The organism is Acinetobacter puyangensis, from assembly GCF_900096995.1.
Classification (GTDB): Bacteria; Pseudomonadota; Gammaproteobacteria; order Pseudomonadales; family Moraxellaceae; genus Acinetobacter; species Acinetobacter puyangensis.
On the sequence record NZ_OANT01000011.1, the window covers coordinates 1 to 93173 of the forward strand.

The window sequence follows — 93173 nt, forward strand, 5'->3', positions numbered from 1 at the left end:
CTACAACATGCTGCGGGTGTAGCAGGATTTGAAGGTGCACAAGTCATCAGTAATGATGATTTTTGGACCACGGACATGGATATTTTTATTCCTGCAGCACTGGAAGGGCAGATCACTGTTGAAAGAGCACAAAACATCAAGGCAAAATTAATCCTTGAAGGTGCCAACGGTCCAACCTATATCGAGGCCGATGATATCCTGACGCAAAGAAATATTATTGTTGTACCGGATGTGGTATGCAATTCGGGTGGTGTAACAGTCAGTTATTTTGAATGGGTGCAGGATATGGCAAGTTTCTTCTGGAGTGAAGAAGAAATCAATCAACGTCTGGATAAACTCATGGTTCAGGTGGTGGATGATGTCTGGAACATGGCCAATCAACATCTTTGTTCACTGCGTACCGCTGCCTATATTCTTGCATGTCGCCGTATTTTGACCGCACGTAAAGAACGTGGTGTATTTCCGGGATAATATCTAAATTGATAAAATATCCTATTTACGATTTATATATGCAGTGATGATTTACTCAAAAATAATCACTGCATGATTCTGAAATCATATGCTATTCCATGGTGCCTGCTGCCATCTTTCAAGTAAAAAATCACTGAATACAGTCAGTCGGCGTGGAACTGGTTCTCTTCGTGCTCGTACAAGACTGATTTTCGAGGCACTTCCCTCCCAGTCAGGTAGTATGCGTACTAGTTGGCCGCTGCGCAGTTCTTCATGAATATCCCAGGTTTCTCGCATAGAGATTCCTAGTCCGGCCAGGCACCACTCATGTAAAACCTCACCATTGTCGCTACATAGTGGACCACTTACCATAACCGTCTGTTCATACTTATCATTACGAAACGTCCAATTATTCTGTAATAGCCCAGGATATGCAAACACCAGACAATTATGTTGACTCAATTGCTCGATATGGGTAGGGCATCCATAGGCCTTAATGTAATTTGGTGAGGCAACAATAATACGTCGATTATCCGTTATCCTTCTGGCAAGCAATCTTGAATCTGCTAACTCTCCTATACGAATAGCTAGATCCAAATCATCACGATATAAATCCTGTATATGATCCGAAAGACGTAAATCAAATCCAACTTTTGGGTATAAGCGGCAAAAATCGGTGATTGCCGGCGCTACAAATTTGCGTCCGAACGGGGCTGGAGCGGTCAAACGTATATTGCCGGTCAGTTCCTGACTGCCACCTCTTGCCAATTCTTTAACTTCTTCCAAAACTGACAGGGCGACACGCGCTCTTTCGGCAATAGCGCGCCCCTCGTCCGTGATGCGCAGGTTACGGGTGTTCCGTTCAAACAAGGTGGTTCCGAGAGCACCTTCCAACCTAGCGATTTGCTTGCTGACGACTTTGGGCGCAATTTGGAGGTCTCTAGCCGCTGCCGAAAAGCTTTGGCGGTCAACCACGTGCAGGAAAACGGCGAGATCATCATTACGCAATTTATTTGGGCCATTTTGGAGTAAGTGTTTGTCGATTTTAGGCACTTTGAAGCATAAAGTAAATCGTCCAGAATGACTGTTGACCATGTTCATCCGGCGCATACAACTCGACCTTGTTGCCGAGTACCAGAGCAACTTTCATCAAACTTCTAAGGAGCCATGAGATGTCACAGCGCATACTCTTTGTATTGACCAGTCATGATAGGAAAAGCGTTGCAAACGCTCCCGAGGGCGTGCCCAGCGGCTTCTATTTGTCTGAGGTGACTCACCCGCACAAAGTTCTCACCGAGGCAGGATTCAGCATCGATTTTGTCAGTCCAAAGGGTGGTAAGACCCATGTCGATGGGTTGAACCTGAACGATCCGGTGAATGCTGAATTCTGGAACGACCCCACGCTTCGCGCGGCCACTGAAAACACGTTGGCACCGTCGCAGATCGATCCCGATGTCTACGATGCGATCTTCTATGCCGGTGGTCACGCAACGATGTGGGATTTTCCTGACAATGCAGAGTTGGCATCAATCGCGGCCCGCATCTATGAGCGGGGTGGCGTAGTATCCGCAGTTTGCCATGGCGCGGCTGGATTGATGAACATCAAGCTCTCCGATGGTCGCTATCTGGTCACAGGCAAAAAAGTCTCGGCCTTCACCCATGATGAGGAGCGCGCGGTCGGATTGTACGACATCGTGCCGTTTCTGCTGGCTGATGTTCTCGAAGAACGTGGAGCGAAGCATCTGCCGGCAGCAAACTTCGAAGCCCAGGTCGTCGTAAGTGATCGGCTTGTAACTGGGCAGAACCCTGCGTCGGCCAAAGGCGTAGCCGAAGCAATACTGTCTCTGTTGGTATCCAGCACGCTCATAGGCGGGCCTAAGCCATGAATGAGCGTATGCCTTTCGTCATCTACGTCTTCGCACTCTGCGCTTTTGCGCTGGGTTTTACCGAGTTCGTGACTATCGGTCTGGTGTCCAACATTTCGGCGGATCTTCATACCAGCATTAGCCAAGTGGGGACGGCGGTGACGGCCTATGCGCTGGGCGCGGTGATCGGCGCGCCAGGGCTGACGGCGCTTGCAACGCGTTGGCCGCGTAAGCGGCTGCTTTTGGTGGCCATGGGCTTGTTCACACTTGGCAATGCGATAGTGAGCTTATCGGAGGCATTGACGCCGATGCTCATTGCTCGTTTCACTTCCGGACTCGGCCATGGCGTTTTCCTTGCCGTAGCTTCGAGCGTTGCCACACAACTTGTCGGTCGCAATCGTGCCGGTGCCGCCGTCGCCGTTGTGTTCGGTGGATTGACACTTGCTCTGGCTCTGGGCGTACCCTTGGGAACATACCTCGGCAGTCTTCTGAATTGGCAGGTGATCTTTATGGCGGTAGCTGCCAGCGGCGCCATCGGTTTTATGGGATTGCTCTTCCTGATGCCGACCGATCACAATGACGCCTCTGCTCAGGCCAATGCAATGGACGGGCTCAAGACTATGTTCAATCCGCGCCTACTGGCAGGCGCAGGTATCACGGTTTTGGCTTATGCCGGTTCATTCGCACTCTACACCTACATCTCACCTATTCTCTTGCAAGTGACACAGGTTGGCGAAAGCACCAGCAGCCTGCTCATGCTCTGTTATGGCATCATGGCAGCCATCGGCAACATTTGGGGTGGACGCCTGACGGACCGCAAGGGGGCTGATTATGCCGTGATGGTGGCGTTGGTTGGGCTGGCCGTAGTTCTGCTTGCTATATGGGTGTCAGCCTCATCACTTGTGCTGATGGTATTGCTGGTCGGATTGTTAGGTGCTCTGACCTATGCGGCTGTCCCAGCGCTTCAGGCACGTGTGATAGGCCTATCTCATGACGATGCACCGCAGGCATCTGCGGTTGCCGCAGGGCTAAACATTGCCGGATTTAACGGTGGCATCGCCTTAGGGTCAATTTTGGGAGGCATTGCTCTGGAAAGTGCCGGCCTTATGAGCACTGCATGGGTCGGAGCGGCTATTGTTACTTTGGGTATATTCTGGATGTTATGGCAGAAATATCGGTTTAGATAAATTCCGATATTTAGCCGTCTTACTAATAGAAATATGAATCAATAGGTTGATGTCGATAAAACAAAAATCGGCATAAATTTTAAGTCTGAGCACAAATTGCTAAATGATGAAACATATTTAGGCTTGGTATCACTTACCAATACAAAACGATCCGAAAATCTTACCGAGTAAATCATCTGCACTAAAATCACCTGTAATCTCACTCAGTGCATTTTGTGCCAGACGCAGTGACTCAGCCACCAGTTCACCGGCATGATAGTCTACCAACTGAATACGGGCCTCTGAGAGATAGTTTTGAGTGCGCTGCATGGCATCCAAATGTCGGGTACGGGCAATAAAGGTGTCTTCTTCTGGCTGGAAGCCTGCATATTGCGTCACCACATCCACCAGTTGTTCAATGCCCTGATTTTGTTTTGCAGATAATACGACGCGCTGATAATCCTGCAACTGATCAATATGCGCTGCGGTTGCGGTCAAATCACATTTATTGGCAATTAAAATCAGCCGTTTTGGGTCCATATATTCGGCAAAAAACTGTTCTGCCAACTGCAATGGCTGTTGTTCCTGACTCAGATCATAAACAAATAGCAGTAAATCTGCCTGTTCAATCGCTTTATAAGCACGGCGGATACCTTCTTGTTCTACCACATCCCCAGTATCCCTTAAACCAGCGGTATCGGTTAATGTGATCGGTAAACCTTTTAGACTGATTTTTTCATGTAATACATCACGGGTGGTACCTGCAATATCCGTTACAATGGCACGATCTACCCCGGCAAGCGCATTGAGTAAACTGGATTTTCCGGCATTCGGTTTACCGGCAATCACTACCTGCAAGCCTTCACGTAATAGCTGTCCCTGACGTGCTGATTGCTGTACATTTTTGACCGCCATTTGCACATCTTCCAGCAAGGCCAGAATTTTGCCATCGGCCAAGAAATCAATTTCTTCTTCGGGGAAATCAATGGCAGCTTCGACATGCAAACGTAGATGAATCAGTTTTTCCAGTACTGCATTGACACGCTCGGAAAATGCACCCTGTAAAGAGCGTACCGCAGACCGTGCTGCGGCTTGTGAAGTGGCATCAATCAAATCGGCAATGGCTTCGGCCTGGACTAGATCCATCTTGCCATTTTCAAAGGCACGCATGGAAAATTCGCCGGCTTTGGCAGCTGTTGCACCCAGTTGTAGAACCCGAGCGAGCAGGGCATTTTGAATGACAGGTCCACCATGCCCCTGGAGTTCCACCACATCTTCTCCGGTAAATGAATGTGGATTCGGGAAACACAATACCAAGCCCTCATCCATCACTTCATCCGTCTCATCAAGAAACTGACGAAAGCCGGCCATTCTGGCGGGGGCTAAAGTCTTACCCGTTAAAGCTTCGGCAATCACAAATGCTTTAGGCCCTGAAAGGCGAATCACACCGACACCACCACGGCCTGGCGGAGTTGCAATCGCAGCAATAGTAGAATTGGTGGCGAGCATGGGCATGGTCCTGTATCAAAATCGAGGCAATAAAAAATCCGCCTAAGATTATCATCTTAAGCGGATTTATTCAGCTAGTTTAGCTTAATTTGCAACTTTCGCTGCACGTTCTTTTTCCGCATTCTTATTGATAAACCATTGTTGTAAAATGGTAATACTGTTGTTGACAATCCAGTATAAAACCAGACCAGCAGGGAAGAACAGCATAAAGACTGTGAAAATGATCGGCATTAAACGAAATACCTTGGCTTGCATTGGATCGGCAGGTTGCGGATTCAGCATTTGCTGAACGAACATGGTGATCCCCATTAATAACGGCAGAATGAACCATGGATCCATTGCCGATAAATCTTGAATCCACAGAATCCATGGCGCATGACGCAATTCCACACTTTCCATCAGCACCCAGTACAAGGCCAGGAAAATCGGCATTTGCAATAATAATGGCAGACAACCGGACAAAGGATTAACCTGTTCACGTTTATATAACGCCATCATTTCTTGAGAAAACCGCATACGGTCTTCGCCAAATTCTTCTTTCATGCGCTGCATTTCGGGTGCAATAACCCGCATTTTTGCCATCGAACGATAACTTTTTGCAGATAATGGCCATAAAATCAATTTCACCAGAATCGTCAATAGAATGATTGACCAGCCCCAGTTTCCTACGATTTTATGAAAGAACTCAAGTCCCCAGAACAATGGCTGTGCAATCGGCCATAACCAGCCATAATCAACCGTTTGATTTAAACCAGCTGCCAGATCTTTCAATTCTGATTGAATTTTAGGGCCAGAATATAAAGTTGCACCGATATCGTATTGTTTGCCAGCAGGCACATTGACCAAGGGTGAACGGAATCCAATAATATGATAATCACCCGTATTACGGGATTCTAAATGCGCAGTATAATTGGCATCGGGTACCCATGCAGATACAAAGTAATGCTGGACAATCGCAACCCAGCCACCTTTGCTTTGCTGGTTTAACTTTTCTTCATTAAAGTTGGTAAATTTCAGCTTGTTATAATGCTCATCCTGCGTACCCCAAGCGCCGCCCAAATAGGTTCCAAGGGTAAAAATCCCCTGATCCGATTTACCCGGATCTTCTGCGCTGTCACGTTTTAACTGAGCGAACATTTGACCTTGCCAGTTGGCATTACTGCGGTTCACAATGCGATAGTTAACCGCAATTGGAAAATCACCTTGGGTAAAGCTAAAGGTTTTAATGATTTCCACGCCATCGGCAGTTTTATAGACCAGTGGGACTTCAAGCACTTGCTGTGCTTTGTCGTCTTTGTCCTTTACAGTTTTTGCATCAGTCAAACCATAGGAAGTTTTTGCGACTTCATAAAGTGGTCTGCCTTGCGCGCTTTGGTCGGGTCCATTGGTACCAATTAGACCAGATTGTGCAATATAGACATGTTTGTCATTTTGCAGCATGACAAAGGGTTGATCACTGTCTTTACTCTTGTCATGCGTCAGTAATTCCAGACGAACAATATCGCCACCTTTGGGATCAATCCATACATTATATTTGTCTGTTTTTACAGAAACAAGTTGATGTGTCACAGATGGCGCTGTGCTTGCTGCCGCAGCGGGTGTCACATTCGACTGTGGAATATCTGTTGCAGCAGTATTTGTTTGTTGCGTTGGAAGATCCGCCGAGTTATTACCAGCTTGTGCTACCACCGCAGGCGGTGTTTCAACATTTGCTTTATGGCCATAATCCTGTTGCCAGGCCAAAATCAGCAAATATGCAGTCACAAACATGGCACCGAGAATCGCAAACCTGGCCCATTGTTGCATAGTGTTTACCCTAAATTTTAAATAGAGGTTGAATTGTATTAACGTTCACGCAAGGGTACATAAACGTAAGAAATTTGAGAATCATAAAGTTGAAACGAAATACATCGTAAAGGTTTTGGCGGCACCGGATCATAGCCATAACCACCCCAAGGATGACAACGACACACCCGTCTTGTACTCAAATAAACTCCCTTTACCGTACCATGAATATGTAACGCTTCAATAGCATATTGAGAACAGGTTGGAATATAACGACAACGTGGTCCAAGTAGCGGACTAATCACAATTTGATAAAAGCGGATACACCAATGTAATATTTTTTGCATTGGTTCACTCTACTATAAGGTAGATAAAGCTTTATTTTGTTGGAGTTTATTTTTGGCGAGTAGACGCTTTAATTTATTCCACGCCATATTTAATTGTTGCTGCAATTCTGCATTAGATATTTGCTCAATCCCAACTTTTGGCATCACAACAATATCTAAACCCAACAATTGATGCTGGTTTAAGCGAAAACTTTCACGACTAATACGTTTCACACGATTGCGCTCATGCGCACGTCGCACTTTTTTCTTAGCCACCACCAAACCAATACGACGCGAATCTGTATCAGGTGATAAACTGGCTAAAATCAAAAAGCTAGGTTGGTGCACTTTAAATAAAGTGTGATTAAATACACCTGCATAATCTTTAGCGCAACGTAAACGCACGTCTTTACCAAAAGAATAAAGTGCCATACAACCTTGTCAACGCAGTCTTAACAGTATAATAAATTATACTGTTAAGCTGTGACGACCTTTTGCACGACGACGTGCAAGCACTTGACGACCAGCTTTAGTCGCCATACGAGCGCGGAAACCGTGAACGCGTTTGCGTTTTAATTCACTCGGTTGGAATGTACGTTTCATGGTGAAACTCCAAATCAATCATCTCTATAAAGGTGCGCAATTTTAGTCGTCTGTACCGGATGTGTCAATGCAAAACCCAATAAACTTGCTAAGTTTCGTTCAAAAAAAGCAAGAATGTTTGAATTTAAATTCAAAAACGTTATTTTAAATTTAAAACTTGCTTGTGTTGTATTTAATTTTGAATTCAAACTTGAGTTAACTGATATAAAGTTATCAACACTTCTAAATTCAAACAAATTCTTTCAAGATCAATTATAAAGTCTATGTAATACAAGCTATCTATGCTGTTTTATTGCTACAGATAGCATTAAAAGATATGAACACAGTCAATAGCGGTCACATCAAGCATGATATTTTTGAATTCAAATTTAAACTTTATCAAGTTTTCCCCAGTTTACGGGCTTCTTATAATTAAATTTATAAATTTAAAATTTAAACTTATTATTATTAGCACCCGAAATAACTGTGGAAAGGGCTATTTTCTTTAAATTTATTATAAGAATAGCGTGTGGATAAGTTTGTTTGCTTTAAAAGATTAAATTGTGGATAAGTTTGTGCTATATTTTATCCACAAGTTGTGATTAAAGTTATCCACATGCTGTTTTGAATTTAAATTTAGTGTTGTCTGTGGATATTTTGCACATCCGTTGCGTATAACTTATGACAGCTGTTGATAACTTCGTTAGAATGGCGACCCTCTTGTATGGTGCAAGACGATTTTTGAATTTAAAAGAGATAGGGGACAAACTATGCTTTGGGCAGAATGCTTAGTACGTTTACGACAAGAGTTGTCTGATAACGTCTTTGCGATGTGGATACGTCCTCTGCATGCAGAACAGTCTGGTGAAACATTAAAATTGTTTGCACCGAACCCCTATTGGACAAATTATATTCAAAAAAACCATTTGGAATTAATTTCTATTTTGGTGGAGCAAATTTCCCAAGGACAAATTCGACATGTGGAAGTGCTGGTTGATTCCCGCCCAGGTGCAATTGTAAATGTGCAGTCAACACCCGCCACAACAACAGCTGCTTTATCCTCTAATGTGCCTGCCACTAAAGTGACTTCACAGCAGGAAGCCCCTGCAAAAAATGCAAAAAAACGACAACTGAATCCTTTATTTACCTTTTCTTTGTTTGTGGAAGGTCGTTCTAACCAGATGGCGGCTGAGACTTGTCGTAAAGTATTAACCCAATTGGGTGCACCGCAGCATAATCCTTTATTTTTATATGGTCCCACTGGTTTGGGTAAAACTCACTTGATGCAAGCTGTGGGTAATGCATTATTACAGGTACGCCCTAATGCCCGTGTCATGTACATGACCGCAGAAAGTTTTGTACAGGATTTTGTCAGTTCCCTGCAGCGCGGTAAAGTTGAAGAGTTTAAGAAAAATTGTCGTTCTCTGGATTTAATGCTGGTCGATGATATTCATTTACTGGCCGGTAAAGAAGCCAGTTTAGTTGAGTTTTTTTATACGTTTAATGCTTTGCTGGATGAGTCGAAACAAATTATTTTAACCTCCGATCGTTATCCAAAAGAAATGAAAGGATTGCTGGATGATCGTTTGGTTTCGCGCTTTTCTTGGGGGTTATCGGTGGGTATTGAACCGCCAGATATTGAAACTCGCATCGAAATTTTATTAAAAAAAGCTGAAAGCAATCATGTTGATTTGCCACGCAATTGTGCTTTGTTTATTGCCCAACAGGTGGTTGCCAATGTGCGTGAGCTTGAGGGTGCACTAAACAAAGTTGTGGCGATCGCCCGTTTTAAAGGAACGCCGATTGATCTTGATGTGGTGCGAGAATCTTTAAAAGATGTGTTGGCGATTCGCGCCAGAACCATTAGTGTGGAAAATATCCAGCGAGTGGTGAGTGAATATTTTCGTATTCCCTTAAAAGAATTAACCGGACCTAAACGTACCCGGATTTATGCTCGTCCCCGTCAATTGGCGATGGGCCTGGCACGTGAGCTGACCGGGGATAGTTTTCCGGAAATTGGTATGGCATTTGGTGGGCGCGATCATAGTACCGTGATGCATGCTTGTGAAAAAGTACAAAGCCTGCGCGATGAAGATCCAACATTTAATGAAGATTATAAAAACTTAATGCGTTTGTTGCAAAGTTAGCGGTATAACAATCAACACTTGTGATTTTTAAGATCGCAATTATTCTTATGTTCTCACTAAAACTCGGTTAGAATAGCCCTAGTTTTGTATTTGCCTTGAGGATTGAGACGTGCGATTAAAAATAGCCAAAGAAACCTTATTAAATGTGCTTGCTCATGTGATGGGTGCGGTTGAACGTCGTCATACTTTAAATATTCTCTCCAATGTCAAAGTACAGGTGTCTGAAACCCAACTGACCATTACTGGTTCGGATTTAGAGGTTGAACTAGTGGCAAGTGCGACCTTGGAAGCCGGCGCATGTTTACAGGCAGGCGAAAGTACAGTACCTGCGCGTAAACTGATGGATATCTGCAAATCTTTGCCGAATGCTGCATTGATTGATTTGCAGGTGACAGAAGATCAGCGCTGTATCATTATGTCCGGACAAAGCCGTTTTGTGCTGGGTACACTGGCAGCCGAAGATTATCCACTGTTAAGTACAGAACAAATTCAGGGAATGCAAGTTCATGTTTCACAACGTGAATTAAAGCGTTTATTTGAAAAAACTGCATTTGCCATGGCGGTACAGGATGTACGTTTTTATTTAACTGGCACATTGCTGGAAATTGAACAAAATAAACTGCGTGCAGTGACCACAGATGGGCATCGTTTGGCACTTTGTGAAACAGAAGCGCAATCTACTGCACAAAATGCCATTCAAGCCATTGTGCCACGTAAAGCAGTAGGTGAGTTACAGCGCCTGTTAACGGTGGAAGATTTACCTTTAACTTTACTCATTGGTCGTGAGTTATTGAATGTAAGTATCGAATTACCGGCACGAGAAAAAGAATCTGCAATTGTGGTTCGATTTACCACCAAACTGATTGATGGTAAATTCCCTGATTATCGTCGTGTGGTCCCTCGTGGAGGCGATAAAATTGCTACATTGGCACATGATGCATTTAAACAATCCTTACAACGTGTGGCAATTTTAAGTAATGAAAAATTACGGGGCGTTTTCCTGAATTTTAATCACGACAGCTTACAACTACGTGCCAATAACCCGGAACAAGACGAAGCAGTTGAAGATTTCGTCATGCAATATCAAGGCGAAAACTTAGAGATGTCATTCAATGCCCAATATATTCTTGATGTATTGAATGCACTGGATGGCGATGATGTACAAATGCAAATGTCTGAAGCCAATCAATCTGTTTTAATGCAGGATCCAAGTCAGCCAACACAAACTTATGTTGTGATGCCAATGCGTGTCTAAATATGCTATTGCATAAGCTGCGTATCGAGCGATTAAGAAACTTACAAGCGGTTGCACTGGATCAGTTGCAGCCGTTTAATGTCTTTTATGGTGCCAATGGTTCAGGCAAAACCTCGATTCTCGAAGCCATTCATCTATTGGCTACAGGACGCTCATTTCGCACGTATACCCCAAAACATTATATTCAATATCATCAAAACGACACGGTGGTGTTTGCCCAGTCCAGCGAGTATCGCATCGGTTTGCAAAAAATGAATAGTGGCGAACAGATTATGCGGGTCAATGGCGATACTGTGGCAACACAAGGTCAACTGGCCAAAATTTTACCGGTACAGGTGATAGAACCGCAAAGTACCGATATTATCGATCAAGGCGCAAAACCCAGACGACAAATGCTGGACTGGTTAATGTTCCACGTGGAACCGGATTTTTATCCGATTTGGCAAAATTATTCCCGTGCCTTAAAACAGCGTAATTCATTACTCAAAAGCTATCCCGTACCGCGAGAACAGGTCAAAATCTGGGATCAGGTATTGGCACAAGAAGGTGAGCGCATTCATATGCTGCGTGACATTATCGTGGATCGTTGGCAAGTAGATGTACAGCAGGAATTAAACTATTTATTACCTGATGTACAGATTGATCTGGAATATTATGCAGGGTTTTCTACGGAACTCGGATTGGCACAACAGCTCGATCAGGAATTACAAAAAGACATTGATCGACGTCTGACGCATCATGGTGCACACCGGGCCGATTTACGATTAAAAACAGCAATTGGCTATGCAGATGATGTATTATCACGGGGGCAAAAAAAGTTATTAATCATTGCATTAAAACTGGCCCAAATTAGCATGTTGAATAGGTCAAACAAGGAAACTGTGGTATTATTGGATGATCTAACAGCAGAACTAGATTCGCAGGCACAACAACGATTAATTAGCCGTTTGCATCAGTTGGGTAGTCAGGTTTTCCTTACCACTTTAGATCAACATGCAGTGCAAATATGCTTGGATCAACAACATATGCGCTATCAATTGTTTTGTGTGGAATCTGGACAAGTCAGTCCAATTTAAGTTTATTTTGAAATTCTTTTCCAAATTTTAGGAGTAATCATGAGTTCAGAACAACAATCTGCCTCTAACAACGAACAAGCGACTGAAAAAGCTTATGATTCCTCTAGTATCAAAGTATTGCGTGGTTTAGATGCAGTACGTAAACGGCCGGGCATGTACATCGGTGATACTGACGACGGTACGGGTCTGCATCATATGGTGTTTGAAGTCGTAGATAATGCTATCGACGAGGCTTTGGCTGGACACTGTGACGAAATTACCGTCATTATTCATGATGATGAATCCGTCAGTGTATCGGATAATGGCCGTGGTATTCCAACCGATATTCATCCGGAAGAAGGGGTTTCTGCGGCAGAAGTGATCTTAACCATTCTACATGCCGGTGGTAAGTTTGACGACAATAGCTATAAGGTTTCTGGTGGTTTGCATGGTGTTGGTGTTTCAGTTGTAAATGCTTTATCCAGCCAGTTATTTTTAAATATTCGTCGTGCAGGCAAGATATTTGAACAGGAATATCGCCATGGTGATCCACAATATCCTTTAAGAGAAATTGGTGAAACCACCGAAACAGGGACCACTGTACGTTTCTTACCAAGCGGTGAAACATTTGGACAAACCATTTTTAATGTCGATATTCTGGCGCGTCGTTTACGCGAGTTATCTTTCTTAAATGCCGGTGTGCGCATCGTATTGCGTGATGAGCGTGTTAATTCCGAGCAAGTATTTGATTATGCTGGCGGTTTATCCGAGTTTGTTAAATATATTAACCAAGGTAAAACTCACCTGAATGAAATTTTCCATTTTACCGTAGATGCCGACAATGGTATTGGTGTCGAAGTTGCCTTGCAATGGAATGAATCTTATCAAGAAAATGTATTGTGTTTTACCAATAATATTCCTCAAAAAGATGGTGGAACGCATCTGGCTGGTTTCCGAGCTGCCTTGACCCGCGGTTTAAATAACTATCTGGATAATGAAAATATTCTGAAAAAAGAAAAAGTTGCTGTAACTGGGGACGATGCCCGTGAAGGTTTAACCGCAATTATTTCAGTTAAAGTACCTGATCCAAAATTCTCCTCACAAACTAAAGAAAAACTGGTTTCCAGTGAAGTAAAACCTGCGGTTGAACAAGCGATGAACAAGGAATTTTCGGCTTATCTGCTGGAAAATCCGCAAGCGGCAAAATCCATTGCCGGTAAAATCATTGATGCAGCGCGTGCCCGTGATGCGGCACGTAAAGCGCGTGAGATGACCCGTCGTAAAAGTGCGCTGGATATTGCAGGCTTACCGGGGAAATTGGCGGATTGTCAGGAAAAAGATCCGGCTTTATCTGAATTATATTTGGTCGAAGGTGACTCTGCTGGCGGTTCTGCCAAGCAGGGACGGAATCGTAAAATGCAGGCTATTTTACCGCTCAAAGGTAAAATTTTGAATGTGGAACGTGCCCGTTTTGACAAAATGATTTCCAGTCAGGAAGTAGGTACCTTAATCACTGCATTAGGTTGCGGGATCGGCCGTGAAGAATATAATCCGGAAAAATTACGCTACCATAAAATCATTATCATGACTGATGCTGATGTCGACGGTTCACACATTCGTACCTTGTTGCTAACGTTTTTCTTCCGTCAAATGCCTGAATTGGTAGAACGTGGATATATCTATATTGCCCAGCCGCCATTATATAAGCTGAAAAAAGGCAAGCAAGAACAGTATATGAAAGATGATGAGGCGCTGGAAACCTATTTGATTTCTAATGCCATTGATGAGCTGGCTTTACATATCAGTGCAGAAGCACCTGCCATGACAGGTGCAGCACTGGAAAAGTTAATCAAGGATTATCAGGGTTCACAAAAAAGCATTAGCCGTTTAACTCAGCGTTATCCTGCAACTTTACTGGATGCGTTGCTGGAAATCGAACCGTTTCAGAATGACCAGAAATTTGATCAGGCTTACGTTCAGCAATGGGCAGAACAATTAAATAGCGTGATTGCCAGAATCCAGCCAAGTTTGCGTCCAGAGCTGTCACTTGAACAATTTACGCTACAGGTTGATGATCAGGATAAGGTGATGTATTACCCACGAATTACCGTGTATGTACATAATCTGCCACATCATTATTTACTTGATGCGACATTGCTGCAATCTGCCGAATATGCGCGTTTGCTTAAGAGTTCAAAAAGCTGGTTTAACTTACTTGAGCAGGGTGCTTATTTACAAAAAGGCGAACGTAAAATTCTGGTGCAGAATTTTCATCAAGTTTGGCAACAGATTATTCAGGATTCCCGCCGTGGCATGATGATTCAGCGTTATAAAGGTCTGGGTGAAATGAACGCCGAGCAACTCTGGGAAACCACGATGGATCCAGAAAATCGTAATATGTTGCAAGTCACCATTGATGATGCAATCGAAGCAGATCGCATGTTCTCATGCCTTATGGGTGATGATGTGGAGCCACGTCGAGCCTTTATTGAAGCAAATGCCTTAAATGCGGATATTGATGCTTAAAATACGCCATTAGAGGCGTTCATACACTTTAAAATTAGACGACAAAAACTAGTTTAATGGCTATTAAAAAGCAGGCGATTCGTTAAGAATCGCCTGCTTTGTTTCTGATTTAAAAAGTATTATATAAATTTATTGTGCCTGAGTCTGCCAACGTTGTTGAGCTTCACTTGCAGAGATATTTAAAATTACTTTATCATTTTGAATATCCTGAATCCAGGAGGTCGGAATATAATGATGCTGACCGTCAGCATCTTCGTCATTTTTGATCAGTTTGACTTGATCTTGACCTTCTAAATGATCGACACGTCCGACATGTTCATGATCAGAACCGAGTACTTCTGCATGTTCTTGAATTGAATTTGGATCTAAAGTCGCCATGGTATTCTCCATATTTATGTCTTTTGATTAAGGGTGGAACCAAATTTAAATGTTTTATTCAGTTCCAGTACTCACTAAGCTAATATGAATTGACGTTAAGAAATAGACCAGAAAGATCACGTTATGTAAGATTGATAGTAGATTCTATTAAAGCGATTATTATTTTAACAAAGTATTATATTTCAATAATTTAATTAAAATCCATAAAATTATGATGAAGATAATCAAGCAGTTGTATTTGTAATAAAACATATCACTTCACTGTTCATGTAACCACGGTGAGATCTTGTATAACGTACATGCTTGATTTCTTACAAGTCATCAGTTGTTCATATCATTCTGGTCTAGGATCTAAAAAATACCTCCTTCTATAACGAATGTTATTGAGTTATCCACAGCGTAAAGATTAAATTTATTTTGAAGAAGGAAAGCATTGATATCTTATTTTTAAATTCAAAACATGGAATTAATTGATAAAATTTTGTGGATAACTTTGTATTTGAATTTAAAAAAATTAGTGCTATAAAATTATACTTGCGTTTTGCACAAGTTTATCCACAGTTTAAGTTTTTTAAATTTAAAATGAAAAATATTTCTTGCTGCTTTAATTATCCACATTGCTTTAAATTTAAAAGTGGCGTTATAGGGGGGAATTTTTTGAATTTAAAAAATAAGTGGGGCGGTGTGTGACTTTGGTTTAAAAATAAAACACGCTATAATATTTGATTATTTTATTGCCTAATTTTAGGTCTTCTTTTACTGTCGTCACTTAGCGGAAATATGCCAATGAATGCGGTCAATACTGCCGATGCACAACCTTTAGTGGGAATTATCATGGGGTCTCAATCGGATTGGGCAACACTGGAACATACAGCAAATATGCTCGAACAACTTGAAGTTCCTTTTGAGGCAGAAGTAGTGTCAGCCCATCGTACACCCGACCGTTTATTTGAATATGCAGAAACCGCGCGGCAACGTGGTATTCAGGTGATTATTGCCGGTGCTGGTGGTGCAGCACATTTACCTGGTATGTGCGCCGCCAAAACAGATTTACCAGTGCTTGGCGTACCCGTGAAATCATCGATTTTAAATGGTGTGGATTCGTTATTGTCGATTGTACAAATGCCGGCCGGGATTGCAGTCGGTACTTTGGCAATTGGTCCTGCCGGTGCGACGAATGCAGCAATTCTGGCAGCACAGATTATTGCTTTAAATCATCCAGAAATTGCCGAAAATATAGCAGCTTTTCGTGCTGCACAAACTGCAAAAGTAGCAAACAATAATATTCCGGGTCAGGCATAAGGACGATTCAACATGACAACAACCACAATCGGTATTTTTGGTGGGGGTCAATTGGGTCGAATGATGGCCCAAGCTGCCTTACCATTAAATATTAAATGTACTTTTTTTGAAGCAAAAACAGATTGTCCTGCGGCAGCTTTAGGTCGTGTCATCTCATCTCGGACAGACCATGGTTTACAGGATTTTATTGCCAGTGCCGATGTATTTAGTCTGGAATTTGAAAATACACCGCTTGCTGATGTCGATGTTTTACGCCAGAACAAAAGTCTGTTCCCACCTCGTCCGGCGTTAGCAACTGCACAAAATCGTCTTTTGGAAAAAGCACTGTTTGATGCGTTAAATATTCCTGTTGCAGCCTATCGTGCTGTTGATAGTTTAGCCAGTTTAAAACAGGCTGTTGCCGATCTAGGCTTACCGATTGTGCTTAAAACTGCAACCGGTGGTTATGATGGCAAAGGGCAGTTCGTATTGCGTGAAGCTGATCAGATTGAACAGGCTTGGGCAGAATTGGGCCCTGCAAAAAGTTTGATTGCAGAAAGTTTTGTACAATTTTCTCGGGAAGTATCCATTATTGCGGTACGTGGACAGGATGGTGAGGTACGTACTTGGGATCTTGCTGAAAATCATCATCATCATGGCATTTTATCTCATTCCATTGTACCTGCACCAGATAGTCAAGACTTGCAGCCTGTGGCACAGGATTATATTACCCGCTTATTGCATCACCTCAATTATGTGGGCGTGTTGACACTGGAATTATTTGTCACAGAACAGGGTTTATATGCCAATGAAATGGCACCTCGAGTTCATAATTCTGGACATTGGTCGATTGAAGGCGCTGTTTGTTCTCAATTTGAAAACCATATTCGTGCAGTCGCGGGTTTACCTTTAGGCTCAACACAGACGGTTCGACCAACTGTGATGATCAATATCATTGGTCAATATCCCAAAACTGAAGAAGTATTGGCTTTGTCCGGTGCTCATCTGCATCTTTATGATAAATCTGAACGCACTGGACGAAAAATTGGACATATTACCTTGATGCCAATGGATAGTAATGATCTGACTTCTTTGTGTACTCAACTGGCAAAAATCTTACCAGAACCCTTAGCTTTAACAGAAAAAATTCAAATAAATGTCGACTAGGTCTAAAAAATAAACATATAATGCAATTTAGTTAACATAAATCGCATTTATTTCTTGCAAATCCTGAGTGATTTGCTATACTTTGTTTTATTAGAACTGCTTTTTAGTTTATACGGTAACACACCCCTGTTACCGTTTTTTTTGCCTACGATTTTCTGTCCTTTTCTTTTCGCATATTCATTATTAACATTCTTATTAGATACACGGATTTTTATATTCATTATTTTAAAATGATTATAAATATTGTTTTTCATCTGTTTGTTATATTGTGGCAAAAATATTGCTTTATAAATATTTTTGGGTTGATACAAAAACATAGCGGAAGTTATATGCTATAACGGCCTAGAATATTTTTACTATGATTAAATTATCACATTTAAGGTTTTAACATCATGAAGTCTAATGTCGCCATTCGCAGTCAATTTCTGGATATACAGCAATTGGTTGAGCAAGCAGAATATATTGCAGATCAGGTACGTTATCTAAAAGATGGTCTATTATTGATTCAGGATGGGAAAATTAGCTGGTTTGGTGAGTGGCAGGAAGGGCAACAATATGTGACGGATTCGTTCCACGTGGAACATTATCCGGATCAGTTGATTATTCCGGGTTTTCTTGATACGCATATTCATTATCCGCAAACCGAAATGATTGGTGCGTATGGCGAACAGTTGCTGGAATGGCTGGATACCTATACTTTTCCAACAGAAATTCAGTTTCAGGATCGGGATCATGCCGATAAAATTGCCAAAATTTTTATTCAGGAATTATTGAAAAACGGTACTACTACTGCTTTGGTATTTTGTACTGTGGAATTACAATCGGTGGATGCCTTATTTGAAGAAGCAGAAAAATATAATATGCGTATTATTGCCGGTAAGGTAATGATGGATCGTTTTGCTCCTGAGGCGCTGCTGGATACCGCAGAATCTAGTTACCATGACTCCAAAGCACTGATTGAAAAATGGCACAATAACGGGCGTGCTTTATATGCAATTACCCCGCGATTTGCACCGACATCGACAGCTGAGCAACTGAAAAAAGCAGGACAATTAAAACAGGAATTTCCTGATGTGTATGTACATACACATTTAAGCGAAAATAAAAATGAAATTGCTTGGGTAAAAGAATTGTATCCAGAACAAAAAGGTTATCTGGATGTTTACGATCATTACGGTTTAACCGGTAAAAAATCGGTGTTTGCGCATTGTGTACATCTGGAAGAGCAGGAGTGGGATTGCATGCATGCCACCGATTCCGCCATTGCATTTTGTCCAACCTCAAATTTATTTTTAGGCAGTGGTCTTTTTCCACTAAAAACTGCATGGCAAAAACAGGTCAAGCTGGGATTGGGTACCGATATTGGGGCAGGTACATCCTTTAGCTTATTACAAACTGCAAATGAGGCATATAAGGTTCAGCAGTTACAAGGCTATAGTCTTTCTGCATTTGAAGCGTTTTATCATGCAACACTTGGTAGCGCAAAGGCATTGGATTTAGACGATAAGCTAGGTAACTTTAATGTTGGTAAAGAAGCAGATTTTGTGGTCTTGGATTTAAATGCCACGGTACTACAACAGTTACGTCAAAGCACCACAAAAAATATTGAAGACAAATTATTTGCTTTATTTACCCTTGGTGATGATCGTAATGTATTGGCAACCTATGTATATGGACAAAAGGTTTATCAGCGTGAATGAGAAAACAAAGAGTGCAAAATCAAATTCAATCAAGAGAATTGCTGGATTGGTGGGCGTTATGTGTGTCTTGCTTTTGCTTAAACAGGATCAATCGCAAAAAAATCCACCAACTAAAGCGGATTAGTCATGAATATTGTGCATGATTGCATTAAAATATCCCTCGTACCATCCATAGACAACGAAAGGTAAGCCATGGCTGCACAAATGGAAGTAATGATTTCTCAACAGGAAATTATACAACGAATAGAAGACATGGCTGAGAAAATTAATCAGTTCTATCAAAATAGCGATAAAGAGCTGGTGTTGATTGGCTTACTGCGTGGATCATTTATTTTTATGGCAGATTTATGCCGTTATCTTGATAAGCCCCACGAACTGGATTTTATGACGGTGTCAAGTTACGGTACCAAAACCAAATCGACCCGTGATGTCAGAATCTTAAAAGATCTGGATGGCGAAATTCGCGGTAAAGATGTTCTGGTTGTGGAAGACATCATCGATTCTGGCAATACCTTAAGTAAAGTGATTGAAATTTTAAAAACCCGAGAACCGAACAGTATCGAATTGTGTACGTTGATTTCCAAACCCTCACGTCGTGAAATTAATATTCCGGTGAGATTTATAGGGTTTGAGGTTGAAGATAAGTTTATTGTGGGTTATGGACTAGATTATGCACAGAAATATCGCCATTTGCCTTTTATTGCACATATTCTAGAAATAGATTGATTTTTATGCACAATAACGCTACATAAAAGTGCAAATTTTCCCTATATTTTTTAATGTGTTTCTTGAATACTTTGGGGGTCTGTTGACACTTCGTCTATGATTGCGACAGTGGCTGTTTTTTGGGTGATACTAGGCATGAATAGTGAGATTTAGTTTTTCTAAATGAACTATTCATAACGACGTAGCATCAAAAAACAACCCTGTCCCGAAGGGTTGTGGTTAAAATTCCCTCATACGTCGTTATGAAATTTGCTAATAGAACCACTATTACCTGCGTTTCATGCCTAGTCTGAAGAAATTTTAGCCGACAACGCAATCCATTTATGAAATATCAACAGACCCTTGTACACAAAACATAAAGGGAGAAACATAATATGCTGTCTTTAATTTGGGCCATTATTATCGGTTTTATTGCAGGTCTTATTGCAAGAGCCATTCATCCTGGAGAGGATAAAGCAGGCTTCATTGTCACCACTTTACTGGGGATTATAGGTTCTCTTGCTGCGACCTATGGTGGTCGAGCATTGGGTTGGTATGCAGAGAATGAAGCGGCTGGCTTTATTGCATCGGTTGTTGGCGCAATCGTGATTCTGTTTATTTATAACCTGATCAGTAAGAAAGCTTAATTTTTTTAAATTCATTAGGGCTTGAGGAAAATTTCTTTAGTTTAGTAGAAAGTCGAATCAGCCCTAATTTATTTGCTCAATACTCTGATTAATATGTTGCATCAGTGACGTCAATTGCTGACGAGAAATTCGTGTTTCAAATAGTGTGGTTAACCAGTTACTTTGATGTTTTTTGATATCTTGTATATTTTTCGCATTTTCAATTGCAATAATTAAATTTTTTGCCATTAACCCGGCATATTGTTTTAAGGTTTGTTGCATTAAAATTTTGATTTCCTCAAAGCTTAATATCGGTAATTCACTGATAATCTCTACAACAGGTTGTTCAATTTTTTCTACAATTACAGATTGTTCAACTACAGACTGCTTAACAGAATTTTCAGCAACATTTATGGTTTCATTAGATTCCGAGCTATTTTGTGCTATTGATGACTCAGATTTTGAGATACACGTAACGTGTTGCATTGTTAAAGTTCGATCTGAACTTGTTGTTTTAACAGCGTAGATTAGTCCCAATTGCAGTAAAATTTGATAGTTTTCGATACTGGCAATCTTGTTATACGCTTCTGAATGGTGTTGTTTAAGATCATCCGATTCTAATAGCAATAATAAAGTACGGGCACGTGCAGATAATCGCAAACGTCTTTGCTGAAGCTCTTCTGTACCTGAGATAGTACGTTTGTAGTGATACATAAAAATACTTCACAAAATTTTTGATTTAAATTAGCAAGCTAAAATGACAGGTTGGTGACTTAAGTTTTTATTTTTTAAGTAAAAATTTGATGGATTTATCAGTTTTTATTAAATTGATGAAAATTTTAACCAAAATAGATTTTAAACATTGTATAGTTTTTAATAGTGTATTTTGATAGATACCTTGCTATGCAGAAATTGTATTTGGAAGATTTAAACGTCGGTGATCGTTTTGTTAGTCGTGAATATGAATTAACAGAAGAAAAAATAAAAAGTTTTGCAAAGGAATATGATCCGCAACCTTTTCATTTAGATGCAGATGCCGCAACAAAGCATCCGATTTTTCAGGGTTTAGCAGGGAGTGGCTGGCAAACCGCAGCCATTACCATGCGCCTTTGGACAGAATGTATGCCACTCGCAGGTGGATTGGTTGGCTTTGGTGGTGATATACAGTGGAAATTGCCAACACGCGTCAATGATCGTCTGCATATTGAAGTCGAAATTACAGATATTCGACGCTCGAAATCCAAACCACTACAGGGTGTAGTGTCCTATTTGACTTTAACGAAAAATCAGCATGGACAGGTTGTACAACAATCAACCACCAATGTACTGGTCTGGAGTAAGGAAGCGCCCAATTTACCTGAATATTAAATCAGTTCAGTGCGAAATGAGATCAGACATAAAAAAAGCTTAGTCAAGTTGGACTAAGCTTTTTTAATTTTAGATAGAAATCCTGTCTTTATTCGCCTGCAAGTGAACATTCAAAGTTTGAAGGTTCGGCACTACAACGCGCACGTTTTAAAACAGCCGTCATTGAGGCATCGTAGATACCTTGTTTGGTCAACGCAATACGGGAATCACGCATCAATTTTTGATAGCCTTCTTTATCTCCGGCAGGAATGTCCATTTTATATTTTGCCGGGATCGCAGCTTCGAGTTTGGCAATGGTACTAAAGGATTTTGGCAACTGTTTTACAAACCAATCACGGGATTTTTGTCCGAAACCAGTAGGGAATTTACTTGGATTTACAATAACATTGCCGGTAACTTGCAGGATTGGAAAGTTGACCATGGCGCCCTTGGACCCTAAACCTTTATATAATTCCAGGGGTTTGAATGCATAGGCTGGCGCACCAATAATATCCACCTGTCCGTTATTGAATTTTGAACCAAAATTTGTAACATCAGAAGAAACAGGTTGTGCACCAATCTGTTGAACCATCTTTTTCTGGGCCTGATCGTAATCTAGCACAGCAATTTTTTTACCGGCAGCTTTTGCTACAGTATTGATGCTACGGTCATTAACGAATAAGTAAGCAGCCCCCATTGGTGCAATACCGACAACTTCATAACGTTTGTTTGCACTAACCATTTTGGCTGCATTACGGCTATTTAAGGCAAAGCTAATGGCACTTTGCGCCACTTTATTGTTGGGAACGCCACCGATAGAGTCAATGGAACCAACAAATTTATTATATTCACGACCTCGCATTGCGGTTAGGCTGACACCATCGCATTTCCCAGCCTTAAAATCTTCATTTGCAACGCGTTCATCGGTATAGGGCTTTAAACTGACATCTGCACCCCAAGCTTTGGCTTGTAAGGCCCATTCTTTCAATTGTTGATATGATTCACCTTGCGCACCTAATAAATCGAAAACACACACGGTCGCTGCTTGAGTATTACTGACTGCAGCAAAAGCTGAGGTTGCCATTATCACAAGAGCCAATTTTTTCATCTTTCAATCATCCTAATCAGATTTTTTATTTTGGGAGGAAAAGATCCTTATCCAACACACTAAAATAATATATTGCAAATCCTGAAAAGAATAGAGTAATTACTCCAAAATTAGCAGCTTTTTGTACAATTTCCTTTAAATATTGATGAAATTCACGCTCGATGATCATTTTATTTTGTTTGTCTCAGATTTTTTGATTCGTCACAGGCTTATTTGAGTACGAATATAATTTCTATACACTCCAGAAATTGATTACAATGCCCCAGTCTTGATAATTATCCTACTCGTAATGATACAACTGCAAAATTTAGCGATTCGACGTGGTTCCCGTGCACTGTTTCAACATGCCAACATGCAAATTCATCCTGGCTGGAAAGTGGGTCTAACCGGGGTAAATGGTGCAGGAAAATCATCCCTATTTGCAGCTTTATTGGGGCAACTCAGTGCCGATGAAGGTGAGCTTATTCGTCCGCAGACATGGACTGTGGCGCATATGGCCCAGGAAATCGAAGCACTTGATGTTACTGCACTGGATTTTGTGCTGGCGGGCGATGATGAATACTGGACGATCTGGCAACAATTGCAAGACAGTGATCGTTTAAGCACAGATCAACTGGCGCATTTACATGGCCGTTTTGATGAGATTCATGGTTATGCAGCGCCTGCTAAAGCAGCACAATTATTGGCTGGTCTGGGCTTTATGGAGCAACAACTTAGCCACACAGTAAAAAGTTTTTCCGGTGGTTGGCGGATGCGTTTAAATCTGGCTCGAACCCTGATGAGTCGTTCCGATTTATTATTACTTGATGAACCGACCAACCATTTGGATCTTGATGCGATCTTATGGCTGGAAGACTGGCTGAAGGCTTATTCCGGTACATTGGTACTGATTTCGCATGACCGAGATTTTCTCGATGCGGTCACCGATCATATTTTGCATATTGAGAATGGTGAGCTGACGCTTTATACCGGTAATTATTCTACGTTTGAAACCACGCGTAGCGAGCGTCTGGCACAACATCAACAAGCATTTGAAAAACAGCAAGAAACTCGGGCACATCTACAAAAATTTATTGACCGGTTTAAAGCCAAAGCGACCAAAGCACGGCAGGCGCAAAGCCGTATTAAGCAACTGGAACGGATGCAAACACTTGCACCTGCACATGTGGATACGCCTTTTACCTTTAGTTTTCGTGAACCGTCCAAAATGAGTTCACCGTTATTGATGTTGCATGATGCAAGTATAGGTTATGCAGGCAAAGTGATTGCTGAAAAAATTAATCTGCAAATTACTCCAAGTACCCGTTTGGGTTTGCTCGGGATGAATGGGGCAGGCAAATCAACATTAATTAAATCATTGGTCGGCGATTTACCGCTTTTAGCGGGTGAACGTCAGGCATCGGAATTACTCAATATCGGTTATTTTGCCCAGCATCAAATGGATGCACTGGATGATCAAGCCAGCCCGATGTTACAACTTGCCCGAATTGCTGATAAAAGTATTTCTGAAGCTGCTTTACGCTCATTTTTAGGCAGTTTTGGTTTTAGTGGTGAGCGTATGGACACGCCGTGCCAAAGCTTTTCGGGTGGAGAACGGGCACGTCTGGCCTTGTCCTTGATTGTGTGGCAGCGTCCCAATGTCTTGATTCTGGATGAACCGACCAACCATCTGGATCTGGATATGCGTCATGCTTTAACCATGGCATTACAAGACTTTGATGGGGCGGTGGTGCTGGTTTCACATGAACGTCAATTAATTGCTTCGGTCTGTGATGATTTGCTGTTGGTTCATGGTGGCCAATGTACCGCATTTGAGGGGGATTTGCAGGATTATGCCAAATGGCTAAGAGAAGCACGCCAACAGCATATCAATGCACAAAATGCCTTACAACAAAGTCAATCTTCTGAAATTAAAGTGCAAAAGGTGGACAAAGAAGCGCAACGTAAGGAAGCTGCTCGCCGCCGTGAATTAACCCGTCCGATTCGTAAGCATATTGAAAAAATTGAAAGTCAGATTGAGAAAATTCAGCCACGTTTATTACAGATTGATGTGCAATTGGCCGATACAGCATTGTATGAGGCCCAGCGCAAAGACGATCTATTGAAGTTGATGAATGAGCAGTCCGAATTAAAAACTCAACAGGCACTATTGGAAGAGCAAATGCTGGAATTGATGATGGAACTAGAAACGCTGGAAGACGGTTTTTAGGAATAATCGTACAGGGAAAAGGGTTCATCAATGAAGCAGGTTATCTTGGCACAAACGCAGCATATTCAGTCGATTATAGATTTGGTCAATCAGGTTAAGTAAACTATCATGCAGTGTATTAAAAAATAAAAGATTAGTTACGCCGGAGTCTTACATTATTTACTCATATATTAGAATTAACCTTCGGTTCGACCTACTTTTCTTTCGGGAAAAGTAGGCAAAACCATTTGTCAGTTGCAAACTCGGTCAAATACTATTATTAATTAAATGCATTGAAAAACGTTATTAAAAAAATGTAATCCTGACCTCGAACAAGCAACTGACGTTTCCACGTCTCATATTTCTTCTATTTATCTAATATTGAACAAAAAAGATGTTTGATGATGCGTTAGTCATAGCCTGTGTACATATTGAAAAGCATCTGGATTATGCCTATATCAGTATGTTGAGTACCCATATTAATTATCAGAATCAGGGTATTGGCAAAACCATGCTATCAGCAGCCGAGCAATTTATTGGGGAAAATCTGTCAGTTCAATATATTGAAATGTCGTTACTTTCCGCACGTAAGGAATTAATCGCATTCTATCAACGACGTGGTTATCAACTCAATGGACAGGTTCAGGCTTATCCATCTGATGCAGGTGTAGGAACACCACGGATTGATGATTTATACGTGCTGACGATGCGAAAGAATCGGGTTTTTTAGATTTCGTGTCAAGTATATGTCGATTATTGAGGCAATCTAAAATAAGAATAACTGACATTTTTATCTTTATACACATCATGACTTCTTTGTTTAAAGTCAGAGACCCAGTTTTGTCCACTGTAGCCTGCGATATGACCGTATTTATGCTTTTGGGTGCGATGAATAATATAAATATCACCTTCTTTGGGCTGATCAAAAGAAGGTTTGATTTGACGATATCCTAATGATAATAGGGTATTTCCCCAATCTGAGGCAGCAACGGGATGGGATTGAATTTTTGCCCCGGCAGATTGCAGTGCAATACGAATACTTTTTGCACATTTACTGCTACTGGTTTGACGATTGATATTTTTTAACTTATTGGTGAATTCATCCAGATTGAAATATTTAGCTGCCAAACCACGCATACCGCTAAACGGTCCCGAATGCGGCGTTGACGACTCGACAATCACTTGTGCTGGAGGTGTAGTATTTAGATAAGCGGCTTCAGAGGTAGAATAATCGTAAATCATAACAACATCATGAAATCTAAGACGGCAGTATAAATAACATAAATCTCTTCAAAAAGGCACAAATGTAATATTTTGAAATATTATTACATTGCAATTTTATCTTTTTTACTTTGTCTGCATTGATTAAATATGCGTTATCGCCCCCAAAACACGAACGCCTTTTGCACCAGTGACCGCAGGTAAATTACCAGATAATCCTTCACAAAAACGCATTGCTAACCAGGCAAAGGCAGTGGCTTCCACCCATGTCGGTGCGAGTCCCAGCACTTCTGTGGTTTGTACACTCCATTCATGTTTGCGCAAACGCCAGCGTAATTGTTCCAGTAGATGGCTATTAAATGCGCCACCACCACAGACATAGACTTCACCTGTTGGCATGATGTCCTTACTACGATAAATGGCTTTCTTGATTGCCCTTGTGGTGAGTTTCATCAAGGTTGCCTGTATATTTTCCGGGGTATCTTCTAATTCATCATATTCAAGTTCATTGCGCCAATCGGCAAGCTGGTCATCAAGCCATTCCAGATTAAAATCTTCTCGTCCGGTACTTTTAGGGGGTTCTTTGGAAAAATATTCATGGGCCTGCAAGCGATCTAGTAATGATCGGATTGGGTGTCCATAGGCCGCCCAATTGCCATTTTCATCATAGGGATTGCCTGTATAACGCTCACACCAAGCATCCATCAGGATATTGGCAGGCCCGGTGTCATAGCCATAGACAGCATCAGATTGACCCGCTGGTAGCATGGTAATATTGGCAATTCCACCCAGATTGAGAATGACCCGATGAATGGAATCATGCTGGAATAAGGTTTGATGGAAAGCAGGAACCAGTGGCGCACCTTGTCCACCTGCTGCCAGATCACGACTACGGAAATCATATACCACCGGAATGTTGGTTAATTCCGTAATTAAATGCGGATCACCAATTTGCAGGCTAAAACCACTTTCCGGACGATGACGAATAGTTTGACCATGAGACCCAATGGCACGAATTTTCGTGCGATCCAGTTGATTCTCATCAATCAGGCGATTAATGCCTTCCCCGATCATACGACCCAATGCCACATGAACAATGCCCATGCGGTCAATTTCATTATCATCAGGTAAAGTCAGTGCCATAAGCTGGTCACGTAAATCTTCTTCGAATTGCAATGTTAGGGTGGCGTGTAACTTGATTTTATAGGATGCCAAAGGATCAAAAGATGCAGCAACCAGATCAAGTCCATCCATGCTCGTGCCTGTCATTACGCCAATATATAATGAAGTCATGCTGTCGATGCCTGCATTTGCCGAAAAAAATGTTAGTATATCGCACAAATTGAAAGTTATAACTATTGGATTTTGTGATGAGTACTTTTCTACCCGCCGAAGAACAACTTGCCCTGATTCAACGTGGCACACATGAGATTGTTTCTGAAGAAGATTTATTGAAAAAATTGAAACAAAACCGTCCCTTACGGATTAAGGCCGGTTTTGATCCGACAGCACCAGATTTGCATCTGGGGCACACGGTTTTAATTAATAAACTGAAAGTATTTCAGGACTTGGGCCATGAAGTTTTATTTCTGATCGGCGATTATACTGCCATGATCGGCGATCCAACGGGTAAAAGTGCGACGCGTCCACCATTGTCCCGCGAACAGGTAGAAGAAAACGCCAAAACCTATCAGGAACAAGTGTTTAAAATTCTTGATCCGGCCAAAACCAAAGTGGTGTTTAACTCGGAATGGTTTAGCCAGAAATCTGCGGCAGATCTGATTCAACTGGCAAGCCAGCAAACCGTTGCCCGTATGCTGGAACGAAATGATTTCTCCCAGCGTTATCAAAGTGAACAACCGATTGCAATCCATGAATTTTTATATCCACTGGTACAAGGCTATGATTCTGTTGCACTACAGGCCGATGTAGAACTTGGCGGTACTGATCAAACCTTTAACCTGTTGATGGGACGTACCTTACAAGGCCGTTTTGATCAAGAGCCACAAGTCTGTATTACTGTACCGATTCTCGAAGGTTTGGATGGCGTGAAAAAAATGTCTAAATCTTTGGGGAACTATATCGGGGTGTTTGATGCACCGGGTGCAATGTACCAAAAAATATTGTCCATGCCGGATAGTTTGATTGAACGCTATTTTGAATTACTCAGTTTTAAAACCATGGATGAAATTGAGGCTTTACTTAAAGAAATGGCAGAAGGACGTAATCCGCAGGAGATCAAGCGTATTTTGGCATTGGAACTGGTGGAGCGCTTCCATGATGCCGATGCGGCTGCCAATGCACATAAGAGTGCCGGCAATCGTATTGTGGATGGTGAAATTCCGGAGGATATTCCGGAAGTGAGCATTTCATTAAGTGAAAATGGCACAGAAATCTTTATTTCTTCCATCTTACGTTTGGCAAATCTCACCAAAAATGCTGCGCAAGCCAAAGATGCTGTTGCGCGAGGCGCTGTAAAAGTCGATGGGGAGGTGGTCGATGCGTCATTCTCGGTAAATGAGCCAAAAACAGTGGTCATTCAGGCAGGTAAAAAAGCCATTGCACGAGTGACTTTTGTTGCTTAATGGGATCTTGCATTTGCTTGTTTTTTGTTCTATATTAAATCTAACTTGGAGGAGAGGTTAGGTAGCTGTCACTACCCAACCCTTGTTTTCTTAGTATGCTGATCTAGCGATCAGTACCAAGAGAACAATTACAATGATAAAGGTAAGTCGGGTCATTGTATCTCTCCAAGGCATTTGTAACATTTAACTGTTACGGGTCATTAACGCCGTAAGGCGTTAACCCGTGTATTGAAAACGATAATATTTGAATAATCAAGTTTAAAAAATGAACATCCCAGAAAATCCGACAAAGTGATTTGTGCTCATTGATAGAAAATAAATTTATTTATAAATCAATTAAATAGTATTAATTTAAAAAATAATTGTAAATAAAATGATACTTTTTCCAATCTCAATTGTTATATAAGTAAGACCATTCAAGATTCTTGTCGTAGATCAGTTTATTTGGCTTTTACGGTCACAATATAATCACTGTAACTATTGAGCTGCACGGGCAAAATCTGTGTCATTTGTTCAAGAATTTGTTGGGTGTTGTCCAGAGAGTAGGTGCCTGATACTTTAAGTGTTTGTAAGGTCTGATCACAGTGAATATAACCACGATGATATTCGGAAACTTGTTTAAGAAAATCACATAATGGGATTTGTTCAACCACCAGTTTATTTCTAATCCATGCCAGTTGTAATGAATCCGCCGGACTTGGATTGATTTGCGGCTGATCCGGGTTGAACTGAACTTGCCAGCCGGATTTCAAAATGATCGCCGGGTTGATTTGATCAGAACTGATTTTGACAGAGCCCTCATATACCGCTATAGCCAAATCTTTTTTAGATTGTTTGACCGTAAATTGTGTGCCGAGTGGCTGAATCACAGTATTGTTGCTATGCACTTGTAACGCAGGGAGGTGCGGATATTTATGACCTGTTTCGACAAAGATCTGGCCCTTTAATACATCAATTTTACGGGTATTTGCATCAAAATCTACAGCACTATTGCTGGCTAAAACAAGCTGGGTGCCATCTGAAAGCTGGATATGCCTGATTTCACCCACTTTAGTGCTGTAATCTGCTGTCCAGATCGCCAGATAATGTTGTTGATAGATCACAAAACCGATCCCCAGAATTGCACATAAGGCGCTGCCTTTTTTGATCCATTCAGTTAGGCTAGGAGAATCTTGACCTAATAAAATCTTTTGCTGTTGTTTGGGGACTTGTTCAAATTGTTGGTTAAAGCCATTTAATAATTGCCATGCTTGCTCGTGATCGGGATGCGCCTGTCGCCAATTCAGACAGGCGTGTTGATCGTCTTCACTGGCATCTTCTGCCCATAAGCGTGCCTGCCATTGACTGGCCTGTAATAAAATTTCTTCGGGAATGATGTGCTGTTGTCGCTTAGCATCAAATTTACTATTCATTCTGAATGGCCAAAATACAGCTTAATAATGCACGAGCAATATATTTCTCTACAGAAGATACAGAAATATTTAACATTTCTGCAATTTGTTTATAAGTTTTGCCTTCGAGTCGATGCAGTAAGAAGGCTTGTTTCACTGCCACGGGTAATTTTGACAATGCTAGATCTAATTGTAGCAGGGTTTCAATAATAAGGTATTGCTGTTCTGCGGAAGGCGCTTCCAGCGCAGGATAATCCTGTAATGTTTGTAGATAAGCTTGCTCTACACAAAAACGCCGATAGCGATCAATGATTAATCCCTTAGCAATTTTAACCAGATATTGACGTGATATTTCATCCGGGGGGAGGTTCTCCATGAGAAATAATCTCAGCCAGGTATCGTGTGCGATATCCGCAGCATGATCTGACCCGCCCAGTTTCTTTTGCAACCAATGATATAACCATGTCTGATGATGTTGATAAAGCTGTGAAAGTTTCAATTGCTTGGAAGATGTTATTGTAGACATAATATTTGTCATATTTTGCAAATAATAATGATTATCATTTATAGCATTAAAATTTATAATAGGCAATTACTATTTCTACCAAGTTAACGTAACAGTGTAAAAATTTATATCTTATTCTCTCATGGTAATTGATCTTTAGTCTATTGTTTTTTATTAATAAAAAATATTTTATGTCTGTCTTTTTTCAGAAAGTTTGAACAAGTATAAATACAAATGAGAAATATTTTAAAAATTATTTAAAAAAATATTGAGGTTTTTTCATTCTCATACGGAATAGTAAGTGAAAGGTAAATTTTTTTAGCAATCTTTTATACGTTGTGAGATTAAAATGAAAAAAACTGTAATTGGTGGGGTTAAGCAAGGTTTTCGGGTATCTGCGCTGGCATTGGCAGTACACAGTAGTTTCTTGATGGTCGGTACGTTTTGTGCCCAGCAGGCATTTGCCAGCGAACAGCAAGTTAATACCTATAATATTGCTGCGGGGAGTTTGGATCGTGTGCTGAATAGTTTCGCCAATCAGGCGCAGATCGATATGAGTATTGATGGGCGTTTGACTGCCGGCAAAAGCAGTGATGGTTTAAGTGGACAATATAATATCGAGCAGGGACTTGCCACAATACTTAAAAAAACAAATTTACAGGTGCAAAAGAATAATAAGGGTTATGTTCTATTAGAAAAAACATCAGCGCAAATACAACAACAATCTCGAACAAACCCAACAAACCACCTGACAACATCCAATGAAGGTCACGTTACTGCTTTACCTGTCATTGTAGTGACAGCCATAGATGATGATCCAAGAGAAGACTCAAAAAACAATTATGGGGTCAATCGTTCCAGCAGTGCGACTAAACTGGATCTGGCACTCAAAGATACACCGCAAAGCATCACCATTATTACCCAGAAACAGATTGAGGAACAGGCACTGACGGATGTCAATAAAATATTGGAAGCCACGCCGGGCGTAACCGTACAAAACTATGGCGTACCGGGTGCAGGACGTGCGACATTCTATTCCCGAGGTTATGAAATTAATAATGTGATGGTGGATGGCGCACCGACATTGATTAGTGGTTCTCGTGGAATGGAAATATTAGCAGGTATGGATACGGTGATTTATGACCGTGTTGAAGTCACTCGAGGTTCTACCGGCCTAAGCACCGGAACAGGAGATCCCTCTGCCAGCATTAACTTTGTACGTAAACGCCCGGGACTTGAAGCAGAACGCAGTGCCAAAATTAGTTATGGGCGCTGGGATAAAAAACGAGTAGAGCTGGATGTATCACAGCCTTTCACCAGCGATGGCAGTATTCGGGGGCGTTTTGTTGCAGCCTATGGGCAAGGCGATAGCTATATTGACCGGATACAGGAAGAAAGTAAGATTTTCTATGGGATTGTAGAGGCAGATCTTGGGGATAAAACTACTGTAGCCTTAGGTGGGACATGGTATGACAAAGATGTTGATGATGCCAGTCCACATATGACAGCAGGAGCAACAAATGCATACTCTAGTACAGGGATATTTGATGGTGGAAAACGCTGGAATGCCGCAGCTGACTGGTCATATTCTCATATGCGTAACTGGAATACCTTTTTAACTTTAAATCATCAATTTAATGATCACTGGAAACTGACTACGAACTATCAATATAGTAAAAACACTCCGGATAGACTTTGGGGAATTGTAGGAAATGAGTGGTATAACGAAGAATATAATACAGCAAATTTTAGTATTGGTCGGGAAAATCCTGCATCCAAAGTACAAAACCTAGATATTACCTTGCTGGGAAAATTTGATTTATTTGGACGTGAAGCGCAGATAGCCACAGGGATTAATGGTTATGATGCAAGACAAAAAAATCCGATATATGAAACGCTAGGAGGAAGCCGAGTTAATTGTACAATGCAATATACTCAATATGGCTGTGCTCATCTAGATGGTTGGAATGGTGATGTGCCCTATCCACAAAGACAGGAAGGTTCTAGGTTTGCTAGAATATATGGATATGATACATTCGGGACAGCTGCATCAATAAATCATAATAAAGAAAAACAATATGGATATTTTTTAAGTACAAAACTTGAACCACTACAGAATTTAAAGGTTATTTTAGGTACCCGATATAATCATTATAAGATTGAACAGGAAAAAGTTCTTTTTAATGGTCAGGTTGCTGATATTTATAGTTATGACTGGAATCCAAAAGATAAATGGATACCTTATGCCGGTTTAATTTATAATCTCACAGAAAATACCACAGCTTATGCTAGCTATACTGGAATATATAAAACACAATTAGAAAAAGATATTAATGATAAATTTTTACCTTTTATTGAAGGTAATTCCTATGAAATTGGTTTTAAAAGCACATTATTTGATAATAGATTAAATTTGGCCACTGCAATATTTAGAATGAAAGAAGATAATTATCCCTATGTAATGTTTAATGTCCCTATAAATCCAGAAACAGGACAACAATATCGCTGTACGCCCACAGAGGGCACTGTTTGTGAAATTAAATATGCTTCAGAGGGGCCTACGATCAGTGGATTTGAGATATCTGCACAAGGATCACTGACACCAGAATGGTTAATTAATGCAGGTTATACCTATTTACATATAGATCAAGTAGATGGAGATGCTAGATCAGCATCATATTCTATGTCAACAGGTGATTATAGTTATGAAAGACCAAAACATGCTATCAACTTGTCTACAAGTTATCAAGCCACAGAAGATCTAACATTAGGTGGATCTATACGTTGGAAATATAAAACAGTACAAGGAATTAGTAATTGTCGGATGCAAGGGGATGGTACAGAAAGTTGTACGTCAACTAAAGAAAGACGTGAAAATTTAATTGGAAATCAGGGGAGTTTTACAGTTTTTGACCTAATGGCTAGATATAAAATTAATGAAAACATTATTGCAGGATTAAATATTAATAATCTATTTGATAAAGCCTACAAAAAGAATCGATTATCCAGTCTTTATGGTGAACCTCTTAATGTCACATTCTCATTAAGCACTAGATTTTAAATAAAGGAGGATTAATATGATTTGGCCATAAATTATTAGGTAAAATTATCACTAAATAATATAATTTTTATTAAACATGGGCTTATAAATATTGTCTAGTGATTTTATATGTTAAATATATTTTATCATTAATGATAAAATATTAGTTATAATAAATTAATTTAAAAAGGTATAGAAAATGCGTAAACATACATTAAAAATAGGCTTAATTGCTGTAACCCTTCTAGCAACTTCGATTGTATCAGCAGGCGTTGACTTCAAGACTAATCTAACCAGCTATAATTTCCAAACTGAATCAGCAAATGTATTGGGCGGTTATAAAGGAAACTTTACTTATGGCGGTACGGATTATGGTGAAAGCAAGAATGCTGCACTAAATTTAACAACCTTAGGTGCAGGACTAACTCGCCATACAGGAAATGCTGATGCTACACCAAATGCAACCTATGCATTCTATAAACAACCGAACTCTGTAGTGATTGCAAATGCAGCCCGTGGTCTAAATGATTTCAATGATCGTCAGGTTGTTAAAGCTGTAGTTGGTACACCAACAGTGAAAAGTACCCTTCCAACCAATGCAATCTATGATTATACAGGAAAGGTATTTAATCATATTGCTGGAACAGAAGGCGATTTAGTTTATCAGGTTAAGAAGGTGGGTAGCACAGTTACAGGTTCTGGTTCCGTTAGTGGTATTTCGGGAGCTCGTCCAACAGTTGGTGCATTTACTTTAGGTGGTACACTGGATCAGGTAACATTTGACAATAATCTAAAAGCAACAGGTAATGCAACATTGACTTTAGTTGATAGCTCTGGCACCACAGTATTTCAAGATACTAAATATGATATTGGTATTTTTGGACCAGGTGCAGCAGAAATTGGTGGTGGTATCTACACCAAACAGGGTAGTACAGTTGCCAATGATCTCCAGCTTCAACGTCTAATTGGTGGTTATGCTTTTGGTGGTGCTAAAACTACCCCTTAAACAAGTAGACCCTTTGATCAGATATTCTCCTAAACTTCGTATCTGATTGATTAGCCGAGTAAACAATTTTTGTTTGCTCGGTCTAAGTATTAAAAATTCTCCTTTAGTTTACCTTTATCAATTATAAAGCTGCATCATCCTTTGGGTTACGTGTGTATGAAAGTAAAAGTCGTGGTTAATCGCAAAAATCAAAGAAAAAATCTATTATTATTAATGACTCTATTGATGTGTTTAGGGGGCGTCAATAGCCATGCTAATACAACAACTAAACTTCCTGAAAAAGCTATTCAGCCTTTGGATAATCTGGATAGACTATCTCCTGATTTTCTCAATAAAGATCGCTTGATTGAATCAGAGCAAAAACGTAAGAGAAATCTTGAAACGCAACAAAAAATAAAAGAGCAAGAACCTGTTAAGATAACAGATGAGGATGTTAGAAATAATCCAAATATTGCAGAAATTATTATTAATGAATCCATTCAGAATCAGGACTGGAAAACACTGGAAAAAGTTTTAGCATTATATCAACAGTCACCAGATCATGATCCTATGGCGGTTCTATATGCTAAAGGTGCTTTATTTCGGCATCAAGGAAAGTTGAAACAAGCGATTAAAAGTTTTCAGAAAATGCTGGAAACGGATTCTAGTCTAGATTATGTGCGATTTGATATCGCAGCAATGATGTTTGAAAATGGACAATATCGTGATGCCGAACAAATTCTGACTAGAACAAAAAATAATCCTCAGATAGAACAAGGATTTCGTACTTTGGCAGAGCAATTACTTAAGCAGATTCAGGAATATGAACAAGTAAGAGGAAAATTTCGATTAAGGATATTGCATAATGATAATATTAATCAGGCAACAGATTTGAGGGATTTGTATATTAATGGAGAGCGATTAGTCAAAAGAGATGAGAATATGCCTCAGTCTTCTGTGGGTACCAACTATGCAATGGATCTGCAACAATCTGTAAATATACAAGGGAATCATTCATTTAGTTGGGGCTTAAGATTTAATGGCTTAAGTTATGCCAGTATGCATGATTATGATGAACAAAATATTGGTGTGGATTTCGGTTATAAATGGCAGGATGTAAACTCTTGGTTCTCTATTGGTCCGATTGCCGATTGGCGTTGGTTAAATCAGAAACGTTATATCAACGCTGGAGGTGTTGCAGTTGAGTATGGCACTAGTTTGAATCCTAAATGGCAATTTACACTCAATGGAACATGGTTAAACAAGTCTTATAAAGATCCAATATATTATGATTTTGAGGGAAATGGTTATACTCTTTCTACAAATCTGATACATGTTTTGTCTCAGGATTCATTTCTTTTAGGAGGATTAAGTTTTAATAAAGATGACCTTAATCTTGATGCAGAAAAATTTGATAGTTATGGTGCGAGTCTAGGATATGTAAAAGACTGGAAAAATGGTTTTAATCTTCTGACATTTAATCAATTTGGATTGCGTAAATATGATGGTAAAGATGCAGTTTTTGGTACAGTAAGAGAAGATAAGTATTTTAATGCTGTAATCAATGTGGGACATAAAAAACTCAATTTCTGGAAAGTTGAACCCAAAGTTGGTTTTCAATATGAATATGTGAATAGTAATCTTGATGAATTTTACACTAAGATTATCCGCCAATGGATGCTAACATTTGAACGAAAATTTTAGACAAAAATCATATAAATGAATTCAGTTCAACGAGTAAGAGGAAAATATGACAGAGAGATAAACAAGATATCGCAATTCTTATACAGAATACAGTTTTTAAGATTTCAACGAAAAGCTAAACTCTTTTGGCTTCAAATTAAAATAACGACCTAGCCACACGTCTCTAGCCATTGGTCATTTTCGTCAACAAAACGTGAGTGAAATCCCATGCGTCTGGAAAAATATTACTCTAGCCAACAATGGCAAAAAATTCAGGAATTTGCTGCAAACAAAACCAGTCCTTTTCTACTGGTGGATCTTCAAAAGATTCAACATAAATATTGCGAGCTTACACATTGCTTTCCGCAGGCAAAAGTGTTTTATGCAGTAAAGGCCAATCCCAGTATCGAAATTATCAAACGCTTAAGGGATTTGGGCAGTAATTTTGATGTTGCTTCTACCTATGAATTAGATCGTGTATTGCAATGTGAAGTTCCCCCGGATCGCATTTCTTATGGCAATACCATCAAAAAAATAGCCGATGTCAAATATGCCTATGAACAAGGGGTACGTTTATTTGTGACAGATGCCATTGCCGATCTGCATCAAATCGCCGAAGTTGCACCAAACTCTCGAGTCTTTGTCCGAGTTTTAATGGAGTCTGGTACAACAGCAGAATGGCCTTTGTCACGTAAATTCGGCTGTGATCCGGATATGGCGGTCGATTTGATGGTACAAGCCAAAAAATTAGGACTCATTCCATACGGCGTTTCTTTTCATGTGGGAAGTCAGCAAAAAGATGTCACAGTATGGAAAACTGCACTGGATAAAGTGAAACATATTTTTGAAGTATTGTCTGATCAACATCAGATTGAACTTGAGTTAATTAATATGGGCGGCGGCTTTCCTGCACGTTATCTGGCAGATATTCATTCTATACAAACCTATGCCAATCAGATTATTACCTATTTACAGCAAAATTTTGTGCAAAGAACGCCTACCTTATTTTTGGAACCCGGCCGTTCATTGGTCGGCGATGCAGGTGTGTTGGTCTCGGAGATTGTCTTGATTGCCAATAAATCTTATCAGGATGCAAAACGTTGGATATATACCGATGTGGGTGTATTTAACGGATTAATCGAAACATTAGGCGAAACCACTAAATATCCAATCTATACACCTAAAATGGCGGAGCAATCGCAAAAAACACATGCAATTTTGGCAGGGCCGACCTGTGATTCGACAGATATTATGTATGAAAAAATCCCTTATCCCTTGCCTGTTAATTTAAGCATCGGTGATCGTTTATATTGGCTCAGTACGGGAGCGTATACGACTTCGTATTGTTCTGTGGAGTTTAATGGTTATCCGCCACTAAGAACGTATTATCTGGAATAATCCGTTTCTATGGTTTTGTCTGGCTCAGTGCATTGCTGCACTGAGCTTGGGTGTGGATCAAACAGGATTGCCCACTTGTTGTGGAGTCACCACAAGTTGTGATTGGATTGAGTACAGAAGCAAGCAGTTTAATGTCCACTTTAATTTAGAACAGCCCGTGATCGTTAGGCCAACACCTAAGGTTATGATTAAAAATGCGTTAAGTTTTGATGTAATTAATATCTTTTTGCGTGAGATATACTGTTATTCCTGTTCATCCATAATACGATGTCGTTCATCGTGATAGTGTTCTTCGCTATAGCCATGTCGCCAATACGGAACGGCGTATAGGTTGTGTTTATCAATCTGGTATTGATGACGTAAAATTTTTCTTAACGTCACCACTTTATTGTTTTCACCTGCCAATGAGACGGAAATTATTTGATTTTGCCAGTCTAGTTTGGCAAGTGAATCGATGATTTGAGTTTGAATGTCTTGCTGTGTAGATAACCAGAATATTTCAAATCCAGAGGGTGTCTCTAATGGTTGTTGATCTTCTTGATGCTCAATGTCTATCCAGACTTGTCCTTTGGCTGTTGCCGATAATTGTTTCAATGATGCTGCAATCATGGGTAAAGCAGACAAATCTCCTATAAAAATAAAATAATTCGCCTGAGCATTGTATCGGTTTGGTCCTCCAGGGCCTGCTAGCCCTAAAAAATCTCCAGGTTTGGCATGGACTGCCCAGTTTGCTGCAATGCCGAAGTCCTGATGGCGAACAAAATCAACCACTAGCAACTGATTTTTCGGGACAAAATCACGAATGGTATAGGTACGGGTAATAGGGCGTTGTCCTTGTGGCCAGACGATTTTCCCATGTTCATCGCGAAAGGGGAGTAGAGGAATGGTCTGATCTTTTTGTGGGAAAAACAATTTGATATGTGCACCGCCCTGATCCGTGGGAAAATCAGTAAAGTCCGTACTGGAAAAAAATATACGCTGCATATTTGGGCTTATTTGTATTGAAGACTGTACTTGAATAAGACGTGCTCTTGTATTTGATGGGGGGTTCATCTTTTCATAATACCTTTGATTTTTATTAAAAAATAATTTTTTCCTTTAAATTTTGCTTTAAAACAATTAAATTATCTTTAGATTATTGCAAATATAACTCATTTGCAATTGTTAATTATTGTATTTTATGTTGAAAGATACATGATTGCAATAGAGCGTAGCCGGTTTGTATTGTTGATTCATTTTCAAAATGGTCAATACAACCCGATGTAGAGTGATTTTCATCATATAAAAAATCATTGCTTTACTGTTTTTAGACAATTTATAAATAAATATTATAGGTAGATTTATGCAGATTAAGACATCCGAACCTTTAACTCGTGCACAACACAGCATGTGGGTGGGACATCAACATCATGGCAGTTTGCCCTTTCATACCGCGGAATGGTTGGTCATAGAGGGACCTCTCAATCGTGAGTTGTTTCATCAAGCTGTTACGGCCACGTTGACAGAGGCAAAGGCTTTACATTGGCGAGTGGTGGAGCGAAATGGCAAATTTTATCGACAAGATGATGTCCCTGTTCGTGAACCTGATTTCATCGATTTATCTGCACTCAATGAAGTGGCATTGAATCAATGGCTAGAACAACACGTGATGCCTGCATTTGATCCGGTGCAGGGACATTTGTACGACTATACATTTGTGCATTTGGATCAACAGCGATATGGCATGTTCTTAAGAGCGCATCATGTCGCACTGGATGGTTATGCTTACGGATTGTTAATTAACCGTTTTATTGATTATTATCAGGCGCTGTGTCATCAGGTTGATTTAAAAAATAAACCCTTTGATCATTACTCGAAATTTTTAGCAGAAGAACAGCAATATCTGGACTCTGCTCAAGCTGAGGCAGATCTGATTTTCTGGAAGCAAAACTTTTCAGGTGAATTGGCGCCAAAGAAACGGTTAAAGCGATCTTTAAAAGAACCTTTTACACAGGGCTATCGTTTTGAGGATGTGATTGATCTGACCACACAACAACAATTAAATACTCTGGCTTCTGAGCTAAAATTACCCAGTGCAATGATCGTTATGGCAGTCTTTATGGCATATATGATCAAGCAGGAAGATCATCATCAACAATGTTTTGGCATTCCACTGTTATCGAGATTGGGAACATCGGCATTAAGAATACCCTGTTTAACCATGAATATTATCCCTTTACGCTTGGATACGACTGGTAGCGAGAATTTATCCGAAATAGTTGCCTTGCTGGCCACACGCTTTACACAAATCCGTCCTTACCAGCGCTGTTACTTTGAGCAATTGCGTTTTGTACTTGAGGACTTTCAACCATTTGAGAATATTTTATTTGGACCGGTTGTCAACTGGATTCCCTTTCCTTTACCTGAACATTTTGAAGGTTGTCAGCTTAAAAAAACCACCATTTCCGCTGGACCAATTGAAGACTTTGATATGGCGATTTCAAATAAACTGGTCGATGGGCAGGAACGTTTATATTTAGCGATTGATGGGCATCCTGAACTTTATACTGTGCAAAGCCTTGAACACTATTGGCATGATGTGATGGCGATGTTAAAACATTGGTTGGATCAACCTTCTCTATGTTTGAAAGATTTAAATATTCGTGTTCCTCTGCCAAAATAATGTTGGCAGAGGATTGAGGAAGTTCATCAGTAGGATGTTGTGAATATTCTTGATCTAGACCCCTAACGTGGCGCCACCATCTACGACCAGTTCGTGCATGGTGATTTGTTTGGCTTGATCTGAAAGTAAAAATAATACTGCATTGGCGATATCTTCAGGTTCTGCGATTCGTTGTAAAGGAATGCCGGTACGATATTGTGTTAGGTCACCTTCAATCACACTTTTGGGCGGATGGTCATCTGTCCAAAGTTGGCGTTGCATTGCTGTGAGCGTCGAGCCGGGTAAAACTAAATTGCATCGAATACCGTAAGGTGCAAGCTCCAAGGCAAGATTTTTAAAATAATGGCTCAAAGCCGCTTTGGTGGTGGCATACAAGCCCATATTCATACGGGGGATCAGGGCTGCATTTGAGCTGATAGTGACAATGACACCTTTTTGGTTTTTGATCATTTCTCTGGCAACCCATTGCGATAATAAAATAGGACCTAAAAAATTTGAATTTAGGTTGTGCTGCCATTGCTGCAAATTGCTATCAAGCAGGCTGCCCATGTGTAGAATACCTGCTGCATTGATTAAGCCAGTGATAGGTACATGCTTAAATTTTGATTGTTCAATTTGTTTGATTAAACTTTCTGTATGGTAAATATCGTGCGTAATATGTTCAAAATTTTGCGTATATATCTCCTGATATTGTTGAGAGAATTGCCATTTGCCGAGATCGGGTTGTCGGTCAATCCCAATAACTAAATGTCCTTGTTGCAATAATTTTTCGACGATTACTGCACCTATGCCTTGGGCGGCACCTGTCACAATATATAAAGCAGTCATAATTCGGTCCTATATTTTTGAAGACTGTTAATCATAAGTAATGATTATTATATTCAATTGTAAATGATAATATATATTTATTGATAATCATTTGATAAATTGAATGGGGCATGCTAGATTTTAGGGCTTAAGCACTATGGACAGATTATTCTTAACAGGAATGTTGCATTTATTACATTGTAGAAAAAGATGCGAGACGAATTATGTCAATCCAACAACCCTGGTTTAAAAATGCATTACATATTAAGAAACAAAATTTATTTGAATCGGATCAAGCTGGTTTTGTTTTTGCTGCACCCACAGGCACTATTTCGAGTAAGAAAATATATAAAAATATTGATTTCTTGAATCATCCAGAGCTTACATTTCAACAGCAACTTACGCAGTGGTTAACACAATCAAAATTATTGTTACAGCAAGAAATAAGTGCTTCTAATAATCATGATTTAATCATTGTTGGTGGTTTACCCTTTGATGCACGTGATTTACCTGAACTGTCCATTGCAGAAGCGAGTAATACACACGTGTCAAATCAGGCCCGAAGTTGTCAGTTCAATGCTAAACAAACTGGCGTAAAAGCGAAATTAATCCCTGCTGCTCAAATTTATACAGAAGGGGTTAGCCAGCTAGTCGATTTAATTCACGAAAAAAAGCTTAAAAAAGCAGTCTTGGCAAGAGCAATGGATCTTTCGCTGGATGAAAGAATAGATGTAGTCGATGTCTTTTGTCATTTACTGGATACCAATCCTGAAGGCTATACCTTTGCTTTATCACAGCAGCCCCAAAAACAGGGCTGGTTTATGGGTGCAAGTCCGGAATTGTTGATTGCCAAACAAAATGAACAGATTTTTAGTCATCCTGTCGCCGGTACATTGGCAAGGCATCCAGATCAGGCAATCGATAACGCCCGCGCAGCAGAATTGCTGGCATCTGCTAAAGATCAACATGAACATGCAATGGTGATCGAAGCAATCGCAGATCAGTTAACGCCGTTTTGTAAAACCCTGCATATTCCCAAACAACCTGCTTTGCTTCAAACCCAAACCCTTTGGCATTTGGCAACAAAAATTCAGGGTACAGTAAAAGATCCGGATCTGCATATCTTTGATCTGGTATCAATTTTACATCCTACGCCAGCAGTGTGTGGCGAACCTGCGCAATTGGCACGAGAATTAATCGCAAGTCTAGAACCGTTTCATCGCAGCTTATTTGCCGGGGCCATCGGGTGGAGTGATGCACAGGGCAATGGTGCTTGGTCTGTCACTGTTCGTTGTGGTCGGATTTTTGAGCAGCAGATTCGATTATATGCTGGTGCAGGTATTGTGTCGGCTTCCAAACCTGAACTTGAACTGAATGAAACAGCTGCAAAATTTCAAACCATGCTGAATGCATTAGGATTAAAAGCAGAACAACTGATTTATATTTAAATGAAATGAGAAAATGAAAGGATTTTTTATGTCAACTCAATCCATCCAAGATAGTGATGCATGCATGAAAATAATCGATGGCGTAGTTGCATATCCGCCAGAATTTGTAGAGAAGTATAAAAAAACAGGATATTGGCGAGGGCAAACCATTCAAGATTTTTTTACAGACTGTGTTAAAAAATATGGCAACACGATAGCGATTATTTGTGGTGAAAGACATTTGAGCTATGCCCAGTTAAATCAGCAAATTGATCAATTGGTTGCTTATTTGCAGCAATTAGGCTATCGCGCTGGTGAGCGTGCTGTGATTCAACTACCGAATATAGCAGAATTTTTTATTGCCTATTTTGCGACAATTCGTTTGGGTATGCTGCCAGTCATGAGTTTGCCTGCACATCGCCATGCAGAAGTAAGTCATTTTATTGATCAAACCCAGGCTAAATTATATATTTGTGCAGATAAATATTTGGGTTTTGACTATCGACATCTGGCGAGAACCTGTCAGCAGCGTTGCCCAACTTTACAGCATGTACTTGTAGTCGGTGCTCCCGAAGAGTTTATTGCTTGGCCGGACCTTACGCAAAATACAATGGATGGTATTTCTGTGACGGTACCGAAAATAGATGCAGGTCAGGTTGCTTTTTTTCAATTGTCAGGAGGGAGTACTGGCACACCTAAATTAATCCCACGAACACATGATGATTATCTTTATAGTGTGCGGGCAAGTGCAGATATTTGCCAGTTGAATACATTGACTAGAATGCTGATGGTATTACCAGTGGCGCATAACTTTAGTCTAAGTTCACCTGGTTCACTTGGGCTGTTTTTTGCTGGAGGAACTTTGGTTTTGGCTTCGGATCCTTCTCCCACCACTTGTTTTAAGCTTATTGATCAACATCAGGTCAACCATGTCGCACTCGTCCCCGCTCTGGCTGCAACGTGGGTCGAAAGCATACAGCAAGGTGCAGATAATATTTTTTCTAAAATTGATATTTTACAGGTCGGTGGAGCACGTCTAGCAGATGCATTGGCACGCCAATTGATCAACCAATATCAATGTAGATTACAGCAAGTTTTTGGCATGGCCGAAGGGCTGGTGAACTACACACGTTATGATGATCCGTTGGAAAGCATTATTTCAACACAAGGTCAGCCGATTAGTGCGGATGATGAGATTAAAGTGGTGGATGATGCAGATGTTGAAGTTCCAGCAGGTGAAATCGGACATTTATTAACACGTGGTCCATACACCATTCGAGGCTATTACAAGGCGGATGAACATAATAGAAAATCCTTTACCAGCGACGGCTTTTATCGTACTGGTGATCTGGTTCGAATCACAAATGAAGGTAATATTGTTGTAGAAGGGCGAAGCAAAGATCAAATTAATCGGGGCGGAGAAAAAATAGCCACAGAAGAAGTAGAACAGGTTTTAAATCAACATACACAAGTGATTCAATCCGCTTTAGTGGCCATGCCTGATCAGATCTTGGGAGAAAAAAGCTGTGCTTTTGTGCAATGGCGTGCAGAGTCATCAGATGCAAGCCCCGTTCGTTTGCAGATGCAATTAAGACAGTTTGTCCAACAGCATGGATTAGCTACATTTAAAATTCCCGATCGTATTGAGTTCGTTGAAAAGATGCCTTATACCGCATTGGGTAAAATTGACAAAAAAATATTAAGAAAACAAGTCATTGAGAAAACAGCTTAAATCTTAATGCAATTAAATAGGTAGACTACAAATGGCCATCCCCCGTATCGCAAGCTATCCCATGCCCCATGTGGAGAGTTTTCCCCAGAATAAAGTAAATTGGACGGTTGATTCAAAACGTGCAGTTCTACTCGTTCATGATTTACAGCAATATTTTCTTGATTTTTTCGATGTCACACAAGCCCCTATTCTTGATCTGGTTTCCAATTGTCGTCAATTAATCAAGCATTGTCATGCAGCCGATATTCCGGTTTATTATACTGCCCAGCTCGGGGATCAAAGTTCAGAACATCGGCAATTATTAACCGATTTTTGGGGCAAGGGATTATCAGCAGATCCTCAATTAACGCAAATCCTCCCGGAAGTTGCACCCCAATCACAGGATATCGTGTTGACCAAATGGCGCTATAGTGCTTTCAAAAAAAGTGATTTTGAACAACAAATTAAACAGGCAGATCGAGATCAATTAATTGTCTGTGGCGTATATGCACATATTGGTTGTTTATTGACAGCAGCGGAAGCTTTTATGCTGGATATTCAACCTTTTTTAGTTGGAGATGCAATTGCTGATTTTAGCGTAGAAGAACATCTATATGCTTTGAATTATGCAGCGGGGCGTTGCGCAAAAGTGATGGATACCCATACGGTGATTGCCGAAATTAATGAGTAGAGTAGAGCAAATGAAACCACAAAAATGGACACTTGAACAGATACAGCAGGCCGTTGCCGAGCAACTTAAAATTGAGTCGAATGAAATCCAAGATGATGATAACTTATTATTATTAGGATTGGACTCGGTCAGTTTGATGACACTGGTCGGGCAATGGCGAGATGCAGGGGCCAATATCGAATTTCAGGATTTGATTGAGGAACCAACACTGAGAGATTGGCTACAGCGTCTGAATGATTAAGATTTCTATTTTTCTTGAGATCTATAATGCAGCCTCAAATCTGTTGTATAAGAGCAATACGTTACAAAGTCTAATCATGGCATAAATTTTTCTCCGCCTTGCCGTAGATGATGCAAGGCAGGATATACAATAGTTTTTTATGAAGAAAAGCGGAGATTGGGTTGATGATGTAGAAAAGAGACTGTTGATCTGGCTTTTCTATGAAGCGATATAAAAGTAAACATATAGCGCAAGCTTTGGTGCTTGTCTGAATACCTGCAACTTTAGTGGCAAGCGAATAAATTCCATAAAAAATATGATACTATTTTAAACACATACTTTTTGTCAGGGATAGTGCGAAGCGGTAGAAATATGTAGGAAAAAAAAGTTGATTCTTTTGAAAAAACATACAAATTGCCACTTTGTTTATGCCGAAATCGGTCTATATTAATGCTGAAAGCAGATTAAAGAGAAATGTAATTTTTAATTCTAAGAAGGGAGTATCACAATGGCTTATCAACATATTTTAGTTCCAGTCGATGGTTCAGACACATCTTTAGTTGCAGTAAAACAGGCTGCCGATCTTGCAAAAGCGTTTGGAAGCAAAGTCACTGCAATTTGCGTATTAACCTTGGACCCATTTATTGGGGTAGAATTTATTAATACCCAAGATATGCGGGACGATTATCTTAAACAGGCAAGACTGGGTGTTCAGCAAATTCTTGATCAGGCAAAACAACAATTTGCCCAAGAAGGAATTGATGTAGATACGCAAATTGTCGAAGGACAAATTATTCATAAGGAAATTGTGGGTGCGGCAGAACAGTTACATGCAGATTTATTGGTGATTGGTTCTCATGGTCGCAAAGGCATTAAAAAAATGGTTCTGGGAAGTGTTGCGCAAAGCGTTTTAGGTGAAATTAGTATTCCTGTTCTGGTGGTACGTGGCTAAATATTTCTTTGTATAGCGCAGTTTAGGCATCCATTCGGATGCCTTTCATATTTTGTTGGTACATGAAAAGCAATATCCAAGCAGAGTTCAAATGAAATGAAGCAGTAGTAACACAAATAACTGCATAAAATCATACCAGAACCCTCATATGTATGGTCCTACAATGTAATACATTGATCATTTGTTTTAGCCACTACATGATAAATAATGGAGAAGTTTTGATGCTAAAAAAAATCGTTGAAAAAGTAGTGCTGATGAGCAGTATTGGCTTAACCGGCCTTGCATGTATGTCACTGGCCAATGCGGATAATGATCGTAGAATTATTAATTTACAGGCTGAGGCTGTGCGTGAAGTCGCAAATGATGAAATGCAAGCCGTGCTCTATACCGAATTAAATGAAAAAGATGCCTCTGTACTGGCCAATAAAATCAATACAGTGATTAATCAGGCGATTGACACGGCGAAACAATATCCAAAAGTACACATTAAAACCGGTAATCAAAATACTTATCCTGTTTATAATGATAAACGTCAACTGGTTAACTGGCGTGGACGTGCCGAGGTGGTGCTAAACAGTCAGGATTTTAAACAAACCAGTGAGTTGGTTGCGAAATTACAAAATCGATTACAGCTGCAAGGCATCAGTTTTGATGTTTCGGATGCACAGCGCCAAAAAGTCGAAGATGAATTGTATATAGAAGCGTCTAGAGCCTTCCAGCAACGTGCACAATTGCTCGTCACACCATGGAATGCCAGCAAATACGAATTGGTGAACTTACAACTCAATACCAGTGGTGGCTATCGACCTATGCCGATGTATGCCAAAGCTGCGGTTTCATTACAATCTGCCGATATAGAAAGTCAAAATATTGAGGCTGGCAATAGTGAGATTAAAGTGGTGGCCAATGGGAGTATTCAATTACAGTAAGTGACGTGTCATGCTGCCTGAGGCTAGGCAGGCAGCATAAAGACCATACTTATTAGAGATTAATCTTCCAACAGATCAAGCACGACTTGTGTGACGTCTTGAGATAAATCCCGATCATTAAAAATTTCAAAGGCAGTAATGGTGACATCAGTATTGGAAGGCAACTCTTTTTGTTCTTGTTCAATCAGTTGTTGTATCGGTAAAATGGTTTGTTTGATGGCAAATAAATCAATTTCTTCATAGTCAATTAAATCACCATCAATATTTAATTCTGCCTTTAGAATATACGGGTGAATAATGGTGGGAATAATCGACTGGATATCGGTAATGTCGAACAGCGAAATTTCACGTTCTTCATCATTTTTACCCAAGTTCTCTCGTGCTTCAATGATAACGTGATAATAAGCCATTTTTCTGTCCTCAAAGTCTAATTTGTATTCAAATTTACTATGCGCAAATCTCAAAACTTAAGCAAGTGATTTTTGTTATTAATCCCGCTTAATATAGGCCAGCCCTAGCAGTCTATAAAAATTATAAGCATAAGCGCTTTAATTCTGGCTACGAAACACGAAATAGACGCATCCCATCAAACAGACTCCCGCCCATAAATAATCCAGTTTAAACGGCTGTTTAAATAAAAAAATCATAAAAGGCACAAATACTAAAAGTGTAATCACTTCTTGGGAAATTTTCATCTCACCCAATGACCAGCCCTGTTCTGCCAATAAACGTGTCGCAGGAACCATAAAACTATATTCAAATAGTGCGATGGCCCAACCGAATAAAATAGCTTGCCACAATGGGGCATCATGTAAATATTTTAAATGCCCATACCAGGCCAGTGTCATGAAACAATTGGAGATAATCAATAAGATAAAGGGTAGGCTCATGGCAGCACCAAAAAGATGTTTAGCAGCCGATTTTAACTGAATTAAGCTTTATTGACCTTTAAATTGAGGTTTCCGTTTTTGCTGCATTGCCAGCACACCCTCTATTGCATCCTGAGATTTTAATAAAGGTTCTAAATGCTGTGGCAAGCGTGCTAATGCTTGTGTGACGCCTAGATCAAATGCTTCATGTGCGGCGGCCAGACTGGCTTGTACTGCCAGAGGTGCAGCATGGCTAATGGATTGTGCCAAGGCAATGGCACGCGCGAACAATTGTTCTGCTGGGCAGATTTCTGTGATTAGGTTCATTTTTAATGCAGTTTGAGCATCAAAACTATCGCCTGTTAAAATATAGCGCATGGCATTTGACCAGCCTGCGGCCTGTACAAAACGCGCCGTTGCGCCGCCAAAAGGTAAAATACCACGCTGGACTTCCATTTGTGCAAAATGGCTATTGTCTGCCGCAATCGCAATATCTGCATTGAGCATTAACTCTATACCTGCGGTAAAGCAAGTTCCTTGTACAGCAACAATCACTGGCTTGGTGCGATGTTTAGCACTGGTGCCCCATGGATTGATTTTATCTTGAGGAAATAAAGATTGACCGGATTGTAAAAAGGGCTGTAACTGGAATAAATCCAGACCTGCGGTAAAATGTTCACCATGGGCAAAAATCACTGCACAGCGTAATTGTGGATTATTCTCATAGTCGGTCAAGGCTTGTGCTAATGCTTCGATCATAAAACTATCAAAGGCATTGCGTTTTTCTACCCGATCCAGTCCAATCAGAAAAATATGCTGTTTTTGTTCTGTGCTTACTTTGCCTTGTTGCGTATCCATTTTATTATCACTTTTAGCCTGAATATTCATTACTACAGCATAATCTAGGGTAGTCGTCAGCTAGCAAGTTGTAAATATTTCTATTGATTCACTAAACGTCTTTGCAATAAGTGATATAAAAAAATTCCCATTTATAAATAATGCCTCCTTTACGTTATACATGGCTCGCCAATTTTTAAAAGCAGGGTCGTCAAGTTTAAGATGCCGTTATTCCTGACTTGCGATGCTTTAGTCGCATCTCAGGACTCTAGAGCGTTCACAATAGTTTTACTTATGTATACTGTACTGGATGCTCGATCAAGTCGAGCATGACGAGTCAGATTTTTAGCTGAACATTGTTTCGCAAGGACAGCCCTGCTTTTTCAAAAGAGGATCTTATAAAAAGAGATAAATCAAAATTTTAATGATTTTTGTTGTGTACAGAGAAAAAATTTATAGAACAACTATCTTTTATGGATTAGCCTTGTTATCGTTTTATATTGGGTCTATTGACATTTCATAAATAGATTGCGTTATAGGCTAAAATTTCTTCAGACTAGGCACAAAGCGAAGTCAATGGTTATTCCCTTGTCGAGCTTTGTAACGATGTATGGGGGAATTTTAGCCATAACCCTTCGGGACAGGGTCGTTTTTTGACGCTACGTCGTTATGAATAGTTCATTTAGAATGACTAAATTTCACTATTCATGCCTAGTATCGCCTAAAAAACGGCCACTGGCGCAAACATAGATGAAGTATCAATAGACCCTAATTTTTTGCAAGATAAATCACGCCAAATACGTGAATGAGAGAAGTGAGAAAGAAAGATGCATCTGCATATCCTGGGTATTTGTGGCACATTTATGGGTTCGTTGGCATTGTTGGCTAGAGCACTTGGACATACTGTGACAGGCAGCGACCAAAATGTTTACCCACCCATGTCGACCCAACTAGAGAATGCAGGCATTGCTCTGATGCAGGGCTATGATCGTAGTCATTTACAACCGCATCCGGATTTGGTTGTTGTTGGAAATGCTATGAAACGCGGTATCGATGCCGTCGAATATATGCTAGATGCAGGCTTGCCATATACTTCAGGACCACAATTTCTGGCAGATCATGTATTGCAGGGCAAACATGTTTTAGGTGTGGCAGGTACTCATGGTAAAACCACGACCACAACCATGCTAGCCTGGGTGCTGGATCAGGCGGGTTTAAATCCCGGATTTCTAATTGGTGGTGTACCGCTTGGTTTTAGTCAAAGTGCCCGTTTGGGTGGTGATTATTTCGTGGTTGAGGCGGATGAATATGATTCGGCATTTTTTGATAAGCGTTCAAAGTTTGTACACTATCATCCACGTACAGCGATTTTAAATAATCTTGAATTTGATCATGCCGATATTTTTGATGATCTGGCTGCGATTCAAAAGCAGTTCCATCATCTGGTGCGTACGATTCCAAGTACTGGACGAATTATTGCACCAATTAGCGAAACCAATATTGATGAAGTCTTACAAATGGGCTGCTGGACGCCTGTTGTACGGACCAGTTTACAGGCAAATGATCAGGCCGAAGTATCTGCCGAATTACTTTCTGCGGATGGTAGCCATTTTAAAGTGTTGCAACATGGTCAGGTGAAAGGTGAAGTCAAATGGAACATGACCGGGCAGCATAGTGTGGCCAATGCATTGGCAACCATTGCTGCGGCTGAACATGTCGGTGTTGAAATTGCCCAAGCCTGTGATGCCTTATCTAGTTTTGGTGGCGTTAAGCGTCGCATGGAATTACTGGGCACCATTCATGGCATTGAAGTTTATGATGATTTTGCTCATCATCCGACAGCGATTGAAACCACACTCGATGGTGCCAGAAAACGTTTGGGTGAACGCCGTCTGTGGGCGATTATTGAACCACGCTCGAATACCATGCGTATGGGCAGCCATAAAGATGGCTTGGCATATTCGGCACGTCTTGCCGATGAAGTGATCTGGTATCAGCCTGCGGGTCTGGACTGGGATTTACAACCTATTGTTGATGCTGCGCCAAATCATGCCCAAGTCAGCCAGTCACTGGACGATATTATTACTCGTGTTAAAAACGAAGCGAAAGCAGGCGATGCAGTGGTAATCATGTCTAATGGTGGTTTCGGCGGATTACATCAAAAATTGATTACGGCATTGCAAGTACCTTAAATCAACGAAATAGGGGTAATATGATTCGATGTTGTTAAACTCGGCAGCCAATGATTTCGTATTACTTGTTCCTATATGTTTGATTTTTATTGGTGTTTTTTCGATCATCTTATGGTTGCAACACCGTCAAATACACTCATTATTCTGGTTAGCGATCGGCGCAGTCAGTGCCGGTGCAGGCTTGCTTGGGCAAAGTCTTATTCCTGCTGAGGCTTTGTTTAAATGGGCCTTCTGGTTAGCATTTATCTATCTGACGACATTTATTGCCTTGGCACAAGCCATTGCTTTACGCTTTCATACACAGATTTCATGGTCTTTTTGCTTCGTTATACTGGTTTTAAATCAGATTGGCATATTTTATTATTCTTTTATCGATGAGCAGATTAGCGTACGCTATGCGATCAATGGTCTCAGTATTTTTCTGATTTTTAGCCATATTTTACCTGCAATTTATCGCGCTAAAATGCGACACCAATTTGATCAATGGTTGAAAAGATGTGCTGTGCTGATGATGGCGTGCCTTTTCTTCCGAGAAGTCCTGCTCATTTATTTAGTGTTTAATGTCAATCCAACCTTTAATTATAGCCAATCCTATATCGGGTTTTTAACCCAATTTATTGGACTATTTTTTCAGTTACTCTTTGCAGCTTTATTAATCGGAACAGGCATTCAGGATACCTTAATCGCCCTAGATAAAGAACGAAATTTTGATGATTTAACGGGGATTTTAAATCGGCGTTCATTCTTTGAAAAAGCCAGTCATTATTTACCAGTTGATTCAAAGCATAGCAATGTACTTTTCATGTGTGATATTGATTATTTTAAACAAGTGAATGATCAATATGGGCATGCTGCGGGAGATCAGGTATTAAAATTTTTTGCAGATAAAGTCTCTTCATTACTGAGATCAAATGATCTGTTTGCCAGAATAGGCGGGGAGGAGTTCGTCTGTATCTTATGTGATGTCTCTTTGCCGCAGGCATTAGAGATCATTGAAAATATACGTCATATTTTAAGTACAAACGTTGTTTCTCCTGAAATACCAGTTCTGGTTACGGCAAGTTTTGGTGCTGTTCAGTTGGACCAATACAATGTATTAGAAGATGCCTTGAAACATGCTGACCAGCTCATGTATCAGGCCAAACTTGCCGGACGTGATAATATTCAACATCGGTTAATAAAATAGATACAGCTTTTTTGTTTCACGTGGAACAATTATTCAGCAGGATATAAAACATCACTAAAGCTAGAATCGCGTCTAAACATCGCATCGGCATAAGCGCAAATCGGAACAATGGTGACTTTTCTTTCACGTGCAAAGGCAATGGCAGCATCGAATAATAACCGTGCGACACCTTGTCCGCGTAATGAATCATCGACCCAAGTGTGATCAATGCTAAAATGATTGGGTGTATTCCAGAAATAGCTTAGTTCGGCAATTTTCTGATGATTTGAGTCGTTGATAAAAAAGCTGCCATTTTGTGTGTTGTCTTGATGTTGAATGTTCATCTAAAACCTAAACTGAAAAAAATAATAGAGGGCTATATTAAAAAATGAGTATAAGCTTAAAATTGAAGAGGTGATAAGGTAAATCTGCTCAAGTGGATAATGAGAGTCTTCGCATGCTTGGTTCGGTATAAAATAGAAGTTGATACATAAAATTTACTTTTAAAGCATCAACTTTTTGATTAATAACATTTAATTTTACTATTTAAATGGATGATCAATAAAGAAAATTGGAGATTTTATTCGCAGTCTCAATCACTTCTATTGCAATCTTATTTTTAAAAGTATCCTCATCATAAGTGCTAACAGGGCAACTGACGGATAAGACAGCCACCATTTCTTGGGAAAGTTGGCGGTAAATTGGTGCAGCACATGCGGCAATATCGTGATTATAGTGGCCCCAACTGGTCATGGATTTTTGTGTCCGTACATAGTCTAAGCGTTTCAATAGCTCTTTAAGATTTTTAGGAGTTAAATCAGAAAACGTATCCCAATCCTGAAACTTTTTATAACGTTTGCGCACTTCTGCTTCGGAAAGATTAGACAGTAATAATTGACCAATGACAGTTGCATGTGCAGGCCAGCGGGTACCGACATGAATATTACTGGTGAAATGTCCTATGGATTGCACATTATTAATAAAAACAATATGGGTGCCTTCGAGAATCGATAAATGAATCGCAATTTTAATGCGATCACGCAGATCTTTCATGATCGGTGTGGAAATATCGGTAAGCGAAAGTTTAGATAAATGGTTAAAACCAAGCTCCATTACTTTGGAATCCAGCGAATATGTTTTCTGTGAAGTTTTTTTCAAATAACCGCACGACTCAAGGGTATAAATCAAGCGAAATGCACTAGAACGGTTCACTTCAATTAATTCTGCGATTTCTGAAATCGTCATTTCGTTGGCGTGATCATTGAATGCTTCCAATATTGCTAAACCACGCATAAGCCTAGGAACTAAATAGCGTTCTTCATTTTTATCTGAATCTGAGTGATTAAATTCTTCAAATTGGGAGACCATGGATAAAAAATTCCTTAATGGTTGATTGATTTGATTTGGTGCAAGGAGCACCTTTTTTTAACATTAAAAACAGTATCTCTAATTTTATATATAAAACTTTTTTTAGCTTGTAAAATGTGTAACATAATATTTCATTTTCTATATATGTTTGAATTATATGTATATCTATTTATTGACATAAAAATAAAATGGGGTTTATGCTCTAGTTATGTTTTACGGATTAAATTATGTTTTGTATATAAAACATTTTGAGGGTTAAAGTATGAGCTGGATTTCTGTTTGCAATGTTGATGATGTGAATGAAGATCAACCCAAAGCAATAGAAATTGATGACAAAAAAATTGGTGTTTTTTTGCTCGAAGATAATTTCTATGCGATAGAAAATGTTTGTCCTCATGCTTATGCACTTTTGACCGAAGGCTTTATCGAAGACCAAAACGTTGAATGTCCGTTGCATGAAGCAATCTTTGATATCCCAACAGGTGAGCTGAAAAGTGGACCGGGATGCCGAAATCTATGTACTTACCCTGTTCGTGTTGAAGGACAGGATGTCCAAATTCAGTTGAATTAAGAAGGAGTGGATTTAATGAAAGCATTTAATCAAAAACTGGCAATGTGGATGAATCCGACGCCTTCAAAAGAAGCCGGAATCAATAATATTCAAATTCCGGGACAAGTCGAACATTTGGTTTGGCAAACCCGATACAAAGAACCTTCTTCTTATGAACAAGATCTGGTGCAACAACTGATTCAGGCATTTAGCACAGGGGTGACTGAACTGGATCAACTGGTGAATCAATTGAATCAACAAGGTTTTCGTCAGGAATCGGGTGAGTTTTGGACTGTCGAACAGTTTAGTGAAGAAATGCAGCGTTTGGGTTATTAAGGGGTAAGGACAATGAATATGCAAGCCAATATCGAAACTGATGTAGCAAGCTATCTGGATCTGGGCTTAAGAGATCAATGGCATCCGGTACTTTCAAGTTGGGAAGTGGGGGCAAATCCTGTTGGGATTACCCGTCTGGGCGAGAATATTGTGGTGTGGCGTGATACCGATGGAAAAATCCATGCACTTGAAGATCGCTGTCCGCATCGTGGTGCCCGTCTATCTTTGGGCTGGAATCTTGGCGATCGCGTCGCTTGCTGGTACCACGGTGTTGAAGTCAATGCCGAAGGTACAGTAGCCGATGTGCCGGCCGTACATGCATGCCCGTTGAAAGGTAGCCAGTGTGTAAAAAGTTATCCCGTGATTGAAAAACATGATGCAATTTTTATCTGGTTTGGTATTGATCCCAATGAAGCACCCAAAGATTTACATTTCCCCGAACAATTGGCAAGTGAGGAATGGAGTGCTTTCCTGTGTCAGGCAGACTGGAAAGTTAATCATCAATATGCCATCGATAATGTAATGGATCCTATGCACGGTACCTATTTGCATTGTACCTCGCATTCTATGGCAGAAGGTGAACGTACCGCAGAAATGAAACATCGCACCACCAAAGATGGTTTTATTTTTGAGAAGGAAGGTCAGACTGGCGTCAATTTTGACTGGGTGGAATATGGTAATACCGGCGCTAGCTGGCTCAGACTTTCTATTCCTTACCGTAAGGAATTTGGTCCAGGAGGTGTGTTCTGGATTGTCGGTTTTGCAACCCCAATCGATGCTAATAATACCCGTGTTTTCTTTTGGAGATGTCGTCAGGTTACTGGCTGGCAACGTCATGTATGGCGGTTTATGTATCGCAACCATCTGGAAAAATTACATTGGGATGTGCTGGAACAAGACCGCATTATTCTGGAAAACCTTGCACCGAATGCACGTCAGCATGAGTTTTTATATCAGCATGATGTGGGCTTGTCACGGTTACGTCGCTTAATGAAAAAAGAAGCTGAAAAGCAATTGAAAAAAATTGCTGCCTTAAAGACAGCTTCTGCTGAGCTGATTCCGATGCAGGACGCTGCTCATGTCTGATTATCCACAATTGTTGCAAGGCAAAAAAATTATTGTCACCGGCGCAGCACGTGGTCTGGGACGTAGTTTTGCAGAAGCGATTGCACAGGCGGGTGCCGAGGTTGTAATGGCAGATATTTTAACCGATGTCTTGCAGTCTGAAGTACAGCTTTTGCAGGAAAAAGGTTTGCCTGTGTCTGGCACCAGTTTGGATTTGGCCAATCAGGATTCTATTTGTGCTGCGGTTGATTTTGCACAGGAAAAAATGTCCGCTATTGATGGTCTGGTCAATTGTGCAGCGCTTGCAACAGGTGTTGGTGGTAAGGACATGATGGACTATGACAGTGATTTATGGGATCGAGTCATGACCGTAAATGTCAAAGGTAGCTGGTTAATGACTCAGGCTTGCGTTCCTTATTTAAAGCAAAGCAAGGCTGGAAAAATTGTCAATATTGCCTCTGATACGGCACTTTGGGGTGCACCTAAGCTCATGGCATATGTCGCTAGTAAAGGCGCAATTTTGTCTATGACACGCTCCATGGCAAGAGAATTGGGTGAATTTAATATTTGCGTGAATACCATTTCTCCAGGATTAACGCTGGTTGAAGCCACCGAATATGTGCCACAACAACGTCATCAGCAGTATGTCACTGGGCGAGCGATTCAGCGGCCTCAGCATCCTGATGATTTGAATGGTACAGCCTTGTATTTGTTATCAGATTTAGCATCGTTTGTCACTGGACAGAATATTCCAGTGAATGGTGGTTTCGTCTTTAATTAAGGAGATTACCGATGATTACGGGAATCGAAATTTTAAAATTTGGTGTAGAAGATCGCACACTAGCACAAAAATTTTTAACGGATTTTGGTTTAAAAGCAACGGCCTCTGATCTTGACGGTGCAGATTTATTCCAAACGCAAAATGGTAGCAAACTCTATCTGTTTGATATTGATGATGAGCGCTTGCCTGCGGCAATCGAAGCCGGTTCAACCTTACGTGAAGTTGTATGGGGCGTAGAGTCTGTCGAAGATCTTACAGATTTGGCAAAAAATCTTCAGGCTGAACAAGGCTTTCAACACACAGACAGCATGGTGCAATGTCTGGATCCCAATGGCATGACCATTACTTTTCAGTCCTCTATTGTACATACCTTACCCGAACTTAAAGCAGAAGGGATTAATCAGTACGGCAGAATTGAGCGGATTAATGCGGCCAGTCCAGTCTATGAACAAGGTGAGCCTATTTCGATTGGTCATGTGGTGTTTTTTACCCCGGATTTAGCCAAAACAGAAAACTTCTATAAAGAAAAGTTAGGTTTCTTTCTTTCAGATGCCTACAAAGATCGTGGCGCGTTTTTACGCTGTCGTGGTACAGGTTATCACCATGATTTGTTTTTATTGTCGGTTCCCAATAAACCTGCCGGTTTAAATCATGTGGCTTTTGTGGTGCGGGATATTCATGAAGTGATTGGCGGTGGTTTGAATATGAATCGTGCCAAATGGTCAACCTTTATTGGTCCGGGTCGTCATCCGATTTCTTCTGCATATTTCTGGTATGTGCATTCACCTTTGGGCGGTGCTTTTGAATATTACACCAATGATGATTATCTGACAGAAGAATGGCAACCCCGTATCGAGGAACATCGCTTGGAATTGTTTACAGAGTGGGCAATTGAAGGTGGTCTGGACCACGATACACGTCGTCAGATCAAAGCGGGTTAATGCACAGATGAGTCAGGAGGGGGAAGCTATGGAAAGAGTGGTTGTCATTGGTGCCGGACAGGCAGCAGGCTGGGCAGTATATACGCTTAGACAACAAGGGTTTAATGGAGAAATTCATGTCGTTTCTAATGAAGACATGGCATTTTATGAACGCCCACCCTTATCAAAACAAGTGCTGGCAAAAGAAGCAAGTTATGACAGTTTAAATTTATTCTCGCCGGAACAGGTACAGGGCTTTTCGATTGAATGGCATAAACCTGATGTGGCCATCGAAATAGACCGTAACAGTAAGCAGGTCGTGCTGCAAAGTGGCAAGGTTTTGCCTTATGACAAGCTGTTAATTGCAACAGGCAGCCGGGCGCGTATACCGGTTCAGACCTGGCAATTTATGCCGAATGTGGTGACTTTGCGTAATGTACAGGATTGCGAACGTCTGGCGGCAATTTTTGAACAATCGGACAACATTGCCATTATTGGTGGTGGCTGGATTGGGCTGGAAATTGCGGCAACCGGAAGGAAACAGGGCAAGAATGTGCATCTGTTTGAATATGGTGAGCGTTTATGTGCACGCAGTGTTAGTCCGGAAGTTTCAGCATTTTTAAAACAGATACATGAAGCACAAGGCATACATATTCATTTGAATTGCCAAAAATTGCATCTAATCGAAACCTCACAACAGAAAATCGAAATTTCAGAAGGTGATATACAGGCCCACACATTTGATTGTGTGGTAGTCGGTGCTGGTGCCGAGATTGCCAAGGAATTAGCCTGCAATGCCGGTCTGGAGGTGAAAGATGGCATTGTGGTGAACCACTTTGGGCAAACCTCTGATCAGGATATTTATGCTGCCGGTGATGTCGCAATCCATCCGACCTTGGGCTTTTGTATTCAATCTTGGGCAAATGCACAAAATCAAGCCATTGCCGCTGCCAAATCCATGTTGGGTGTAGCAACTGAATATAGCGATATTCCGTGGTTATGGTCGGATCAATACCATTTCAACATACAGATTTTAGGTACATATCAGCCAGAGGAAGTGCAAACACTGGTGATACGTAAAACAGGTGATTCGCAAATAAGTTATTTGTATCTTGATGAAAATCAAAAACTTATAAACTTGATCGCGGTGAATGATTCTAAACTTGTCAAGCTTGCGAAACGCTGGATGCAAGCTGGAACACATTTAGATTCCGAGCAATTAGAAAATCCAGAATTTAATGTCATGAAATTAAAACCATAAGCATCAAATTCTGAATTTTCGAGCCAGGTTGAAGGATATACAGATATGGGTAGTGAAGATGAAACAAAAACTGGATTAAAGCATTGGATTCCTGCTTTTGTCTTGATGGTGTGTGTGGTACTCGCATTTTTCGACAAAATCAGTATAGCAGTGTTGTTTTCTGATCCACATTTCCAGAGTTCGATGGGGATTGGAGAAGATAAAGCCAAACTTGGATGGTTAATGACCAGTTTCTTGTTGGCTTATGGATTTTCCTCCATTTTTCTGAGTTTTTTAGGGGATATTTTTAGTCCTAAAAAATTATTGTTCTGGAGCGTTACCTCATGGGGTTTACTCATGTTGTGTATGGGCTTTACCGAACATTATGGTGGCATGCTGTTGTTACGTGTTTTGCTGGGTTTGGCAGAAGGTCCTTTATTTGCGCTGGCATATACCATCGTCAAACAAACTTATACCGATCGTCAGCAGGCTCGTGCATCAACCATGTTTCTTCTTGGAACGCCAATCGGTGCATTTTTAGGTTTCCCCATCACGGCGTATGTATTGGCCAATTACGACTGGCATACCACCTTTTTTGTGATGGCTGTGCTGACCCTGATTGCTCTAATTGCCATTGTGCTGGGCTTACGTAATCTTGAACTGAAAAAGACACGTGATTTACAGCGCAGTGGTGAGATTAAACAGATTGATTTTCAGGGTCATATCAAGAATACCAAAATGTTGCTGAGTAACAATGCATTCTGGCTGGTATGTATTTTTAATATTGCCATGATGACTTATCTCTGGGGTCTCAATAGCTGGGTACCATCTTATCTGATGCAGGACAAAGGATTTAATTTAAAAGAATTTGGTATCTATTCGAGTTTCCCATTTATCGCAATGCTGATTGGTGAAGTAATCGGTGCATTTCTTTCTGACAAGTTTGGTCGTCGTGCGATACAGGTTTCAGGTGGTTTGCTGGTTGCAGGCATATTTATGTATGTCATGGTGATCATGAGTGCACCCGTTCTGATTGTTTTAGCGATGTCGATCAGTGCGATGGCATGGGGATTTGGTGCATCGGCTATCTTTGCCTTATTAGCTCGTGTGACGACAGCTGATGTCGGGGCAACCGCAGGTGGAATTTTTAATGGTCTGGGTAACTTTGCCAGTGCAATTGCGCCAGTGTTGATTGGCTATATTGTCATGCAAACCTCAAATTTTAATCTGGGTATTACTTTCCTGGCTGTTGTTGCTGTCTTGGGATCGTTCTTCCTCATTCCTTTATTGAAACGTTATTAATCTGATTTAAACAGGAGTAAATCGTATGACTACGAAACCAGAAACTTTTGAATCATGGGTACAACCAGAAGATCAAAGTTTGGAACAATGGATTAGTTCCCGGATTGCCAGATTTGAAACACGTAAATATGACTTTGATGCATTGAAGTTTCAGGCCGATTATGATCCAAAATACCGTCGTGCACAAATGCGTTATATGGGTACGGGGGCAACCGGTGTTGCTAAGGACAATAATACCGTACAGGCAGAAAACTTTACCTTCTCGACCATGGTGTTGCCACCGCAATGCGAAGGACCGCTGCATATTCATCATGACGTTGAAGAAGTATTTTTTATGCTGCATGGTGAAATAGACCTATTTATTGAGCATAACGGTGAAAAATTCTCTACACGACTGAAAGAGCGTGATTTGATTTCGATTCCACCGGGTATTTATCGTGGTCTGTATAACCCGAGTCAGGATGATGAAGCCTTGATGTGTGTGATGTTGGGAGCTGGTAAACCGACCATTCCAAATTATCCACCTGAACATCCACTGTCCAAAATCAAACGTAATTAATGGTTTTATCGTTGGGAGAGCAGATGATGACTCTAATTGAAAAGTTGGCACATTATCCGGTGAAGACGGTCAGTCTGAATGGTGTTCAGCAAGGCTATCGGGAATCGGGCGAAGGTCCATATCTGGTTTTACTACACGGGATTAGCTCGGGTTCGGGGTCATGGATCAATCAGCTTGAGCAATTGAGTCATCATTATCATGTGATTGCCTGGGATGCACCGGGTTATGGCTTGTCCGATTGTCTGAATAATTCGCAACCGAGTGCAAAAGATTATGCCGAGCGTTTAAAAGGCTTGCTGGATGTTCTTGGTGCAGATCAGGTCGTTCTGGTTGGTCATTCGCTGGGTGCCATGCAGGCCAGTGCTTTTGCCTATGCTTATCCTGAGCGGGTCAAACAATTGGTGATTGCCAATGTAGCACAAGGCTATCAGCGTCACAGCGAGCAAGAAAAAGCGAAGGTATTTGCCAAACGACCTCAACTGCTGGCAAAGCTTGGTGCCTATGGTCTGGCAAAAGCGCGAGGTCCACATATGCTGTATCAACATGAACCGCAGGCACTGACACTGATTACCAGCGTCATGGAAAAATTACGTCTGGAAGGATTTACTCAAGCCTCTTATTTACTGGCCTATGACGAAATTCGTAATTATATAAAGGATCTAAAAGTTCCGTGCGTGGTGATTGCTGCAAAACAGGATGAGATCACGCCGCCTGAAAATATTCGACGTTTGGTACAGGAAATGGCAACGCAGCAGTTTCTTCAAATCAATCAGGCTGGTCATTTAAGTTATCTCGATCAACCTGAACAATTTAATCAAATTATTTTATCTGCACAATCAGCAACCTTGTAAGAAGGATATAAATATGAGCTTCCAAGTTGAAGGAAAAATCGCAGTGGTCACAGGCGGCTCGTCTGGTATTGGCTTGGCTGTGGTGGAAATTCTGGTTGCAGAAGGTGCAAGGGTTGCATGGTGCGGACGTAATCCAGAGCGTCTGGCACAGTCCAAAGACTATATTCTGGAAAAATTTCCACAGGCAGATATTTTTGTTCAGGCCTGTAATGTACTGGACAAACAGGATGTAGAAAGATTTGCACAGCAGGTTAATACCATTTTTGGCGGTATTGATTTACTGATTAACAATGCAGGACAAGGACGGGTTTCCAATTTTGAAAATACGCAAGATGAAGACTGGATCAAGGAAATTGAGCTGAAATATTTTAGCGTGTTATATCCCATTAAAGCCTTTTTACCGCAATTGAAATGTTCTCAATATGCATCGATTACCAATGTAAATTCCTTGCTGGCCTTACAACCCGAACCACATATGATCGCTACGTCTTCTGCCCGGGCGGCGCTATTGAATTTAACCCATTCGCTGGCGCATGAGTTCTCTCAATTTCATATCCGTGTCAATTCAATTTTATTGGGTATGGTGGAATCTGCGCAGTGGAAAAGACGCTATCAGGAACGTACTGATCGGGACATCAGTTGGGAAGACTGGACAGCAAACATTGCCAAAAAACGTGGCATTCCAATGCAACGGCTAGGAAAACCGGAAGAACCTGCGCATGCACTGGTTTTTCTGGCTTCACCACTGGCGTCCTATACCACAGGCGCAACCATTGATGTTTCTGGCGGCTTTAACAAGCATTTATAAATCAGGTAGATAAGGTAGGTAGCAATGAAGCAACTGATGATGATCGGGTTTGGTGCAATGGCTTCAGAAGTGTATGCCAATTTACCAGATGATTTAAAACTGAAATGGATTGTTGTGCCTGCCAGCAGTAAGGCAGCAGTACAGGCAAAAGTAAGTCAGGAAATTCAGGTCATTTCCAGTATAGAGGAATGTCTAGGCGAACCGGATTATGTGGTTGAAGTGGCAGGTCAGGCAGCAGTGCATGAGCACGCCAAAAAGATCTTACAACGTGGTTGGTCACTAGGATTGATTTCTGTCGGGACATTAGCCAACCTGGATTTATTTACCGATTTAAAAGCCACTGCCGAAAAAAATGGTGCGCATTTGCATGTATTGGCAGGTGCCATTGCCGGAATTGATGGAATTTCTGCCGCCAAAGAAGGTGGTCTGGAACGGGTCATCTATAAAGGCTGTAAAAGCCCCAAAAGCTGGCGTGGCAGTTATGCAGAACAATTGATTGATCTGGATCAGGTACGTGAAGCACAGGTGTTTTATCGCGGTACGGCACGCGATGCTGCATTGAAATTCCCCGCCAATGCCAATGTTGCAGCCACCATTGCACTGGCTGGTGTAGGCATGGATGACACGATTGTAGAACTTACTGTAGATCCAGCCATCAATAAAAACAAACATACCATTGAGGTCGAAGGTCGCTTTGGAAAAATGCAGATTGAACTGGTGGGTGTACCTCTGGAAAGCAATCCCAAGACCTCAACACTTGCTGCATTAAGTGTGATTCGGGCATGTCGCCATAGTGTTGATGCGGTACAAATTTAAGGATGGAGCAAGACATGATCAAAGAAATTTATGTTGCAGGTGAATGGCGTGTGGGCAAGGGCAACGTGATTGAGAGTATTTTCCCCGCCGATCATCGTATTGTGAATGCGCAATTGTCGACTGCCAGTCTGGACGATGTAGAAGAAGCCATCCAAAAAGCCGAACAGGCATGGCGTGAACCAAGCTGGCGTAATAGTTTACCGTTTCAGCGTGCCAAGATTCTATATAAAGTCGCCGATTTGATCGAAGCACGTGCCGATGAGTTGAGTCGTCTGCAAACCCGTGACAATGGTAAACCTTTAACAGAAACCAAAGGTCTGGTATTGAGTGCCGCAGCAACCGCACGCTATGTAGCGGCTGCCTGTGAAAGCATGGACGAAGAACTGACTTCACAACGTGCCAATGATGTACTCACCATGAGTATTCATGAGCCGGTTGGTGTCGTGGCAGCGATTACGCCATGGAATTCACCGATTGCCAGCGAAGTACAAAAGTTAGCACCAGCCTTGGCGGCAGGAAATGCAGTAATTTTAAAACCAGCTGAGGCAACTTCCCTGATTGCACTGGAACTGGCAAAGATCTTTGAACAGGCCGGATTACCAAAAGGCTTGCTCAGTGTGCTGGTAGGTAAAGGTTCTGTGGTCGGTGAAGCGATTGTTAAACATCCATTGGTGAAAAAAATCTCTTTTACTGGTGGCACCAATACAGGACGTCATCTGGCGCATATTGCTGCGGAGAAATTGATCACTACTTCTTTGGAACTGGGTGGCAAATCTCCCACCATTATTTTAGCGGATGCCGATATCGAACTGGCGTGTAAAGGCATTGCCTATGGCATTTTTAGCTCTGCCGGACAAGCATGTATTGCTGGTTCAAGATTGTTTATCCACCGCAGTATTTATGAGCAATGTTTAGAACGCCTGATTGATATTACCCAAAATCTGACCATTGGACATCCGGAACAAGCCGGCACGCATGTCGGCCCCCTGATTAGTCAGGCACATTTAGCATCGGTGGATCGTTATGTGCAACTGGCAATCCAAGAAGGCGGTAAGGTCGAAATTGGTGGGCAGATTCTTACTGATGGCGATTTTGCCAAAGGCAGTTTCTATACGCCCACCATTATTACTGGACTGAGTAATCAGGCACAGACTTGTCAGGAAGAGATTTTTGGCCCTGTTCTGGTGGTATTACCCTATGACAATGAACAGGATCTACTCGTTCAGGCCAACGACAGTTGCTATGGTTTGGCCGCAGGGATCTGGACCGAAAATTACCGTAAAGCATGGCAACTGGCCAAGGCACTGGAAGTCGGCACTGTATGGGTCAATACCTATAAGAAATTTTCAATTTCTGCCCCTTTTGGTGGTTATAAGGAAAGTGGGATTGGTCGGGAAAAAGGCCGTCAGGGCTTGCTGGCCTATACCCAGCAAAAAAGTATTTACATCGGCTTAAATGAACAACCAAACAATTGGTCTGATCCATTCAATCGGGTTTAACATATTAATTAAAGGAATCAAGGTATGACTGAGCGTGTCAATGTAGGCGAAGCCATTGCTCGAGTGTTGGAACAACATCAGGTCGAGAGTATTTATGGTGTCATTTCTATTCATAATTTACCGATTGCCGATGCTGTAGGGCGTCGTGAAAAAATCCGTTTTGTCGCAGCACGTGGCGAAGCCGGCAGTGTCACCATGGCCGATGCACATGCCCGTTTTAAAGGTTTAGGTGTGGCATTAACCAGTACTGGTGCTGGGGCAGGTAATGCCATTGGTGCATTGATTGAATCGATGAATGCGGCAAGCCCGGTATTACATCTTACCGGTCAAGTCGAACGGGAATATCTGGATCGTGATGCCAGTTTTATCCATGAAACCAAAGATCAGCTGACTTTTTTAAAAGCATCAAGCAAAGCTGCATTTCGCATCACCAGCCCGGATCAGGCTGTGGGTATTATCCGTGAGGCAATTCGGGTGGCGACCACTGTGCCTATGGGTCCGGTGAGTGTTGAGATTCCAATTGATGTACAAGCCGCAGAAATTGATTTACCGCAAAATTTGGGGCCTGTACACGCATTGCAACTACCCTCTGTTTCAGCATCAGAAATCAATTTGCTGAGTGAGGAAATTAAAAAAGCACAACGTCCAATTTTCTGGATAGGTGGCGGTGCATTGCATTGTGTGGATGAAATTCGTGCTATTGCGGATTTGGGAATTCCAGTGGTGTCCTCGACCCATGGTCGTGGCATTCTTGCTGATGAGCATCCACGTACTTTAGGTGCATTTCACAATTCTGCGGCAGTTGAAAAACTGTTGGCTGATGCGGATTTAATGGTGGTGGTCGGTTCTCGTTTACGCAGCAATGAAACCAAAACCTATTCACTCAAATTTCCGGATAATCTGATTCAGATTGATGCTAATCCTGTGGCGCAACAACGTAATTATAAAGTGCGTCAGTTTATTGCAGGCGATGCCAAGGCGGTTTTACAGTCTACGTTGGCGCAATTACAAGGCATCAGTAAAATTGATTCAGCTTATGATGCCGCTATCACGGCAGCCAGACAAGCTGCGATCGAAGCATTAACAACACAACTGGATCAATATAGCCTGATTTGTCAGCATTTAAGAGCTGCTTTACCGCAAGATGGCATTCTGGTACGTGATATCACCATGTCTGGCAGTACTTGGGGCAGCCGTTTATTTCCGGTACAACAACCCAATCAGAATATCCATTCCCTTGCTGGGGCAATCGGTCTGGGGCTGGCGATGGCCATTGGTACATCCATTGCAAATCCAGACAAAAAAGTGGTCGGTCTGGTCGGTGATGGTGGTCTTGCACTGGGTGTCGGTGAAATTGCCACCATGGTGCAGGAAGGTACCAATCTGGTGTTAATGATTATGAATGATGGCGGTTATGGCGTTATGCGGGGTATCCAGAATAATTATTTTGGTGGTCGTCAGTATTTCAATGAATTGCATGCACCCGATTTTAAAATGCTGGGTGAAGCAATGGGCGCAAAAAGCTGGCGTGTATCCAGTGCTGACGAATTCAAAACAGTGATTCAGGAAGCAGTGGCATGGCAAGGTCCGAGTGTGATTGAGCTGGATATGAATGCGATTGGTCCGTTGAAATTTGCCGGACCACCGCAGAAAAAACTGTATTAATTCACTGTGCAGTGAATGTCTAAACCTCTCTGATTCTTTCTGTTAGAGAGGACTTACTCTCCTTATTTAAGGCGGCCTTAAGCAACGCAGGGGAGAGTTGTACCCAAAATTTGTGTGATATCCCTTTAGTGTGATTAGGGGGCTTTTTGATTATGTAGCTTCATGATGTAAAGGTGAACAGATGAGCAGTCGGCGAGAACATGATTTACTCGGTGAACGAGAAATTCCAGCGGATGCCTATTATGGCATTCATACACAACGTGCTTTAGATAATTTCCAGATTTCCCAGCAACAGATTGGCCAGAATCATTTATTCATTAAAGCACTGGCTCAGGTGAAACAGGCATCTGCCCTGACCAATTATGATTATCATAAAATCAGTAAATTCCAGTGTGATGCGATTTTATATGCCTGCAAGAAAATAATTGATCAACCACAACAGTGGCAACATGTTTTTCCACTGGATATTTATCAGGGTGGCGCTGGTACGTCGATTAACATGAACTGTAATGAGGTGATTGCCAATATTGCCTTGAAGCATCTGGGGTATGAGAAAGGTCGCTACGATATTATCCATCCTAACGATGTGGTAAATAAATCACAATCAACCAATGATGTTTACCCCACTGCTTTAAGATTATCGCTGTATTATCAAATTGATGAACTGATTATCAGCTTAAATCATATTATTAAAAGTATTGATAAAAAATCTAGAGAATTTAAATCGGTCATTAAAATGGGCCGTACCCAGTTGCAGGATGCGGTCCCTATGACACTGGGACAGGAATTTAAAGCCTATGCCACTTTGCTCAGAGAAGATCGGACACTTATCCAAAAATTAAGACCGCTATTGCTTGAAGTTAATCTGGGTGCAACCGCGATTGGCACAGGCGTCAATACAGGTACTGGTTATGCAGGACAGGCTGTACAACATCTGAAAAAAATTACCGGATTAGAATTAAAAGGGGCTTCAGATTATATCGAAGCAACCAGTGATTGTGGGGTATTTATCCTAATTTCAAGTTGTTTAAAACGTTTGGCTTGTAAACTTTCCAAAATTTGTAATGACTTACGTTTGCTGTCTTCCGGCCCGCGAACTGGCTTAAATGAAATTAATTTGCCGCAGTTACAAGCCGGATCATCGATTATGCCAGCCAAAGTGAATCCAGTGATTCCAGAGGTGGTGAATCAAATCGCCTTTAAAGTGATTGGGAATGATATGACCGTGACCATGGCCGCAGAAGCTGGGCAATTACAGCTCAATGTCATGGAGCCAGTCATTGCAGCATGTATGAATGAATCACTGTCGTTACTGTGCAAAGCCATTGAGAGTCTGGATCAAAAATGTATTCAGGGCATTAGCGCAAATGCCAAACAATGTCATGCGGCCGTATTAAACAGTATTGGCATTATTACCTTACTTGATCCTATTCTGGGACATGAATGCTGTGATCTGATTGGTAAACAATGCATTGCCGAAAATAAAACTGTGCCCGAAGTCGTACTTGAGAAAAAATTGTTGACACAGCAGCAGCTTAACGAGATTTTTTCTGTTCAGAATCTGGTATCCGATGATGCATATTGTCGTGTACTAAAACCCATCGCCATCTAAATTTTTTTAACCGAAATTTTGTAAAAACAAAGTTTCATATATAAAACAAGTCAAAGCCTTGGGGTATGAAAGGGTGAGTAGCGAGGAGTATTGCAATGAAAAAATTGAGCAGACCATTCATGGTTTTTAGTGCATTGATGAGTACCTTGTCATTCAATGCGGTAGCAGCAGATTCGTTTTTGGAGTGGAAAAATGATGATGGTAGTCAATCGTTGAAATTAGGCGGAGTCGTGCGTTTTAACCATCGTTATGAAAGTTGGGGTGGTGAAAACGATGGTGCAGGTAAAACGCATTTTGATATTTTTCGGGTAGATCTCAAAGGTAAATATGATGATTTTTATCTTAATTCCAGCTATATCTTGCAGGATCAAGAATACACGTCAATTGAAAAAGCCTATGTCGGCTATAACTTTAATCAAAATAATAGTATAGAAGCAGGATTTGTTTATAAACCTTTTGCCATTTATCCCTATCCACAAAATGGCTGGACTTACCATATCCCTTTTTTCTTGGGCTATGGTAACAATGTTGCACCGGGATTAAACTGGAATTATGTGGATCAGGACTGGGATGTTCGTCTGGGTTATTATCCGCGTATGTTGGCGACGGATTTGCGTTATTCGCCGGAAAGTGCAACCTATGATGATTTGACAGAAAATGCTTTTGCCCCTCAAAAAGGCTATCAGAATGAAAAGCAAAATCAGGTCAATGCCCGTATTGTGAAAAAATTCGATACCGAGGTGGGTAAACAGGAAGTCGGGTTATCCGGTGCAGTTTCTCAACTACATAATAAAACCACCGATAAAAATGGTAAATATTATGCACTGGGTGCACATGCCAATAGCAATATTGATCGCTGGAACCTACAGGGTTCGGTTATTCACTATAAATATGATGCCAAAAATCCTGAAGGTGTCGATGGCGATATGACCTTAATGGGTGTCAATGGATTAACGCCTGCGTATTTCATTGCCTCTGAAGGCACAATCTCCAGTTTAAATGTGGCTTATACTTTGCCAGTAAAGGATTTTGGCAAACTAAAAGCAATTAAATTCTATAATGATTATAGTTATCTGGATAAAAAACGTCACGACTGGTCTGCTTCGCAAATGAATACGACGGGTATGATGTTTATCGCCAATCCATTCTTGGTATGGGCAGATTATACCTGGGGCAAAAATGCCAATATTATTGGCGGGGCGACCAATAGTACCGGTTTTACCAGTACCAGCTCGATGAATAGTGATAAATGGCTATATCGAATTAATGTAAATTTTGGTTTTACTTGGTAGTAGCGGCATATGAGCAGACATTTTTTATGATGGTCTGCTTTGATTCAAAAAGTGTTTGTAGAAACCTTGATCTCTATGGATAGAGGAATTGAAATGATGGTTAAATGAATTATCAGGCATGTCACGATTTAAAATATGTGTTGGTTGTCTTCTGATTGCTGGAGACGGCCAACATATCTTACAACAACACGGTTATAAAATTTTTTGCTGACATAAAGAACAACATTGTATATAAATTTTCAATTGCATATAATTCTCATTAAATTTCACATTCACTCTATCCATGTCAAGATGAAGAACAATCCATTGATTGAGGCACTGGTCACGTATCATGACGATCTTGTTGATTATATTAGCTATCGTTTTGGTGATCGCCAATTTGCGCAGGAAGTGGTACAAGAAACCTGTATTCGGGTCTTACAAAAAACCATACAACCGGAGGAAATTCAAAGCCCAATGGCTTTTTTACGCACCATTTGTTTGCGTGTTGCCATTGATTTTTACCGTAAAGAAAAGCATGTGCACAAATGGATGGATTTTTGTCAGGAGCCACAAGATTATGTGGGATCACATCAAAAAACACTCACTTCACCAGAACTACAATTTGCCAAACAGCAACGAGAACAAATTCTGCTGCTAACCATTCAGCAATTGCCTGAGAATTGTCGCGATATTTTTATTTTGACCCAGCTTTATCATTATTCGCAACATGAAGTGGCAGAACATCTGAATTTATCCAGAGGCATGGTGGCACGTTATTTGGCAAAAGCCTTTAAAATCATGTTACCTATTTTGCTGGTGCATGATGAATAATCAACAACAACCTGAGCATGAACAACAACAGGATTCGGAACGGGTCAAAAAGCAAAGACAGATACAACAAGCTTTGGAACCTTTTGAAGATGCACTGATTGCACAACTCCCTAAACCTGAAGATATTATTCAGGCTGCTTTAGAGCGACAGAAAAAACAGCGGCAGCATCAGAAAAAGATTTTATCGCTGCTTGTTTTGGCAACATTGGGTGGAATATGCTGGTGGAATCCGGTGTATGAACAGCATCTGTTAAGTACAGAAGTCGGTGAGCAAAAAGATTATGTTCTATCGGATGGCAGTCGAGTTCAACTCAATACTGCTACACAATTACAGGTTGCTTATCGCTTATTTTCCAGAACCATTCAGTTACAGCAAGGTGAAGCAACCTTCCATGTGCAACATGCGGCATGGCATCACTGGTTGCCGTGGGCAGAGCGTGATTTCAACGTTCAGGCAGGTGATATTCGTATTGAAGATATTGGCACCATCTTTAATGTGCGTAAACTGGCACAATATGATGCACAAATCGCAGTGGTGCAGGGACAAGTTCGGGTCTGGTCGGCGGATCAACAACAGTCTACAATTTTAATGACGGGGCAGAGTATCTCGACTGTACAAGGACAATTTGCGGCTTCACAACAGATACAGGATGTACAGCGGTTGATTGCCTGGCAAAAAGGATATTACTATTTTAATAATCAGAGGCTGGCTGATGTGTTGGCCGAATTAAAACGTTATGGTGATTTACCGGTAAGCATTCAATCTGATGAATTGGCGAAATTACGAATTTCTGGTCAGGCCGATTTAACTCAGCGCATGCAACTAATACGTGCGTTACCAAGTTTTGCACCTGTTAAACTTGTTGAACAGGATGATGGTTCGATGGTGATTGCGAAGAAATAGAGATAAATTTACAAGAAATTACATTTTTGCTTGAGCTTTTTTAGTGTTTCAAACGTCATATAGCGTGATAAAGAAAAAAAATTAAAAATATTTTAAAAAGTGGTGTACAACTTTTATTTCCGAAACGACATACAGGATACAGGCACAAAAAATTGTGTAAAAAGTCGAATTTTGGGGAAAAATCAATGATCAAACATAAAACGAATTTGCGTTTAAAACGTATCACTTTAATATTGGCCTCTGCATTGTATGCGGGCGCAGTCTTTGCGGAAACAATCTATGCTATACAGATTCCGGCACAACGTCTGGACTTGGCATTACAAAGTCTGGCACAGCAAAGTGGTACACAGATTTTATTTGTGACGAAAGCTGTAAATAATTATCAGTCAGAAACATTGAATCAAGAGCTCACTGTTGAACAAGCACTACAACAACTTTTAAAAGGCAAAAATTTACAGATTAAAAAGATTGGTGAAAATAAATTTTCGATTGTAGAGGGAATACCTCAAGCTCGTAATATGGGGCAGCTAAAACCGATTGATGTGAATGCATCAGGAAGAGCAAGCCGTGATGCAAATGCAGTGCAGTTGCCGGCGATAACAGTGGTTGCAGAAGAAGAAAGTTATGTTGCTAGAAAGGTAAGCATTGGAAAAACTGAACAAAGTTTAAAAGAAATTCCTCAGTCTGTATCTGTTATGACCCAAAAGCAAATAGAAGATCAAGGATTTACTAGTATTGCCAAAGCTTTAAATCAAGCAACAGGGGTCACTACGACAGGTGAAATAGGACGAGAATTATATCAAATTAGATTTGCGGCAGCCAATACACAAGTCAATGGCGTATCATGGTCAGAAAGTCCATCTAATGAAGATCCAGCACTCTTTGAAAGGATTGAAATTTTAAAAGGTCCAACAAGTTTATTAACGGGTAGTGGCGAACCTAGTGGATCAATCAATTTTGTGCGGAAAAGACCAACTTTAAATGCTCAAGGTTCTGCTGCAATTTCAGGTGGTTCATGGGGCAGCTATCGTTCTGAATTTGATGTGAGTAGTCCATTCAATCAAGATGGGAGTTTACGTGGTCGCTTGGTCGCTGTACAAAATAGTCAGGGGAAACACTATGACCACGCTAAAAATGATGAAAAAACTACCGTATACGGTGTGGTTGAATATGATATTGTGGAAAATGCAACATTAGGGCTTTCTTCAACTTATGTGAAAGAGCGCTATATAAACAACTGGGGATTGCCATTTAATCACTTAGGACAAGTTCCAAATAGAAATGCTTTTGTAGGTTACAACAAATATTCAGATAAAGAACAAATAGATTTAGCACTAGATTTCCAATATAAATTTGATAACGATTGGGTAGGTAAAATTTCTTTTAACCATCGTGAACTTGAAAATCAATATTACGGACTTTTTGCTTTTTCTAAATTAGATATTAATGGTAAGGCAGATGTTGGATTGGGTTATATTGATTGGGATCGAACTGAGAAAAATTATGATATTCATTTTTCAGGTCCTATTCATGTATTTGATCGAGAGCATAAATTATTGATTGGTTATAATGTTTCTGAAGATCATGATTTATATGGTAATATCTATGCTTATCCGACTCAGGTTGATGTATTAAACCAGCATGATTATTCCAGTATTGTAAATAAAAGCATTAACAGTACAGCCTATAACTTAAACAAAAAAAGTGGGTTTTATATATCAGCACAGATCAGGATTCTTGATCCTCTGACTTTAACACTTGGTGGTCGATTGTCGGACTATAAGCCGAAAAGTAGAACTATTGCTGAAACAACGACAGCATGGATTGAAGGTACGGCAAAAGTAAAAAATGAGTTTACACCTTATGTAGGTTTGGTGTGGGACTTAAACGAGCAGTTTACTTGGTATGCTAGTTATGCAGAGTCTTTCGTCCCTCAGACATCACAAAATTATTTAGGTGAAGCACTTGACCCTCGTATAGGCTGGCAAATTGAAACAGGTGTTAAAGCTGATTTTTTAGATGGTGATTTAAATGTAACTGCTGCGATTTTCCAAATTCGGGATAGAAATCGTGGCGTGATTGATCCTTTGCATACAGGTTGTCCAGGTCGGGGAGGAATATGTTATCAAGCTGCTGGAGAAGTACAATCCCGAGGTGTTGAATTAGAGATCACAGGCAAGCCAACCCCGAATTGGAGTTTGATAACAGGCTATACTTACAATAATTTGGAGTATCTCAATGATAGTAATAGTTCAAATGTAGGAAAACGTTTTTCACCAGATGTCATTCCAGAGCAAACGTTTAAATTGTGGTCAGTTTATCAATTTGATAAAAGTATTTTAGCAGGAATGTTAGATGGGATGGATATAGGAGTTGGTGTACAAGCACAAAGTGATGTATATACCACGGATATTAAACAAAGTGGTTATGCAACTGTGAATGCTCGTATTGGATATCAAATTAATCCGAATTGGCAAATTTCACTACAAGGGAATAATCTCTTCGATACGTCTTATTTATATTATCCTGGATATGCAAGTTACTACAACATCTACGGTGAACCGCGTAATTTCTTACTGACGTTACGTGCGAAATATTAAATTTGAATCTGCTGATGTAAAGCACCATTTTCGGATAGTGCTTTAAAATACTTTTTTACAAAAGTTAACACAAATTTATGAGCTTTTTTTCAATCTCATTCGTCTTAGTATATAGAAACAGGAAATTTTTAATTAAATACCTTGCTTATAGTAGGACTGTTAATTTCCACCAAAATTGGATTCGTCATGCCGGACTTGAGAGATGTATCTCGCAAGGAGCGTCCAGTACGGTAACCGTGCTTTATTCTATACTAATTTCTGACCCCATTTTGACTAAAAGGATATACGACATACCCTAATTAATACATGCACGTATGACCGCCAGCATTACAGAAATAAAAAGAGCCCTGAGGCAAACCATATAGGTAGCACATGGCGAACCTATCGCTATCCTGAATCGCAATATCCCAGCATTTTATTGCATCTCAGTCGATCTATATCAAACCATGATAGAACAGCTTGAAGATATTGAACTCAACCGTATTGCAAATGCACGAAGCAATCAGAAATGCATCAAGGTTGATATTAATGACTTATGACATCAATACGAATCACAAAGAGTAAAAACTAAAACATACCAACATATAGCGCCATACCAAAGTTTGCACTACAATGTACTTAATATTAATGTACATTATGGTGAGATTATGAGCGCAGCAATTGAACGGATTAATTTAAGAGCAACCCGAGAAGCCAAACAAGTGATTGAACAGGCAGCAGCCCTAACAGGAACAACGGTAAGTGCCTTTATGTTGCAACAATCCTATGAAAAGGCATTAAGCCTGATTGAACAACAGCAACGAATTACCGTAAATGCACAAGATTGGGAAAAACTGAATAAGGCATTGGAAAACCCACCACAAGCCAATGATAAATTAAAGGCATTAATGGCATTGGGTGAGCAACTTGTCTAAGTTACTGTTTACTATTGAGCCATTAAGCAGCAAATACGATAGAAATACTTTTGATTGTGGAGAGCCATTACTCAACAATTTTTTAAAGCAGCAGGCAAGCCAACTACAAAAGCGTTTAGTCAGTCGTACCTATCTTGCCATAGACCAAGACAATCAGATTGCAGGGTTCTACAGTCTTTCGACGACACAAGTACACCGTACGCAATCGCCTGATCAATTTAAGCAGTTTTCTGCTTATCAACCGATCCAAGCAGCATTGATCGGACGTTTGGCAATAGACCAGTCTCATCAAGGGCAAGGTGTAGGACGTTATCTATTGGCGCATGCACTGACCACGATTAAACGTCTTGCAGATACGATTGGCATAGCTGTTGTAGTCATTGATGCAAAAAATAAGGACGTGGCAGAGTTTTATAAAAAATTCGGATTCTTTTCATCCAGCGATTTAGATTTACAACTATTTTTATTGGTGAAAAGTATTCCAGATGTAGGCTAAAAAGGCTTGTCGCTGCCATTATGGCGATCGAATATGACTGGAATTAATCCTTAAGAACTAGACCTGGTATGATGTCAGTAAGAAAAATTGTAATGAACGCTCTGGATTCTTGAGATGCGACTAAAGCACTGCAAGTTAGGAATGATTGCATTGTAAACTTGACAGCCCTGCCTTTTGAAAGGGAATTTTAAATATATGATTAAATTCCTATTCTTGTAAAGTTTATTTTTTAGTCAATGACGAGTTAAAGAAAATTTTTATACACAACAAAACACGGTGTTAAAATTGATGCAAAGTTGAGCTTTTTTCAATCTCAAACGTCTTAGTATATAGAAACAAAGAATGTCTAAAGTAAATTAAAAAAGATAGAAAAGCCTTTTGATAAAATTTGCACAAAACCTAAAGCTATGGCATGCTGTGCTTACTTATGGATTGCGATCCAAAACGAAATGAAACGACAAGGGGAGTAGCCTCCTCAAACATAGCTTTAAACCCGCTATGTGTCAGATATCGTCAATACACTTTTTAATAAAAAGTCGGTATCTGAGCATCATCTTCCAGATGGTGTAGGCAAGACCTTGATCATGTTGAAAACAGATGAAATTCGTCTGGCAACTGGTCGAGGTTTTTTTATGCCCAATTGCTGGATATGGAGGATGAAATATGGCGTCAGTCGGTAATATTTGGCTGTATCTGGTGTTCTTTGGCATTGTCTTTGTCATGCTATTGATCGACTTTTTAGGCTTTAAACAAAAACAGAATCAACCTGTTCCCTTGAAACAAGCGGCGTGGTGGAGTATCGCTTGGGTTTCGGTTGCCATGCTTTTTGCCGGTGGTTTGTGGTTGTATCTACAACAGACATTTGATGTCGGCATTGCCAACCAAAAAACCCTGGAATACATCACCGGTTATTTACTGGAAAAATCTTTGGCAATTGATAACGTCTTTGTCTGGCTAATGATTTTCTCGGCTTTTGCCATTCCTCCCGCATTGCAACGTCAGGTGTTGTTATATGGCGTGATTGGGGCAATTGTTTTAAGAACCATTTTTATTTTTATCGGCGCATGGCTGGTACAGGAATTTTCTTGGATATTATATATTTTCGGTGCATTTTTGGTTTATACCGGATTTAAGTTCTTAAAAGGACAGGAAGAAGACCCAAATATCGAAGATATGAAATTGCTAAAATGGTTGCGTGGACATTTACCGATTACCAATACTCTGCAAGGCAATAAATTTTTTGTGCGGGAGCAGGGCAAGCTTTGGGTCACACCGCTGTTTATTGTGCTGATTCTGGTTGAATTTTCCGATGTAATTTTTGCAGTTGATTCAATCCCGGCGATTTTTGCGGTCACTACCGATCCCTTTATTGTATTAAGTGCCAACTTGATGGCAATTCTGGGCTTACGTGCGATGTTCTTTTTACTGTCTGGTGCCGCGGCTAAAATGCATTATTTACCCTATGGTTTAGGGGTGATTTTATTGTTTATCGGTGCCAAGATGTTATTGCTGGATGTATTCCATATGCCGATCTGGATATCTTTAGGCTTTATTGCAATTGTCCTTGCCATCACTGCTTATCTATCAATTCGTTATAATAAGCAACAAAATAATCTTTCTTAACGTGAATTCGGGATAAGATGTGTAGAAGAAATGTATTTCGTAGCAGCGTCCGCTGCTTGTTCGAGGTCAGCAGATTATCTGCAAGATAATGTTTTTCAATTAATTTGTTTTTTAGCGGTATTGGACCGAGTTTGCAGCGGACAAATGGTTTTGCCTACTTTTCCCGAAAGAAAAGTAGGTCGAACCGAAGGTTAATCCTAAAATATGCCTAATCTTGTAAGACTCCGTCGTGATTCTTTCGTTGAAATTAGTTTTATTTATACAAAACAATGACTATTTATTCCGAACTGGCATTTTCTTAAGTTTTGCTCCATGAAAAGACCCTGTGACCCTATCTAATTACTAGGGAGTACAGGGTCTTTAGGCGCAAAATATTTAAAGGCGATTGGCATAAATGCCTTCAATGGTATCGACCAGTGTTCGTGTCGTATGGTCAATTTCAAAATTGACAAAATCGCCCTGTTTTAGAAATTTTAGATTGGTCAGACGCAAGGTTTCGGGAATCAGATCGACAGAGATCAAATGCTGCGCCTTATCCACATTGTTGACGGTTAAGCTGCAACCATGTAGTCCGATAAAACCTTTGTGAAAGAAATACTTCATTTTTTCGGCAGGAATGGCAATATCCAGATGCAGGGTTGCGCCATGGTGCTGTAATTGTTTGATCTGTGCCATGCCTTCGATATGCCCATACAGACTGTGCCCACCATTTTCCATACCGACTTTAAATGAGCGCTCTACATTTACGGGACTGTTTTTTTGCAGGAATTGCAAGGTGGTTAAGGCATTGCTAACATCCGAAATATCAAAGGCGATCGATTGCAGATCTTCGGATATCTGGGTGACGGTCAGACATACGCCATCAATTGCTACACTGGCACCGATAAAAACATCATCAAATAATCCTTGCGTATTGCTGACAAAGATTGTGCGGTAGCCATCTGCAAGTTGTATGTTCTGGATGTGTTCCACACCCATGACGATGCCAGTGTACATTATCTTTTCCCTTTAATTAATTTTGATAACCAGAATTTAGTATAAAGTAGAAATCAATTCATGGTGAGGCTTTTCATGCTGTTAAAGTCATCCGGATTTGAGTGCTTCTCACCTAGAGGATGTTGAACATACACAATATCAATTATTCACAATCAAATCATGATCTCATTATATAATCAGTCTAGATTTTATCAGGAAGAATACAATGAAATTATGGCACGGTGTCCTATTGGCGACCTCTACATTGGCAACAAGTAATTTTGCACAAGCTGATCTGATTGGTATGTATGGTAGTGTGGATTATTGGAATTTAGGCGGGGATTATAATGAAGGGCGATCTGGAAGTCGCTTAGATGGTGGCAATGCGCTGGATCTGGATGATAAAGGCCAAGCACAATTTGCATTATCATTTGAACATCCAGTTCCCTTAATTCCCAATGTCCGTATTCGTCATGTCAGTATTGATGCAGAAACAGAGCAGACATTGGCTGGCAATCCAACGTTTGATATTCAGTTAAACAATACTGATTTTATTCTTTATTATGAACTTCTGGATAATATTGTCAGTGCCGATGTCGGTATTGCAGCAAAACATCTGGACGGTGATGTGACTTATCATGGCTTAATCGGCAAAGATAAGCTAAATATCAGTGAAACGGCACCTATGCTCTATGGTGCTTTAGGTGCAAAACTTCCTTTTACCGGATTAAGTGCTAAAGCGGAAGCCTTGTTGACCAGTTATAGCGATACCAAAATCAGTGATGTATCTGCCGAAGTGAAGTACGATTTTGTTGATAATTTACTGGTTGATGTGGGTGTCAAAGCGGGCTATCGTATCTTAAATATTGATCTTGATGATCAAGATGATATTGATACAAAGTTCCGTTTTAAAGGGCCTTATATTGGTTTGGAAGCGCATTTCTAATATAAACGTTTGAATAAATAATAGTTGTGATGCAGCCTGCAATCGCATGAGCAATTCATGATTGCAGGACTGTAAAGTGTATTTGGCTCATTTATCGTTTCACGTGGAACATTTTATTTTAATTTATCCCAAAATTTTCGAAAATCTCTGGCTGTATTGATCCAGTGCTGTTTGGCAGCTTTATGAATAGGGGTAAAGTTAATAAACCCATGGGTCATATCCGTGATCTCATTGTATTGTACTTGAATACCGGCCTGTTTTAGCTTCTGGGCATATATTTCTCCTTCATCATGAAGTAAATCAAAACTGGAAGTGATCACATAGGCAGGTGCAACTTTGCTTAAGTCGCCATATAGCGGTGAAACCAAGGCATCATCGAGTGCCACATTGTGCCGAGTCACATAGAGTTCGGTCACGGTATCGATATCATTGTCATTTAAAATTACGCCTTCACGAAATTTATAATAAGAGGCATAACGATTTTTAAAATCTACCGTTGGGTAAATCAACAGTTGTGCTGTGGGTGCATAGATGGCGTGTTGTGTTTTTTGACAGACCACTGCACTTAAATTACCTCCGGCACTATCGCCTGCAACGGCGATCCGTTTTCCTGCGATGTCAAGCTGTTTATCATGCTGATATATCCATTCTAATGCTTCAACACAACAGCCCACAATGTATTCCGGTGAATGTTCCGGTGCAAGGGGATAGTCGATACTTAACACCTGTACATTGGCAGATTTGGCCAGTAAACGGCACGCTTCATCATGTGTATTGAGATCACCGACAACAAATCCACCGCCATGATAAAAAATGATTAAGGGCAGTTTCTTCCCCGGGTTGGGATGATAGCGTCTGGCATGTAAGGTCTGACGTTTTAATGGTAAATCCAGATCTTCAACCCATTTTATAGGGGTTGGTTTTGCCACAAGAGAACGCATTTGTCGCTGGAATAGAACACGACTTTTTGCATAATCTTCGGTAACTAAATTAATTTTTCCTTGTCGCTGCTGTATTGCAAGCAAGCATTTTAAAAAAGGGTGAAGGGCTTTAAAATCATGCTGATAGCCCAATATTTGGGCAAGGCGTTGTTGTATGACTTTGGGTGCTTTATCCAAAGTGCGGGCACTTGAGCCTTGTGATTTTTCCAGAAACTGCGCTATATCAAAAAAATTACCCATGTTGAACTTCCTATTACGATTGTCTTGATGCTTTATCCAAAAGCATCTACATGTTTTATTCATATTCACGCCGCTGTTTTATGTATTCGCTGTATAAGCACAATGCTTTTAATACATAATCCGTGTAGTGATCGAGTAAGCTTTTTTTATGTTGATAATCTACCTTAACTTGAAAATGTAAATTGTCAATAATTTTTAGTGGTGGCTCGATATGACGAATGGAGGCGAATTATGTATAAACTGATAACGACAGGCATCGTCATTACCATGACAATGATTGGCTGTGCAGTCTTACCGGAAGATAACGGGCGCTATCGCCAAGGTGGATATTATGGGCATCAGACAGATGCAGTTTATCAGCAACGTCGTTATGAACAGCAGCGACAAAGGGAAAGACAGCGTGCCTATCAGCAGGAACGGGAACGTCAGTTATGGTTAAGGTCACAGCAACAAAAGCAATCCCAGTATGATCGGTCTCGTCAAAGTGAACAACAACGTCAGCGTGAACTGGAACAGCGCCGGCAGCGGGCAGAGCAACAGCGCCATGGTCAGAAACAGGCCGAAGATAAACGTCGGCAGGACAAGCAACATCAAGATAAGCAACGATATGCGCAGGAAAAACGTGCTCAGGAAAATCGGAATCGTCATCAACAACAGCAAAACCGTAAACGTGAACAGGATGTCAAACAGCAACAAAGACAAAAAGCTGAACAAACACGTCGTGAGCGCTTAGAACGATCAGAGCGAAAATGATGGCGTTAATCGCCTCATTTAAATCATAAAAATAGAATAATAAGGCTTTATCTGTCTTTGGCGTACGGATTAAAAATAAAAAAAATCGATGGAATATGCTAATCTGCGCCGTTTTTTACAGTATTCTTAGGTATTCCATGAAAGAAAAGGAGAGCATATGACCCAACAAAGAGAAAACTGGTCTGCTCGATCTGGATTTATTATTGCAGCAATTGGCTCTGCGGTTGGTTTGGGTAATATCTGGCGATTTCCCTATGTTGCCTATGAAAATGGGGGCGGTGCCTTTTTAATCCCTTACTTAATTGCCTTGTTTACCGCAGGATTACCCTTATTGTTTCTGGATTATGCGGTTGGGCATAAATATCACGGTGCACCACCGACTGCTTATAAGCGTTTATTCAAGCCGATGGAATCACTGGGTTGGTGGCAGGTGATGGTCACATTGATGATTGGGATTTATTATGCAAGTGTGTTGTCTTGGGCGGGTAGTTATATTTATTATTCGATTGGGCAGAAATGGGGTGAAAATACCGAACAATTTTTCTTCCAGAATTATTTGCAAAATGCCGATCAATTAACTTTTGGTTTTGTACCGCACCTGTTTTGGGGATTGGTACTGGTTTGGCTTGCAACCATTGTGATTTTATACGGTGGTGTGAAAAAAGGGGTTGAATTATCCAATAAGATTTTTATGCCGTTACTGATGGTATTATTTTCTATTCTAGTGATTCAGGCATTACGTTTGCCCGGCGCTGTTGATGGCTTAAATGCTTTTTTTACCCCCAACTGGACGGCGATGAAAGACTATAAAGTCTGGTTGGCAGCTTATGGCCATATTTTCTTTTCTTTATCTGTCGGCTTCGGCATTATGCTGACTTATGCTTCTTATCTTAAGCCGAAAACAGATTTAACCGGTTCGGGGCTGGTGGTTGCCCTTGCCAATTCATCCTTTGAAATTCTGGCTGGTATTGGTGTATTTGCGGCACTGGGCTTCATGGCATATAGCTCTGGTTTGCCTGTACAGGAAGTGGTCAGTGGCGGTATTGGGCTGGCATTTATTGCCTTTCCAAAATTGATTTCCAGCTTGGGCGCTGGTGGTGATTTATTCGGCTTGTTATTTTTCACGTCTTTGGTGGTTGCCGGGATTACCTCGATGGTCAGTATTCTGGAAGTGCCGATTTGTGCATTTCAGGACAAGTTGGGTTGGTCACGTAAAAAATCGGTGACGATTGTTGCAGGTGGCTCTGCAATTGTTTCCACGTTATTATTCTCAACCCATAGCGCAGTAACTTTTGTCGATATTATTGATCATTTTGCCAATAATATTGGTATTGTCGCAGGTGCTTTTTTCTCGATTATTATGGTGAGTTGGTTCAAACGTCCTTTGCTAAAACAACTGGAACAACATATTAACGCCACGTCCAGTATTTCTTTGGGTAAAGGTTGGGAGTTTATGCTGACCGTTGTGACACCTTTATCCTTGCTGGTTGCACTTGGTTTAACCTTATCCGCACTAATCACCAAGGGCTATGGTGATTATCCTGTATTTGTACAGGTGATTTTTGGCTGGGGTTGTATCGCATTGTTTGCATTGGGTGCATTTTTCTTTAGTCGTTTTAAAGATCATGGTCATTCGGGAGATTAAGCATGAATACATCTGCACTCATTATGATGATTATTTCGATTGTTTTATTATGGGGAGGATTAATTCTCGCCATGATTCATTTAAGTAAACATCCTGAAAGTGAGGACTAGGCTCTGTAAATAATTAGCATATTATAATGATAATTATTTACATTGGTGATTATTTTTCATATAGAATAAAGACATCTATTTTGATGTCTTTTTTCTTATGGATTTTTTTAGCCATCAGGTCTTAATCGCCTTTTTAGTCACTGTACTTGCAAGTTTGGCAACCGTTGTAGGCGGTGCGTCAGTACTTTTTTTTAAGCAGCCGAGCCCTCGTTTACTGTCTTTTGGACTGGCATTTGCTGGTGGGGCAATGGTCTATGTGTCCTTGACAGAAATTCTCAATAAATCAATTGATTCCTTTACTACAGGCTACAATGCGCAAATTGGTTTTGCCTTGGGAACATTTTCTTTTTTATTGGGCATATTATTGGTGATTGCTCTGGATCGTCTGGTTCCGAATCCTCATGAAGCCATTGATCAGGGACAAATCGGGCAGCACAGTCAAAAATCTCTTTACCGTACCGGTTTATTAACCTTGTTTGCGATCACTGCGCATAATTTTCCCGAAGGTTTAGCCACTTTTTTTGCAACGCTGGAAAGTTCGACATTGGGCGTACCTTTGGCGGTCGCGATTGCCATTCACAATATCCCCGAAGGAATAGCCATTGCCTTACCCGTGTATATGGCAACACAGAATAAAGCGCTGGCCTTAGGTGCAAGTTTTATCTCAGGTTTGGCAGAGCCTATTGGTGCATTGATTGGTTATAGTATCCTTGCGCCATTTATGAGTCCTGTTGTATATGGCTGTGTGTTTGGTTTGATTGGTGGCGTGATGGTGTTTTTGGCCCTTGATGAATTGCTTCCTGCTGCCAAGCGTTATGCCAAAGGACATGAAACTGTTTATGGTCTAGTGACTGGTATGTCAACATTAGCCCTTAGTCTGGTCATGTTTCAGTTTTTCCAGTGACAGCAGGAAAATTCTGAAGCGGTAATCACCTCTTCAGGTTTAAATTTTCTCAATCAGACAATAATAAAAACCATCGCCCTGACCTTGTTGCGGTAAAAGCTGACGACCATGTGCCTGCGCAATGCCCCAGTCAACATGCAGAGGAATTTCTTTTGCATCTTGGTGTGTTGCAAAAAAATCCAGCATCTGTTGTTCATTTTCCACTTTTAGAATTGAACAGGTGATATAAAGCAGTGATCCACCTTGTTTAAGTTGTTGCCACATATGATTGAGAATGGTTTTTTGCAACTGCACAGTTTGGGCAATATCACTGGACTGACGCAACAAACGAATATCTGGATGACGACGTAATACACCAATCGCAGAGCATGGCGCATCAAGCACAATACAGTCTGCCTGTTGTGGTGCTTGCCATGTGGTGGCATCGGCACTGATGATCTCGACTTGCTCGGTGAGCAGTTTTAAGCGGCTTAGATTTTCTTCCACACGCAGTAAACGCTTGGGATCTGCATCTAATGCAATCAGTTTGGCTGGGCGATATTTTTCCAGTAAATGTGCAGTTTTCCCACCCGGTGCGGCACAAGCATCAATCACAAATTTTTCATTTAAATCTGGTAATAGCATTGCACACAGCTGCGCATGTTCATCCTGTACCGAAAACCAGCCTTGTTCATAACCCGGCAATGCAGGAATATGCACAGTCTGATCAAGAGTGATGCCAACATCCGAATGTGAACAGACATGTGCCTGAATATCATGTTGCAGCAGTTTATCTAAATACGCATCCCGTCCAATCAGGCGTTGATTGACCCTTAATGTCAGAGGGGCGCTAGATTTAAGTTGTTGACATAAATCGTCACTTTGGTTTTTCCAGTCTTTTTTGAGACGTTTATACAGCCAGCTTGGTAAACCATGCGCTGCTTCAAGTTGAGCTTGTAACTGCGTACGCTCTCGTAGAGCGCGTCTTAAAATCGCATTGACCAAACCACTCGCCGATTCAAAACCAAGTTGTTTCACCGCATTGACAGTTTCTGAGATTGCCGCATGGTCGGCAATTCGGGTACATAAGATCTGGTATAAACCGACATATAGCGCAGTTTCGACAGGTAAATCGCTAATAGGCTTTTGCAATAAAGGCAAAGTCACCTGTTTCAGGCCAAACCATTGTCTGAGTATACCCAGACTCAGTTCGTGAAATAATGCTTTATCCTGATCATTGATCGCATTTAAATATTTGTTTTGGAGCTGTGCCAGAGATTGCCCTTGCTGGACTGCGATCAATAATTTGATTAACTGGGCGCGTAAATTTATCGAAGATACAGATTGCGTTGGATTCATAATAATATTTGTCCAACCTGCAATTTTTGTGTCTGAAAGACTTGTACAGCATTTAATGCCTTGCCGCCTGCCCATTGCAGACTGGTCAAACGTAAAGTTGTGCCTGCACCACAGGCAACCAGTACACCTTGTTTATCAACCGCCAGAATTTCACCATATTTTGAGGTATGTGTTTCTTTTGCTGGTTCGGCAGACCAGATGCGTAATGGAGAACCTTCGGCAACAAGACAAAACGCAACTGGTACAGGATTAAAAGCGCGAATATGCAAATCCAGATATTGTGCAGGTTGTGCCCAATCGATTTTTGCTTCAGCCTTCACAATTTTATGCGCATAATTGCTCAAGGCTTCATTCTGTATTACACGATTGGCCTGATAATGTTGTAAATGTTGTTCATCTTCAAGTACTTCACCAATGGCTTCTGCACCCAATTGAGTCAATTTGTCATGTAGAGTCGATGCAGTGTCTGTTGCAGTAATATCACAGCTCACCTTGTATAACATATCCCCGGTATCCAGACCTTTTGCCATTTGCATAATGGTTACCCCACTTTGCTGATCGCCTGCCAAAATCGCCCGTTGAATTGGTGCAGCGCCACGCCAGCGTGGTAATAAGGACGCGTGAATATTGAGACAGCCATATTTGGGTGTGTCTAACACGACTTGCGGTAAAATTAGGCCATAGGCTGCAACCACCATGACATCAGCCTGAAAATCTGCCAATTGTTGTTGTGCTTTTATGCCTTCATCACTGCTGCTTTTAAAGTTTTCGGGTTGTAGCACCGTTAAGCCATGTTGCAAAGCCAATTGTTTTACAGGAGATGCTGACAATTTTTGTCCACGTCCTGATGGACGATCAGGTTGTGTGTACACGGCAACAATGTCATGTTGAGTATTGATTAAAGTGGCTAAGGCAGTTGCAGCAAATTCTGGTGTTCCAGCAAATATCAGTTTCATAATTTAGGATTAAAATCGGACATTTAAAAATTATATCCCGTGTTGAGATAAAAAGAGCATTTTATTTGACTAAAAAGAGTGCTCATCACTTTTTTACATTGTGATGTTGCAATGACAAGTTGCCCCTTTTTATGGTTGATATCTAAGTTCTAAGGGGCAACTCAAGTGTTTATCTATTATTTTATAGTGATTTGAGATTAAAATATTCTTCTCTTTAGATGTCTATCCAACTATATAATGATGTTTAAGTTCTATTTTTTCTGAATTTGAGAGGTGTTTCTCCCGTCCAGCTTTTAAAGGCACGTTGAAAAACACTTTGTTCTGCATAACCTAACAGATCTGCAATTTCGTTTACATTGAAAGTATTATCTTTTAAATATTGTTCTGCTAACTTCTGCCGCACCTGATTAAGTTTGGCATTAAAGCTAATATCTTGTTCTCTAAGTTTTTTCCTTAACAATGTGGTAGACATTCCCATATGATTGGCAATATCTTCGATATGGGTTGTTTTATTTTGGATACAATGAACCATGCTACTGTGTAAAATTTGTCCAAATTCATCTAAGGGCGTTAATTGTGCCAATAGTCTGTTTGCCTTCTTTTTTAGAATTCGATATAGCACCTTATCTGGATTAGGTAAGGTTATGTTTTTTAAGTCATTTGTTGACATAATGATGGAGTTTGTTGGTGCATTAAAAATAACAGGACATCCAAAATATTTTTCATACAGATAACTTTCCGCGGGTTCTGGATAAAAGAATTTTATGCATTTCAATGTAATTTTATGCGGAAAAATAACTTGTTTCACGATATTAATTAAAACTGCAAAGAAAGTCTCATCCACGAGTTGACCAGCTTTTCCATGATAGTCTGACCAACTTAATTCGACAAAGCCATCTTTGATTTGAAAATTAACAATATTAAAATCATATAATAATCGCTCATAGTGAATAAAGTCGGATAAAGCTTCGAATAAATTAGACTGTGAAAAAGTAAGATATGACAGAATACCAGCATAAGAAGATTTAACATGATTTGCGATACTCAATCCTATTGCGGGCATTGGATATTGGTCATGAATATCATGCAGAATATTTGACCAGACATGAAGGGGGAGACGTTCATAAACATCATGTATTTCACTAAAATCTTCATTAAAATATAATACACACTGTTTTGGAACTTTTAGATGATTAGTTTTGCAAAAGTCTACAACCATAAATAATAATAATACAGTGATAGAGCCTTGCAAGTCATTCGTATGATCCATATCTTATCAACCTTAATTACAAAAAATGAGCAGACTTAGATTTTGTTAAAGTTGGATTATTTTTAAACAGAGCCAAATAAAAATTATTGCGAATATATCTATACAAACAAAATCAGTGGATTTCATCTTGTCATATAAGTATTTGCAGGTATGAGAAATCATTTATTTTTTAAACTATAGCTAAAATTAGTCAATTGATTGTAATCGAAATTAAATTCAAGATATTGATTTTAATAAATATTTTTACATTAATACGTTGAATAATTTTCACAAAATTTAAGTAAAAATGTGATTAAACAATCAAATTATTTTAAAAATAGCAAAAGATCATGGAAATGTATTGACATATATATATTAAAAATTGATTTTTTTTTGCATAAAAAATTGATAAATAATTATTTTGATGCCTTAGAAACTTTTCTAAAGATTTTTTTTGATGTTAAAAAATAAGGATTAAATAAGAATTTTTTATTTATGATTTGTAAGGTTGGATATTATTGGGTTATATTTTATAATTGTGTAAAATAATATTATCTATATAAGAAATTTTAAAAAATGATATTTTAAATTTAATTGAAAGCATGCTGAAGCTAAAATAATATTTTTGATGTATTTTATACAAATAATAAGATTAGGATTTATATCTAAAGAGTTTAGTTTAGTCAATTAGTTATAATAAAAACAATATATTAATGGAAGAGAATATGTTTTTTTTAAAAAACTTATCTGATATAAATATTTAGATGAAATTTTAAATTAATTAATTTTTATTTAAGTAAAATTAAAAAAATATATAATTGTTAAGATTTACTTAAATTGTAAGTGGTAATAATTATCATCAGAATACAAAAATATAAATAACTTCATAAAATATTATGAAATTTTATTATATAAAAATTAAAAATTCATTCATGAAATTTATTATTTAAGAGGTTGAGTGACAATTTCTGACATTATTTATTATTTATTTTGCTGTTGTTGACAATTTTTGTCAATTTTATCGATGATTTCATCTTGTTTTTTTGGAAAATATGAATATTTGTTAATCTATGGTTGATTTTTGGATCTTTTTTGTTCTTCTAAAGTGTGATACTGTTCGCATAATTTTACTATTATCAAAATAAAATCATATCTTTTGACAATAGTGATAAATTTTTTGACAAAAATACTCCATGGAGATGCTGTAATGAACAAGATTTATAGGGTTGTATGGAATGCCAGTTTAGGAGCTTGGGTTGCTGTTTCTGAAATTGCAAAAGGTAAAACTAAAAGTAAAGTAGCAAAAGTGGCAGTCAGTGCAGCAATTTTGATAGCAGTGGTTGGGGGAATGCCTGCTTATGCAGTGGATCAAACAGTCGATGGGAATTTGACTGTTAATGGAAATATTACTGTCAGTGGAACAGTGGAAGGGGTGGATGTAGCGAATTTAAATAGTCAAGTTAATCATGCGACTACGGGTTTAGCAACTAAAGCATCTCAAGCAGCCTTAGATACAGAAAAGGGCAGAATTGATACTCTAAACAGTACGGTTAATAATGCGACTACGGGTTTAGCAACTAAAGCATCGCAAGCAGCTTTAGATACAGAAAAGGGCAGAATTGATACTCTAAACAGTACGGTTAATAATGCAACTACGGGTTTAGCAACTAAAGCATCGCAAGCAGCTTTAGATACAGAAAAGGGCAGAATTGATACTCTAAACAGTACGGTTAATAATGCAACTACGGGTTTAGCAACTAAAGCATCGCAAGCAGCTTTAGATACAGAAAAGGGCAGAATTGATACTCTAAACAGTACGGTTAATAATGCAACTACGGGTTTAGCAACTAAAGCATCGCAAGCAGCTTTAGATACAGAAAAGGGCAGAATTGATACTCTAAACAGTACGGTTAATAATACAACTATAGGTTTGGCAACTAAAGCATCGCAAGCAGCCTTAGATACATTAGCTGATAAATCAATTACCTTCACAAGTGAGGATGGTAGTGTTAATCGTAAATTGGGCGAAACATTAACAATTCAGGGTACTGGTAGTAATGTTAATACATCAGTAAGCGGTAATACTTTAAGTGTTACCCTAAATAATGCACTTGATTTAACAAGTATAGGTAGTGTCACCACAGGTGCAACAAAGATAAATAATGCAGGTTTAACAACGACAGGTGCAGTAAGTACAGGCACATTAACAACGACAGGTGCGGCAACTGTTGGCGGTACATTAGATGTAAGTGGTGGTGCAAGTTTAAACAACCAAAAGATTACCAGTCTGGGAGCAGGTAATGTTGCAGCGGGCAGTACCGATGCTGTGAATGGCGGGCAGCTTTATAATTCCAATGTGAGTATTGCGAATGCATTGGGAACTACAGTGGCAACAGATGGTACGCTTGCGGCACCAACTTATCTGGTTTCTGATGGTAAAGGTAGTGCTCAATCATTCAATAATGTTAAAGATGCAATAGAGTTCATTACTGGTGCCAACACGGGATCAGGTGTTGGTATTAAATATTTTCATGCCAATTCTACAAAATCAGACTCAGTTGCCAATGGTAGTGACTCAGTTGCGATTGGTCCTGTATCAGTTGCTGATGGCGCCAGTTCAATTGCGATGGGCGATGGTGCAATAGCTAGTGCAGATACCAGTATTGCAATTGGTAAATCTACGCAAGCTGCGGGTAAAAATAGTGTCAGTATCGGTGAAAGTGCGCAAGCAGCTCAGGATAATAATGTGGCGATTGGTTCACAGACTAGTGCAATCGGTGCCAATAGTACAGCGATAGGCGTTTCGACTGGAAATCGTACAATTACTTATGACACTGACTCAGGTAATACCAAAATAGTCTCTGTAAATGGTATCGCTGTTACTGCTACCAGTACAGATCCAAGTAGCATCACTGCGATCAGTGGTGTGGTAATGACATCCGAACAGGTAAGCCAATTCCTAACTGCTTTGGCAAGTGGTGCCAATATTGCCTTGGGAAATAATAGTCTCTCTGCCGGTACGTCAACATTGGCTACAGGAAGCTCAAGTGTCGCATTAGGCGATTCCTCCATAGCTACGGGTGAAAAATCTATTGCAATTGGTACTCAGGCGAATGCCAATGGTACAAGTGGGATTGCTGTTGGATCATTAGCCAATGCTGCTAATCAGGCTGTAGCAATAGGTGAAAGCACAAGTGCTACATCGAATGCGGTAGCAATAGGTGAAGGTGCAGTTTCGGCAGTGGGTAAAGGAGTATCTATTGGTTATCAGGCAGGAACTGGTTCTGTACAGGGCAACAATAATGATCGTGTTGACCATATCGCTATTGGTAATCAGGCTGGACAGAATGTAATAGGTAATCAAAATATTGCTGTTGGTACAGGAGCTGGATCCAATTTATCTTCAGCAGATATAAGTAGTTCTGATCACAACATTGCGATTGGTACTGATTCAGGTACTTATCTTGATGGCGATGATAATATTTCGATTGGTAATAAAAGTAATAGCAATAGTAGCAATACAGAAATACGAAATTCGGTAGCCTTGGGGTCAGCAACAACAGCAACATCTTATTCGACAGTCGTAGGTTATGGTGCGAATGCTGTTGGTGACTATGCCACTGTACTTGGAAATGGTGCTAAAGTAAGTGGTGGACATGGTACCGCTTTGGGTGCTGATTCGAATGCATCCTCAACGAATGTAGCGCTTGGTTCATCCAGTATTGCAACCCAAAATTCTACTACAGCTTCTTATTTAGTTAGCGATCCTGTAGGATTTAGCTCATACAATATTGTTTCTGTGGGCAATGCAGGATCTGGTGGTACAATTACTCGCCGTATTACCAATGTAGCACCTGGTGGCGATGCAACAGACGCAGTTAATGTTAGTCAGTTAACACAATTACAAAAAAATGTTGCAACAATTCTGGGTACCACAGGTTCTACCGATACAAGTCTTGGAAGTGTTGAAGTTAATGGTACTAATTATGGTAGTGTTACCGCAGCGTTGGCAGCAGCACTGAATGCTACGGGTGGTGGCAGCAATACCTTGCCAGCAGATTATTATGTGACCTATACCAATGCAGATCAAAAAGAAATTGCGCTGGCGGCAAATGCTGGTGAGGGCACAACCATTACCAACGTAAAAACAGATGCCACAGATACTAGTTCAGCAGCAAATGTGGCTTATGTTAATGATGCTGTCAATAATGCCAAGGTTAAATATGTTGCAGTGAATAGTACTCGTCAGTCTAATTCGCAAAGTAATCAGGCAAGTGGTAATGATTCATTGGCAATAGGTGCTGCTGCATCAACTTCTGCTGTTGCAACCAATGGTATTGCTGTAGGTTTTGATGTGTCTGCATCAAATACTAATAGTGTGGCACTGGGAAGTAATCATACTGATGCAAGTGGTAAAAACTCAATAGCTATTGGTACATATACTGCTGCCAAAGATGAAAATAATGTTGCAATTGGTACCAATGTTGTCAGTGATGGTGTTGATAGTATTGTGATGGGGAATAATGCTCAGGCAGATTCTACCGGACAAAGTGTTGATTATGCTGTTGTGATTGGTAGTAATGCGGAAGTGCAAAACGCTGAAAGCGGTACTGCTATTGGTCAAAAAGCTAAAGTTAAAGCCGATAATGGCGTCGCTATTGGAAATGAAGCTGTTGTATCTGATGGAGCGAAACAAGGTATAGCAGTAGGTCGTTTGGCAACTGCAGCAGGTGAAAATTCAGCAGCCATTGGACGAAATTCACAAGCTTCTGGTAATAAAGCATATGCGATTGGTGATGCTGCTAATGTTCTGGCAGATAATGCCACTGCATTAGGGGCTTCCGCTGCGGTTTATTCTGGCGCAACCAATGCAAATGCAATTGGTAATGGTGCAGTTGTGAATTCTGGCGCAACCAACGCAAATGCGATAGGGAATCGTGCAATTGTTAATACAGATGCGTCAAGTGCGAATGCTATTGGCGATGGTGCGCAGGTTTACGCCACTAATACTAATGCAATTGGTACTGAGGCCAAAGCGAAAGCTAAAGGAAGTACCGCATTGGGTACCTCTGCATTGGCAGGTGAAAATGCGGTAGATTCAACTGCGATTGGTACAAATGCACAGGTTTATGCGAGCAATGCTAATGCATTGGGTACATTGGCAATCGTTCAATCTCAGGCAAAAAATGGTTTGGCACTGGGTGCAAATACGACTGTAACACATGAAAATGCAGTTGCTTTGGGGAGTAGTTCGGTATCTGGTGTTGCAAGTCCAACAACAGGCGCAGTTATTAACGGAAAAACATATAGTTATGCTGGAATAACACCTACTTCTACCGTCAGTGTAGGTAGTGTGGGTAATGAACGTCAGATTATTAATGTTGCCGCTGGTCGAGTGACGGCAAATAGCACAGATGCAATTAATGGTAGTCAGCTTTTCCAGACCAATACCGAATTGGCTAAAGTTGCAACCGATACAGCCGCAGCCTTGGGTGGGAATGCATCAGCGGGTACAACAGCTGGAGGGATTACTGCACCAAGCTATATCATCACTAAAACAGACGGTACAACTTATACCGCTGCAAATAATGTGGGTACGGCTTTATCAAACTTAAATGCAGAAGTTGTGAAACCACTTACCTTTGCTGCGGATTCGGGCAGTGTTGCGCGTACATTAGGTAGTACCCTGAATATTAAAGGTGGTAAAACAACTGATCTGACAGACAATAATATAGGCGTAGTCGCCAGTGGCGATACGCTCACGGTCAAACTAGCCAAAGATATTAATTTAGGCTCTACTGGTAGTGTGACCACAGGTAATACCGTTGTTAATAATAATGGCTTAGTCATTAATAATGCAGATACCACAAAAATTGTGAGTGTTACAGGATCTGGTATCAATGCTGGTAATCACGTCATAAGCAATGTAGCTAGTGGTGGTACAACAGTCACCAATGCTGCGAATATAGGTGATGTTCAAAAAGCATCATCAACGGTTGTTGCCGGAACAAATGTCACTAGTGTTACCTCAAATAGCACGACTACAGGAACAACTTATGCTGTCAATGCAAATGGTACAACTGCATCGGCTGGTTCTTCTGCAGTTACGGTAACAGCAGGATCAAAAGATACGAACAATGTCACCAATTATGCTGTTGATTTAAGTGCTTCAACCAAATCGGATATCCAGCAAGGTGTTGATGCAAAGACAGCCACAGACAAAGGCTTGAACTTTGCGGTGAATGGTGGAGCTGGCGACAATGTTAAACTGGGTGATACGGTTAACTTTGCCAATGGAACAAATACGACAGCCACTTATGATGCAGCGAGCAATACTTACAAATATGGGCTGAATGACAACATTACATTGACCAATGCAGGCAGTGTGACTGTAGGTGCGACACAGGTAGATAACAGTGGTGTACAAGCAGGTACAATCAAGCTTGATGCATCTACAGGTAAAATCAAAGGCGTAACGGCTGGTGAGGTATCTGCAATATCTACCGAAGCAGTCAATGGTAGCCAGCTATATAGCACCAACCAGAATGTAACGACTGCCCAAAATGCAGCAGATACAGCACAAGCGACAGCAGACAAAGGCTTGAACTTTGCGGTGAATGGTGGAGCTGGCGACAATGTTAAACTGGGCGATACGGTTAACTTTGC

General features: G+C 40.4%; 81 protein-coding genes. 56 read left to right on the forward strand and 25 right to left on the reverse strand.

The genetic code is table 11. The features are described 5' to 3' along the window. Positions 1-471 (forward strand): Glu/Leu/Phe/Val family dehydrogenase (locus CRO21_RS14850; protein WP_409449484.1); only part of this gene is annotated, 471 nt, incomplete at its 5' end. 84 nt (positions 472-555) lie between these two features. Here CRO21_RS14850 and CRO21_RS14855 read toward each other — a convergent pair. Then, positions 556-1560 carry a LysR family transcriptional regulator gene (locus tag CRO21_RS14855; RefSeq protein ID WP_213064429.1) on the reverse strand — a complete coding sequence of 335 codons (1005 nt, stop codon included), beginning with the start codon at positions 1558-1560 and terminating at the stop codon, positions 556-558. A 62-nt stretch (positions 1561-1622) separates the two neighbouring features. On the opposite strand from CRO21_RS14855, the gene CRO21_RS14860 reads away from it, so the two are divergent. Both CRO21_RS14860 and CRO21_RS14865 read left to right on the forward strand, forming a co-directional pair. Then, positions 1623-2336: a type 1 glutamine amidotransferase domain-containing protein gene (locus CRO21_RS14860; RefSeq protein WP_097080100.1), complete on the forward strand. Its 714-nt coding sequence runs from the start codon at positions 1623-1625 to the stop codon at positions 2334-2336. Further along, entirely contained in the window at positions 2333-3502 is a 1170-nt protein-coding gene (locus tag CRO21_RS14865; protein WP_097080101.1) for an MFS transporter, read from the forward strand. The genes CRO21_RS14860 and CRO21_RS14865 overlap by 4 nt, the downstream gene beginning before the upstream one ends. Before the next feature lie 129 nt (positions 3503-3631). Here the strand turns inward: CRO21_RS14865 and mnmE are convergent, their stop codons facing one another. From mnmE to rpmH, 5 genes are all read right to left on the reverse strand, one after another. Beyond that, on the reverse strand, positions 3632-4990 hold the full coding sequence (mnmE, locus tag CRO21_RS14870; RefSeq protein WP_097080102.1) for a tRNA uridine-5-carboxymethylaminomethyl(34) synthesis GTPase MnmE: 1359 nt from the start codon (positions 4988-4990) through the stop codon (positions 3632-3634). A gap of 84 nt (positions 4991-5074) precedes the next feature. Further along, the gene (gene yidC, locus CRO21_RS14875; RefSeq protein ID WP_097080103.1) at positions 5075-6796 is read right to left on the reverse strand and encodes a membrane protein insertase YidC; all 1722 of its coding nucleotides are present in this window, start codon (positions 6794-6796) and stop codon (positions 5075-5077) included. Between the two features lie 38 nt (positions 6797-6834). Next, on the reverse strand, positions 6835-7122 hold the full coding sequence (gene yidD, locus CRO21_RS14880) for a membrane protein insertion efficiency factor YidD (RefSeq protein ID WP_097080104.1): 288 nt from the start codon (positions 7120-7122) through the stop codon (positions 6835-6837). 12 nt (positions 7123-7134) lie between these two features. Next, positions 7135-7533, reverse strand: coding sequence for a ribonuclease P protein component (gene rnpA, locus CRO21_RS14885; protein WP_097080105.1), 399 nt, complete (start codon positions 7531-7533; stop codon positions 7135-7137). Positions 7534-7569: 36 nt separating this feature from the next. Further along, on the reverse strand, positions 7570-7704 hold the full coding sequence (gene rpmH / locus CRO21_RS14890) for a 50S ribosomal protein L34 (protein WP_000831329.1): 135 nt from the start codon (positions 7702-7704) through the stop codon (positions 7570-7572). A 749-nt stretch (positions 7705-8453) separates the two neighbouring features. Here rpmH and dnaA point away from each other — a divergent pair. The 4 genes from dnaA to gyrB all read left to right on the forward strand — a co-directional run bounded on the left by dnaA (position 8454) and on the right by gyrB (position 14666). Then, complete coding sequence (dnaA, locus tag CRO21_RS14895) at positions 8454-9830, forward strand: chromosomal replication initiator protein DnaA (RefSeq protein WP_097080106.1); 1377 nt, start codon at positions 8454-8456, stop codon at positions 9828-9830. A 109-nt stretch (positions 9831-9939) separates the two neighbouring features. Beyond that, a complete protein-coding gene (gene dnaN / locus CRO21_RS14900; RefSeq protein WP_097080107.1) occupies positions 9940-11085 on the forward strand; it encodes a DNA polymerase III subunit beta in 1146 nt (381 codons plus the stop codon). A gap of 2 nt (positions 11086-11087) precedes the next feature. Then, positions 11088-12161 carry a DNA replication/repair protein RecF gene (gene recF / locus CRO21_RS14905; RefSeq protein WP_097080108.1) on the forward strand — a complete coding sequence of 358 codons (1074 nt, stop codon included), beginning with the start codon at positions 11088-11090 and terminating at the stop codon, positions 12159-12161. 39 nt (positions 12162-12200) lie between these two features. Next, complete coding sequence (gene gyrB / locus CRO21_RS14910; RefSeq protein ID WP_097080109.1) at positions 12201-14666, forward strand: DNA topoisomerase (ATP-hydrolyzing) subunit B; 2466 nt, start codon at positions 12201-12203, stop codon at positions 14664-14666. A 129-nt stretch (positions 14667-14795) separates the two neighbouring features. Here the strand turns inward: gyrB and CRO21_RS14915 are convergent, their stop codons facing one another. Then, positions 14796-15044 (reverse strand): DUF2171 domain-containing protein, encoded by a 249-nt coding sequence (locus CRO21_RS14915; RefSeq protein ID WP_087621341.1) that lies wholly within the window; start codon positions 15042-15044, stop codon positions 14796-14798. Between the two features lie 786 nt (positions 15045-15830). Between CRO21_RS14915 and purE the strand changes: the two genes are divergently transcribed. The 5 genes from purE to CRO21_RS14950 all read left to right on the forward strand — a co-directional run bounded on the left by purE (position 15831) and on the right by CRO21_RS14950 (position 20544). Next, a complete protein-coding gene (purE, locus tag CRO21_RS14925; RefSeq protein WP_097080111.1) occupies positions 15831-16346 on the forward strand; it encodes a 5-(carboxyamino)imidazole ribonucleotide mutase in 516 nt (171 codons plus the stop codon). Between the two features lie 12 nt (positions 16347-16358). Continuing rightward, complete coding sequence (locus tag CRO21_RS14930) at positions 16359-17492, forward strand: 5-(carboxyamino)imidazole ribonucleotide synthase (protein WP_097080112.1); 1134 nt, start codon at positions 16359-16361, stop codon at positions 17490-17492. Positions 17493-17884: 392 nt separating this feature from the next. Continuing rightward, complete coding sequence (gene guaD, locus CRO21_RS14940; protein ID WP_097080114.1) at positions 17885-19192, forward strand: guanine deaminase; 1308 nt, start codon at positions 17885-17887, stop codon at positions 19190-19192. Positions 19193-19384: 192 nt separating this feature from the next. Continuing rightward, positions 19385-19918 carry a hypoxanthine phosphoribosyltransferase gene (gene hpt, locus CRO21_RS14945; RefSeq protein WP_097080115.1) on the forward strand — a complete coding sequence of 178 codons (534 nt, stop codon included), beginning with the start codon at positions 19385-19387 and terminating at the stop codon, positions 19916-19918. Positions 19919-20292: 374 nt separating this feature from the next. After that, positions 20293-20544, forward strand: a complete 252-nt coding sequence (locus CRO21_RS14950) for a GlsB/YeaQ/YmgE family stress response membrane protein (protein ID WP_097080116.1) — start codon at positions 20293-20295, stop codon at positions 20542-20544. A gap of 63 nt (positions 20545-20607) precedes the next feature. Here the strand turns inward: CRO21_RS14950 and CRO21_RS14955 are convergent, their stop codons facing one another. After that, positions 20608-21237: a hypothetical protein gene (locus CRO21_RS14955; RefSeq protein ID WP_097080117.1), complete on the reverse strand. Its 630-nt coding sequence runs from the start codon at positions 21235-21237 to the stop codon at positions 20608-20610. 189 nt (positions 21238-21426) lie between these two features. On the opposite strand from CRO21_RS14955, the gene CRO21_RS14960 reads away from it, so the two are divergent. Next, on the forward strand, positions 21427-21891 hold the full coding sequence (locus tag CRO21_RS14960; RefSeq protein ID WP_097080118.1) for a MaoC family dehydratase: 465 nt from the start codon (positions 21427-21429) through the stop codon (positions 21889-21891). Between the two features lie 88 nt (positions 21892-21979). Here CRO21_RS14960 and CRO21_RS14965 read toward each other — a convergent pair whose 3' ends face one another. Continuing rightward, complete coding sequence (locus CRO21_RS14965; RefSeq protein WP_097080119.1) at positions 21980-22978, reverse strand: putative solute-binding protein; 999 nt, start codon at positions 22976-22978, stop codon at positions 21980-21982. A gap of 289 nt (positions 22979-23267) precedes the next feature. On the opposite strand from CRO21_RS14965, the gene CRO21_RS14970 reads away from it, so the two are divergent. Beyond that, positions 23268-25187: an ATP-binding cassette domain-containing protein gene (locus CRO21_RS14970; RefSeq protein WP_097080120.1), complete on the forward strand. Its 1920-nt coding sequence runs from the start codon at positions 23268-23270 to the stop codon at positions 25185-25187. A 373-nt stretch (positions 25188-25560) separates the two neighbouring features. Beyond that, a complete protein-coding gene (locus tag CRO21_RS14975) occupies positions 25561-25896 on the forward strand; it encodes a GNAT family N-acetyltransferase (protein ID WP_097080121.1) in 336 nt (111 codons plus the stop codon). A 23-nt stretch (positions 25897-25919) separates the two neighbouring features. On the opposite strand, the gene CRO21_RS14980 is transcribed toward CRO21_RS14975, so the two are convergent. Together CRO21_RS14980 and CRO21_RS14985 are read right to left on the reverse strand one after the other, a co-directional pair. Then, positions 25920-26408 carry a hypothetical protein gene (locus tag CRO21_RS14980; RefSeq protein ID WP_097080122.1) on the reverse strand — a complete coding sequence of 163 codons (489 nt, stop codon included), beginning with the start codon at positions 26406-26408 and terminating at the stop codon, positions 25920-25922. Between the two features lie 123 nt (positions 26409-26531). After that, positions 26532-27680 carry an anhydro-N-acetylmuramic acid kinase gene (locus CRO21_RS14985; protein WP_097080123.1) on the reverse strand — a complete coding sequence of 383 codons (1149 nt, stop codon included), beginning with the start codon at positions 27678-27680 and terminating at the stop codon, positions 26532-26534. A 77-nt stretch (positions 27681-27757) separates the two neighbouring features. Here CRO21_RS14985 and tyrS point away from each other — a divergent pair, with 77 nt between their 5' ends. Beyond that, the gene (gene tyrS / locus CRO21_RS14990; protein ID WP_097080124.1) at positions 27758-28972 is read left to right on the forward strand and encodes a tyrosine--tRNA ligase; all 1215 of its coding nucleotides are present in this window, start codon (positions 27758-27760) and stop codon (positions 28970-28972) included. A 440-nt stretch (positions 28973-29412) separates the two neighbouring features. On the opposite strand, the gene CRO21_RS14995 is transcribed toward tyrS, so the two are convergent. Both CRO21_RS14995 and CRO21_RS15000 read right to left on the reverse strand, forming a co-directional pair. Continuing rightward, on the reverse strand, positions 29413-30384 hold the full coding sequence (locus CRO21_RS14995) for a FecR family protein (protein WP_097080125.1): 972 nt from the start codon (positions 30382-30384) through the stop codon (positions 29413-29415). Next, on the reverse strand, positions 30377-30889 hold the full coding sequence (locus tag CRO21_RS15000; protein ID WP_097080126.1) for a sigma-70 family RNA polymerase sigma factor: 513 nt from the start codon (positions 30887-30889) through the stop codon (positions 30377-30379). Before CRO21_RS15000 ends, CRO21_RS14995 begins: the two co-directional genes overlap by 8 nt. A gap of 328 nt (positions 30890-31217) precedes the next feature. Between CRO21_RS15000 and CRO21_RS15005 the strand changes: the two genes are divergently transcribed. From CRO21_RS15005 to CRO21_RS15020, 4 genes are all read left to right on the forward strand, one after another. Continuing rightward, positions 31218-33929: a TonB-dependent siderophore receptor gene (locus tag CRO21_RS15005; RefSeq protein ID WP_097080127.1), complete on the forward strand. Its 2712-nt coding sequence runs from the start codon at positions 31218-31220 to the stop codon at positions 33927-33929. A 178-nt stretch (positions 33930-34107) separates the two neighbouring features. Then, positions 34108-34914, forward strand: coding sequence for a factor H binding protein domain-containing protein (locus CRO21_RS15010; protein ID WP_097080128.1), 807 nt, complete (start codon positions 34108-34110; stop codon positions 34912-34914). Between the two features lie 156 nt (positions 34915-35070). Continuing rightward, positions 35071-36597: a surface lipoprotein assembly modifier gene (locus CRO21_RS15015; RefSeq protein WP_097080129.1), complete on the forward strand. Its 1527-nt coding sequence runs from the start codon at positions 35071-35073 to the stop codon at positions 36595-36597. 207 nt (positions 36598-36804) lie between these two features. Beyond that, the gene (locus tag CRO21_RS15020; RefSeq protein ID WP_097080130.1) at positions 36805-37974 is read left to right on the forward strand and encodes a type III PLP-dependent enzyme; all 1170 of its coding nucleotides are present in this window, start codon (positions 36805-36807) and stop codon (positions 37972-37974) included. A 243-nt stretch (positions 37975-38217) separates the two neighbouring features. On the opposite strand, the gene CRO21_RS15025 is transcribed toward CRO21_RS15020, so the two are convergent. Then, the gene (locus tag CRO21_RS15025; protein WP_097080131.1) at positions 38218-39027 is read right to left on the reverse strand and encodes a siderophore-interacting protein; all 810 of its coding nucleotides are present in this window, start codon (positions 39025-39027) and stop codon (positions 38218-38220) included. A 289-nt stretch (positions 39028-39316) separates the two neighbouring features. Between CRO21_RS15025 and CRO21_RS15030 the strand changes: the two genes are divergently transcribed. Further along, entirely contained in the window at positions 39317-40636 is a 1320-nt protein-coding gene (locus CRO21_RS15030) for a condensation domain-containing protein (protein WP_097080132.1), read from the forward strand. Between the two features lie 54 nt (positions 40637-40690). On the opposite strand, the gene CRO21_RS15035 is transcribed toward CRO21_RS15030, so the two are convergent. Beyond that, positions 40691-41464 carry an SDR family oxidoreductase gene (locus CRO21_RS15035; RefSeq protein ID WP_097080133.1) on the reverse strand — a complete coding sequence of 258 codons (774 nt, stop codon included), beginning with the start codon at positions 41462-41464 and terminating at the stop codon, positions 40691-40693. Between the two features lie 203 nt (positions 41465-41667). Between CRO21_RS15035 and CRO21_RS15040 the strand changes: the two genes are divergently transcribed. From CRO21_RS15040 to CRO21_RS15065, 6 genes are all read left to right on the forward strand, one after another. Next, complete coding sequence (locus CRO21_RS15040) at positions 41668-42891, forward strand: isochorismate synthase (RefSeq protein ID WP_171294068.1); 1224 nt, start codon at positions 41668-41670, stop codon at positions 42889-42891. A 28-nt stretch (positions 42892-42919) separates the two neighbouring features. Next, on the forward strand, positions 42920-44602 hold the full coding sequence (locus CRO21_RS15045; RefSeq protein ID WP_322853239.1) for a (2,3-dihydroxybenzoyl)adenylate synthase: 1683 nt from the start codon (positions 42920-42922) through the stop codon (positions 44600-44602). A 31-nt stretch (positions 44603-44633) separates the two neighbouring features. Beyond that, positions 44634-45272: an isochorismatase family protein gene (locus CRO21_RS15050; protein WP_097080135.1), complete on the forward strand. Its 639-nt coding sequence runs from the start codon at positions 44634-44636 to the stop codon at positions 45270-45272. A gap of 10 nt (positions 45273-45282) precedes the next feature. After that, entirely contained in the window at positions 45283-45513 is a 231-nt protein-coding gene (locus tag CRO21_RS17750; protein ID WP_097080136.1) for a phosphopantetheine-binding protein, read from the forward strand. Positions 45514-46000: 487 nt separating this feature from the next. After that, positions 46001-46444: a universal stress protein gene (locus CRO21_RS15060; RefSeq protein ID WP_097080137.1), complete on the forward strand. Its 444-nt coding sequence runs from the start codon at positions 46001-46003 to the stop codon at positions 46442-46444. Positions 46445-46665: 221 nt separating this feature from the next. Further along, positions 46666-47373 (forward strand): SIMPL domain-containing protein, encoded by a 708-nt coding sequence (locus CRO21_RS15065; RefSeq protein WP_228150465.1) that lies wholly within the window; start codon positions 46666-46668, stop codon positions 47371-47373. A 59-nt stretch (positions 47374-47432) separates the two neighbouring features. Here the strand turns inward: CRO21_RS15065 and CRO21_RS15070 are convergent, their stop codons facing one another. From CRO21_RS15070 to CRO21_RS15080, 3 genes are all read right to left on the reverse strand, one after another. Then, positions 47433-47783 (reverse strand): hypothetical protein, encoded by a 351-nt coding sequence (locus tag CRO21_RS15070; protein ID WP_097080138.1) that lies wholly within the window; start codon positions 47781-47783, stop codon positions 47433-47435. A gap of 138 nt (positions 47784-47921) precedes the next feature. After that, positions 47922-48263, reverse strand: a complete 342-nt coding sequence (locus CRO21_RS15075; protein ID WP_097080139.1) for a DMT family protein — start codon at positions 48261-48263, stop codon at positions 47922-47924. Between the two features lie 48 nt (positions 48264-48311). Then, entirely contained in the window at positions 48312-49100 is a 789-nt protein-coding gene (locus tag CRO21_RS15080) for a crotonase/enoyl-CoA hydratase family protein (RefSeq protein WP_097080176.1), read from the reverse strand. 806 nt (positions 49101-49906) lie between these two features. Here CRO21_RS15080 and mpl point away from each other — a divergent pair. Together mpl and CRO21_RS15090 are read left to right on the forward strand one after the other, a co-directional pair. Further along, a complete protein-coding gene (gene mpl / locus CRO21_RS15085) occupies positions 49907-51271 on the forward strand; it encodes a UDP-N-acetylmuramate:L-alanyl-gamma-D-glutamyl-meso-diaminopimelate ligase (RefSeq protein ID WP_097080140.1) in 1365 nt (454 codons plus the stop codon). A gap of 28 nt (positions 51272-51299) precedes the next feature. Continuing rightward, entirely contained in the window at positions 51300-52457 is a 1158-nt protein-coding gene (locus tag CRO21_RS15090) for a GGDEF domain-containing protein (protein ID WP_097080141.1), read from the forward strand. A gap of 29 nt (positions 52458-52486) precedes the next feature. Here the strand turns inward: CRO21_RS15090 and CRO21_RS15095 are convergent, their stop codons facing one another. Both CRO21_RS15095 and CRO21_RS15100 read right to left on the reverse strand, forming a co-directional pair. Next, positions 52487-52780: a GNAT family N-acetyltransferase gene (locus CRO21_RS15095; RefSeq protein WP_097080142.1), complete on the reverse strand. Its 294-nt coding sequence runs from the start codon at positions 52778-52780 to the stop codon at positions 52487-52489. 214 nt (positions 52781-52994) lie between these two features. After that, entirely contained in the window at positions 52995-53804 is an 810-nt protein-coding gene (locus CRO21_RS15100; RefSeq protein ID WP_097080143.1) for an IclR family transcriptional regulator, read from the reverse strand. Between the two features lie 262 nt (positions 53805-54066). Here CRO21_RS15100 and nirD point away from each other — a divergent pair, with 262 nt between their 5' ends. The 21 genes from nirD to CRO21_RS15210 all read left to right on the forward strand — a co-directional run bounded on the left by nirD (position 54067) and on the right by CRO21_RS15210 (position 76450). Beyond that, entirely contained in the window at positions 54067-54375 is a 309-nt protein-coding gene (gene nirD, locus CRO21_RS15105) for a nitrite reductase small subunit NirD (RefSeq protein WP_097080144.1), read from the forward strand. Between the two features lie 15 nt (positions 54376-54390). Next, complete coding sequence (locus tag CRO21_RS15110) at positions 54391-54690, forward strand: recombinase-like helix-turn-helix domain-containing protein (protein WP_097080145.1); 300 nt, start codon at positions 54391-54393, stop codon at positions 54688-54690. Positions 54691-54702: 12 nt separating this feature from the next. Beyond that, positions 54703-55776, forward strand: coding sequence for an aromatic ring-hydroxylating oxygenase subunit alpha (locus CRO21_RS15115; protein WP_097080146.1), 1074 nt, complete (start codon positions 54703-54705; stop codon positions 55774-55776). Continuing rightward, positions 55769-56536, forward strand: coding sequence for an SDR family oxidoreductase (locus CRO21_RS15120; RefSeq protein WP_097080147.1), 768 nt, complete (start codon positions 55769-55771; stop codon positions 56534-56536). Before CRO21_RS15115 ends, CRO21_RS15120 begins: the two co-directional genes overlap by 8 nt. A gap of 11 nt (positions 56537-56547) precedes the next feature. Then, entirely contained in the window at positions 56548-57477 is a 930-nt protein-coding gene (locus CRO21_RS15125) for a VOC family protein (RefSeq protein WP_097080148.1), read from the forward strand. Between the two features lie 28 nt (positions 57478-57505). Next, positions 57506-58717, forward strand: a complete 1212-nt coding sequence (locus tag CRO21_RS15130; RefSeq protein WP_097080149.1) for an NAD(P)/FAD-dependent oxidoreductase — start codon at positions 57506-57508, stop codon at positions 58715-58717. Positions 58718-58762: 45 nt separating this feature from the next. Then, positions 58763-59998: an MFS transporter gene (locus tag CRO21_RS15135; protein WP_097080150.1), complete on the forward strand. Its 1236-nt coding sequence runs from the start codon at positions 58763-58765 to the stop codon at positions 59996-59998. 25 nt (positions 59999-60023) lie between these two features. Then, positions 60024-60557 carry a cupin domain-containing protein gene (locus CRO21_RS15140; protein ID WP_097080151.1) on the forward strand — a complete coding sequence of 178 codons (534 nt, stop codon included), beginning with the start codon at positions 60024-60026 and terminating at the stop codon, positions 60555-60557. Positions 60558-60580: 23 nt separating this feature from the next. Further along, positions 60581-61408: an alpha/beta fold hydrolase gene (locus CRO21_RS15145; RefSeq protein WP_097080152.1), complete on the forward strand. Its 828-nt coding sequence runs from the start codon at positions 60581-60583 to the stop codon at positions 61406-61408. Positions 61409-61421: 13 nt separating this feature from the next. Then, positions 61422-62216 (forward strand): SDR family oxidoreductase, encoded by a 795-nt coding sequence (locus CRO21_RS15150; RefSeq protein WP_097080153.1) that lies wholly within the window; start codon positions 61422-61424, stop codon positions 62214-62216. A gap of 24 nt (positions 62217-62240) precedes the next feature. Beyond that, positions 62241-63032, forward strand: coding sequence for an aspartate dehydrogenase (locus CRO21_RS15155; RefSeq protein ID WP_097080154.1), 792 nt, complete (start codon positions 62241-62243; stop codon positions 63030-63032). Between the two features lie 14 nt (positions 63033-63046). After that, the gene (locus CRO21_RS15160; protein WP_097080155.1) at positions 63047-64531 is read left to right on the forward strand and encodes an aldehyde dehydrogenase; all 1485 of its coding nucleotides are present in this window, start codon (positions 63047-63049) and stop codon (positions 64529-64531) included. A gap of 24 nt (positions 64532-64555) precedes the next feature. Then, entirely contained in the window at positions 64556-66196 is a 1641-nt protein-coding gene (locus tag CRO21_RS15165; protein WP_097080156.1) for a thiamine pyrophosphate-binding protein, read from the forward strand. A gap of 181 nt (positions 66197-66377) precedes the next feature. Next, complete coding sequence (locus tag CRO21_RS15170; protein ID WP_097080157.1) at positions 66378-67808, forward strand: aspartate ammonia-lyase; 1431 nt, start codon at positions 66378-66380, stop codon at positions 67806-67808. 95 nt (positions 67809-67903) lie between these two features. Continuing rightward, positions 67904-69100: a hypothetical protein gene (locus CRO21_RS15175; protein WP_213064430.1), complete on the forward strand. Its 1197-nt coding sequence runs from the start codon at positions 67904-67906 to the stop codon at positions 69098-69100. Between the two features lie 291 nt (positions 69101-69391). After that, positions 69392-69913 carry an RNA polymerase sigma factor gene (locus CRO21_RS15180; protein WP_097080158.1) on the forward strand — a complete coding sequence of 174 codons (522 nt, stop codon included), beginning with the start codon at positions 69392-69394 and terminating at the stop codon, positions 69911-69913. Then, the gene (locus CRO21_RS15185; protein ID WP_171294069.1) at positions 69906-70817 is read left to right on the forward strand and encodes a FecR family protein; all 912 of its coding nucleotides are present in this window, start codon (positions 69906-69908) and stop codon (positions 70815-70817) included. Before CRO21_RS15180 ends, CRO21_RS15185 begins: the two co-directional genes overlap by 8 nt. Positions 70818-71002: 185 nt before the next feature. Then, positions 71003-73417, forward strand: coding sequence for a TonB-dependent siderophore receptor (locus tag CRO21_RS15190; protein WP_097080160.1), 2415 nt, complete (start codon positions 71003-71005; stop codon positions 73415-73417). 647 nt (positions 73418-74064) lie between these two features. Further along, entirely contained in the window at positions 74065-74331 is a 267-nt protein-coding gene (locus CRO21_RS15200; protein ID WP_097080161.1) for a type II toxin-antitoxin system TacA family antitoxin, read from the forward strand. Beyond that, positions 74315-74827 (forward strand): GNAT family N-acetyltransferase, encoded by a 513-nt coding sequence (locus tag CRO21_RS15205; protein ID WP_228150466.1) that lies wholly within the window; start codon positions 74315-74317, stop codon positions 74825-74827. The genes CRO21_RS15200 and CRO21_RS15205 overlap by 17 nt, the downstream gene beginning before the upstream one ends. 663 nt (positions 74828-75490) lie before the next feature. After that, on the forward strand, positions 75491-76450 hold the full coding sequence (locus CRO21_RS15210) for a TerC family protein (RefSeq protein ID WP_097080163.1): 960 nt from the start codon (positions 75491-75493) through the stop codon (positions 76448-76450). 375 nt (positions 76451-76825) lie between these two features. Here CRO21_RS15210 and CRO21_RS15215 read toward each other — a convergent pair whose 3' ends face one another. Continuing rightward, positions 76826-77446 (reverse strand): riboflavin synthase subunit alpha, encoded by a 621-nt coding sequence (locus CRO21_RS15215; protein ID WP_097080164.1) that lies wholly within the window; start codon positions 77444-77446, stop codon positions 76826-76828. A gap of 205 nt (positions 77447-77651) precedes the next feature. On the opposite strand from CRO21_RS15215, the gene CRO21_RS15220 reads away from it, so the two are divergent. Continuing rightward, complete coding sequence (locus CRO21_RS15220; RefSeq protein ID WP_097080165.1) at positions 77652-78371, forward strand: TIGR04219 family outer membrane beta-barrel protein; 720 nt, start codon at positions 77652-77654, stop codon at positions 78369-78371. A 113-nt stretch (positions 78372-78484) separates the two neighbouring features. Here CRO21_RS15220 and CRO21_RS15225 read toward each other — a convergent pair whose 3' ends face one another. Continuing rightward, on the reverse strand, positions 78485-79552 hold the full coding sequence (locus tag CRO21_RS15225) for an alpha/beta hydrolase (protein ID WP_097080166.1): 1068 nt from the start codon (positions 79550-79552) through the stop codon (positions 78485-78487). A gap of 231 nt (positions 79553-79783) precedes the next feature. Between CRO21_RS15225 and CRO21_RS15230 the strand changes: the two genes are divergently transcribed. The 4 genes from CRO21_RS15230 (at position 79784) to zupT (ending at position 82964) form a co-directional block, all read left to right on the forward strand. Continuing rightward, entirely contained in the window at positions 79784-80305 is a 522-nt protein-coding gene (locus CRO21_RS15230) for a hypothetical protein (protein ID WP_097080167.1), read from the forward strand. A 157-nt stretch (positions 80306-80462) separates the two neighbouring features. Then, on the forward strand, positions 80463-81950 hold the full coding sequence (locus tag CRO21_RS15235) for a sodium-dependent transporter (RefSeq protein WP_097080168.1): 1488 nt from the start codon (positions 80463-80465) through the stop codon (positions 81948-81950). Between the two features lie 2 nt (positions 81951-81952). Beyond that, complete coding sequence (locus CRO21_RS15240) at positions 81953-82060, forward strand: methionine/alanine import family NSS transporter small subunit (RefSeq protein ID WP_097080169.1); 108 nt, start codon at positions 81953-81955, stop codon at positions 82058-82060. Positions 82061-82157: 97 nt separating this feature from the next. After that, complete coding sequence (zupT, locus tag CRO21_RS15245) at positions 82158-82964, forward strand: zinc transporter ZupT (RefSeq protein ID WP_097080170.1); 807 nt, start codon at positions 82158-82160, stop codon at positions 82962-82964. Positions 82965-83003: 39 nt separating this feature from the next. Here zupT and rsmB read toward each other — a convergent pair whose 3' ends face one another. The 3 genes from rsmB to CRO21_RS15260 all read right to left on the reverse strand — a co-directional run bounded on the left by rsmB (position 83004) and on the right by CRO21_RS15260 (position 86528). Further along, positions 83004-84302 carry a 16S rRNA (cytosine(967)-C(5))-methyltransferase RsmB gene (gene rsmB, locus CRO21_RS15250; protein ID WP_097080171.1) on the reverse strand — a complete coding sequence of 433 codons (1299 nt, stop codon included), beginning with the start codon at positions 84300-84302 and terminating at the stop codon, positions 83004-83006. Continuing rightward, positions 84299-85258 (reverse strand): methionyl-tRNA formyltransferase, encoded by a 960-nt coding sequence (gene fmt, locus CRO21_RS15255; RefSeq protein WP_097080172.1) that lies wholly within the window; start codon positions 85256-85258, stop codon positions 84299-84301. Before fmt ends, rsmB begins: the two co-directional genes overlap by 4 nt. A gap of 244 nt (positions 85259-85502) precedes the next feature. After that, positions 85503-86528 (reverse strand): helix-turn-helix transcriptional regulator, encoded by a 1026-nt coding sequence (locus tag CRO21_RS15260; protein WP_213064431.1) that lies wholly within the window; start codon positions 86526-86528, stop codon positions 85503-85505. A gap of 1186 nt (positions 86529-87714) precedes the next feature. Between CRO21_RS15260 and CRO21_RS15265 the strand changes: the two genes are divergently transcribed. Beyond that, positions 87715-93173, forward strand: a 5459-nt coding sequence (locus tag CRO21_RS15265; RefSeq protein ID WP_265734868.1) for an ESPR-type extended signal peptide-containing protein, incomplete at its 3' end; no start/stop codon positions are given.

Excerpts from the sequence above, each read along its gene's own strand:
- CRO21_RS14930 (WP_097080112.1), top strand. The coding sequence starts at position 16,359 with ATGACAACAACCACAATCGGTATTTTTGGTGGGGGTCAATTGGGTCGA.
- CRO21_RS15090 (WP_097080141.1), top strand. The coding sequence starts at position 51,300 with ATGTTGTTAAACTCGGCAGCCAATGATTTCGTATTACTTGTTCCTATA.
- CRO21_RS15120 (WP_097080147.1), top strand. The coding sequence starts at position 55,769 with ATGTCTGATTATCCACAATTGTTGCAAGGCAAAAAAATTATTGTCACC.
- yidD (WP_097080104.1), bottom strand. The coding sequence starts at position 7,122 with ATGCAAAAAATATTACATTGGTGTATCCGCTTTTATCAAATTGTGATT.
- zupT (WP_097080170.1), top strand. The coding sequence starts at position 82,158 with ATGGATTTTTTTAGCCATCAGGTCTTAATCGCCTTTTTAGTCACTGTA.
- CRO21_RS14955 (WP_097080117.1), bottom strand. The coding sequence starts at position 21,237 with ATGTATCACTACAAACGTACTATCTCAGGTACAGAAGAGCTTCAGCAA.
- purE (WP_097080111.1), top strand. The coding sequence starts at position 15,831 with ATGAATGCGGTCAATACTGCCGATGCACAACCTTTAGTGGGAATTATC.
- CRO21_RS14980 (WP_097080122.1), bottom strand. The coding sequence starts at position 26,408 with ATGATTTACGATTATTCTACCTCTGAAGCCGCTTATCTAAATACTACA.
- CRO21_RS14860 (WP_097080100.1), top strand. The coding sequence starts at position 1,623 with ATGTCACAGCGCATACTCTTTGTATTGACCAGTCATGATAGGAAAAGC.
- CRO21_RS15175 (WP_213064430.1), top strand. The coding sequence starts at position 67,904 with ATGAAAAAATTGAGCAGACCATTCATGGTTTTTAGTGCATTGATGAGT.
- CRO21_RS14985 (WP_097080123.1), bottom strand. The coding sequence starts at position 27,680 with ATGACTTCATTATATATTGGCGTAATGACAGGCACGAGCATGGATGGA.
- CRO21_RS14855 (WP_213064429.1), bottom strand. The coding sequence starts at position 1,560 with ATGCGCCGGATGAACATGGTCAACAGTCATTCTGGACGATTTACTTTA.
- CRO21_RS15070 (WP_097080138.1), bottom strand. The coding sequence starts at position 47,783 with ATGGCTTATTATCACGTTATCATTGAAGCACGAGAGAACTTGGGTAAA.
- CRO21_RS15140 (WP_097080151.1), top strand. The coding sequence starts at position 60,024 with ATGACTACGAAACCAGAAACTTTTGAATCATGGGTACAACCAGAAGAT.
- CRO21_RS15215 (WP_097080164.1), bottom strand. The coding sequence starts at position 77,446 with ATGTACACTGGCATCGTCATGGGTGTGGAACACATCCAGAACATACAA.
- CRO21_RS15130 (WP_097080149.1), top strand. The coding sequence starts at position 57,506 with ATGGAAAGAGTGGTTGTCATTGGTGCCGGACAGGCAGCAGGCTGGGCA.
- hpt (WP_097080115.1), top strand. The coding sequence starts at position 19,385 with ATGGCTGCACAAATGGAAGTAATGATTTCTCAACAGGAAATTATACAA.
- CRO21_RS15135 (WP_097080150.1), top strand. The coding sequence starts at position 58,763 with ATGGGTAGTGAAGATGAAACAAAAACTGGATTAAAGCATTGGATTCCT.
- CRO21_RS15165 (WP_097080156.1), top strand. The coding sequence starts at position 64,556 with ATGACTGAGCGTGTCAATGTAGGCGAAGCCATTGCTCGAGTGTTGGAA.
- CRO21_RS15115 (WP_097080146.1), top strand. The coding sequence starts at position 54,703 with ATGAATATGCAAGCCAATATCGAAACTGATGTAGCAAGCTATCTGGAT.
- rnpA (WP_097080105.1), bottom strand. The coding sequence starts at position 7,533 with ATGGCACTTTATTCTTTTGGTAAAGACGTGCGTTTACGTTGCGCTAAA.
- CRO21_RS15075 (WP_097080139.1), bottom strand. The coding sequence starts at position 48,263 with ATGAGCCTACCCTTTATCTTATTGATTATCTCCAATTGTTTCATGACA.
- CRO21_RS15095 (WP_097080142.1), bottom strand. The coding sequence starts at position 52,780 with ATGAACATTCAACATCAAGACAACACACAAAATGGCAGCTTTTTTATC.
- CRO21_RS15190 (WP_097080160.1), top strand. The coding sequence starts at position 71,003 with ATGATCAAACATAAAACGAATTTGCGTTTAAAACGTATCACTTTAATA.
- CRO21_RS15200 (WP_097080161.1), top strand. The coding sequence starts at position 74,065 with ATGAGCGCAGCAATTGAACGGATTAATTTAAGAGCAACCCGAGAAGCC.
- CRO21_RS15145 (WP_097080152.1), top strand. The coding sequence starts at position 60,581 with ATGATGACTCTAATTGAAAAGTTGGCACATTATCCGGTGAAGACGGTC.
- CRO21_RS15010 (WP_097080128.1), top strand. The coding sequence starts at position 34,108 with ATGCGTAAACATACATTAAAAATAGGCTTAATTGCTGTAACCCTTCTA.
- CRO21_RS15100 (WP_097080143.1), bottom strand. The coding sequence starts at position 53,804 with ATGGTCTCCCAATTTGAAGAATTTAATCACTCAGATTCAGATAAAAAT.
- CRO21_RS15180 (WP_097080158.1), top strand. The coding sequence starts at position 69,392 with ATGAAGAACAATCCATTGATTGAGGCACTGGTCACGTATCATGACGAT.
- CRO21_RS15125 (WP_097080148.1), top strand. The coding sequence starts at position 56,548 with ATGATTACGGGAATCGAAATTTTAAAATTTGGTGTAGAAGATCGCACA.
- CRO21_RS14965 (WP_097080119.1), bottom strand. The coding sequence starts at position 22,978 with ATGAAAAAATTGGCTCTTGTGATAATGGCAACCTCAGCTTTTGCTGCA.
- CRO21_RS15155 (WP_097080154.1), top strand. The coding sequence starts at position 62,241 with ATGAAGCAACTGATGATGATCGGGTTTGGTGCAATGGCTTCAGAAGTG.
- CRO21_RS15080 (WP_097080176.1), bottom strand. The coding sequence starts at position 49,100 with ATGGATACGCAACAAGGCAAAGTAAGCACAGAACAAAAACAGCATATT.
- CRO21_RS15220 (WP_097080165.1), top strand. The coding sequence starts at position 77,652 with ATGAAATTATGGCACGGTGTCCTATTGGCGACCTCTACATTGGCAACA.
- CRO21_RS15260 (WP_213064431.1), bottom strand. The coding sequence starts at position 86,528 with ATGGATCATACGAATGACTTGCAAGGCTCTATCACTGTATTATTATTA.
- CRO21_RS14960 (WP_097080118.1), top strand. The coding sequence starts at position 21,427 with ATGCAGAAATTGTATTTGGAAGATTTAAACGTCGGTGATCGTTTTGTT.
- gyrB (WP_097080109.1), top strand. The coding sequence starts at position 12,201 with ATGAGTTCAGAACAACAATCTGCCTCTAACAACGAACAAGCGACTGAA.
- CRO21_RS15045 (WP_322853239.1), top strand. The coding sequence starts at position 42,920 with ATGTCAACTCAATCCATCCAAGATAGTGATGCATGCATGAAAATAATC.
- mnmE (WP_097080102.1), bottom strand. The coding sequence starts at position 4,990 with ATGCTCGCCACCAATTCTACTATTGCTGCGATTGCAACTCCGCCAGGC.
- CRO21_RS15040 (WP_171294068.1), top strand. The coding sequence starts at position 41,668 with ATGTCAATCCAACAACCCTGGTTTAAAAATGCATTACATATTAAGAAA.
- nirD (WP_097080144.1), top strand. The coding sequence starts at position 54,067 with ATGAGCTGGATTTCTGTTTGCAATGTTGATGATGTGAATGAAGATCAA.
- tyrS (WP_097080124.1), top strand. The coding sequence starts at position 27,758 with ATGAGTACTTTTCTACCCGCCGAAGAACAACTTGCCCTGATTCAACGT.
- CRO21_RS15150 (WP_097080153.1), top strand. The coding sequence starts at position 61,422 with ATGAGCTTCCAAGTTGAAGGAAAAATCGCAGTGGTCACAGGCGGCTCG.
- CRO21_RS15030 (WP_097080132.1), top strand. The coding sequence starts at position 39,317 with ATGCAGATTAAGACATCCGAACCTTTAACTCGTGCACAACACAGCATG.
- CRO21_RS15015 (WP_097080129.1), top strand. The coding sequence starts at position 35,071 with ATGAAAGTAAAAGTCGTGGTTAATCGCAAAAATCAAAGAAAAAATCTA.
- CRO21_RS15020 (WP_097080130.1), top strand. The coding sequence starts at position 36,805 with ATGCGTCTGGAAAAATATTACTCTAGCCAACAATGGCAAAAAATTCAG.
- CRO21_RS15050 (WP_097080135.1), top strand. The coding sequence starts at position 44,634 with ATGGCCATCCCCCGTATCGCAAGCTATCCCATGCCCCATGTGGAGAGT.
- dnaA (WP_097080106.1), top strand. The coding sequence starts at position 8,454 with ATGCTTTGGGCAGAATGCTTAGTACGTTTACGACAAGAGTTGTCTGAT.
- CRO21_RS15000 (WP_097080126.1), bottom strand. The coding sequence starts at position 30,889 with ATGTCTACAATAACATCTTCCAAGCAATTGAAACTTTCACAGCTTTAT.
- CRO21_RS14995 (WP_097080125.1), bottom strand. The coding sequence starts at position 30,384 with ATGAATAGTAAATTTGATGCTAAGCGACAACAGCACATCATTCCCGAA.
- CRO21_RS15170 (WP_097080157.1), top strand. The coding sequence starts at position 66,378 with ATGAGCAGTCGGCGAGAACATGATTTACTCGGTGAACGAGAAATTCCA.
- yidC (WP_097080103.1), bottom strand. The coding sequence starts at position 6,796 with ATGCAACAATGGGCCAGGTTTGCGATTCTCGGTGCCATGTTTGTGACT.
- CRO21_RS14865 (WP_097080101.1), top strand. The coding sequence starts at position 2,333 with ATGAATGAGCGTATGCCTTTCGTCATCTACGTCTTCGCACTCTGCGCT.
- CRO21_RS15005 (WP_097080127.1), top strand. The coding sequence starts at position 31,218 with ATGAAAAAAACTGTAATTGGTGGGGTTAAGCAAGGTTTTCGGGTATCT.
- rsmB (WP_097080171.1), bottom strand. The coding sequence starts at position 84,302 with ATGAATCCAACGCAATCTGTATCTTCGATAAATTTACGCGCCCAGTTA.
- CRO21_RS15210 (WP_097080163.1), top strand. The coding sequence starts at position 75,491 with ATGGCGTCAGTCGGTAATATTTGGCTGTATCTGGTGTTCTTTGGCATT.
- CRO21_RS14970 (WP_097080120.1), top strand. The coding sequence starts at position 23,268 with ATGATACAACTGCAAAATTTAGCGATTCGACGTGGTTCCCGTGCACTG.
- CRO21_RS15230 (WP_097080167.1), top strand. The coding sequence starts at position 79,784 with ATGTATAAACTGATAACGACAGGCATCGTCATTACCATGACAATGATT.
- mpl (WP_097080140.1), top strand. The coding sequence starts at position 49,907 with ATGCATCTGCATATCCTGGGTATTTGTGGCACATTTATGGGTTCGTTG.
- CRO21_RS15025 (WP_097080131.1), bottom strand. The coding sequence starts at position 39,027 with ATGAACCCCCCATCAAATACAAGAGCACGTCTTATTCAAGTACAGTCT.
- CRO21_RS15035 (WP_097080133.1), bottom strand. The coding sequence starts at position 41,464 with ATGACTGCTTTATATATTGTGACAGGTGCCGCCCAAGGCATAGGTGCA.
- guaD (WP_097080114.1), top strand. The coding sequence starts at position 17,885 with ATGAAGTCTAATGTCGCCATTCGCAGTCAATTTCTGGATATACAGCAA.
- CRO21_RS15240 (WP_097080169.1), top strand. The coding sequence starts at position 81,953 with ATGAATACATCTGCACTCATTATGATGATTATTTCGATTGTTTTATTA.
- recF (WP_097080108.1), top strand. The coding sequence starts at position 11,088 with ATGCTATTGCATAAGCTGCGTATCGAGCGATTAAGAAACTTACAAGCG.
- CRO21_RS15110 (WP_097080145.1), top strand. The coding sequence starts at position 54,391 with ATGAAAGCATTTAATCAAAAACTGGCAATGTGGATGAATCCGACGCCT.
- CRO21_RS15160 (WP_097080155.1), top strand. The coding sequence starts at position 63,047 with ATGATCAAAGAAATTTATGTTGCAGGTGAATGGCGTGTGGGCAAGGGC.
- CRO21_RS15225 (WP_097080166.1), bottom strand. The coding sequence starts at position 79,552 with ATGGGTAATTTTTTTGATATAGCGCAGTTTCTGGAAAAATCACAAGGC.
- CRO21_RS15065 (WP_228150465.1), top strand. The coding sequence starts at position 46,666 with ATGCTAAAAAAAATCGTTGAAAAAGTAGTGCTGATGAGCAGTATTGGC.
- rpmH (WP_000831329.1), bottom strand. The coding sequence starts at position 7,704 with ATGAAACGTACATTCCAACCGAGTGAATTAAAACGCAAACGCGTTCAC.
- CRO21_RS15060 (WP_097080137.1), top strand. The coding sequence starts at position 46,001 with ATGGCTTATCAACATATTTTAGTTCCAGTCGATGGTTCAGACACATCT.
- CRO21_RS17750 (WP_097080136.1), top strand. The coding sequence starts at position 45,283 with ATGAAACCACAAAAATGGACACTTGAACAGATACAGCAGGCCGTTGCC.
- CRO21_RS14915 (WP_087621341.1), bottom strand. The coding sequence starts at position 15,044 with ATGGCGACTTTAGATCCAAATTCAATTCAAGAACATGCAGAAGTACTC.
- CRO21_RS14950 (WP_097080116.1), top strand. The coding sequence starts at position 20,293 with ATGCTGTCTTTAATTTGGGCCATTATTATCGGTTTTATTGCAGGTCTT.
- CRO21_RS14975 (WP_097080121.1), top strand. The coding sequence starts at position 25,561 with ATGTTTGATGATGCGTTAGTCATAGCCTGTGTACATATTGAAAAGCAT.
- fmt (WP_097080172.1), bottom strand. The coding sequence starts at position 85,258 with ATGAAACTGATATTTGCTGGAACACCAGAATTTGCTGCAACTGCCTTA.
- CRO21_RS15235 (WP_097080168.1), top strand. The coding sequence starts at position 80,463 with ATGACCCAACAAAGAGAAAACTGGTCTGCTCGATCTGGATTTATTATT.
- CRO21_RS15185 (WP_171294069.1), top strand. The coding sequence starts at position 69,906 with ATGAATAATCAACAACAACCTGAGCATGAACAACAACAGGATTCGGAA.